We start from the raw sequence: 112,701 nt of genomic DNA, 5'->3' as shown, positions 1-112,701 counted from the left end.
TGAGCACGGTCGCGCCGAGCGCGCCGAGCGCGCGCAGCACGGCGACGTTGTGGCCCAGAGCCGCGGCGGTGTCGTCGCCGAGGGCCAGGGCGTCCAGCCCGCGGGACACCGCCGCGACCAGCAGCAGACCGGCGAGCAGGAACGGCCAGACCTGACCGATGACCTCGCTGCTACGTCCGCTGAGCGAGCCGACCTGCCAGAAGCGGAACTCGTCCAAGGCCCGGGCGTTGGTGGTGACGATCCCGGAGACCACGGAGGCGAGGAAGGCGTTCATCGCGGCGCCGGACAAGGCGAGCTTGACCGGCGAGGCACCGCGGTACCCGCCGCTGGCGACGGCGTACACGCCGACCGCCGCCAGCGCAGCGCCCGCAAATGCGAACCAGACATAACCCACCAGCGTGTGCACGCCGAAGAAGGCGATCGCGCACACCACGCCGACCGAGGCTCCCTGGCTGACGCCGAGGACGCCGGGTTCGGCGATCGGGTTGCGGGTCACGCCCTGCATCACGGTCCCTGCCAGCGCGAGCGCGACGCCGACCAGTACGCCGATGACGGTGCGGGGCACCCGCAGCGACCGCACGACCTGGGCGTTGTCGCTGGTCCCGCCGTGCAGCAGGGCCTGGAACACCTCTCCAGGGCCGATCTGCCGGCTGCCCACCGCCAGACTCAGCAGCACGGCGATGAGCAGCATCAGGGTGGCCACCAGCAGCCAGGCGGCGCGGCGACGGGTCGGTGGCGACATGCGCCGCGCTCACGCTCTCTTCCGGGGTCGGGCCGTCACGCCGTCAGGTACTTCTGCAGGTCGTCCAGGACCGCGTCGGCCGCGGTGACGCCCAGCCCCAGGTACCAGGTCTCGTCCGGCACGTCGTAGGCGTGGCCGTCCTTGACCGCCTTCAGGTTCTTCCACAGCGGGTTGCTCTGGGCCTTGCTCTTGTCGGTGGCCTTCGGGTCGCCGTACACGCCGGTGAAGATGTAGTCGGCGTCGGCCTTGTCGATGTTCTCGGCGCTGACCTCGGCTGCCAGGTCGTTGATGTCCTGGTTCTTCGGGCGCGGGATGCCGACGTCCTTGAGGATGGTGCCGATGAAGGAGGCGTTCGCGTACAGCCGGACGACACCGTTGGGCATGTAACGCACCATCGACACGGTCGGCTTCTTCGCGCCCAGCTTTTCCCCGAGGGCCTTGGCCTTCTTGTCGTACGCGGCGAGCTTCGCCTTGGCCTGCGCGGTCCGGTCGAGCGCCGCCGCGTTGAGGAGGTAGTTCTCCTTCCACGTGAAGCCGGGGCGGATGGAGAAGACCGTGGGGGCGATCTTCGACAGCTCGTCGTAGGAGTCCGCGGCGCGGAGCCGGCTGCCCAGGATCAGATCGGGCTTGAGCGCGGCGATCGCCTCAAGGTTGAGGCTGTTGATCGTTCCGACGTTCTTCGGCGTGCCCGCGTCGTTCTTCAGATACGACGGCAGCGCCGGTGACCCTTCGGTCGGGGCCAGCCCGACCGGCTTCACTCCCAGCGAGACGACGTTGTCGAGTTCGCCGACGTCCAGCACGACCACCCGCCTGGGCTGCGCCTTGATGACCGTACGGCCCATCGCGTGCGTGATCGTCCGCGGCCACTCGCCCGGCTTGGCGTCCGTCCCCATCGCCGCGGTCTTCTCCGCGGCGGCCGCGAAGTCCTTCCCGCCCTTCGCGACCGACTTCTTGTCCTTCGTCCCGGCGCTGCCCTCCTTCTCGTTCGCGGCGGATCCAGCGCCGCATGCCCCGAGGGACAGGAGGGCGGCGACGGCGAGAGCGACGGCGGCTGTGCCGCGACGCCGAAGAGACACCTGAGGCTCCTTTGGCTGTGGTTCACCCATGAGTTTAGGTGAGCCTAACCTTATGCCGAGCCCGACTAGTACTCGACCACGAGTTGGACGTCGCACGGGACCGGGATCTCGTGCCGCTGTGGCAGTCGTACGCGGTGTGGTCGGCCTCGGCCCGCAGGCATTTCGGGATGGTCCCCTGTTCGCGAGCATCCCCGCAGTGACTAAGGTTAGGCTTACCTTATTTAGGGAGGCTGGATGTCCGCCACCGTTCACCCCGCGGCGCCGATCGCAGAACCGACCCCCGCCGAGCTTGTCCGTTCCGTACTCGTGGCGGCCCGGTCCCTGACCCTGAGCACCGAGGGACACCGCGTCGACCTCGTCGGCCTGCACGCGCTGGAGAGGCCCGGCCGCCTGCTGCTCACGGTCCCTGCCGACAGCCACGTGGGAGCGGAGGTGGCCTGGGCGCCGGGCGGCGACCTTGCGGCCTCGCTGCAGTTCACCGACGTCGCTCCGGTGTCGGTGCCCGACCGGGTCCGCGCCCGCGTCCTGCTGGGCGGCCGGCTGAGCTTCGACCGTCAGGGCGCGAGCGCGGAGGCCCTGTGCTTTGAGACGGTGACCGCCGAGCTCCAGCACGACGGGCGGCGGTTCCAGCTGGAGGTGGACGAGCTGGCCGCCGTAGAGCCGGACCCGCTCGCGGCGACCGAGGCGGAACTGCTCACCCACCTCGCCGGCGCCCACGGGGACGCCGTCGAGCTGCTGGTCCAGCTGGTCGACCGCCGGTTCCTGCTCGGCGTGACCCGCGTGGACCCGCTGCGGCTGGACCGCTACGGCGTCGTCCTACGCCTTCGCCGGGCGGGCGGACACCACGACGTACGCCTGCCCTTCTCGACCCCGTTGCGCAACCCGGCCCACGCCGTGCTACAGATGCGCGCGCTGCTGGCCCAGGCGAAGGCGTGTCCCCGCCGCTCTCGGCGCTGATGTTCCGACCTTCTTCGAACGTCGCTCACCACGTATTGAGAAAGTCCCGAATGGCAGGGGCGACCGCCTGAGCGAGGTCCTCGGCGGTGTGGAGATCGAACGAGACAGGCTCCGCGGCCATCCGTCCGTTCGAGAGGGTCTTGACGACCTCCTCGGCCAGTGCGGTGGGATGGCGCGCGTCCGTTCCGGGGAAGACGAGGGTCGGTGCGGTGATCACGGCCAGTTCGGTGACGTCGTGGAAGCTGCGGTCGTGGCCGATCGCGGCCGCGGCGATGATGCTGGCCGGATCTGAGCGGGGGATGGCGTCGCGGACCATGGCTCCGACGACGGGTGGGAACTGCGCGAGGATGGGCTCCCATCCGGCTTCGATGCCGTCGGCCGCGACCCGTGCGGCGAACTCGTCGAGGAAGCGGATCTCGGCCTCCTTGGCGGCATCGTCCTCGATGTCCTCGACTCCGATCAGCACGGCGGCGTCGACCCGGGTGGGGTGCGCGGCGGCCGTGCGAAGCGTGATCGTCGATCCCAGGCCTGCGCCGCCCAGCACGGCGCTGGGGCGGTCGAGGTGATCCAGCAGCCGGATGAGGTCATCGGTGTACTGCGCCCATGTGTGGCGGGCCGGGTCCGGGCAGACGGATCGGCCGTAGCCACGGATATCGGGAAGCACGACCATATGGCGGTCCGTGAGCCGACGAGCGATCGGAAGCATGCTCATGTGGTCGGGACCACCGGCATGCAGGAGGACGAGCGCCGGGCCCTCACCGACGACCGTGGCGTGCAGGGCACAGCCGTCCGCCCCCCGATAGGCGATCTTGTGCATGAGTTGAATCTAGGTGGACGTCGGCACGTCCGATATCCGGGAACCGGCCAACTGATATCGCGATCCCGCCACTGAGCGTGGGCCGGACCGGCGGACTCTTGATCCGCCTAGTGAGATTCACCGTGTGATGTCGCGGGGCGAGGGACCCGGAACCGCGGGCACGTGCAGTCGCTCCGCGACATCACACAAAGATCATCAGTATCCGGTGGTGGTGAAGTCGGCGAAGTCGTTGACGTTCGGGTAGCCCGGGTTGTGGGCGGTGCCGAAGAGACCGACGTCCTGGGTGGCCGCGGCGGAGGGGACGTTCGCGGTGCTCAGCCGGGTCCAGGTGGTGCCGTCGGTGGAGTAGTAGCCGGTGTAGGTGGTGCCGGAGCGGACCAGCCGGATCCAGCTGGGCAGGACGGGGGTGCCGACGCCGGAGCCGTTGGGGGCGGTGCCGGACTCGAGCCGGCCGTCGCCGTCGGCGTCCCACTGCATGAAGTAGCCCTTCTTCGCGCTCACTCCCACGATCACGAAGCCGGGCGAGCCGTTCGCGCCGGTGATGTCGTTGCGCACCATGATTCCGCCCTTGAAGCCGGAGTTCTGGTACTGCTGCCAGGTGACGCGAACCGTGGTGGTGGAGCCGTCGTGTTCCGCGCCGGGGATGTAGAGCGCCCCGTACTCATTCTTCGATCCGTAGACGTCGGCGCCGGCCGCGCGGATGCCCAGAGCGTGGCCGACCTGCGAGAAGTCCGCGGGCTCGGGCGTGGAATTGAAGGTGTGGAACGGGGCCCGGACGGGCGCGTCGAGCAGGACCGACGTGTGCCCGGCGGTGCGGGCGCCGGTGCGGGTGTTCCAGCGGAAGCCGGCGGTGGCGTCGAGCCGGGCCGTCGGGAAGAGCTGAGCGATGGACGCCGGCGCGGTGACGCGGTAGGTGGCGCGGACGGTCGCGCCGGGCGCGACGGAGGCGAAGGAGGTGGGTGAGACGGGGGCGGCGGTCCAGCCCTTCGGGACGGGCAGGGCCACATGGACGCCGGTCGCGGCGGTGGTGCCCCAGTTGGTGAAGTCCGCGGCGACGGTGGTCTGCCGACCGGTCTCCAGGGTGCCGGGGGCGGTCACGGTGAGGCCGGTCTGCGGGCGGGCCGCGGCCATGCCGGTGGCCCACGGGCGCACCCGGAGCAGGGCCGCGCCGTGGGCGGGGACGGAGGCGGCGACGGCGTCGCCGGAGGATCGGGTGACCTCGTGCGTCCACAGGTTGTCGAGGCGGTACGAGGAGGACGCGGGCAGGCCGGCCGTCCCCGTCGCGACGGAGACGGTCTGCGCGGCGGACCCGGTGTTGAACAGCCCTATGATCACGTCGCCGTTCGGCTCCGTTTTGGCGAAGACCTGCGCGGTCGCGCTCTTGCTCACCCGGGAGGCGTCGATGGCGTCCTGGTCGACGGCGACCACGTCACGGTTCGTCAGCAGCTTGAGGTCGGCGGCGTCGAGCTTGGTCAGGTCCGTACCGAGCAGCAGCGGGGAGGCGGCCAGCGACCACAGGCTCAGCTGGGTCTGCCGCTCGTCGGGTGTCAGCCCGCCGTCGTCGCCGTTGCCGACCTCGATCGAGTCGTAGTCGTTGAACGCGCCGGGGCCGCCGTACGGCTGCCAATCCGCGACCTGGTCGAACCGGGCCGACGTCCGCTGCCAGCCGGTCAGCGGGGTGCTGGATCCGTTGACGCCGCAGTAGCACTCGATGTCGCCGCCGGTGCGCCAGCCGTTGCTGGTGGCCTGCCACGTGGCGGCGTCGGCGATGCTGAGCGAGTTGGACAGCTCCAGATGCATCGGGCGTCCGGTGGCGACGATGGCCTGGTGCCACGCCCTCATGTCGGGGCGGTTGTCGGCGGGGACGAGGCCGCCGCCGGGACCGACGAAGTCCATCTTGATGTAGTCGACGCCCCAGGAGGCGAACAGGTCGGCGTAGCCCTGGATGTACTCCTGCGCGCCGGGCTTGCCGAAGTCGATGCGGTAGGAGTCGTTGTGGGTGTTGCCGGGCTGCGTCGGGTCCGCGATGTCCTGCATGTGGTACTGGGTGCCGTGGACCGGCAGGTTCTTCTGGTACGCCTCGATCGGAACGCCCGGCGTGAGGTAGATGCCGAGCTTGAGGCCCAGGCGGTGCAGATACGCGGCGAGCGCGGGGATGCCATCGGGGAAGCGGGTGGTGTCCCAGGCGCTGCGCCCGTACGCGTCCAGGTGGTCGGACCACCCGGCGTCGATGTTGATGTACCGGTAGCCGTACCGCTGCAGCTTGCCGTGCATGACACGCGCCTGGGCCTTGATCCCGTCCTGGGTCAGGCGGCTGCCTTCACGCAGAGCGCTCCAACTGCTCCAGCCCATGGGCGGCGTGGGCGAGACAGGGGCGGTGATGTCCGTCGGGGTCTGGGGTGTGGACGCGGCCACCGCGGGCGACATCCCCGCGGCCAACCCGAGGGAGAGCAGTACCGGCAGCAGACATCTGATCAATCTCCCATGCATCGAGCGGCTCCTCAGCGTGGTCAACGGCAACGCGCCTTGTCCTTACTGGTCAGACCGCACATGTTCTACGTGTGATCGACCGCCCGCGTCAACACATTCATCCGATGAATCTTCGGACAGTGTCCGGCGGTGCGGGAGGCGTCCTCGGGGTCAGGGGACGGGAACGAGGAGGGAGCCCAGCACCAGCAGCGTCGGTGCGGCGGTGGCGGCGAGATAGAGCGGGTATCGGGACGGTCGTCCGGGTGGCGTGCCGGGTGACCAGCCGCGTGTCCACAGCGGGGCGAGCAGCGGCCACGTCACGAGGAGTGCCAGAGCGGCGAGGAGGAGCGGGCGGCCGTCGACGAGGAAGTCGCGGATGCCACGCGTGAGCATCCGCGCCGTGTCCGGAACGGAGTTCCCGATCATGAGCGACGCGGGCGTCGCGGCGACGATCGTGACGGCGAGTTTGACGACCAGCGCGGCGAACCAGCCGGTGAGCAGGGTGAACGTCGCCGCTCGCGGATGAGCGGCCAGGTACCGCCGTAGGCCCTTCGGGGGATGGGACAGCAGGCCGAGCCAGGAGGCCGACCGCGAACGGTCGAGCGCGCATTGGAGGGCGTGCGGTCCGGCCACCTGAGCGGGGAACCGGTCGGCGCCCAGCTCCGCCAGCCACAGTGCCGTGACGGGCAGGATCAGCTGGCGGGGGATCGCGCCGAGGTCGAGCACGACCTGGGCGCCGACAGCGGTGCCCAGGTGTGGGTTCGCGATGAACAGGGCGACGGCGGGCAGCAGCTCGGCGGCGAGGAACATCGGCGCACAGACGCGCACGAGCCACGGGAACGGGCTGCCGAGCCCGACGAGCAGGTGGTCGCCCTGCCGCAGGTGCGCGATCTCGTGCAGGAGCACGGCCTGGGCGGCCGGGCGGTCCTGGCGCCACAGGGCCGCCATCGGCCGAAAGACCGCGATGCGGGCGCGGCGAAGGCCGACCGGGTACACGCGGGCGAGCCGGCCGGGCCGGAGCGTGACCCGCAGGTCGACCCCCGGCGCGTACGTCTCGGCGAACCGCCGCATCTCGGCGATGACCGGCCGGTCGTCGGGGACGAGGCCGAACCTTCGCTCCACCCAGCGTCCGCGCACGGCCGGCAGCGCGACGCCCGCGATGCCCGCGGCGAGGAACGCGACCGGCAGTAGCTCAACGACGGCGAACACCTTCAACAGCGTGAAGGCGAGCGAGTCGTGACCGCTGTAGTCGGCGAGCTGGCGGCGCCAGGTACGGATCCAGTCGGGTACGCCGATGGCGAGGTATCCAACGAAGAACATCCAGATCCACGGGGGTGCCACGGTGTCGACGCCCGGTCGGCTCACCGCTTCCCGCCGTCCAGCCGGCGGATGAAGTCCTCGGCGCTCACGGCGTCGGCGAGCAGCTCCTCGAGGAGTTCGCGGGCCAGCCGTTCGGCGCGTTCGGGCGGGAATCCGAGGGATCGCAGCCGATCGGTGAGCTCGGCGTACGCCCGGGTGAGCGCGGTACGGGCATCGTCCGCCGAGGCGGCCTGCGCGTCGTCCGTCCCGGCCTTGGTGCCCTGCGGCGCGGTCGGCGGCGTTCGGGTCCCGCGTAGCGAGACCCACAGGCTCGCGATGGCCACCGCGTTGCCGAGCTCCTGCGTGGCCAGCGCGTGCCGGAGGATCCGGCCGGTGTCGGCCAGGGCGGCGAGGATGAGAGGCAGTTCGCCGATGGCGCTCGCGAGCCCGAATCCGCCCGGCTCCGCACCCGGCCGGTCGAACAGGGCGGCCCGCGAGGCGGCTCCGGCCGCGTACGCCTCGCCGACGTCGGCGGCGAAGTCGACCTCGTCGGGCGTCACCCTCCGGGCGATGCGCTCCGACCATTCCGCGGCCGTGTTCACCGGGCGACCCTCCTTGCCGTCAACCGGTCGACACGGCGACCGTGCCGCCGTAGGCCGCGGTCGTCGCCGAGGCGAAGCGCTGGTCGTTGACGACCGCTCCGTATCCGGCGCCGGTGATGAGCTTGAACGAGACGGTGCGCGGATCCGCCGACAGGTCCATCGTGCCGATCAGCTCGGCATTCGCGCTGCCACCGGCGTTGGCCGCGGCCCCATGCGCGGAGAAGGTGAGGGTCGTGCCGTTGACCTGGTACGTGCCGTGCAGGGGGAACAGGTCGGTCCGGACGTTCGAGGTGGTGAACGCGAACGTGCCGTCCCTATCGAAATGCCAGACGGCGTTCGCCACCCTGGACCGTTCGGAGGGGACCCAGGCCGGGTTGCCCTGGTACTGGGTGAACGCAGTGACCTGGGACACCCGGTACGTCGCCGGGAAGTCGTCGGAGACGGCGGGCGAGGACCGGGGGTCCGTGCTCGTGTCGCTCGGCTCGGGCGAGGGCACGGGTGAATCCTCGCCCGCCGAGCCGGTCGAGGACGGTGTGGGTGCCGAGACGGACGCTGTCGAGGGGGCCGCCGTCGGCCGGGCCGTCGCCGCCACGGGCGTCCGCGACGTCCCACCGCATGCGGCCAGCACCAGACAGCCGACCGTCACCCCAACGCAGGGCCATTTCATGACGCAACGGTTGCACCAGGACGGAGCACGGCACCATCACCATTTGGCGTAGTTCGCCTACGCTCGGCGGCACCGCAAACGGTGTGGCCGGCCCCGCGCGGACGCGGGGCCGGCCGGTCTTTGATCAGGAGGCGGGCGATGACGAAGGTCGGTCCACCCTGGCGATGGCGAGCAGGGCGGTGGCCCTGGGGGCCGGTTCGGTGACGGTGCGGGCGATGCGCTCGGCGCGGCCGGTGTCGTGTTCCGCGACGATCTCGGCGATTCGCGACAGCGCGTGCGCCCGGTGCTGCGGGTCGCTGATCGCCGACGTGATGATCCTCTCGGCTTGGTCCGGACTGTAGGTGGCCACGACCGCGGCGATCTGTTCGAAGACGCCCGGGTGCGGTCCGAGATTGCCGCCGGCCACATCGGCGAGGCGCTCGGCGCCGTCCAGGAGCCTGCGGGCGTTACCGGGATCGGTCACGGCCACGGCCCTGGCGGCGAGGGCGAGGGCGACCGCGCGCTGGTCCACGGCGTGGACATGGTGGGCCAGACGCTCCGCCCGGTCCGCGTCGACGTCGGCGAGCACCGGGAGAAGCTCGAGCAGCAGCCGCCCGCGCAGGCCGCAGTCGTTGATCTGAAACGCGGCCCGTTCGGCCTCCGGAGAACGCAGGTGGATCAGCGCTTCGCCGATGTCGAACTTGATCAGGTCTCTGGTGGTTCTGGACGAGATATCGGCGTCGACGCCGAGCTCAGTGAGTGTCAGGTTTGTTCGGGCGGTCTCCGGGTCGTGGGCGGCGATGGCTTTGGCGAGGCGCGCCCGCGCCCGGTGCCGTTCCTCGTCGCCGGGGATGTACTCGATGAGGCGTTTGGCTTCCACCTGGAGCCATGGGGCCTTTGCCAGGTCGCCGGCGGCCAGCACGTAGGCGACGCTCGCGCGGGCGCCATCCCGCTCGTCGCGGGCGACGCCGCCGAGCGCCCGCTCGGCGTCTTTGAGAATCCGGCCGGCGCGCACCGGATCGTAGGCCGCGATACGGGCCGCGATGTGCGCGAGGGCCTCCGCCTGGTGGCGGGGATCGAGGGTGCGGGCGAGGCGTTCGGCATCGTCGGTGTCGTATCGCACGGCCGTGTCGGCCAACGCGCCGATCGCACGCTGGCGCCGTGCCGGATCGGGGATGCCACGCGCCGCCTTCTCGGCCCGTACGGGGTCGTGCGGGTACCACGCGCATGCGATCCGTTCCAGCAACGTCTCGGTGTTCTGGGTGGTGAAGTACTCCCGGTCGGGATCCGCGTGGGCGAAGTTCTCCGCGCTTTCCAGAAGCCCTCGTGCACGCTCGGCCGTGATCACATCATCGATCGCCGGCCAGGCGGTCAGGAGCTCGAGCCATACCAGCGACAGCGCGAAGGCGTCGTCGGCAGCGCCGATCAGACGTTCGGCGTCGTCGATGAGACCGCTCACGCGGCCGGGTTCATCGACGCACGTCTCCGCGGCGATTTTGATGAGCGTACGGGCCTGCTCGGACGGGGAACCGATGGAACGTGCCGCGTCCTCGGCGTCGTCGATCAACCGGCGCCGGACGGCGAACCGGTCTTCGCTGGAGGTCTGCGCGGCCGGCCCGGGCCGCGCCGAGCCGCCGGAGACGGTGGTGTCGGCTCCGGCCGAGAGCAGGTCAGCGATCCTCTCCAGCCTCGCCACGACGGCGTCGGCGTCGGCGGGGCGGTCTGCGGGGTCTTTGGCCAGCAGTTCCACGACGAGCACGTCCAGTTCTGCGGGCACCTCGGAACGGACGGCCCGTGGGCCGTCCGGCACCACCGCCAGGTGCTGGTGCATGAGCGCCGGAAGCCCTCCGGGGGCGAAAGGAGGCCGGCCGGTGAGCAGAGCGTGCAGAACACATCCGAACGAGTACAGGTCCGCGCGTGCGTCGACCCGCTCTCCTCGCCACTGCTCCGGAGCCATGTAATGCGGCGTGCCCAGCGCCTCGCCCTTGGCCGTGAGGAACGAGGTGGCATGCGCGGCCCACGCGATCCCGAAATCGCAGATCTTCACCTGTCCATCGATCATGAACAGGTTGGAGGGTTTCAGATCGCGATGGACGACCCCGCGGGCATGAGCGGTGGCCAGGGCCTGGCCGATCTGTACGCCCATGGATATGACCTGGGCGATGGGCAGACCGGCCGACGCGGTGGCCAGCAGCTCTGACAGATCCCGGCCGACCAGCAACTCCATCACGATGAACCACTGATCGCCATCTCGGTCGACGTCGTGCACGACGGCGATTCCGGGATGCTGCAGTCCGGCCGCGATCAATGCCTCACGACGGAACCGCCGGATCAGCCGATCATCGGAATGAAGACTCAACAGCACCTTGATCGCGACGAGCCGGTGAAGTCTTTGATCAAGACCGCGCCAGACCTCGCCGAAGGCACCACGGCCGATTCGTTCCTCCAGCCGGTACCGCTCCCCGAGCTCATCCCCAGGCTCCACCGCATGGACCTCCGGTGCCGACGAGCCGACCACATCGTCAGAGGCTGGCTGTGGCAGGCGATCCACCTTCACCAGGTCTGCTCAGGAAATAGACGTCCCGTGAACCGAATTGGTTTCCACGTCGTCCTTCGCCTGATCATCTCGCCCATTGCGGGCAGAACTCCACATGGAACTGGTCCCAGTCGTGCTCCTCCAGACTCGGCCAGTCGTAGAGGCTGCGGCAGACGTGGTAGTTGCAGGCGCCGGGAATGTAATGCTTCGTCGCGGCGTGGGGTGGCCCGTCCTTGGTGACGGCGAAGATCTCCTGCGCCGCCTCCCGGAACGCCGTCGTGCTGCCCGTCAGGAACAGGGTCTCGGCGTAGACGGCCTGGTGAAGCAGGTCGCTGTGCTTCGGATCGCTTCGCACTGAGGTCTTGAGCCCGTGGTCGGCCGACAGGTCTCTTGCCGGGATGCTTGCGGTGCGTAGCTCTCGGGGAGCGTTGCCCGCGTTGATGCGCTCGCGCAGTTGCTTCCACCGGGAGGGCCGGAACTGCACCGCGCGATGGGCCAGCACGAGGTCGAGCCGCTTCTCGTCGTCCCAGCCGACCCCGGGAGCGGTCGGGGTGGTGCGCATCGGCAGGTAGATCAGGGATCGCGGAGATCGCGCCGCGAGCAGCATCAGAGTGCCAATGCGTCGGCCGTCTGTCCGGTCCGCATACATCTCGTACCAATGTTGGGTCTTGTAGAGCGCCCCGTTCTTCAATGGTCCAGCCGGTCGGATCACCCGGAAATCCGTGCCGCCGAAGCGCCCACGCTGGACGGCGACTTTCAGGCTCAGGTCGTCGCGTGTGAGGGCGGCCCGCGAAGCAGCCATCCAGATGTCTCCTCGTTAACGTTGAACTCTCATGGGGATTGTCTCGATCATGGACCAGGAGGACCACTACCTCTGGGTCAGGGTCACCGTCACGGTGGGGCCGTGGCCGGGGCTGACGCGTACTGAGAACAGGTGCGTGGCGTTGTCGTAGCGGACCTGGCCGGCGCTGCCGCCGGACGCGGTGGACGACACCGGGCTCGGGGAGTAACCGTGCAGCGTGACCGGGCCGTCTCCCGGGGCGAACGCGACTGTGGCATGGACCGTGCCGTTGTCGGACAGCGACCGGATCCGCTGCTTGCCCAGGGACACGAACTTGCCCGCGTCGCCGAGGAAGGCGATGCCCGACCTGCCCACCGGGACCACCTGGAGGTAGGACCCGTCGCGGGTCACGCGGGTGGTGTAGCGGGAGTCGCCGTCGACCAGCGTGCCGGCGCCGGCGAAGTAGTCGTACACGTACGCCTTGCCGGTGACGCCGAGGTCGGCGGGCCGGAAGGAGGCGTCCTCGGTCGTCGGGACGGTGACCTTACCGGCGCTGACGCCGAGGTTGTCGATGTTCGGGCCGTTGGCCCCCGTCGCGGTGGCCCGGACGGTGTGCCGGCCGGCGGACAGCGTGACCACGACCGGCTGTGCCGACCATGTGTCCCAGTCGCCGGTCGTGGCGAACTGCTGAGTGGAGGCCGCGCCGCCGTCCACCGCGACCGCGAGCGGCCGGTCGCCGAAGCCGCCGTTGGCGTACCGGAACAGCAGCGTGTACGTGCCGTCGGCCGGCACGTCGACGTCCCACTGCACGTAGTCGCCGGAGTCGTGCCGGTAGTCGGCGAACCCGCTGCCGGTGTAGCCGGCGTGGTCGGTGGCCACCACGGGTCCGGACAGGGTGGCGTCCTCGGCCTCGTAGGTCGTGTCCGGCTTCGGTGTCGGGACGGCGCGGGCGTAGGAGAAGACGTAGCCCGCCTGCAGCGCGCCGTGCCGGCTGCCGGTCGTCGCGACCATGGCACTGCCCGGTGCGGCGGCGTCGCGGACGTACGTGGCGTCGTCGGGGACGATCGGGGTGTCCGGCTTGACGATCGTGCCGTCCGCCTCGGCCACCTTGTTCAGGTTGGCGGCGCTCTCCTTGCCGATCGCGTCGCCCACGCCGACGGGGCCGGCGGACAGGTTCTGCAGCAGCAGGTTCTGGGTCTCCGTGCTCATCGCGACGTCCGCCCAGGGCCACACACCGAGTGCGCCGGCCAGGCGTGAGGCATAGAGGAACTCGTCCCACTTGCCCCGCTCGAACCGGTCGTTCGAGACCCGGGAGTTGGTCACGCTGTCGTACAGCGTGCTCTGCAGGTAGTCCTGCGGCAGCGGCATGCAGTACTGGATGTCGATGCCGTTGGCCGCCGCGGCCTTGGCCATGTTGTCGAGGAACGCGGCGCGGTCGGTGAGGTTGAAGTCGGGCTGCGCGTGCGAGCACAGCCAGTCCTGCTCGAACGTGTCGACCCCGGAGGACTTGAGGTAGCGCATCCGGTCGTTCCAGAAGGCCGGGTCGGTGATCACGTTCCCGGACATCTTGTACTCCTGGCGGTACGGGCTGGACGGGTCGATCCACCGGGCATGGGTGATCATGGGTACGCCGACGCTCTTCTGGAACGCCTTGAGCCCGTCCGGGAACAGCGTGGGATCCGCCTCGTACCGGTACTCGCCGTCGGGGTTGTCGTTCCAGACGGCGTTCGGGCCCTTCGGGTAGAACCAGCTGTCCAGCTGGAGGTTCCCCATCGGCAGGCCCTTGGCCTTCCAGTCGTCGCGGACCGCCCGCAGCGTGCCCGCGTAACCGAGGCTCTGGTCGTGGTTGTAGTAATAGGCGGCGCCGTTGTCGGTCCAGTAGCCGAGCTTGGCGAGGGTGTTCGTGGCGTCCTGCGACGGGCGGTGTTTGCCGGACAGGCCGGTCAACGCGTTGCCCCAGATGCCGTACACGTTGTTGATGCCGTTTCCGAACGCGAGCACGGTCCGCTGGGTGAACCCGGCCGGCAGGCTGCCGACGCCCGAGGAGATACCGCTGGTCAGCGCGCCGCTCCCGTCGTACTTCGTGACCGCGGTCGTGAAGTTCGAGGCGGGGGAGAGCAGGTAGCCGCTACCGGAGGTGTCGAATGCCAGGTACGGGCTGAAGCCCGGGTCTCCTGGGGCGTCGAACCGGCGTCCCGCGAAGCAGCCGGAGAAGGTCTGGGTGTGCGGCAGCGCGGGCCGGGCCGACAGCGCGGGGAACGGGTGGGCGTTGGCCGCCGCCTGCCGGTAGGTGGTGCTGAACAGCACCACCGGCCTGTGGTCGTAGCTTCGGATGCCGCTGCTTCGTCCCACTCCGCCGGCCGAGTGGTCGAAGTCGACCTCATGGTAGGCGCCGATACCGTCCCGGCCCTTGACGTGCCTGAGGTTGCTCACCGGGCCGCCGACCGAACCGCCGAAGTGGTAGCGCGGCCCGCTGATGTCGATGGTGTAACCCCCGTCGGCGTGCACCGTCACCGTGGTGCCGACCGTGGGCGTGGTGGCGCCGGCCGGCTGTGTGGTGAGCGCGAGGCTCACCGGAAGGGTGACGGCGAGGGCGCAGGCGACCACGGCACGCGGAAGGGATCTTCGTGTGGGCTTGCTCATGGGCTCTCCTCATCGGGCGGGGTTCAGGCCCTCGGCTGCGCACATAAAGGGGATTTCTGCGAAATTAAAACGCTATTTCTGTCGTGTCAACGAACTGGGCTTTGCCGGATCCGGCCGTATTATGCGAAGAACACGACAGAATCCGAGTGCGTCGCATTTACGAGAGGACGTCATGAGTCCGGCGAGGCCGCGGTCAAGGCCCAGGTCGCACCGCGCGTACAACCTCGACCGCGTGGTCGCGGCGGTACGTGAGCGCGGGGCGGTCACCCGGGCGGACTTGGAGCGGATGACCGAGCTGTCGCGCACGACCGTGGCCGCGCTGGTCGCGCAGCTCATCGACGACGGCACCCTCCGAGAACTGCCCGCGGTCGAGGCGGCGCGCACGGGAACGGGTCCAGGCCGGCCGCCGGCCCGGCTGGCGCTGACCGAATCAGCGGGACTCGTCGTCGGCATGGCCTTCGGCCACAGCGATCTGCGGGTCGCCGTGGCCACGCTGTCCGGAGACCTCATCGCCGAGCGGTACGTACGGCTCGCGGTGGACAACTCCGTGGGCGTGGCCCTCGACACCGCCGCCGACGAATTCGCCACAATACTGCGCGAAACCGGCCACATGACACACGACGTACGCAACGTCGTCGTCGGCCTGCCCGCCCCCCTCGACCGGCACACCGGACGGGTGGTGGTCAACAACATCCTGCCCGGATGGGTCGACCTGGATCCGGCGGGCGACCTCCAACAGCGCATCCACCGGCCCGTGTTCCCGGACAACGCCGTCAACCTCGCCGCCCTCGGCGAGATGACCTACGGAGCAGGCACCGGCATACGCGACCTGGTGTTCGTCAAGGTCTCCACCGGCGTCGGCGCCGGACTGATCTTCGACGGAAACCTGTACCGGGGCGCCAGCGGCTACGCAGGCGAACTGGGCCACATACAGGTCGAGGCGAACGGGCTGCTGTGCCGGTGTGGCAGCCGCGGATGCCTGGAGACCCTGGTCTCAACCCCGCGCATCATCGCCACCCTGCAACCGATGCACACCGATCCGCTCACCACCACCGACGTCATCCGGTTGCTCCAGACCGAAGACTCCGGAGCCGCCCGCATCGTCGGCGACGCCGGACGCACGATCGGCCGATCCCTGGCCGACATGTGCAACGTGCTCAACCCCGAGATGGTCATCATCGGCGGCGAACTCAGCCAACCGAACGGCGCCCTCGCCAACGGCATCCGCGAGGCCATCGCACGCTACGCCCAGCCGAGCGTCGCGCGGGCGGTCACCGTGACGACCGCGACCCTGGAAAACCGGGCCGAACTCCTGGGCGCAATCGCCCTCGCAATCCAGCACACCGGCAGCCCGCCCTAGAGATCGGGCCGGCCCGCGACGTGTGCCCGACGTGCCGCACGAATCGCCGGGCAGAAGAGCCACGCGGACCTGCGCGGGCTGCGTCGGTGAACCGCTCCCTGTGTCCGCTGCCGCCGTCGCTCACCGATCCGGGACAGCGTCCCGGGTGCTTCCGGCGATCAGATCCCCGCGCTCAGCGGTCGCCGGCCGGGCCGCCGGGGACGCTGAGCCGGTACAGGCGCAGGGCGAGCTGGATCTCCAGGGCGTGCGCGGGCGACTGCCAGCGCTCGCCCAGCAGCTTGCCGACGCGGTCGAGCCGCTGCGTAACGGTGTTGACGTGGATGTGCAGCCGCTCCGCGGCCCTGGACAGGCTGCCGCCGGCCTCGAAGTAGGCCTCCAACGTCCGCACCAGTTTGGTTCCCCGCCGTTCGTCGTAGTCGATCACCGGGCCGAGCGCGGTGGCCAGGAAGCTCTCCACGTCCCGGCCGTCGCCGATCAGCAGGCCCACGAAACCGAGCTCGGCCGCGCCGGCGCCGTCTCCGGTGCGGCCGAGCGCGAGCAGCGCGTCGGCGCATCGGCCGGCCTCCTGGTAGGCGGCCGCCGCCTCCCCGGGGCTGCGCACCGGGCCGGCCGCGCCCGCCGTGGCCGGCATGCCGAGGGAGGCCCCGCACTCCCGGGCCACCCGCCGCGCGGCACCGCCTGGATCCAGGCCGGGCAGTAGGAGGACGATCTCGTCGCCCCGGGTGGCGACCAGACCGTGCGCGGCCGAGGCGTACGAGGCAGCCCAGAAACCGGCCCGAGGCCGGTCGCCGTCGTGGCGGACGACCACGAGGACGTGCGGCGCGTCGAGGTCGACGCCGACCGGGCGGGCCCGGGCGCGCAACGCGTCCACGTCGGTCACCCGGCCGGTGAGCAGGTCGTCCAGCAACTCGCCGCGTACTCGCTCCTCGGCCTCGGCGACGCTGCGGCGGAACAGCAGGAGCAGCGCGGTGACCAGCGCCCCGCGCTCGAGGATGCGCTGGTCGCTGCCGGACAGCTCGCCCGCGCCCGGCGCGCGCAGGACGAAGGTGCCGAGCACCTCGGCGCCCGCCGCGATCGAGGCGACCCACAGGTCGCCGCGCTGGACCGCACGGCCGAGCGCCCGCGACGCGGCGGCCGCGTCGCGGATCTCGGCCTCGCTCAGCTCGCCGATCGAGCCGACCACGGCGAGCCGCCCGCCCTCGGCGTCCAGCGCCAGCAGCGCTCCGCCCAGCACGTCGATGATCACCGCGGCGACGTCCTGCACTCCTCCACCGCGGACGACCAGCGCGGTCATCCGGTCGTGCGCCTGCGCGGCGCGCTCGACCGCCGCGCTGCGCGCCTTGATCAGCTCGTTCGCGGCGCTGAGCTCCTCGAGCGTGGCCCGCGTCTCGTCCAGGAGCCGGGCGTTGTCGATGGCGATCGCGGCGTGCGCGGCGAGGGAGCCGAGCAGCGCGACCTCCTCGGGCACGAACGGTCGCGCCGTGCGGTTCGCGGCGAACAGCACGCCGATCACCCGCGACCCGAGGCGCATCGGCACGCCCAGGATCGCCACGAGGTTCTCCTCCTGGACCGCCGTGTCGATGTAGTTGCGGTGGTGGAAACGCTGGTCGGCGAAGTAGTCGCCGCTGGCGTACGGCGTGCCGGTCTGCGCGACCAGCCCGGCCAGGCCCGAGCCGAACGGGATGCGCAGGGCCCGGAACGCGGCGGACACCGAGCCGTCGGTGACCCGCATGCACGTGTCGCCGCGTTCGTCGTCGCTGAGCGTCATGTACGACACGTCGGCGGACAGCAGCCGACGGGCACGGCGCACGATCGCCTCCAGGACCGCGTCCAGGCCGCGCAGCCCGGCCAGGTCGCTGGCGGTGTCGAAGAGCGCGGCCAGCTCCGCCTCGCGGCGGGCGCGCCGCTCCAGCAGCGAGCGCACCCGCAGCGCGGCCAGCTTCGTCGTCTCCAGTGCGGCCAGCACGCCGGGGTCCGCGCCGGCGACGCGCGCCTCCAGCAGCGGTGCCTCGAACTCCGCAGCCGAGGCCTCCCGGGCCAGCAGTTCGAGGAAGACATCGCAGCTCATAGGCAGCATTGTCAGTGCGCGGTCCAGCCGCCGTCGATGGTCACGGACGATCCTGTGATCATCGCGGCCTGCGGAGAGCACAGGTAGGCGACCAGCTCCGCCACCTCGTCCGGCTCGATCAACCGCCGGATCGCGGCTTTGGCCAGCATGACCTGGTCGACGACCTCCTCGAGCGGCAGACCGTACGCGGCCGCCTGGTCGGCGATCTGGCCCTCCACGAGCGGCGTGCGCACGTAGGCGGGGCTGACGCAGTTGGCGGTCACCCCGTGCGGGGCGCCCTCCAGCGCGATCACCTTCGACAGGCCCTCCAGCGCGTGCTTGGCGGTCACGTAGGCCGACTTGTACGGCGAGGCGCGGTGGCCGTGCACCGACGAGATGTTGACGATGCGCCCCCACCCGCGTTCGTACATGCCCGGCAGCGCCCGGCGGACCAGCCGGAACGGGGCCTCGACCATGATGCGCTGGATCCGGGCGAAGATCTCGGGCGGAAACTCGGTGATCGGCGCGACGTGCTGCATGCCGGCGTTGTTGACGAGGATGTCCACGTCGCAGTCCATGGCCTCCACCGCGGCGGTGTCGGACAGGTCCACGGCGAGCGCCCGGCCGCCGAGTTCCGCCGCGGCGGCCTCGGCCGCGGCCGCGCGCAGGTCCACGATGATCACTTCGGCGCCGGCGGCGGCCATCCGCCGGGCGCAGGCCAGGCCGATGCCGCCGGCGGCACCGGTGACCAGGGCCCGGCGGCCGGACAGGTCCGGGCCGCCGGCCGGCTGCGGCGTCACGCTGGTAGCGGTTGTCGCGACCACGGGTCGTTCTCCTTCGGATGCGGCGGGCTGGGTTTTCGCCGCCGGACGCGTGGTCCGGCCCGGGATGCGTTGTGCGCGGCCCGGCGGTCGTCCCGGCTCAGGTCGGCCTGCTGCCGGCCGGGCTCCCGGACGACTCCGCGGGCGCGGGCTCCGGTGCCGCCTCGGCCGTGGCGGTGCGCCCGGCGGCCCGCCGGGCCGCGCGGGCTCGCAGGAGTTCCTGCGCGGTGCCCCAGATGCCCCGGCGGAACGCCAGCACGATGACCGCGAAGATGGCGCCGGTGATGAGTCCGGTCTCCTGGAAGCCGGCCGTGGCGAGGTAGTCGCCCAGCTCGACGATCAGCGCCGCGCCGAGCGCGCCGCCCCACAGGGTGCCGATGCCGCCGAGGACCACCATCATCACCGCCTGCCCCGACGTCGTCCAGTAGACCTCGTCCAGGGAGGCGAACCCGTGGCTGATCGCGAACAGGCCGCCGGCCAGCCCGGTCAGCCCGGCCGACAGCACGAAGGCCAGCAGCTTGTAGCGGGCGACCGGATAGCCGAGGGCCTGCGCGCGGGCCGGGTTGTCCCGGATCGAGATCAGCACCCGCCCGAACGGCGAGCGGACGATCCGCCACACCGCGAACAGGCCGAGCAGGATGATCGGCAACCCGGCGTAGTAGAAGAAGAACGGGTCGGACAGGTCCACGCCGAACAACTCGCGCGGGACGCCCTGCAGGCCGTTCTCCCCGCCGGTCAGGCCGCGCCACTGGTTGGCCACGAAGTACACCATCTGCGCGAATGCCAGGGTGACCATGGCGAAGTAGATCCCGCGCAGGCGGGCGGACAGGTACCCGATCGGGACCGCGAGCAGCGCGGCGAACGCGGCCCCGCCGAGGACCGCGACGGGGAAGGGCAGGCCCGCGTGCAGCGCGATCAGCCCGGTCACGTACGCCGAGCCGCCCCAGAACGCGGCGTGCCCGAACGGCAGCAGCCCGGTGAAGCCCAGCAGGAGGTCCACCGCCGCGGCGAAGAGCGCCCAGCAGGCGATGTCCATCGCGACCGGCGGATAGATCATCCACGGCAGCAGGAGCGCGACCAGCAGCCCCGCGACGAGCGGGATCGGCCGGGCGGCCAGACGGGACAGGATCACAGCGCGGCCTCCTCGCGGCCGAACAACCCGGCGGGACGCCACAGCAGGACGACGGCCATCAGGATGAACACCAGCGTCTGGGACAGAGCGGGGACGTAGAGGTTGCCGAGCGCGGAGATCAGCCCGATCCCGAAGCCGGCCGCCACCGACCCGAAGATGGAGCCGAGCCCGCCGATCACCACGACGGCGAACACCGTGATGATCAGGTCGGCGCCCATGAGGGGGTTCACCGCGCGCATCGGCGCGGCGAGCACGCCGGCCAGTCCGGCCAGCGCGATGCCGAAGCCGAACACCGGGGCGACCCAGCGGCCCACGTCGATGCCGAGGGCGCGGGTCAGCTCGGGACGTTCGGTGGCGGCGCGGACGATCACGCCGACCCGGGTGCGGGTGAGCACCAGCCACACCGCGGCGCAGGCCAGCACCGACAGTACGAGGACGAACACCTGGTAGGCCGGGTAGTCGAAGAGCCCGAGGTTCACCGAGCCGGACAGCTCCGACGGCCGGGCGTACGGCTGGGACTGCACGCCGTACTTCCGCTTCACCGCGTCCTGCAGGACGAGCGCGAGGCCGAAGGTGAACAGGAAGTTGTAGAGCGGGTCGAGCGCGGCGAGCCGGCGGACGAACAGACGCTCGACCACGATCCCGGCGAGCCCGAGGAGCACGGGGACGACGACCAGCGCGACCCAGAAGTTCACGCCGAAGGAGTCCAGTAGGACGTAGGCGCCGAAGGCGCCGAGCATGTAGAACGCGCCGTGGGCGAAGTTGACGACGCCGAGCATGCCGAAGATGACCGACAGGCCGAGGGCGAGCAGCGCGTAGAACGCCCCGCCCACCAGGCCGTTGAAGGCCTGTTGCAACACGTTGACCTCCTGGGAGGGAGCTTGGTGCGTCCCGTGACCCGACCACGTCGGCGCGTCGGGTCACGGGACGGTCCGGGGGCGCCGCTCAGCCGAGCTTGCAGGCGGGGCTGGCCGGCTGGAACGCCTGGGCTGCCGGGACGGTCTTGACGACCTTCTCGTAGTCCCACGGCTCGGTGACGTCCTTGGCCGCCTTCACCTGGGCCAGGTCGACGTCGTGCAGCAGCAGGTGATCCTGGGCGCGGATGGTCCCGCCGTGCCCGAAGGCGTCGTCGATCTTGGCGCCCTCGAGCTGCTTGACGACGGCGTCGGACTTGTCGGTGCCCGCCCGCTGCACCGCCTCGAGGTACTGCAGCGCGGCCGAGTAGTTGGCGGCGTTCGGGAACGACGGCCGCTTGCCGGCCTTGGCCTGGAACTTGTCGGCCCACGCCCGGTTGGTGGCGTCGGCGTTCCAGTACCACGGGTCGGTGAACTGGGTGCCGGCCAGCGCGTCCGGGCCGAGCGAGTGGATGTCGGTGATGAACATCAGCCCGACGGCGAGCCCGATGCCCTTGTCGCGCAGCTTGTATTCGTTGTACTGCTTCACGAAGTTGACCAGGTCACCGCCGGCCTCCATCGTGCCGAGCACCTGCGGCTTGGGGTTCAGGCCGGGCGCCTTGAGCAGGAACGAGGAGAAGTTGTCGCTTGGGAACGGCGCCGGGTCGCTCTTGATGACCTTGCCTCCGGCACCCTGCACGGCCGCGGTGAAACTCTTGTTCATGTCCTGGCCGAACGCGTAGTCCGGGTAGACGATGTACCAGTTCTTCGCGCCGCCCTGGGTGGCCGTCGCACCCGTACCCTGAGCGAGCATGTAGGTGTTGTAGCCGTAGTGGAACGTGTACTTGTTGCACTGCGCGCCCTCGAGCGCCGTCGTCCCGGCGGAGATGTCGAAGAACACCTTCTTGCGGGCCTTGGCGATGTTGGCGACGGCCAGCGCCGCCGAGGAGGTCGGCACGTCGAGGATGGTGTCGGCCTGCCGGCGGTCGTACAGCTCCTGCGCCTTGCTGTTGGCGATGTCCGGCTTGTTCTGGTGGTCGGCGGACACCACCTCGATCTTCTTGGCCACCGCCTTCGCGCCGTACTTGGCCTTGTAGTCGGCGATGGCCATCTCCACCGCCTTGACGCTGCTCTGCCCGGAGAGCTGCGAGTAGACGCCGGACTGGTCGTTCAGCACCGCCAGGACGACCTTGCCGTCGCTGATCTTCCCCCCGCCCCCGCCGGGACCGCCCCCGCACCCGGCGAGCAGCGCTCCGGCGACCGTCAGCGCGGCCGCGGCGTTCAAAGCCTTCATGTCCTTCTCCTTCGGGGGGTGTTCAGATTCCGAGGTACTCGAGGAGCTCGTGTTCGCGTTCGCGGACCTCGGCGTTGTCCAGCGACCGGGCGATCCGTCCCTCGGCCAGCAGGTAGTGCCGGTCGGCGACGGTGGCGGCGAAGTGCACGTTCTGTTCGATCAGCAGCACGGTGACGCCGTGCTCCTTCACGTCGCGGAGGATGGTGCCGATCTGCTGCACGATCAGCGGCGACAGCCCCTCCGTGGGCTCGTCGCACAGCAGGAGCCGGGCGCCCATTCGCAGCACCCGCGCCAGCGCGAGCATCTGCTGCTCGCCGCCGGACAGCTTGGTGCCAGGGAACCGTCGCCGTTCCCGCAGCCGGGGGAAGGTCTCGTACACCTGGTCCAGCGACCACGGCTTCGGCCCGACGACCGGCGGGAGGGTCAGGTTCTCCTCGACCGACAGCGTGGCGAAGATCCCCCGGTCGTCGGGCACGTAGCCGAGCCCACGGCGCGCCCGCCGGTGGGCTGGCAGCCGGACGACGTCCTCGCCGAGGAACTCGACGCGGCCGGTGGCACGCGCGCCGCCGCCGGCGTGCAGGCCCAGCACGGACCGCAACAGGGTGGTCTTGCCCGCGCCGTTGCGGCCGACCAGAGTGACGATCTCCCCCTCGGCCACCTCCAGGGAGACGTCGCGCAGCACCTGCGCCTCGCCGTACCAGGCCGACAGGTTCTCAATGCGCAGCATCGACGTCTCCCAGGTAGGCGCTGATCACCCGCGGGTCGTTGCGGACCTCGGCGTACGCACCCTCGACCAGCACGGTGCCGGACTGCAGGACGGTCACCCGGTCGGCGAGCGCCCCGACCACGTTCATGTTGTGCTCGACCATGACCACGGTCCGGCCCTGCCGGATCCGTCCGATCAGCGCGACGGTCCGGTCGACGTCCTCCACGCCCATTCCGGCGGTCGGCTCGTCGAGGAGCAGCACGCGGGGCTCCAGCGCGAGGGCGAGCGCGAGCTCCAGCGCCCGCTTGCGGCCGTACGCCAGCGCGCCCGCCGGGACGTCTGCGTGCCCGGCCAGCCCGACCTCGTCGAGCAGTTCCATCGCGCGGCCGGAGAACCGCGCCAGCGCCCGGTCCGAGCGCCAGAACCGCCAGCCGAGGGCGGTCGCGCTCTGCAGCGCCAACTCCAGGTGCTCGCGCGGGGTCAGCTGCGCGAACAGGCTGGTGATCTGGAAGGACCGGGCGATGCCGGCCCGGGCGACCTGCTCGGGGCCGAGCCCGGTGAGGTCGCGGTCGCCGAGCCGGATCCGGCCGTCGCTGGGCTTGTGGAAGCCGGTGAGGAGATGGAAGAGCGTGGTCTTGCCGGCGCCGTTCGGGCCGACCAGCGCGTGCACGTCGCCGTCGGCGACGTCCAGGTCGACGCCGTCCACCGCGCGGAACCCCCGGAACTCCTTCACCAGGTTCCGGGCGGTGAGGATCAGGGGCCTTCGGACGGGATCGTCCATACGCGCTCCTTGCCAGATGTCGTGCCGGTCACCTGGGTGTTAAGAAACGTTGACCAGGTCAGGTGACGGGGAACACTAGGTGCGCGGCATCCCGAGATCCATGTGGCGGGCGACCACTTTCCCCGCCGTGGGTGTGGGGCGCGGGCACACCACCCCGGCGCGGACCAGGCGGTCACACAGGTCGGCGCGCGGATGTGTGGGCCGGCGACGTAGGAACCCGCGCACTGGCCACTTACGGTCTGCCTCCGACACGGAGGTGGAACATGGACAAGACGCTGAGCACGCCGGGGGAGGCCGTGGCCGACATCCCGGACGGGGCCTCGCTCGCGGTGGGCGGGTTCGGGCTGTGCGGTGTGCCGATGGAGCTGATCAGTGCGCTGCTCGACCGGGGTACGACGGGCCTGCACGTGGTCTCCAACAACTGCGGGGTCGACGACCACGGCTTGGGCGTGCTGCTACGGGAGGGCCGCATCGCACGGGTGACCGCCTCCTACGTCGGGGAGAACAAGGAGTTCGCCCGGCGGTACCTGGCCGGTGAGCTGGAGGTCGAGCTGGTGCCGCAGGGCACCCTGGCCGAACGCCTGCGCGCGGGCGGCTGCGGAATCCCCGCGTTCTACACGCCGGCCGGGGTGGGCACGCAGGTCGCCGACGGCGGGCTGCCGTGGCGGTACGGCCCGGACGGCGGGGTGCTGGTGGCCTCGCCACCGCGGGAGATCCGCGAGTTCGACGGCCGCCCGTACGTGCTGGAGGAGGCCGTCCGCACGGACTTCGGCCTTGTGCACGCGGCGCGCGCGGACCGGCACGGCAACCTGGTGTTCGACAAGTCGGCCCGCAACTTCAACCCGCTCGCGGCGATGGCCGCCCGGGTGACCGTGGCGCAGGCCGAGGAGGTGGTGGAACGCCTCGATCCGGACGAGGTCCACCTGCCGGGGATCTTCGTCGACCGGGTGGTCGCCGTCGGGTCCGTGGCCAAGCCGATCGAGAAGCGCACCGTGCTGCCGGGAGGGCACCGATGACCGGGCTGACCAGGGTGGAGATGGCCGCCCGCGCGGCGCGCGAGCTGGCGGACGGGGCGTACGTCAACCTCGGCATCGGGCTGCCCACACTGATTCCGCAGCACCTGCCGGAGGGCGTGGAGGTGGTGCTGCACAGCGAGAACGGCATCCTCGGCGTGGGCCCCTATCCCGTCGAGGGCACGGAGGACCCGGACCTGATCAACGCGGGGAAGGAGACCGTGACGACCCTGCCGGGCGCGTCGTTCTTCGACTCCGCGCTGTCGTTCGGGCTGATCCGGGGCGGGCGGCTGGACGCCGCCGTGCTCGGCGCGATGCAGGTCTCGGCCCGCGGCGACCTGGCGAACTGGAGCATCCCCGGAAAGATGATCAAAGGCATGGGGGGTGCCATGGACCTCGTACACGGGGCGCGGCGCGTCATCGCGCTGATGGAGCACACCGCACGCGACGGCTCTCCCAAGATCGTCGAGGAGTGCACGCTGCCACTCACCGGGCGCGCCGTGGTGGACCGGATCATCACCGACCTGGCCGTCGTCGACGTCACGGCCGACGGCCTGGTGCTGCGCGAGACCGCGCCCGGCGTCACCGCCGACGACGTGCGCGCGGCCACCGGCGCGCCGCTGCGGGCCGGCTAGGTCGGGGGAGCCGGCCGGCCGCGCGCATGGCGCCCGCCGACACAACGCCCGCGCCGAATGTGGGCGCGGGAACCGTCGACGGCACCGCCGGGCAGGACCACCATGACGGCACTCGTGCTTCCGCTCACCTTCCCGAGGCCCTCATGCGAACCAACCGTCAGCTGCTCGCCATGAGCACCGCCGCGGTGATCGGCGTGTCGCCCATGGCGTCCGCCGTGGCGCGACCGGCGGCCGCGCAGCCGGCCCCCTGCCCGTCGGTCACCGTGCCGGGCGCCGAGAAACAGGTCTCGGTCTGCCTGGAGGACCTGACCACGGCCGGCACGGTGGCCTCCGGCCACACCGTGCCGGCCGACTGGGCCGGGCTGCAGCCGGCCGGGGCGCACAACCCCATCGGCGTGCCGGGCGAGCAGATCGACGGCTACTTCCCCGACTCCTCGGCGTTCAACACGAACAACGGCTGGAACCACGACAGCCAGTTCGTGATCCGGCTGCCGCGCCGCTGGAACGGCGGGCTGGTCGTCGCCGGCAGCCCCGGCAATCGGCGCCAGTACGCCAACGACTTCACCATCTCCGACTGGGTGCTCGCCCGCGGCTACGCCTACGCCGCGACGGACAAGGGCAACAGCGGCGCCCAGTTCTACCGCGACGGAAACCGGCCCGGCGACGCGATCGCCGAGTGGAACCGCCGGGTCACCCAGCTCACCGTCGCGGCCAAGGACGTGCTCGCCGAGCGGTACGGCCGCGCGCCGCGCCGCACCTACGCGGCGGGCGTGTCCAACGGCGGCTACCTGGTCCGCTGGCAGTTGGAGAACCGTCCGTGGCTGTACGACGGCGGCGTCGACTGGGAGGGCACGCTGTGGCGCGCGGACGGCCCGAACCTGCTCACGTCCCTGCCCACCGCGCTGCGCGAGTACCCGGCCTACGCCGCCACGGGTGACGAGCGGGCGCACGCGGCGATCCTGAAGGCCGGTTTCGCGGCCGGCTCCGAACCCCTCTGGGACTTCCACGACAAGGTCTACTGGGACCTCACCCAGCGGATCTACCGGCAGGAGTTCGACCCGTCCTACAGTGCGCCGGTCGAGGCCGGCACCCCGTTCTGCGCCTCCGGCACGCCCGGCTGCGACGCCGACTACGACTACGCCGCCCGTCCGCGGTCGGTGCACGCGGCGGTCCGGCGGATCCAGCTCACCGGCCGGATCGGCCGACCGCTGATCACGCTGCACGGCACGCTCGACTCGCTGCTGCCCATCGCGACCGACTCCGACGTCTACGACCGGCTGATCCGCGACCGGGGCCGTGGCCGCCTGCACCGGTACTACCGGATCGAGGGCGGCAACCACGTCGACGGCCTGTACGACGCCCACCCGGACCTGCTCCGCCCGATCCTGCCCTGCTTCCACAGCGCCTTCGCCGCGCTGGAGGACTGGACCACGCGCGGCCGGCCCGCCCCGCCGAGCGTCACCGTGCCCCGCCCGGCGTCCGGCGACGTGGTCGACGCCTGCGCCCTCACGGGCTGACCGGCTCCCGGCCGGGGCCGCCTCGCGGCGGGCCCTCGCGCCCGGCGCACCCCGCTCGTTCCTGGACCCCACCCTCGCCATGCCGTACCGGTGGCGAGTCCCGCCCCACCAGGAGGTTCACCGTGAGATTCCCCCGGCTCCTGCCCCTGCTGGCCGCCGCCGGCCTGGTCGCGGGGGCGACCACGGCCGCGATGGCGGCCACCCCGTCCCCAACCCCCGGCACTCTGGCCAAGTACAACGTCAGCGCCGCGTACACCTCCGGGATCTCCTCCGGCGGCTACATGGCGACCCAGCTGCACGTCGCCTACTCCGGCACCTTCAAGGGCACCGGCATCTTCGCCGCCGGGCCGTACGACTGCGCCCAGGACAACCTGACCACCGCGCTGAACGCCTGCTCGGGCAACAGCTCCAGCGACGGTCTCGCACAGCTGGAGCAGGTGGCGTCGAGCCGGTCGAGCCAGGGCCGGATCGACCCGATCGGCGGCCTGTCGGGGCAGAAGGTGTGGGTGTACCACGGCGGCAACGACACGACCGTGGCGCGGTCGGTGACCGACGACCTCGCGTCGTTCTACACCCACTTCGGGTCGAGCGTGACCTACGACAACACCTCCCAGGCCGGGCACTCCTGGGTCAGCCCGCTCGGCCCGAACCCCTGCAACTCCAGCTACACGCCGTACCTCAACAACTGCGGCGACGACCCCGAGGGCCGGATGCTCGGCACGCTGCTCGGCGGCGTGAAGGCGCCGGCCTCCGGTACGCCGACCGGAAAGATGATCAGTTTCGACCAGAAGACGTACGTTCCCGGCGGAGCCACCCCGGCCTCCATCAGCATGGGCACCACCGGCTTCGCGTACGTGCCGTCGAGCTGCGCGGGCGGCGCGAGCTGCGTGCTGATGGTGGCGCTGCACGGCTGCCTGCAGAGCTACGACAACGCCTCGGTCGGCGACAAGTTCATCGCCGACACCTATCTCAACGAGTACGCCGACACCAACAACATGATCGTGCTGTATCCCCAGGCGACGGCGACGAGCTACACCGACGGCAACCCGCAGGGCTGCTGGAACTGGTGGGGGTACCTGAACGACGCCTCCTACGACACGCACGGCGGGAAGCAGATCGAAACGATCATGAACATGGTGCACGCCCTCGGCGCCGGGACCGGCGGCGGCACGCCCACCCCGACGCCCACGCCGACCCCGACGCCCACGCCGGTCTGCGTGACCGCGAGCAACTACGCCCACACCACCGCGGGCCGCGCCTACCAGTCCGGCGGCTACACCTACGCCAAGGGCTCGAACGACGCCATGGGCCTGTGGAACGCCTACACCACCCACACGCTGAAGCAGACCGGCACCGACTACTGGGTGCTGGCCGACGGCCAGTGCTGACCCGCTGACCGGACGGGCGGTCGCCGGCGCCCGCGGCACCGGCGATCGCCCCGTCACCGTCTGCCGGTCGGATACATCACGGCTTCGTTCACGCCGTGCCGCACGGCCGGCGGCAGAGCCCGAACGGCGGCCGGTGTTATCGGCGTTCGCCGTCGAGTTGGGCGCTCAGCAGCGCGGCTCGGGCGATGCGCTGGGCGGCGAGGGCGTCCTGCCGGGCCTGGGCGTCGGCGAGGGCGTCGGTGTCGAGGAGTTGCAGGGCGCGCCAGATGGTGCGCATCACCTCGATGCCGGCGCGGGCGGCCTCTACGGAGTTCTCCCGGAAGGGGAACTGGTCGAGCTGCCAGACGCCCTGCCAGTTCGCCTGGACGAGCGTATGGAAGAACTCGAGGGTTTCGACGAGGTGGATCGAGCCGACGACCATGTCGTCGTCCCAGCCGCGGAAGTTGTCATTGACGTCGATGGCGTACAGCTTGTCTCTAGCCATGATCATCTGAGCCGCGTCGGCGGGCGATTCCAGGCCGTACAGAGAGTGCCCGAAGTCCAGCAGAATGCCGACGTTGGGCACGTCCATCTCCTCGATTGCCAGCAGGGTGCGGGCGGCGGAGGAGAAGGTCATGCGGTTGCGGGGTTCGCGGGGTTTGTACTCGATGGCGAAGCGCAGGTCGGGGTGGCGCTGGGCGAGTTCGCGGACCGCCTCGATCGACATCGTCCACAGGGCCTTGTAGTCGGCTTGGAAGGGGTAGTCCCAGCCGTCCTGGCCCGGCCACAGTTTGACGTAGTCGCCGCCGAGCCGGCGGGTGAGGTCGGCGGCCTGGCTGACCAGTTCGATGGCCTCGCGTCGGATCTTCGGGTCGGGGTTGGTGAAGCCGCCTCGGCAGAAGGTGCGGGTGTAGATCTCCGGGGTGAGGGCGATGGCGCGCAGGTTGTTGGCCTTGAGCGCGTCCTCGACGGCGGCGATGTCCAGTTCGGCGGGGTTGAAGGGGTAGTTGATGTCGACGACCGACAGACTGCCGACCTCCCCGGCCCGGTCGATGGCCTCCAGAGTGGTGACCGGTGGCCCGTACCCGTCGGTGGCGTAACGGTCGCGGAACTGTCCGAAGTGCCACAGCCCGGCACCGTACAGCGGTTCAGGCGTGACTTGGGGCGAGGGGCTGGTCGTCATGGAGTGCCTCCTGTGAGTGGGGGATCGGTGGGCTTGTCGCACGTCGGCTGGTCGGTGGCGCGGGCGCGTGCCACCGCCTGGTGCCATGCGGTCCGCGTGCGCCGGCGTTCCGCGGCGCCGGTGCGGGGGGAGAAGACGCGGACGGGCCGGTCGAACTCTTCCAGTTCGCTCTGTGTCCACAGTCCGCAGGTGAGGCCGGCCAGGTGCGCGGCGCCGATCGCCGACAGGTCGCTCACCAGGGACTGGTGGACTTTGCGGCCACTGATGTCCGCCTGGATCTGCATGAGGGTGGGGTTGGCGGCGGCGCCGCCGTCGGCCAGGAGGACCTCATGCGGGCCGGCCGCGGCGACGACGTCTTCGACCTGGAAGGCGATCGACTCGAGCGCGGCGCGGGCGATCTGAGGGAGCCTGGTGGCCAATGTCATGCCGACCAGGGTGGCCTGGGCGTTGCTGTCCCACCACGGGGCGGCCAGGCCGCCGAATGCGGGGACGAGGTGCACGCCGTCGCTGCTCGCTCCGTCGGCGAGGTCGGCCAGTTCCGCAGGGGTACGGCCCACGGTCTCGGCGAGCCAGCGCAGCGTGGACCCGGCGGAGAGGATGTTGCCCTCGACCGCGTGCGCGATGGCGCCGGATTCGGTTCCGGTCGCCCATGCGATGGTCCGGCACAGGCCGGTGTCGGCCGCGGTGGTGTCCTGGGAGAGCGCCATGACCGATGAGCCGGTGCCGTACGTCGCCTTGACCCGGCCGGGCCGCCATCCGGCGTGGGCGAACAGTGCGGCGTGAGAGTCGCCGAGAACGGCGGCGACCGGGACGCCGTCCGGCAGTGGCGGCAGGCCGCGAACCGTGGGAAACGGTCCGGTGGAGGCCACGACGCGGGGCAGTACCTGTGATGGGATGCCGAACACTTCCAGGAGCCCCGGGTCCCACCGGCCGGCGCGGGCATCGAGTAGTTGGGTGCGCGCGGCGTTGCCGATCTCGATGAGGTGCTCGCCGCCGAACCGGCTCAACAGCCAGGAGTCGACGGTGCCCAGGCAGAGATCACCATTGCGGGAGCGGCTGCGGTCGGGGTCGGCGTGGTCGAGCAGCCAGGCGCCCTTGGTCGCCGAGAACATCGGGTCCAGTGGCAGCCCGGTGACGTCCCGTACCGTCTCCCCGAACCCGTCGGCGACCAGGGACGCGCACCGCGCCGCGGTACGCCGGTCCTGCCAGCTGATGATGGGAGTGACCGGTTCGCCGGTGGAGCGTTCCCAGAGCAGCATCGACTCGCGCTGGTTGCTGATGCCGACCGCGGCGACGAGGGCGGGGTCGTGGCCGTCGAGGCAGCTGCGGGTCGCGGCGGTGACGCTCGCCAAGACCTCGGCCGGCGACTGCTCGACCCATCCGGGCCGGGGATGGGTCTGGCCCAGCGGCGCGGATGCCGAGGCGAGCACGTGGCCGTGCCGATCGACCAGGAGTGCCTTGGTGGAGCTGGTCCCCTGGTCGATGGCGAGGATCACTTCACCGCGGGCCATCGCCGGCCAACTGCCGGGCGGCCGCGGCGATGCCGTCCGCGGTGAGGCCGAAGTGGGTCAGCAGGAACTCGGTGCTGCCGGTCGGCGCGAAGGTGCGTGGCACGCCGAGGATTCTCATCCGGGTGGGCCGCTGCTGGCTGAGAAGGCCGGCCACCGCGGCGCCCAGTCCTCCGGTGACGGTGGCCTCCTCCACGGTGATGACGCCGCGGGTCTCCGAGGCCGCGCGGAGCACGGCCGCCTCGTCGAGCGGCTCGATGGAGGCCATGTTGATCACCCGCAACGCGATCCCCTCATCTCTCAGCCGCGCGGCCGCGTCCACCGCCCGTGACACCATCGTCCCGACGGCTATCACGGTCACATCATCGCCCTCGGTCAGCTGCCGGGACCGGCCGGGCTGGAAGGTGATGTCGTCGGGGTGGACCGCGGGAACGGCGAACCGGCCGATCCGCAGGAAACTCGGGCCGTCGTGTGCGGCCGCCCAGCGTATTGCGGCCCGTGTCTCGGCGGGGTCGGCGGGGACGATCACGGGCAGGTCGGCGACCGCCCGGATCCACGACAGGTCCTCGATGGAGTGGTGGGTGGGACCCAGCTCCCCGTACGCCATGCCCGGGCTCTGCCCGCACAGCACGACGCGGGCGTGGCTGTAGGCGACGTCGGCTTTGATCTGCTCCAGTGCGCGGCCGGTCAGGAACGGCGCGGCCGCGCTGACGAAGGGCAGCAGTCCACCGTTGGCCAGCCCGGCGGCGACGCCGACCAGATCTTGCTCGGCGATACCGACGTTGATCAGTCGGTCGGGGAACAACTCCCGGAATTTCACCAGGTTGCTTGAGCCGACCGAGTCGTTGCAGACCACCACGACCCGCTCATCGGCCGTGGCCAGGGCGATCAGCTCCTCCGCGAAGGCCTTCCTGCAATCGAACAGGGGCGCGGCGGCGACGGTGTCGGTCATCGCGCGAGCTCCTCGAACGCCGTGGTGGCCTGCTCTTGTGACGGGACCTTGTGATGCCATTCGACGCGGTCTTCCATGAACGACACGCCTTTGCCTTTCGTGGTGTGAGCGATGACGCAGACCGGTCTGTCGCCGACGGCGGGGGCGAACGCGGCCAGCAGCTCGCGATGGTCGTGACCATCGCATTCGCGGACATCCCAGCCGAAGCTGATCCATTTGTCGGCCAGCGGCTCCAACCGCTTGGTCTCCTCGGTGCGGGCGCCTTGCTGCAGCATGTTGCGGTCCACGACCGCGGTCAGCGCCGACAGCCTGTGGTGGCCGGCGGTCATGGCCGCCTCCCAATTGCTGCCTTCCTGCAGTTCCCCGTCGCCCAAGATGACGAAGGTGCGGTGGCCGGAGCCGGAGAGCCTGCTCGCAAGCGCCACGCCGACCGCTACGGGAAAGCCGTGGCCGAGCGGGCCGGTGTTGGTCTCCACCCCGGGGACCTTGGTGCGGTTCGGATGGCCGTTGAGTGGCGACAGCGGCCCGGCGAAGGTCTCCAGCGCCGACTCGGCAAAGAAGCCGCACTGGGCCAGGACCGCATAGAGCGCTCCCGCGGTGTGCCCCTTGCTGAGGATCAATCGGTCCCGGTCGGCTGCCAGCGGGGCGCGTGGATCGACTGACATCACCGCCCCGTAAAGCGTGACCAAGATGTCGATGACCGAGAAGTCGCTGCCGATGTGGCCGAGCCCGGCCCGCCGGATCATGGCGAGATCGGCCTGGCGTACCTGGCGGGCGAGTTCGGCGAGCGTCGCGGCGACGTCGGCGACGTCGCCGTCGGCGAGCCGCCGCCGTAGCCGCAGATAGTGCTCGGCTTGGGCGTCGTCGGTGGTCAGCATGTGGTCCTTTCCCCGTTCAGATGCCGTGCGGGGCGCGGTACGCCCTATGCCTGGACCGCGATCACTTGATCACGGCCGGTCCGACTCCCGGATCGCGGCCGCATCCCGGCGATCAAACCGGCGGGGAGCGCCGCACCCGCCGTCGGACCGGCGAGCCGGGTCGTCGTTGATCGTTCGCACCCAATCCTGTGTGTTATTTATTCAGGGCCGACTAGTAATACGTTACGTTGGCGTGATCAGTAGTGTCAACGGCGACGTGACAGGGGAGCGGACGGTGGCCGGGCCGGTGGGATGCAGCGCCGCAGGTCATGCGTTCTTCGACACCGCGGCGCGGCGTGACGCCCATCGCGGTCACCACGGCAGCCCGCAGGCCGTCTTGCCCGACCGCGCGGGCCTTCGGGTGCCGGGGGTCAGCCGGTGGGCTGGAGGCTGGCCGGCCCGGTGGGCGTGGCCAGCCACTGCGCGGTCTGCAAGTCGGTGATCAAGACGTTGATCCAGCCGCCGAGCAGGGCGGCCTGGATGGCGGTGTGCTTACGGGCCCCGCCTGCGACGCCGACCCGGCGAGGCACCCGGCGCAGGGTGTCGGCATCGATGCCGAGGACCCGTTCGTCGAGGGTGGTCTGCAGGTGCTCGCCGCGCTCGTTGAAGAACCGCATGCACACGTCGCCGACGGCTCCGGCGGCGCGTAGTTCGGGAAGCTCGCTTTCGGCGAAGGCGTTGCCGCTTTCGCGAAGCAGCGGGGAGGGCTTGATGCTGCCGATGCCGACCAGTGCCATGGTGAGGTCTTCGCAGGCCGCCAGCGCCGATTTGATGTTGGGATCAGTGACGATCATCTCTCGCATGTCGCCGGATGCCAGGAGACCGGGAGCGGGCAGGAACACCGGGGTTGCGCCGGTCAGCTGTGCCAGCCGCCCGGTGATGCGGGTGGCCTGCGTCTGGGCGGTCACGTTCCCGACCCCGCCGAGCATCTGGACGACCTTGTCGGTGACCGGCGTCGGCCGGGGGCTCATCGACTCCACGGTCGCCAGCAGCGTCGAGCTCCATGACGACACCCCGATGCGCTCGTCGCCCATCAGCGTCGTCTCCAGATAGGCCGCCGCGGCCGAGCCGAGCGCCGGCAGTACTTGGTGCTCGTCCGCCTGGTCACCGGTGTCGACGACGACGATCTCGCTGAGGCCGTATCTCTGCTCGATCTGTTCCTCGATGTCGGCGTGGACACCGCGGGGGGTGATGACGGTGGTGCGGACGATGCCCAGATGGGCTGCTCGCTTGAGGAGCCGCGACACCCGCGGCTGGGAGATGTGCAACTGCTCGGCGATTTGCGGCTGACGCATCCCACGTTCGTGGTACATCCGCGCGACCTTGGTCAACAGCCGGATCTGATCCGATGGGATGTCGCTCAGGCTCATCGCCCCGGGGCCGTCCATGATGCCTAGCGCTCCTCTGTCCACACCTCAGCCGACCACGCCGTCATCGCCTGCGAAGCCGCAGCGGTCGCCCACGTCCTCGAATGCTCTCTACGCCTTGCGCCGGGGCGGGTTTCGGCCGCACACACAGCGCCCGCCGGCACTCGCGCGGTACGAGAATACCCATTCAGCCTTCGCTGCTCAGTCGCGCGTGCGCCGCCTGAGCGTGGTCCCGCACGGCCTGCAGCCGCTTCCCTCGGCCGTGCGCTGATCACACGGGTGACGGCGTACGGCTTGCGATCCCCGTCGCTCGGCGGCGGGTTCACGACATCGCTGGAGGGCGCACGCAGCCAGACGGTGGGGATTCGACCTGGTAGCCCGAGATCAGGTCGTGATCCGTACATGGTTGACACCAGATTTCGCCTACGTTAATTTCGGCATAGACAACAGATCGTGAATAAATATTCAAACTTCCCGTCGAGGGTGAGGCGATGACTCACACAGCGAAAACCCGGCGCGGGACGCTGAACCGCACGCTCCTGCTTCCTGTTGTGATGGTGGTGCTCGCCGTTTCGCTGGCGGCCTGCTCGGGGGTCCCCGGCGTCTATGTCGTGGAGAAGGCCGGAAGCCCGGCCGCCGGGGCGGGCGGCGGCAAGAAGTTCGACGCGACCTCCTACGCCGACGGCATCTGGGCCTCCAAGGTCGTGCCTGCCGCGCAGAAGGGCGCCGTCGATGCGGCGACTCTCCTGCCGGCGCTGCGTGCCGACCAGAAAGGCGCCAGTGCTCGGTACGGAAAGCAGGCCGGCGCTGGATCGCCCTACTCGTTCTTGATCAAAGGGACGGGTACCGTCACCGGTGTCACCAGCGGTAACGCGGTCGGCAGCGTCCAACTCGACGTCCCGGGCGTCGGTAAGACCGACGTGAACCTGGCCGCCGGGCCCGCATTCGTCGGCACCGCCGTCCGCGACGCCGTCGGCTTCATCGATTTCAGCCAGTTCACCAACCAGATCGATTACGCCGACGCCGCCACCGCACTCAACGCCAAGGTCAAGGCGACCGTTCTGCGCGGCGTCGACTTGAACTCGATCAAAGGTAAGAAGGTCACTTTTACTGGAGCGTTCCAGCTCCTCAGCTCCGCCAGCGTCATGATCACGCCCATCACGCTGGAGGTGGCCTCGTGACCGAGCCGACCGATCCGGCCGAGACGCCGATCGCCTCCCGGTCTGGGACCCCGGCTGCGAGTGATGCGGCAGGCACGCCGTCGACTGAGCCGACGGCCTTGGTGGCCGAGGAGATCACCAAGTCCTACGGCGGTGTGCACGCGCTGCGCGGCGTGACGTTCAAAGCCCGTACCGGCGCGGTGAACGTGCTGGTGGGGGAGAACGGGGCGGGCAAGTCGACGCTGATGAAGATCCTCAGCGGCGCCGAGCAGCCGACCGGCGGCCGGATCCTGCTGGACGGGGAGCCGGTGGAGTTCCCCACACCTCGTGAGGCCCTGGCCCACGGGATCGGGATCATCCATCAGGAACTCAGCCTGTTTCCCAACCTCAGCGTCGCCGACAACATCTTCGCCGGCCGCGAGCTGCACAACCGGGCGCATCTGACCAGCGTCGCCGAGCAGCGCCGCCGGGCCAGATCCGCCCTTGCGCGGCTGCGGCAGGACATCGACCCCGACACGCTGGTGGGCGACCTGCCGATCGGTTCGCAGCAGCTGGTCGAGATCGCACGGGTGCTGTCCCAGAACGTCCGGATCCTGATCATGGACGAGCCGACCTCCGCGCTGAGCAATGCCGAAGTCGACGTGCTGTTCGAGGTGATGGACGACCTGCGGGAACAGAACGTCACGGTCATCTACATCTCCCACAAGCTGGAGGAGTTCCGGCGGATCGGCGACTACGTCACCGTCCTGCGCGACGGGGCTCTGGTGGCCGAGGCGTCGATGGATCGGACCGACACCGCCTGGATCGTCCAGCAGATGGTCGGCCGTTCCCAGGACAGCCTGTTCACGCGTTCGGCCAGCCGGACCGGTGACGTGCTGCTCGCCGTCGAGAACCTGTCCGTGCCCGGCAAACCGACCCCGCTGGTCGACGATGTGAGCTTCAACGTCAAAGCGGGAGAGATCGTCGGCATCTACGGGCTCATGGGCGCGGGCCGCACCGAACTCATGGAAGCCCTGATCGGCATGCGCCACCACACCGGGACGATCCAGGTGGACGGGCGGCGGGCCGTGGACGGAAGAGTCTCCGGCCGGTTGGCGCTGGGCCTGGCGCTGGTCCCGGAGGACCGACAGCGCGACGGACTCGTCCAGGCCTTGTCGGTCCGCGCGAACCTGCTGCTGTCCACGTTGAACACCCTCACCCGGCACCTGCTGCTCTCCCCGGCGCGTGAACGCCGGGTGGCGACCGGACAGGTCAAGGACCTGCGGATCAAAGTGCCCGGCGTCGACGCCCAGGTCACCCAGCTCAGCGGTGGCAATCAGCAGAAGGTGATCCTCGGGCGCGCGCTGCGCACCGACCCCAAGGTCCTGCTGCTGGACGAGCCGACCCGCGGCATCGACATCGGTGCCAAGACCGAGATCTTCCGCATCATGAGCGACCTGGCGGACAAAGGCCTGGGCGTGCTGTTCGTCAGCTCGGAGCTGGCCGAGGTGATGGGCATGTCCGACCGGATCCTCGTCATGGCCCGTGGCCGCATCACCGCCGACCTGCCCCGCGGCGAGGCCACCGAGGAAGCGCTCGTCAACGCCTCCGCCTCAACCACCGTCATGAAGGTGAGCCCATGAGCACCAGCACTGAACCCGAGGCCAAGGGCAGCGCAGCGGCCGAGCCGGCCGCGCCGGCAGACCGGGTCGGCAGCGGCACACGACTGGCGATGATCCTCCTGCAGGGCCGGACGCTCATCGTTCTCGTCGCCCTGGTGATCATGTTCAGCCTGATCTCCAGCGACTACCTGACCACCAGCAACCTGCTGCTGATGAGCAAGCACGTATCCATCACCGCGCTGCTCGCCATCGGCGTCACCTTCGTCATCCTCACCGGGGGCATCGACCTGTCGGTCGGCTCCATCTCGGGACTGGCCGGAATGATCTCCGGCGGGCTGCTGTACGAGGGCTTGAAGCTGCCCGGCGGCGACACCGTCTGGTTCTCCACCGTCATGGTGATCGTCATCGGAATCCTGATCGGCGCCGCGGTCGGAGCGATCAACGGTCTGCTCGTCACCAAGCTCAAGGTCGCCCCCTTCATCGCCACCCTCGGCGTCCTGTACGCCGCCCGCGGGCTGGCCGATCTGCGCAGCAAGGGCGGCACCTTCCCCAATCTCGCCGGGACGCCCGCACGGCACAACACCGGCTTCAACGTCCTGGGCGGTAAGAGCTGGATCGGGGTGCCCGTCGCCATCTGGATCATGATCGTCGTCGCGGCGCTGGCGATCATCGTGACCACCCGGACGCCGTTCGGCCGTCGTGTCTACGCCGTCGGCGGCAACGAACGCGCCGCCGAACTGGCCGGCATCCGCACCTCCCGCATCAAGATCGCCGTCTACATCATCTCCGGGGCGTGCGCGGCGCTGGCCGGACTCATCCTCACCTCCGAACTCGGCGCGGCCTACCCCGACACCGCCACCACGTACGAACTGAACGCCATCGCCGCAGCCGTCCTCGGCGGCACCGCGCTGGCGGGCGGCAAGGGCAGCATCATCGGCACCCTCGTCGGCGCGTTCGTCATCGGCTTCCTCAGCGACGGCCTCGTCCTGGTCGGCGTCTCCAGCTTCTGGCAGCTCGTCGTCAAAGGCACCGTCATCGTGCTGGCCGTCGTCCTGGAGCAGACCCAGGAGCGGGTCAAGACCCGCATGACCACCTAGCAGAGCTCCTTCCACCCAGCCGTTCACCCAAGCCGGTCCCACCCCGCCGGTTCAGCAGGCCCTCCCTGGGGTCATTCCGCCTGAAAGGAAGCCCGACCATGCGCCGTTTCCCCAGCCACCGGCCCATCATCGGCCTCACCGTCGTCACCGTGGCCGCCGCCCTCGGCCTCACCGCCTGCGGCAGCTCGAAGTCCTCCTCGGGCAGCGGCACCTCCGCCGGCGGGTCCAAGCTGATCGTGATCGTCACGCCGTCACCCGACAACGTGTTCTTCAAGGCCGAGCAGCAGGCCGCCGACGCCGAAGCCAAGAGGCTCGGCTACACGACGCTCGTGCTCAGCCACGACGACGACCCGACGAAACAGAGCCAGGCGATCGACACCGCCATCTCCCGCAAGGCCGCGGCCATCATCCTCGACAACGCCGGTGCCGACTCCACGGTCACCGCACTGCAGAAGGCCGGCAACGCCAAGATCCCCAGTTTCCTCATCGACCGTGAGATCAACTCCACCGGGGTCGCCAAGGCCCAGATCGTCTCCAACAACTCCCAGGGAGCGACCCTCGGCGCGCAGGAGTTCGCCAAGGACATGGGCCAATCCGGGGAGTACTTCGAGCTGACCGGCAAGGAGACCGACACCAACGCCGGCGTCCGGTCCAAGGGCTACCACTCCGTGCTGGATCAGTTCCCGAAGATGAAGATGGTCGCCCAGCAGAGCGCCAACTGGGACCAGACCGAGGCGCTGCAGAAGGTGCAGACCATGCTGCAGGCCCACCCCAACGTCAAGGGCATCATCGCCGGCAACGACACCATGGCGCTGGGCGCCTGGGCGGCGCTGCAGGCCGCGAAGAAGACCAACGTGATCGTCACCGGCTTCGACGGCAGCCCCGACGTGGTCTCGTCCGTTCTCAAGGACGGCATCAAGGCCACCGTCCTGCAGCCCGCCGCGAAGATCTCCCAGATGGCCGTCGACCAGGCCGACAAATACATCAAGACCGGCTCCACCGGCCAGCCCGAAAAGCAGTCCGTCGACTGCGTTCTGGTCAACAAGGACAACGCCGCCAAGGTCAGCAACTTCGCGCTCGGTTCATGACCCGGCAGCGGAACAAGCCACCTGAGAAGGCCACCGTAGCGACGCCCCCAGCCACATACGGAGATGGGATGCCATGAATCGCCGTACTTTTATGAGAGGCACGGCCGGTGCCGCAGGTCTCAGCGCTCTCGCGGTCGAAGCAGCAGGGCCGGCCGATGCCGAATCGGCGCCGGCCGGCTCGGCAGCGCGGCGCGCCTTTCGTCCACCGGCCGGGCCGCGAGCACGGGTCATCATCAGCAACGATCTCGGCGCCGACCCTGACGGGCTGTTCGCCTTCGTTCACCAGGTCATGTCCCCCTCGACCGAAGTGCGCATGGTCGTCGGCGCGCACGCCCAGTTGCCGACCGATCCCTTCGACACCGGGAAATATCAGGCTGAGGACTCACACCAGGCCGCCGTCACCATGCTGCGGCTGATGCGTCGCAGCGACGTCAAGGCCTATGCCGGCTCCAACGACGCCTTGAAAGACGCCACCACGCCGCGGGTGACGGCCGGGGCGAAGGCCATCGTCGCCGAGGCCACGCGCACCGACACCGACCTGCCCCTCTACATCACCGCGGGCGGCACCCTGACCGACGTGGCCAGCGCCTACCTGATGGAACCGGGCATCGCCGGCAAGGCGACGCTGGTGTGGATCGGCGGAAAGCCCTACCCGGCCGGGGGATCCGAATACAACTTCAACGCCGACCCGCTGGCGGCGCAAGTCCTGTTCAATCAGTCCTCCATGCCCATCTGGCAAATACCATCGGACGTTTACTCGATGTGCATGGTGTCGGATTTCGAGCTGCAGCAGTACGTCGCGACCGCCGACGACATCGGCCACTGGCTGTGGCGGAATCAGTTGGACTACTACCAGCGCTTCGCGAAGCGCATCAACTTCGGCGAGGTATACCAGCTGGGCGATTCACCTCTGGTCCTTCTCACGGCGCTTACCTCGCCATGGGACAAGTCGGCCACTTACAGCAGCCCCTACGACACCATGTACGCCCCCCATCTCAACGCCGATGGCACCTACACCTCTCGTGACAGTGGCCGCAAGATCCGCGTGTACAAGGGAGTCGACACCAGGCTGATGTACGCGGACTTCTTCGCCAAACTGCAGGCCCTGTACGGCAAGTAGAAGCGCGACTCTACCTTCCATCCACAGCAAGGAGAGGGTGCATGAAGGTACCCGTGAACACATGGTTCGGCAGCGGCAGACGACACGCGTGGATCGGCGCCGCCGTCGCAGGCGCGGCGGCGCTGGCGATCGCCGGTGCCGGCGTGATCGTGCCGGGCGGTGCGGCGTCGGCGGCGGTGACGGACGCCACGCCCGTCTTCCACCCGGACAAGCAGAAGCCCCGCACGGTCGTCACCACCGACATGGAACAGGACGACTACGACTCCCTGATCCGCTACCTGCTCTACTCCGACGAGTTCGACACCCAAGGAATCGTCTACACCGCTTCGGTGTATCACTGGGCCGGCGACGGCAAGGGAACGCCGTTCCTGTCACCCAACCCACGCCGTGAGTACAACACGCCGCAGACTTCCTGGCGGTGGACCGGGAACACCATCATCCAGGGACTGCTCAAGCAGTACGCACTGGTGTACGACAATCTTCGCGCCGTGGACCCGAACTACCCCTCTCCGCGAGAACTGCTGCGCAAGACAAAGCTCGGCAACGTCGACTTCGAGGGCGAGATGTCGCACGACACCGCCGGCTCGAACTTGATCAAGAAGCTGCTGCTGGACGACGACCCGCGGCCGCTCTACCTGCAGGCGTGGGGAGGTACCAACACGATCGCGCGTGCGCTGCAGTCGATCCACGATCAGTACGCGGGCACCTCCCGGTGGCAGCGCATCTACGACAAGGTCTCGGCCAAGGCCGTCATCGTGGCAAGCGGCTTCCAGGACCTCACCTACACCGGCTACATCGCGCCCAACTGGCCGAAGCTGCAGGTGCGTGACGTCAGCGGCGGCTACAGCGCGTGGGGCTACTACTTCGAAGGCCGCAGTCCCGTGCCGGCGCAGTGGCAGTACTACTTCGGCGCCGACTGGACCAAGAAGAACGTCCTGGACGTCGGGCCGTTGGGGGCGCAGTACTTCGTGTGGGGAGACGGCCGATCGACGCCCGGCGACCCGCTCGACACCTTCGGTGATCTGGGCAATCCGCCGAAGTGGCTGCCGCCCCGCAAGCAGTACGACTTCCTGTCCGAGGGCGACACCGTCGCCTTCATGAACCTGATCGACACGGGCCTGCGCAGTGAACCCGACCCGACCTGGGGAGGCTGGGGCGGGCGACTGGTCCAGAAGACCACCACGCCGAACCTGTGGACCTCGGCGGCCTCCGACCTGGGCCCCGACGGGAAGGCGATCAGCTCCTACGACTGGACCCGGTGGATCCCCGCCGCGCAGAACGACTTCGCCAACCGTCTGAAATGGAGTGTCACGCCACCCGGCCGGGCCGTCGACCATCCACCGACGGTCAAGCTCCTCACCGGCGCCACCCGGCAGGTCCGCGCCGGCACGAAGGTGACCGTGTGCGGCCTGGCCCACGACGCCGACGGTGAGCCTGTCGCCGTGCAGTGGTCGCAGTACCAGGACGCGGGCACCTTCCCCGGCGCGGTGACGATCACCAACGCCGACCGCCCGTGCGCACAGGTGACCGTCCCCGCCGACGCGCAGCGCGGGCAGACCATCCACCTCATCCTCGCCGCCACCGACACCGCGGGCACGCCGCTGACCCACTACGCGCGTACCGTCCTCACCGTCCGGTAGCTTCGCGGATAGTCCGAGACGGGACGCCCTCGGCGGCCCGTCCATGCGCCGAACCGAACCGCTATGGCGGGTGAACAAGCAAGCATCGCGGCGATGACCGGCAGTGCATCACTGTCGGTCATCGCCGGTGATCCGCCAGCGTCACCCGGCCTGACGGTGGCATCGCTCCGGTCAGCCGGCGTGCCGCCCCGACGGTGGCGCGGTGGGGCAGGGCGGCCTGCGCGGTTGCGGAGACGGCCCCGTCGAGGCGCCTGCCGATCGTGCGCTCGTCGCGCGCGCCGACGAGGTCGCGGTAGGGCAGGGCGTCGCCGGCTCGGGACCGCGCGAGGCGATCCAGCCGACCGCCGCGATGGACACGGCCAGCAGAATGGCCGCGACGATCAGCATCCCCACAGGGGTCGGGAACGGGCGCGGCCGTTCGGCGTCATCGCGGGTCGCGGTGCCGCCTCCCGTGGCCCCGCCGTGGCGTGTCCTCCCGGTGCGTGGTCCGAGGACGGTGCGCGGCGTGAACGCCCGTCCGGGCGTCACCTCGAATCCGTCTTCGTCGGCGAGGAAGCGGCGGTACGCGTCGAGCGCCGCCGTCCGGCAAAAGGCCAGGTCGGCCGGGTCCGGCTCGCCGGCGGGCCGGTCCACGCACACGAATCCGTAGATCAGCCGCAGCGGCCGGCCGTGCCGGTCCCGCGGCGCGCGGGGCTTGGCCCCGGGCTCTGCCACGTCGGCGGCGGTCACGGTGTGCGTCGCGTGTACCACCGTGAGCGCCTGGCCGGCCATCGTGACGATCTCGGCAACGCTCGGCCGGTCCGACGCGGCGTCGGGTACGACCGAGTCGTCCAGTACTCCGTGGTCGCGGGCGGCGAGGAGGAAGTCCGGAGCCAGCAGCGTGCGGTATCCGCGTTCGCGGCCGCGGGCGACGAGGAACGGCCAGGCATGTGAACCGGTCATGTCACACACCGCCGGACAGCCGGGAGGCCGGCAGCCGACTCTCCAACGCGAGCACCTTGCCCTGCATCTCCTGCAGGACGCGTTGCCGCGCGCGGCGGAACTGGTCGATGCGCCGCTCGGCGTCGCCGAACTCGTGGGCCAGGCCCGTCGGCCGGTCGGGCGCAGGCTCGGCGCGGGCGTCGAGGAACATGCCGAGCAGCGAGTCGCCGACCAGCGCTGCCGCCGAGCCGCCGAACGAGGCCAGCACGGCCCGGCCGGCCGTCTGACCCGCGAAGGCCGCCAAGGAGGCGAGCGCCTGCAGCGGATCCATGAACGTCCGCCGCCGCACCTCGGCGCGTAGGGCCGTGAGCGTCTCCTGGTTGAGGCGGGCCTCGACCTGCTCGAACAGGTCGGGCAGCACGGCGGACAGCGGGATGTCGACGTTCGCCGGCCGTATCTCGCGCTGGGGGATCTTGACCACCTCGCCGTCGGGCCCGATCCGCGCGAATCCCGGGCCGACCGCGCTGACCGGTATGAGGCGAACAACCCGCCCGGTGCTGTGCAGGTTGACCAGCGCCTGGAACTGCGGGTTCGAGATCAAGTGGTTGCGTACCATGTCCAGCCGGACGTTCTCGTCCGGGTGCAGGTCGGTCAGCAGGTCCCACTTGGTGATGACGAAGTTGACCGGGCAGGACGCCTCGATCACAGCCGGGATCAGCGCGCTCAGCGTCTCCTGCAGCCGCACGATGCCGTCGGGGTGGCCGTCCACGTACAGCCGGATGCTGTACCCGTCGATGACGCCGATCAACGCGTCCGCCGACTCGATGCGCGCGTACAGCTCATCCTTGGCGGTGGAGCCCGGCTCCTGAAGCTCGGTGAGCAGTTCCCCGGCGTACTCCAGGTAGTTCAGTCGCAGGACCGTGGCGATGGAGCCGGCGGTACGGGTCTTGACGTCGAAGCTGAAGAGCCGTGTCTCGCCCTTCGCGGTGCCGTGCGGCCAGTCCGGCGACGCGGCGTCCGCCATCTGAGTGAACCACCGGTTCAGCCGCGCCACGTCGTCGTGCGCTGCGGTGAGGAAGTAGCACTGACCGCTGGGCACCCGCAGGGCGTGGTACATGCTCGCCAGCAGCAGCGTCTTGCCCGATCCCTGCTGGCCGAGCGCGACGACCTGGAACGCCGGTGCGGGCGTCGACACGTCCAGCGGCCGCCGGCGGCGCCTGTGCAGCCACCGGCCGAGCACGACGAGCGGCACGGCCACCCCAAGGGCCAGCAGCGAGACCGTCACTGGGACTCCTCCGTTCCACGGATCCGTCGGTCACTGCACAAGCGTGCGGACGACGGACCGTGCCGCACATGAGTAGGCGGTACTCAAACCGCCAATATCGCGTGCAACGCCTGCGGAGCCTGACTCCGCAGCGGCCGGGTCTTTGCGAGAGGGGCTGGGGACGACGCTGCCGAGGTGGCCGCTCTGCGCAGGCTGGCGACGGGCCTGCCTCGCGGGCGACACTGAACGATGTCGCGGCGGAGTCTGGAGACTGTAAGGCGGAGGCCGGTGGAGACGTCAAGCCAGCTTTACGAGGAACTGCGCAGGCAACGCGGTGTTGATCTCGTCGGCGCGGATCCGTTCGATCTCGGCGCTCACCCAGTGTGCTGCGCAGAAGTCGAGCATCTCCTGGGTCTCGGCGATGCCGCCGTGGGCCTTCGCGGCGGGCGCGGCGTAGGCGGCAACGGTGGCCATGACGGTGGTTCTCCTTTGTCCGGTGGTGAGCACGGCTCTGGCGGGCGAGCCCTGGCCTCGCCGCCCGCGGGTCAGGCTCGTGTGTTGACGCGGTACTGGGCGAACAGCCCGAGGGCGGCCACGACGAGGATGACGAGGCCGTAGCCGAGGACGGTCGTGAGCAGGCCGACCGGCGCGATCAGGAGCCCTGCGATGATCGCTGGAACTCCGAAGCTCAGGTAGGCGCTCACGTAGATGGACGCGAACAGTCCTGCCCTCTGGTGAGGCTCTACGAGCGGCCGGACGCGAGGGCCGAGAGGCCGAGCCCGTGAGCGGGCCGTGCGTCGGTGAGGGTCATCTCCGAACCTCCTAAAGCAAAGACCTATGCGCTATCCGAGCGTAGCCCCGTCGAAACCCTAATGCCAAATCCTGTGCTTTAGGGTGAATGCACGGGTACAGAACCGGCCCCGCGGCGCCGGGCGACCTACCGGCCCGGACCGCTCGCTACCCGGCGCCGGAGACCTCCGGGCCGACCTGACCGCCTGGGCGCGGGAACTGCTCGGCAACCATCCCGACATCAGGTGAGCGGGTGGGGCGACCAGCGGGCGGCATGCACCGCATCACCTATTCAGGTGGTACGGCCGCGTCCAATGCCGTGGTCCCCTAGGTCGAGCGGGTAGCAGGCCGGGTACCCGGTCCGCGAGCCTGGCCGAGTCCCGGTGAAGACGTCAGGAATCCGCAGAGCCCGAACCACTAGAGCAAGGAACCGTTGGTGACAGGTACGCACATGATCGTTCTTCCCGGCGGCGGATACGCGGCGCACGCCCCGCACGAGGCCGAGCCGATCGCCGCCTGGCTCGGCACGCTGGGAATTCAGGCCGGCGTCTTCCGGTACCCGCTCAACCGCCGCCACCCGGTGCCCCTCGACGCGCTCCGCGCCGAGATCCGCCGCCGACGCGCCGGCGGAGCCGACCGCATCGGCCTGATCGGCTTCTCGGCCGGTGGACACCTCGCCGGCCTCGCGGCTCTTGCCCCCGGCAGTACACCGGCCGACGCCGTCCAGTTCGCGGTCCTCGGCTACGCGATCACATCCATGGAGACCGAAACCTACCGGCCCTCCAGACTGATTCTCCTCGGCGAGGACGCGACTGCGGAAGCGCGCCGGTCCACGTCGCTGGACGCACTGGTGACGCCTCAGTCGCCCCCGTTCTTCATCTGGCACACCGCCGAGGACATCTACGTCCCGCCCGAACACAGCTACCGCCTCGCAGCCGCACTCGCCGCCAACGGCGTCCCACACACGCTCCACGTCTTCGCCCATGGGCCCCACAGCCTCGGCCTGGCCGAAGGCGCCGGAGACACGGCGGCCTGGACGACGCTGGCCGCCTCCTGGATACGCGAACAGGAACGATCCTGAGACCTACGCCGTCGACCACCCGGAACCGCGTGATCGATGCGCTGGAGATCGGGTGAGGGGCACCCGAGTGTTGAGAGGAGGGCTCATGCCGCAGACCGGGCCAGGCCATGAGGGGCTGGGCAGGGAACAGGTGCAAACGGTCCTGGTACGTCGTCATGTCCTTGAAACCAACCGGCCATTCTCCGACGTCCTGGATGGCATTTACGGAGGCATCAGTCGGCCCGACATCGGCCGACTGTTCGACGAGCTCGCGGCGAGCACGTCATACGACGAGTTCAGCTCCCTGGTCCACCAGGCGGAAGGCAGCGCAGGGCTGATTCTGTTCCTGCAGCTCAACCTGGATATCGCGCTGACACTCGATCCCCAGGTGCCGGCCGAACACAGGCGGCGCTTGGTCCGGGTGATCGCCGGCAACCCGGTCACCATGGGCCAGATGACCCGTCATGTGACCGACGCCGGATCGTATGCGCCGGTGACCATTCTCGTCGCGGAGACATCGGACGGCGGGACCCGTGTGAGTTACGACAGCGTGGCGAGCGCACTGGCGCCATACCGCGACCAGGCCGCCTCGCAAGTCGCTGAGCGCCTCGACAACGAGGTGCTCACACTCTTGCGTCACGTGACCGGACCGTCCGGCGCCGCAGCGCCGATCATGGCCCCTTGACGAGTTAGTCCGTTTAAGAAACTGTGGACGTCAGATCCCCAGTCCCCGGTGAGTAAGGTCCTCGGCCGCCACCTCCGCTGAAGTCTCTTCGTGAAACGAACTCCGCGGCCTGGAGTCTCACCCCCCGCCCCGTTGGAGCAAGTGCATGCGCAGACGTGCCCTTGTGCTGGCGGCCAGCCTGGTTCTGGCCGGCGGCGCTCTCGAAATCCCCACCACCCACGCATCGGCGCACACCAAACGCGCATCGGCGCACCTCACCGCCGCCTTCGCCGCCGGGAACACGCCCCTGGCCTCGGTCGACCTGGCCGGAAAGTGGAGCTTCACACCGACCGGCGGTACGACGACCACGATCACCGTGCCCGGCGGCGGCTGGTACAAGCAGGGCTTCACCAACGTGAACGAGGCGGTGTACACACGGACGATCACCGTGCCGGACACCGGGCAGCCTCAGTCGACCTGGATCGAGTTCGGCGCGGTCGACCACCAGGCGACGCTGTCGGTGGACGGCACCGAGGTCGCCACCCGGACCACCTCGTTCACCCCGTCCAACTTCGACATCAGCGCCTACGCCGCGCCCGGCACGACGCACACCATCAGCGTCGCGGTCAAGGGCCGCGGCGCGCTGAAGAACTCCGCCAACGGCAAGTACCTCGTGCCCGACGCCGCGGAATGGTCCGAGGCCGTTCCGCAGGGCATCTACCGTTCCGCCCAGCTCCGCGTGTACCCGGCGGTGTTCGTGAGCGACGCCTTCATCCGCACGTCGGTCACGAACCAGACCCTCGGCTACGACGTCTCGGTGACCAATTCCACGGGCAGCTCCCGGACGGTCACCCTCTCCGGCTCGCTGTCCTCCGACAACGGCGGTTCCTTCTCCTATCCCACCCTCCCCGGTCGTACGGTCACGGTGGCCGCCCATTCCACGGCCAAGGTCACGGTCGGCCCGGTCGCCTGGAACCTCGGTGCCGGCTCCTACTGGTGGCCCAACGTCCCGTACCGGTCCGGATACCGCGCCCAGCTGCACCGCCTGGCGATCCACGCCGCCACCGACGACGGCCACACCAGCGACGCCGCCTACCGGTTCGGATTCCGGGAGAGCGCGCAGAACGGCGAGTACTACTACCTCAACGGAGTGCGGGTGAACCTGCGCGGGGACAACCTGCAGGGCGCGGACTTCGACCGGATCGACAACGGCGGCAAGGGCGACGCCTACGACACCCTGTCCGGGTTCCTGCCGCCCTCGTCGGGCAACGGCGGCTGGCCACAGGCCGTCGACAACTACCAGCGGCTCAACTACAACGTCGTGCGCATCCACCAGGAACCGGCCAGCCCGTACATGCTCGACGTCGCCGACGAGATGGGCCTCATGGTCATCGATGAGACCGCGATCCGGGGTTCCAACAACGGCCAGGACTTTCAGGCCGGTCACGACAACATGGTCGGGCACGCGCGCGACCTGGTGCTACGCGATCGCAACCACCCGTCCATCATCCGCTGGAGCCAGAGCAACGAGCCGGGCCTCAGCAATGACACCGAGCAGTTCGAGCAGGACCTCTACACGGCCGTCAACGGCAACGACGGTACCCGGCCGGTCAGCGTGGACGGCGAAGCGCCGAACAGCTACCCCGACATGACCTACTCCAACTTCGCGGTCTTCCCGCATTACAACGGCGGCCTGGGCGCGTACAACGAGACGGTCACCGCGGTGTCAGGCCGTCCGGACGGCGAGGGCGAGTACATCTGGCCCAAGTGCAACACCAAGCAGGGCTTCGAGTGGTTCGCCACCCTGACGGCGGCCAAGCGGGGCAAGGACGCCGGCGACCTGCGCCCCTACACCCTGCTGTCCGGCTGGACGGGCTTCGTGCCCGGGGTGAAGACCACCGACTTCGTGCCGGAAGAGGGCGGCAGCCCCGTCTACGGCGCCGACAACCTTTCCGATCCCTGGAGCAACCCCCAGATCCAGCGCATCCAGGCGGCCTTCAACCCGGTGGCCGCCCTCGACCTTCCCTACTGGTCGGCCTCCGGCATCTCCGATGAGTCCGGCTCGTTCCCATTGCCGAATTCCGTCGACGACTACGCCTACGGCGCGCCGGTCGACCGGACCGTCACCATCTTCAACGATGACTTCAGCGGCACCGCCGTCGGGCTCGACTGGACGGCCCGGCTCGACCAGCCGGACGGCGCCGTCATCGCCTCCGGGAGCACGACCCTGACGATCCCGCTGGGCTCACGCGCCACCCAGCCGATCACCTTCACGGCCCCGTCCAACGGCAGCAGGATCTATCTCACGCTGAAGACCACGAAGGCCGGCACCACGACCTTCAGCGACACCGCCGAGTACTTCACACTCGGCGGGAACACCACGAGCGTCGACGACTCCGACGCGGCGGTGGCCTACAGCAGCGGCTGGAGCCACGCCTCCGGTGAGTCCGGCCCGTACAAGGGAACCAACTCCTACAGCGACGTCACCGACGCCACCGCGACCCTGAACTTCACCGGCACCGGTATCACGCTGCGGGCGGTCACCGCGCCGGACCACGGCATCGTCGGCGTCACCGTGGACGGAGGTACGGAGACGCTGGTCGACGAGTACTCGGCCACCAGGACCGGCGACGTCGCGGTCTGGACCAGCCCCCGCCTCGCCTCGGGCGCCCACACCATCCGGGTACGGGCGACGGGGACCAAGAACACGCAGTCGGCCTACACCTGGGCCACGATCGACCGGTTCGTGACGACCAACGCTCCGGTCTCGGGAACGAACTACCGTGTCGTCAACCGCTTCAGCGGCAAACCGCTGGCCGTGGCCGGCGACTCGACCGCGGACGGCGCGGGCGTCGTCCAGCGGTCCGGCGCCGCCGCCTGGACGATCACCTCCACCTCCGGCAACGCCTACACGCTCACCTACGTGCCCACCGGCAAGGTGCTCGACGTCAACGGCGGCGACGCGACCGTAGGCCTGCAACTCCAGCAGTGGTCCGCCAACGGCGGCACCAACCAGATGTGGTACCTCCGGCCCACCGCCGACGGCTACTTCACCATCGTCAGCCATGACAGCGGCCTGCTGGCCGACGACTACGCCCTCGCGACGGACGACGACGCCCGCGTGGTGCAGTGGACCGCCAACGGCGGAACCAACCAGCAATGGCAACTGGTTCCCGCCTGAACCGTGTCCCTCGTTCACCGGACCGAAGGTCCCCTTCTGCGGCAGGGTAGGCACCCTGCCGCAGACGGGGACCTCGGACTTCCGCGACAACCTGCCGATGACCGACGTGACCTCAGTCGTGCTCGAGAGCCCGGATGAGGTCGATGCCGCGGCCGAGGTTGTCGAGGCGGGCATGCAGGGTCTTACCGGCCGGATACAGGCGCACGGTGTCGACCCCGGCGGCCTGCCAGGCCTTGAGGCGGGCGCGGACCATGGCCTCGGTTCCGATGAGCGTGGTCGCCAGGACCATCTCATCGGTGATCAGGGCGGTGGCGCCCGTACGATCTCCGCGCTGCCAGCGTTCCAGCACCTCGGCGGCGACCTCGCCCCAGCCCTGACGGCTGTAGGCGCGGTTGTAGAAGTTGGTGGTCCCGGAGCCCATACCGCCCAGCGAGAACGCCAGCTCCTTCTTCCTGCTCGCGACGACCTCGCTCAGCAGCTCCTCGTCCGACACGATGTTGATCTCGGCGCCCTGGCAGATGTCGAGGTCGGCGCGATCACGGCCGGCGCGGGCGAGTCCGGCGTCCAGATGGTCGAGGTAGGCGTCCGCCCGCTCGGGCACGAAGCTGGTCCCCAGCCAGCCGTCCGCGATCTCACCGGTGAGTTCGAGCATCTTCGGTGACAGGGTCGCGAGGTAGATCGGCGCCGTCACCGGTTCCAGGCTGAGCCGCATGGGACGGCCCTGACCGTCCGGTAGCGGAATCACGTGCTGGCTGCCCTGGAAGGCGATCTTCTCGCCGGTGAAGGCGGAGCGTACGATCTGGACGGTCTCCCGCATCCGGGCCAGCGGACTCGCGAAGGGGATGCCGTGCAGCCCCTCCACGACCTGCGGCCCGGAAGCGCCGAGGCCGAGCAGGAATCGGCCACCGGACAGATGGGCGAGGGTCATCGCGGTCTGCGCGATGGTCACCGGGGAGCGTGTGCCCAGCTGCATGATGCCCGAGCCGAGCAGGATCCGCTCGGTACGGGCGGCCAGGTAGCCCAGCGGCGAGACCGCGTCGCTTCCCCACGCCTCAGCCACCCAGCAGATCTCCAACCCCAGCTTCTCGGCCTCGAGGACGAAGTCGACCGTCCGCGGGAAGTCCGCAGAGGCTTCGACGGTCGTCGCGGTACGCATCATGCCCGCCGTTCGGCCAGGCCCTTGATGGCGGCCAGGTTGGCTTTCATACCGGTCTCGAACTCCCGCAGCCGCACGAACACGATCTTCTGCTCCTTGTCGGGCATGGCCTCGATGGCGAGACTCAACCCGGATGGCCCGGGGCCCATCTGCGCCCACTGCTCCAGGACAGTGCCCTCGCCCTGGGCCTGGAGGAGGAAGCTCCACACGCTGGACGGATGGCCGGGGTCTCCCACCGCCCAAGTGAACCGGCGGGGAGCTTCGCAGTCGACGATCGTGCTGATCGTCTCCCAACTGCCCAGAGCGTCATGGGCGCTGCGGCCGGCGAAGCGATGACCCGTCCCCGGACTCGTCAACCCGTCGAGCCAGGCCACCTCCCGCAGCTCGCTACTGAGCTCGGGCATCAGATGAATGTCGCTGACCAGCTCCCACACCCGGGCAGGTGGCGCCTCGACGTAGGTCTCGGCGGACACGATCGGAGTGTCCGCGTATACCTGTCCCGTCCATTCCATGACGTCCATGGTTGCGTAGATAGACTGACTGGCGCAAGGATGAAAAAGAGGGCGCTGGCTGCTGAGTCTCAATACAAGACCCTTACCATGTGCTCCATGAGGCGTACGTCGTTCGCGAACTGGCCCTGCTCGGTGGCCAGGACCATGGATCTGCTCGGTGACTGGTGGACGCCGCTCGTGCTGCGGGAGGCGTTCTACGGCATCCGCCGGTTCGACGAGTTCCAGCGGGAGTTGGGCATCGCCCGCAACACCCTGTCGGAGCGGCTGCGCCGACTGGTCGGCGCCGGCCTGCTGGAGAAGCGCGTCTACGAGACGCTTCCCATGCGCCACGAGTACCTGCTCACCGAGTCCGGCCGCGAGTTCTACGACGTGATCCTGGTGATGACCCGATGGGGCGACCGATGGCTCGCCGAGGCATCGGGGCCGCCCGTCCTCACCAGGCACGAGACCTGCGCCCACGACTTCCACGCCGAGGTCGTGTGCTCGCACTGCAAGGAGCCGGTCACCTGGCAGGACGTCACGCCCCGCCCAGGTCCCGGCTATCCGGCAAAGCTGCTCAGCCGTCCCGACATCCGGCAGCGCTTCCACCTCGACGACCCGGCCGAGCCCACCCCGTGACCGCGCTGCGTCAGGGGTGCGAAGGTCGTCCGCTCATCTGATCGCCGCGGCACCAGGAGCCCCCGGTGATGTCGGGGCTCCCGGTGCGGCGTGTCAGGAGATCAGGAGCCGAAGATCTGGAACTCCCATAGTGAGTAGCCCCACTGGGTCGACCGCGCGGTTCCGTACATGCGGACGTAGCGGGCGGAGGCGGTGATGTCGAGGGTCTGCGTGCCACCGGTTCCGGCGGCGGTGGAGTAGACGGTGGTCCAGGTGTTCGCGTCGCCCGAGACCTGGATCTGGTACGCCGTGGCGTACGCGGTCTCCCAGTTCAGCGTCACCTTGCAGAGGGATCGGGTACTGCCGAGGTCGACCTGGAGCCACTGCGGGTCGCTGAAGGCCGACGACCATCGGGTGCCCAGGTTCCCGTCGACGGCATTTTGCGCGGGGAAGGCCACTGACTCGGTGGAGGACGCTGTGGCGGTCTTACCCTGCGCGATGTTCGTCGTCGAGCAACCCCCGGCGGAGTTCACGGTCCAGGTGAAGGATGTCGAGCCGCCGGCGCCGGTGGCGTCCTTGGCGGTCACCGTGACATTCGAGGTCCCGGTCGTGGTCGGCGTGCCGGAGATCAGCCCGGTGGAGGAGTTGATCGACAGCCCGGCCGGCAGGCCACTGGCGCTGTAGGTGAGGGACTGGCCCGACGCCGAGTCGCTCGCGTGGATTTGCAGGTTGGCCGCGGTGCCGACCGTGGACGTCTGGTCGCCGGGGTTGGTCACCGTCACGGTGTTACCGGTGCCGGTGGGCAGTGTCCATTGCTGCTGCGCGGAGCCGGTGCAGGTCTCGATGTCGAGCCGCGCGCCGGTGTTGCCGCCGGGATCGGTCAGGCACAGGCCGGAGTTGGGGTTGACCAGCTCGCCGTTGGCCTGATGCTTCCAGATCTGGGCGTTGGTGCCGTTACACGGATACCAGTCGACGTTGGTGCCGCTGGTCGTCCCGGCGCTGACGACGTCGAGACAGCCGCCTTGCGCGCGCAGCGTGTCGTCGCTGTACGGCGACCAGGTCTGGCCCGCGCTGCCGTTGCAGGAGCTGACGCCGATCGGGTTGCCCTCGGTGTTCAGCGAGTTCTGGTTCGCCAGGCACAGGCCGTTGATGCCCTTCACCGTGCCCGTCCCGGTGGCGGTCGCGGTGGGCGTGGAGTTGCCGCCCTGCTCGTAGACGGCCACGTACGCGACGCTCATCGAGGCGCCGGACGTGGTGGCGGAGGTCGGCGTGGTGCAGCCGCAGATCCCGTCCGGGTAGTTGCCGCCCATCGCGAGGTCCCAGATGATGAAGAAACCGTGGTCGATGGCCTGCTGCCAGGCCGTCGTGCCCACCGACGCCTCGGTGATCGTGCTCTCCACCGTGCCGTCCATCAGGAACTGCAGAGACTCGGCGCTCGTGTTGGTGCGGTCGATGATCACCGTGTAGGTGTGGTAGGCCGTCTGGCAGGTCGAACCCGTGTTCGGGCAGGCGATCAGCGCGTGGCCCGGGCTGTTGGCCGAGTCGTGGAGAGTCTGCGAGGCCTCGTTGAGGCCGTTGACGTCCTCCATCATGTCGATCTCACCGGAGGTGGGCCAGCCGCCGCCGGCGCGCATCGGCGAGCCCAGCGCCCAGAACGCGGGCCAGTACCCCAGGCCGCTTGCCGGGTTCGGCTGCTGGATCGACGCCGTCATCTCCAGCTTGCCGCCGGGCGGGGCTTGGAAGTCCTCGCGGGTGCTCTCCAGTCGTGCCGAGGTCCAGGTGCCGCCGTTGTTGAGGGCCTTGAGCACCAGATGGCCGTTCCCGTCGAGGTAGGAGTTGGCGGTCGAGCTGGTGGTCTGCTCGATCTCGCCGGTGCCATAGCCGGTGCCGATGTCGTAGAACCAGTTCGCCGACGAAGGCGGCGATCCGGCGGCCCCGGCGAAGTCGTCGCCGAACACGGTCGTCCACCCGGCCGGGGGCGGCGGCACGGTGTCGGCGTACGCGGCGGGCGAGCCGGCGACGGTCGTGGTCAGGACGGCGCTGAGGCAGGCGCCGAGCAGCGCCGTCGCCACCAGGATGGCCTGGCACCGGAGCGGGCCGGATCTGGGACGGCGCCGCGGAGCACCCTGGCCGACGCCGTCGAAGGGGGCTTTCCAGCCGGCGAGCAGGGAGCGTGCCATCTCCCATGCCTTGCTGATCTGGGCCCATCGAGGTGGTGACGTTGAAGCCGATGACATTTGGCGTCTCCTGAGTGGCGGGGCGGAGGCATCTGAGAGCGCGCTATCGGCCGTAGATTCAACCCATTCAAGGCTTGTGTCAAGACTAAAATTAAGCCTGAGTCGGGTCGGCGGTGCGTGTTTCCGCATCAGCCTGCGTCAGGCATGACTCTCTGGCCGTAGGCGTTCTGGTAGCGGTCGTGCAGCCGGTCGATCGCGTCCGCCGGGATGGGGAGCGGGTCGCCCGGTGAGGCTGCCAGATGGACGGTGCGGGCGACGTCCTCGCACATCATCGCGGCCTTCACCGCCGCACGTGCGTCTCGGCCGACCGTGAAGACGCCGTGGTTCTGCATCAGGACGGCAGGGGAGCGCCGGCCCCTGATCCGAGCCGATCACGCTCAGCGGGCGTCCGCGGACGTCGGCGTACGTCTGGATCACGAACGGGTTCCTGAGCAGCCCGCCCGCGACGATTACGTGCTTGCTGTACGCTCGGGCGGTCCTGACCCGGGTGAGGGGGCCGCACGCCTACATCCAGCGCAAAGCGCATCGCTCGCGGTTGTGAACGTTGGGACGTGGACAAGTAGGTTCGTGGGTGGAGGGGCAGATGACGGATCCAGAGGCCGGGACCCGGGAAGATGCCGTCGAGCCCATCTCCGCGGTTGCGTCTGTCGTGGCCGCGGCCGGCGTGAGGGGGCGTGCGCTGCGCGCCGTGATCGCCCTGTTGACCGAGCGATCGCGGCGCTTGGACGACCTGGTGCGCGAGTGCGCCGTTCCACGCCGTTCGGTGGAGGCTCTGCTGCGAGCGGCGGGATCCGACCTGGGGGGCACCGCCTCGGAAGGCGTGATGCTGAACGACGCGGTGGTGCCGAGCTATCGCGAGCGGTTCGGCTACGACCAGCTGCGCCGCACAGCACCCGCGGACCCGTTCCACGCGCCTCTGGCGGCCCAGCGGGCGTTGACGGAGCGGCTTGCCGGGCTCATCGCGGCGGCGCCCGCCGCCAACGAGGCGTTGGACCACGTCTCCGCGACCGCGGAGACCGCGACCCGACGGGCGATGTGGCTGGACGCGACGTACGATCTGGCCGGCGCGCACCTGGTATGCGTGGGCGACCACGATCTCACCTCGCTCGCCGTGTCCGCGATAAGCCCCGAGTGCCGGGTCAGCGTCGTTGACATCGACGAGCGGCTTCTGGACTACATCGCGGCGCAGGCCGCCGAGGCGGGTGCCGCCGTCGAGTGCTGGTACGCGGATCTGCGCTTCGGCCTCCCGCCGGTCCTCGCCGGCTCCGCCGATCTCGTCTTCACCGACCCGCCGTACACCCCCGAGGGGGTGAGCCTGTTCCTGGGGCGAGGGGCGCAGGCACTGCGGGATCGGTCGAACGGCCGCCTCGTCATGGCGTACGGGTTCAGCCCGCTCTCCCCGGCGCTCGGGGTGAAGGTCCAGCGTGCCGTCCACGATCTCGACCTCGCCGTCGAGGCGATCCTGCCCGGGTTCAACCGCTACGACGGCGCCCAGGCGGTGGGCAGCGCCAGCGACCTGTACGTCTGCCAACCGACTTCCCGGACCTGGCAGGTCCTCGACAAGCGACTGGCCCGAGCGGTGGTGAACATCTACACGCACGGGGGGCAGTCGCTTGAGGGGCAGACGGCGGACCTGCCGGAATCGGTCATCGAGGCCGTGCTGGCCGCGGTGGGCGACGGCACCGAGCCGACGCTGTTCGTGGGTGACGGCTGGCCGCAGGCCGCTCAACGCGGCCAGCGGCTCACGCTCCCCGACCTGCTCTCCGGTGCACCGCCGGCCCCGGCGCCCCGCAATCAGCGGACTGCGGCCGTGGTCAATCTGGCCGACGATCCCGGTCCTTGGCTGCTGCGAACCCTGCTTGCCGTCAACGCTGATCGGATGGCGATCCTGCTGCCGAATCAGCACGCCGACCTCGGCAGCGCGAGCGGGCAGTCCACGCTCCGCGCTCTGGTCGAATCCAAGTACACGCTCCGCCTGCGCCGGAGCACCCCCACGCCGCGGCATGCGATCGTCGAGGCCACGGCCACCACCGGCGACGGCGCCGTGCGCTGGCTCCTCACCCATGCGCACGGCAAGGTCGGCAATGTCCTGAGGGAAGGGCTCGTGCGCGACAGCGCCCGAGACGGTCAACCGCCGATGACCAAGAATGAAGCCAGGGCGAAGGCACGGCAATTGGTGGCGCACCAGGCGTGGTTGGACGCCCGCCTTCTCGACCTACCGCGCGGCGCTGTCCAATCCCTACTTTTGGCCCTCACCACCGAAACGAAGCCCTGAGCCGCAAGATCCAAACAGGCCCTTGACGGACGTGAATGGATCAACGCGGCCGAGGCGGACCGCGCCCGCACGGACGGCCTCCTGCCCCCGGACACGCGACAGCACCGCCGAGGACTGCCTGGAGGCAATGACCACGACGGTCACCGATCGTCGATCGAGCGTAGGAGCCGGGCGGGGATGACGAGGTCGGCGTGTCGGCGCGTTTCGGCGATGAGGTCGGCGTTGCGTTGGTCCGTGCCCGTCGCCCAGGCCACCGCCGCTTCGTGGTCCTTGCCGAAGCGTTCGTGGCGGGCGATGAGGCGGCGCAGGCGCTCCTCCGTGTCGAGGTCGCAGTACCAGACCTCGTCGAGTTGCCGCCGTACGCGCGCCCAGTGATCGTCGCCGAGCAGAAGGTAGTTCCCTTCGGTGACGATGAGCCGGGCGGTGCGTGGTACGGGGATGCTGCCGGCGATCGGCTGCTCGAGGTCGCGTTCGAACGCGGGTGCGTAGACCACCTCGTCCTCGTCCTCGTCCGCGCGGAGCCGGCGGAGCAGGGCGGCATAGCCGGCGGCGTCGAAGGTGTCCGGGGCGCCTTTGCGGTCACGCCGCCCGAGGCGGTCGAGTTCGACGTCGGCGAGGTGAAAGCCGTCCATCGGCACGTGCGCCACCCACTGGCCCGGCTCCCCTCCGTCGGGGGGTGTCCGGCGCAACAGGCTGACCACGTACCGGGCGAAGGTCGTCTTTCCGGCTCCAGGAGGGCCGGTGACGCCCAGGACAGCACGCTGCCCGCCTGCCATGAGCGAACGGGCGCGTGTCGTGAGCTCCTCCAGGGTCATCGCCGGTCCTGGCCTGCGGCTAGGTGGCCGGCGATGAACCCACGGGCGTGCCGTGCCAGGTCCTCACCGTCCGACCAGAGGTTGCGCCAGATGGCCAGATCGTTGGACAGGCCGGCCATCACCACGGCGGAGGAGAAGGACTCGAATGTGATGGGGCCTCGGTAGCCGATGTCGGCCAGGGCGTGGAAGAACGAGGTGAAGTCCAGGTGCCCGGAGCCGAGGTAGCCGCGATGGTTCTCGCCGATGTGCACGTAGCCGAGCCTGTCCCCGACCTCGTGTACGGGCCGGACGAGATCGTCCTCCTCGATGTTCATGTGGTACGTGTCGAGGTGGATGAGCACGTTGTCCTCGCCGATGTCGTCGGCGAGGACGAGAGCGTCGTGGGCGGTGTTGATGACGTTGGTCTCGTAGCGGTTGCAGATCTCGATGCCGAGGGTCATGCCGCGCCGGCGGGCCTCCTGCGCGAGCCGCCGCAGCACGGCTACGACGTTACGGCGCCCCGCGTCGCTGAGCGGCCTGTCGTATTTGCCGAGCGCGCTGTAGAGCGCGCCGGTGAAGTGCGTGCCGCCGAGCCGGTTTGTGGCGGCGAGGGAGTCCTGGAGCAGTTTCTCGCCGCGTTCGACGACGGCGACGTCCTCGCTCGAGACGTCGGCGTCGAAGGCCAGGCCGCGGGAGCAGGCCACGCCCAGTCCTGCGGCCTCCAACTCCTCGCGCGCCGCCTCGACGTCGAGGTTCACCGAGTCGTGCAGGGAGAGCTCGAGCAGGTCGAAGCCCGTCGCCTTGGTCTTCTCGATCGCGTAGGTGAGCGATGAGGGTGAGGTGTCACCGACCCAGACGAGGGCGTGCACGCCGATCGGGTTTTCCGTGGTCTGCGCGGTCATAGGGGAATGGGTTCCTTCTGGTGATAGCGGAACGGGATCAGCGGCTCTTGGCGCCGGTGATGAGGGCGACGATCTCCTCGCCCGTCGTGTCGGACGTACGGCGGCCGCCGACACAGCGGCCGGCTCGCATCACCCATACCTGGTCGCTGAGCCGCATGACCTGCGCGAAGTCGTGGCTGATGAGCAGGATGGCGTGTCCCTCGTCGCGGAGCCTGAGGATGAGCTCCTCCACCCGGGCGGTCTCCTGGACGCCGAGGGCGGCAGTGGGCTCGTCCATGATGACCAGCCGGGAGCTGAAGCCGGCCGCCCGGCAGATGGCCACCGCCTGACGCTGGCCGCCGGACAGCCGCCGCACGCGCGACCTCACCGCCGGGACGTTCACCGCCAGTGTGGACACCATCTCCTGCGCGCGGGCCTGCATGGCCCGGCGATCGAGGATGGCGATGGGACCCAGCCGCCGTACGAGCTCCCGGTTGAGGAACAGGTTCTGCCAGACGGTGAGGTCCTCGACGAGCGCGAGATTCTGGTGGACGGTCTCGATACCGGCCGTGCGCGCGTCCTCGGGGGACCGGAAGTCGGTCGGCCGGTCGTCGAGGAGCACGCGTCCGCCGTCGGGCCGGTGGATCCCGGAGATGCAGCGGACCAGGGTCGACTTGCCCGCGCCGTTGTCGCCCACCAGGGCTGTGATCTCCCCTTTGCGTAGGGTGAGAGATGCCTCGACGAGGGCGTGGACGTTTCCGAAGGACAGCGAGACGTTCTCGCATTCGAGCAGGATGTCTCCGGCAGGGCCGGCCGGCTTCGGCTGAACAGTCATCGCTGGAACCTCGTCATGAGCGCGGCCAGCACCACGACGATGCCGACGGCGAGGGGCTGGTAGAACTGGGAGACCCCCAGCAGCGTGAGCCCGTTGACCAGTGCCGTCAGCAGCAACGCGCCGATGACCGGGCCGGTGATGGTGCCGCGTCCGCCGAAGAGGCTGACCCCGCCGAGCACGACCGCGGCGACCGAGTTGAGCAGGAAGGCGGTGTTGGCGGCCGGCTCGGCGGCTCCGACCCTGGCCACGAGCAGGATCGCACCCAGTCCGGCCAGGGTTCCTGAGACCGTGTAGACGGCGATCTTGATCCGCCGGGTGCTGATGCCCATGGCCGTGGCCGACTCCGGTGCACCGCCGGTCGCCAGCACATGCGTGCCGAAGCGGCTGTGAAAGAGCATCACGTGCGCGAGGACGGCGACGACGGCCGCGATGATGAACGACCACCCGAAGATCCCGACACCGCCGGTGGACAGGCGCAGCAGGAACGGGTCCACGATGGTCACCGGCTTGCCGTTGGACAGGATCAGCGCGAGTCCGGAGGCCGCCGAGAGCGTCCCGAGCGTGACGATGAAGTCGGTGATCTTCCCCCGGGCGATGAGCGTTCCGTTGACCACGCCGAGTACGGCCGAGGAGACGACCGCGACGACGGCGGACAGGGGCAGTCCCCAGCCACTCGTGTAGGCCTGGCCGAACACGACCGCGCCGAGGGTCATGGTGGAGGCGACCGACAGGTCGATGCCGGCGGTGCTGATCACGAATGTCTGACCGACCGCCAGGATGATCAGGATCGCGGCAGCCACGAGCATCGACTGGACGTTGCCGGTGCTCAGGAATGTGGAGTTGAGGCTCTGGAAGACGACCACCAGGACGACGAGTCCGATGAGGGCCGCCCATTCGGCCCAGAAGCCGATGTCCCGTAGTCGCGTGGACCAGGCGTCGCGGCCGGGCACCGCGAGCTGTGCGTCTGCCATTTCCGTCCTTCTAGTCGCGACGGCGTCCAGGGCGTGATGCTCCCGTCCGGGACCGCGGGGTCGCCCTTACTTGCCGAGTGCCTTGAACGGGTCGTCGTAGGAGCCGAACGGCTTGGGCGTAGCGGCCAGGGCCTTGTCGGCGTTGTCCTTGGTGACCAGTTCGACCGGGGCCTTGACGTCCGCGGGCAGCGTCTTGCCCTTGGCGGAGGCCTGGCAGGCCTCGACGCCCATCAAGCCGATTGCGTACGGGTACTGCGCGACGGTGGCGTCGAGCGAACCGCTCTTGACCGCGTCGAGGGCGTCTTTGATGCCGTCGACGCTGATGACCTTCACCTTGCCGGTCTTGCCGGCGTTGGCGATGGCCCGGGCCACGCCGAGCCCCATGTCGTCGTTGGCGACGAAGAAGCCGGTCAGATCGGGATGAGCGCGCAGGACGTTGGTCGCCGCCGTGAGCGCGGTTTGCCGATCCCAGTCCGCGGCGACAGTCTGGACGATCTTCAGTTTCGGGCCGATGCCCTGCCCGAACCCCGTGATCCGCGCGCCACTGGTGACGTCTCCGGCGATGCCGCCGATGACGGCGACGTCGCCCCCGGAGCCGACCAGCCGGGCCATCTGCTCGCCGGCCATCTTGCCGGCCTGGACGTTGTCGGTGCCGATGTACGTGGCCGGAGTCGCCTTCGCGGTCTTGGCCGCCTTGGCGTCGATCGGGCTGTCGATGTTGACGATCGTCTTCTTGAGCGCAGCGATCTTGGCGAGTCCCTGCACCAGGTTGGTGCCGGAGATCGGGTTGACGATGAAGCAGGAATAGGGCTGGCCGGCGAGAGCATTGAGCTTCTCCGCCTGCCCCGTCGTGTCAGTGATCGCGTTCGCGGCCTGCACGGTCGTCGAGACCCCGCCCGTCCGGGCCTGGTCGTCGATCCCCTGCTTCATGGTCTGGAAGAACGGGTTGTCCAGTCCTTTGATCACAGCGGCGACCTTCGCGCCGCTGCCGGAGCCGCCCGAACCGCCGGAACCGCAGGCACCCAGCCCCAGTACACCGGCGGTCACCACGGTCGTCACCGCCGTGATCCGGCCTGCCGTCTTCTGCACTCGCATCGGAGCGCTCCTTTCGCCTTCAGTGCGACGAACATACGGGTACTTCGGGATCCCGACAACCCCTGTTTCGACTTTTAAAGTCGTAACATGCGATACTTTCGTCTCCATCGGCACGCGGGTAAGGTGATCTTGTGGATAGGGTTAACGCCGCCGCCTTGCGAGCGGGGGTCAGTCACGGTGAGGTGTTCGGACTGTTCCGTGATGTCCGTGACGGCCTGACCAAAGCCGACGTTATGCGCCACAGCGGACTGTCCCGGACGGCCGTCAACCAGCGTCTCGACAGCCTCCTCGCGGCGGGGCTACTGGTCCCGGCACCGGAGGAGGCCCGCACCCGAGGCCGGCCGGCCAGCCAGTTCGTCGTCAACCGCGACCGTGGTGTGCTTCTGGTGGCCGATGTCGGCGCGACCGGGCTGCGCGCCGCTCTGTGCGACCTCGGCGGCGCGGTCCGCGCAGAGCGGGCGGCCGACGCCGACGTGACAAGCGGGCCGGAGGCCATCCTCACTCTCGTGCACAGGCTGTTCACGGAGATGCTCGAGGAGACCCGGCAGGCCGAGGAGAACGTGCTCGGCGTGGGAATCGATGTTCCCGGCCCCGTGGACTTCGCCACCGGCCGGGTGGTCAGCCCGCCCATCATGACCGGCTGGGACCGTTATGACATCCCCGGATGGTTCACCCGTCGCTACGACTGCCCGGTCCTGGTCGACAAGGACGTCAACGCGATGGCCGTCGGCGAGCAGCGCCTGCGCTATCCCGGCGTGGCGCACTTGCTCATGGTCAAGATCGGCACGGGGGTCGGCACCGGCCTCATCGCCGGCGGTCAGGTCCACCGGGGAGCGGACGGCGCCGCCGGCGATGTCGGTCATATCCAGGTGACCGTCGAGGACGTCGCCGAGCCGCCGATCTGCCGATGCGGAAACGCGGGCTGTGTGGAGGCCTATGCCGGGGGCTGGGCTCTCGTCCGTGATCTCCGGGACGCCGGCCGTGAGGTGACCACGGTCAACGACGCCGTACGGCTGATCCGCAGCGGCGATCTCGTGGCCGTACGGCTGGCCCGGCGCGCGGCTCGCATCCTCGGCGGCGCGATAGCCGACACCGTCAATCTCTTCAACCCGCGCGTCATCGCCATCGGTGGCCAGCTCGCCCACACCGATGAGCAACTGTTCGCCGGCATCCGCGAGGTGGTCTACCGGCGTTCACTCCCTCTGGCGACCCGCAACCTGCAGATCGTCCGCAGCGAACTCGACCCCAACGCCGGCATCCTCGGCTTGGCGGAGCTCCTGGTGGACGGCATCTACGCGCCACAGCGCGTCCAAGAACTGGTGGAACGCGCGGCCGGGTGAACGCCCGGTCGCCCGAGAGGTGCGCGCGGTCGCCCTGGTCGTGACACGACAGGTAGGGGAAGGCGTGCGGGTGGCGGCCTGACCGCGAACGTCAGCGTCCAGGGTCCGGGCCGACGGCTCCGGTCACCGCGGCTGGGCGACCGTGCCGTAGACAATTCGCAGGACGACCTCGGTGAGGTCCTCGAGTCCCTGCTCAAAACTCTTCCCCGAGCGAGCCGCGAGGTCGGGGAATCGCTTGTCGCGGAGTTCGGAGACGATCTCCGCGAGGGCTCGGGGAGTGACGCCCAGGGGTGCCGCTCCAGCGGCCTGGTCGCGCTCGATCTTCGCGGCGAGTCCGGTCACGAAGCGTTCGTGCGCTCGCTCCGTCCACTCGACCAGCGGCTCGTAGTCGAGTGCGCCGGTGGTGCAGCGAAGAATCGATTGATGATCGCGCCACACCTCGGCGACAAGGCGGTGGTGCTCGTGGAGACCTGTCGCGTCCGGTCCGGAGCTCTCGAACCACTGATAGGTCGCACCGAACTGATCCCATAGTCCTTCCAGCAGCGCCATCACGACGGCCTGTTTGGTCGGGAAGTAGAAGTAGAACGTCGTCCGCGAGATGCCGGCCGCGCCCGCGATGTCGTCGATGGTCAGGTCGTTGACGCCGCGGTCAGTGAGCAGCGCACGTGTCGCCTCGAGGATCTGCGCCTCGCGCTGGTCGCCTTTGCTCTGGCCTGCTCGCCGACGCACCGGGGTCTTCACGCTCGCCATGTCTGAGATCGTACGTTGTCCACGCCGAGTCTGCTATTACCGACGCCACGTCGGCGATATTCGACACTCTGTCGATTCTGTGTCATCGTCATGCCATGACGAACCCCCTCGAGACCCGGACCGACGGGGCCGTCGAGACGCCCTCGGCCGCACGCCCGGCGACGTACTCACGGCTCGTACTGCCCGCGATGGCAGCGAACGTCTTCCTGCTCTCGATGATCCAGACGCTGGTCGTTCCGGCACTGCCATTGATCGGCCAACAACTGCACACCAGTGCGACGACCGTCGGCTGGGTCGCCACGGCGACGATGCTGACGGCCTCCGCCGTGACCCCGCTGTTCGGGCGACTCGGAGACGTGTACGGGAACCGGCGCATCGTTCTGTCGGCCCTGCTTGTCACTCTCATCGGAAGCGTCATCGCCGCGACGACCCACACGATCGGCCTCCTGATCGCGGGTCGAGTGCTCCAGGGTGCGAGCTTCGGCCTGTTCCCGCTGGCCATCAGCGTGCTTCGCAAAGAACTTCCGATCGCACGGCTGCACCACGCACTCTCGATCACCGCGTCCGCCCTTGGGATCGGAAGCGGATTCGCGCTCGTGGCGACCGGCGTTCTCACGCAGCACGGTGCCGACTATCGCCGAATCTTCTGGCTCAGCGTGGTCCTGACGGTTGCCGTGCTCGCGCTCGCGGCCAAGGCGTTGCCGCGGCGCGCCGGCCAGGGTGGTCGGGTCGACTATCTCGGTGCACTCGTCCTCGGGTCGGGGCTGGTCGCCCTGCTGCTTCCCGTCGCGCAGGGCCACGAGTGGGGTTGGACCTCGGCGCGGGTGATCGGGCTGTTCGCTGCCTCCGCGGTCGTGTTGGCGGGCTTCGGATTCCTCCAGGCGCGGACTCGCCAACCGCTGGTCGCACTCTCGCTTCTGGCGCACCGGCCCGTGCTGGCTACCAATCTCGCGTCCGCGTTCGTCGGCTTCGCGATGTTCAGCGTCTTCCTCGGCGCGACATTCTTCGTTCAGACGCCGCGCGCGGTCACAGGTTTCGGCTTCGGGGCGAGTGTGCTTCGCACGAGCGTGGTCTACATGCTGCCGGGCACCGTGCTGGCGATTCCGCTCGGGCCGATGGCCGGCCGGATCGTCACGCGCTACGGACCTCGAGTAGTGCTCCTCGGTGCGTGCGTGCTCGGAGTGGCGGCGTTGGCGGCGATGGCCTTCCTGCACGGGAACTCCGTCGAGTTCATCGTCGGACTCGTGCTCGCGAATGTCGCCGTTGCCGTCGCCTACGCGGCGATGCCCGCTCTGCTCGTGACGCACGTCGCGCCACACGAGACGGGGGTCGCGAACTCGATCAACTCGATCATGCGGACCATTGGTGGTGCCATCGGAACGGCGATCGTGGTCACGATTCTCACGAGCGAAACCGTCCTGTATCGGACTCCCGCCGGCCCGCTGGCCCTCCCGACCGAATGGGCATATCGGACGGCGTTCCTCCTCGGTGGCGCGGCCTTCACGCTCGCCGCGTTGCTCGCCGCGTTCGGATTCAAGCGGTCCGGCCACTAGTCGCACGTCGTACCTCGAACAGACCTCCCCGACAGAGACGAAAGAAGGCACGATGAACGAGCCGGCGACCAAGATCACGATCGATAAGCAGGTCCCCGGGTACTGGCGAGTCACGCTCGACAACCCACCCATCAACACCGTCGACGATCAGATGTACGACGAGGTCTTCGACCTGGTCGAAGCCATGGACGCCGAGCCCGCTCTGAAGGTCGTGACCTTCGAGAGCGCCAATCCCGACTACTTCCTCGCCCACTACGGCGTAGGAGAATCGAGCAGCCGCTTCGGAACGCCGCGCTGGCTCGAGGCCGCGACCAGGCTGACCCACAGCAACGTCCTCAGCATCGCCGTCGTCCGCGGTCGCGCCCGCGGCGGAGGCAGCGAATTCGCCCTCGCCTGCGACACCCGATTCGCGAGCCGCGAGAAGGCGATCTTCGGACAGCCGGAGGTCGGCTTCGGCCTCATCCCCGGCGGCGGCGCGCTGCAACGGCTCCCGCTCCTGGTGGGCCGCTCCCGCGCGATCGAAATCGTTCTCGGGGCGGACGACTTCGACGCCGACACGGCAGAGCGATACGGATGGATCAATCGGGCCGTCCCTGACGCGCAGCTCGACGACTTTGTCGCCGGGTTCGTACGCCGTGTGCTGTCCTTCGATGGTCAGGCGCTGGCCACGGCCAAGCAGATCCTGAACCAGACCTTCATCCCCAACCCAGACCAACTCCAGTCGACCCAAGCGACGTTCGGCGCGACTCTGCGCCGGCCGCAAGCACGCGAGCTCGTGACCAAAGCGCGAGAGCGCGGCCTGGGGACCGCAGGCGCGTTCGAGCTCGATCTCGGCCGATCCGTCGCCGAACTGTAGAGGGAAGGGCGTACGAAGATGAGCACCACCTCGTTGGAACTGCGGTCATTGATCACGCCGGAGGGCGAGCTGCGTCTCAGCCTCGAGGAGCGGGAGATCGCGCCGCCGGGACCTGACGAAGTCGTCATCCGGGTCGAGGCAGCGCCGATCAACCCCGCCGACCTGGCTGTGCTACTCGGGCCGGCGGATGTGGCGACTCTGAGCGTTGAGGCAACAGGTGGGCGGCCCGTCACCACCGCCACGGTGCCACCGCACCTCGTTCCGCGTGCGTCCGCGCGCCTTGGTAAGTCACTGCCGATCGGCCTCGAGGGCGCGGGCGTGGTCGTCGAGGCGGGCGCGGGCGCACGGCACCTGCTCGGCAAGGTCGTGAGCGCGGGAGCCGGGCGGATGTACACCCAATACCGCAAACTCCCAGCATTCGACGTCGTCCCGTTCCCGGAAGGGGTAACGCCGCAAGAGGGTGCCTCCGCCTACGTCAACCCGCTTACCGCGCTGGGCATGCTGTCGACGATGCGGCTGGAAGGACACTCTGCGCTGGTCCACACCGCTGCCGCGTCGAACCTCGGGCAGATGCTCAACAAGCTGTGCATCGCGGACGGTGTCGAAGTGGTCAACGTGGTTCGGAGTGCGGAACAGGAGGCGATCCTCAGGGTGATCGGCGCAACGCACATCGTGAACTCCACTCACCCTGACTTTCGAGATCAGCTGACGGCCGCGATCAGTGAGACGGGTGCAACGCTCGCCTTCGACGCCGTCGGAGGCGGCCCGCTCGGCGGTCTGATCTTGGCAGCGATGGAGGCCGCCCTCGTCGCCAAGGTTCCACCGAATGGCCCCTACGGCTCGCCGGTCCACAAGCAGGTGTACGTCTACGGCCGGCTGGATCGGTCGGAGACCACGACGCCGCCTACCGTCGGCATGGCCTGGGGAATCGGCGGCTGGCTCCTCCCTTACCACCTGACGCGCATCGGCCCCGAGGAGACACGGAAGCTGCGCGAGCGGGTCGCGCGCGAGATCACGACGACCTTCGCCAGCGCCTACACGAGCGAGATCTCGCTGGCCGAGGCGCTTCAACCGGATGTAATCCGTCGCTACCGGCGTATGGCGACGGGGGAGAAGTACCTCGTCAGGCCTTAATGAGTGACTGATCCGAATCGACGGACGCGCCGAAACCGGTTTTGGGGGCAAGTCTCGCCGGGCGAGCTCTTCTCTCAGGTGCGGTACTCCGATTCCGTACGGGGACGCCAGGTTCCGTCGAGCGGGACGCCGGCGGCGGCCGCGATCCGGTTGCGCGATTCCAGCAACCTGGTCTGCAATGCCGACAGGTCCATGCCCACCAGCTGGCCAACCGGTTGGCCGGCCTGCCCGGCGCGGCCACGGTGACCAGCTACGTCACCATGAAGACGCTCTCCGCCGACAGCGCGTGACCGAGGATGTCCAGGCGGGCGCCGACAGGTTCAGGTGGCGGCGATGGCGAACAGGCCCGCCGGCACCCGGTGATGTGGCGTTGCCCGGGTCGGGTCGGCTATTGATTCGGTCATGGACGGGTTCGGGCGGCGCGAGTTCCAGTTGGTCCTGCTGCGACGTATGGCTGACTACCAACCTGATCTCGTCGCCTCCGCGATCGGCTCGCTGGATGCCTCCCGAACCGAGATGCGTCAGGTGAACGCCAGATGGCAACGCATGCTGCGATCGTCGAGGTTCCCCGGCGGTGAGAGGCGGCTTCGGCTGGTACTCGGGCAACCGGTGAGCAGCACGGAACGTCTTCTGGGCGATGTGACATGCCGCACAGCCTGGTGGATGCTTCCGCTGTGGCCGGACCTTCGGTTCGAAGCGCTCATCGGGCCCGACGGGTCTGTCCTGCAGGAGTGGCTGATCCGGCCCGGCACGACTGCGGCGCCCCGGCTGGAAAACGTCACGGACCTGGTCCCATGGCGGTACGTCGTCAACGACGTGGCCGAACGGTTCGCACCGGTCCGGCACCAGGCCGAAACGGTACCAAGCCGATGGCACGTGGCCTTCTCCGCACCCGATGGCGGCCGCCGGCGGTCGTACGTGGCCCACTTCGTGTGGGGCCTGCTGCAGACCGTGGAAGAGCTTCCCGGCAAGGACCGTCGCTGACCTCAGTCCCAGGTCAGGAACCGGTAGTGCAGTCCGGTCGACGACTCCTGCCACGCCCCAACGGAATCCGGTGAGCGCCCCACATCCGGCGCGTGGGTGTCACCTTCGAAGAACTCCCGGATCTCGGTGACCACGATCCGATCCGCGAACGGCAGCGCCGCCCGATACACCGCCGCGCCGCCGATCACCCACACGCCCCCGGATACTGCGGCGAGCGCCGCTGGCAGGTCGGGGAACGTGTCCACGCCCTCCTGCGGCGTACGCGACAGCACAAGATTGCGCCTGCCCGGCAGCGGCCGGAACCGCGGCGGCAGCGACTCCCATGTGCGGCGGCCCATGAGCACGGTCGCGCCCGCGGTCAGGGAGCGGAAGTGCTTCAGGTCCTCCGGCAGGTGCCACGGCAGGGCGCCGTCACGGCCGATGACGCCGTTCGCCGACTGCGCCCAGACGAGCCCGATCACACCGCCACCGGTGCCTTGATGCCGGGGTGCGGGTCGTAGCCGTCGAGCGTGATGTGCTCGTAGGTGTAGTCGAACAGGCTGTCCGCGGGCTTCAAGCTCAGCGTGGGGAACGGCCGCGCCTCGCGCGTGATCTGCGTGCGGACCTGGTCCTCGTGGTTGTCGTAGATGTGACAGTCGCCTCCGGTCCAGACGAAGTCACCGACGCCGAGGCCCACCTGCTCGGCGATCATGTGCGTCAGCAGCGCGTAGCTCGCGATGTTGAACGGCACGCCGAGGAACAGGTCCGCGCTGCGCTGGTACAGCTGGCAGGAGAGCTCGCCGTCGGCGACGTAGAACTGGAAGAACGCGTGGCACGGCGGCAGCGCCATCCGGGGGATGTCGGCGACGTTCCACGCGGACACGATGATCCGCCGAGAGTCGGGGTTCTCGCGCAGCGTGCGCAACACCTGGCTGATCTGGTCGACATGCCCGCCGTCCGGGGTCGGCCACGACCGCCACTGCACGCCGTAGACCGGGCCGAGATCACCGTCCGGCGCCGCCCACTCGTCCCAGATCGTGACGCCGTTCTCCCGCAGCCACGTGACGTTCGCGTCGCCGCGCAGGAACCACAGCAGCTCATACGCGATCGAGCGGAAGTGGACCTTCTTCGTCGTGATCAGCGGGAAGCCGTCGGCCAGCCGGTAGCGCAGCTGATGACCGAAGATCGACCGTGTGCCCGTGCCGGTGCGGTCCTCCTTGCGGGCGCCCGTGTCGAGCACGTGGTGGAGCAGGTCTTCGTACTGTGTGTCCGGCATGCCCGCGAGCCTAGACGAGTAGTTCCCAACGTTAGTGGTCGTAGGTGGTCAGGGAACGCGTGATCGGTTGGCCGGTGGCTCGGTTGAAGGGAGCTGAGCCGCACCGACCCAGTGGTGATAGGCGTCTACGTCGACGTTGCTGCCGCACACGATGGTGACCACGTGCCGGCCGGCGAAGCGGTCACGGTCTTCGAGGATCGCCGCGATGCCGAGCGCGGCCGACGGTTCGACGACGAGGCCGGCGTGGTCGAGGAGCATGCGCATACCGGCGGTGATCGACGCCTCCTGGACCAGGACGGCGTCGTCGGCGACCAGGAGGAGGTCGTTCAGGACGGCCGGGATGGGACGCCGGCCGGCGACGCCGTCAGCGATGGTGCTGGTCGAGTCGGTGGTGACGACCCGCCGTTCGCGCCAGGAGTGCGTCATCGCCGGTGCGCCCAGCGGCTGGACGCAGATCACCTCGACGTCGGGCGCCAAGGCCTTCACCACATGACCCACACCGGTGGCCAGCGCCCCACCGCCCAGGGCGATCAGGACGGCGTCGAACGAGGGCACGGTGTCCACCAGTTCCAGGCCGATGGTCGCCGCGCCCTCACACGTCTCGATGTCCAGGCTGTCTTCGACCAGCCGGATGCCGTCGGCCCGCGCGATGGCCGCCGCCCGCTCGCGAGCCGTGTCGAAGTCGCCGTCCACCAGTTCCAGTCTGGCGTCCAATGCGCGGATGCGATCAAGCTTGGCCTTAGGCGCGAAGCGGGATGCCACGACGGTGACGTCGAGCCCCCGGCCGCGCCCGGACCAGGCGAGGGCCTGGCCAAGGTTGCCCGCGCTTGCGCACACCACGGCTCGCGGGCCATTGTCGGCGAGCAGGCTCGCGACCACCTCGGTGCCGCGGGCCTTGAAGCTGCGGACCGGGTTCGCCGTTTCGAGCTTGATGCTCACCCTGCACCCGAGGTCGGGCTCCATCGCCTCGCAGCGGTACAGCGGAGTGTCGAGAAAAATCGGGTCGATCACCCGGCGAGCCGCCCGGATCCGAGCAGTGTCGAGGCGCGTCTCCTGCACGACACAGCAGCGTAGCGCCACCGGCCCTGTTCCAATTGGGGAACGCCCCTTCGCGATCTTGCAACTGGGTGGCAGGGGTACGGGAATCGCTGTCGGGAAGCGCGCCGCTGTCTACACGGGGGAATGCCGCGGCGCGTCGGCGATGACGATGTGCAGGGTCGCCGTGGCGAGGAACGGTCCGGTGGCGAGACGGTCGAGCCACTCGCGTGCGGCGTCGGCGGTCAGATAGCCGGCCTCGACGGCGCGCCGTGTGTTGCGCTCGATGCCGAGGATCCTGTCGGCCGCGGCCAGGTCGCGGAAGACCGGCGTGACCGGGACGACCGCGGGCACCTCGAAGCCTGCCTCGGCGGCCAGCCGGGGGAGCTGACGGCCGACGACGGAGTTGCGTACGACCCGCTCGGCGACGTGCCGGGTGTAGGCGCGGGCGGTCGCGACGTCGGGATGGTCGATGGCGAGGGTGTCCCAGTCGGGCTCGCCCATGACGAGGCGCCCGCCCGGGCGCAGCACGCGCCGCAGCTCGGCCAGGGCCGCGGCCGGGTCGGCGACGTGCTGGAGCACGCGGTCCGTACGGGCGCGGTCGACGCCGCCGTCCGGCAGCGGCAGCGCGTGCGCGTCCCCCAGCACGACCTGAACCCGCGCGCCGGACGCCGTACGGGTGTGGGCGCGGGCGGCCATGCGAGGGTCGCGGTCGACGCCGATCACGTGGCCCTCGCCGCCGACGGCGCCGGCGAGGGCGCCCAGGTCGGTGCCGGGGCCGCAGCCCAGGTCGAGGACCGTCTGCCCCGGCCGGGCGTCCAGCAGCGCGAGCATCCGCCCCTTGTAGTCGCGGCCGAGGTCGGTGGCGGCGAGCCGGTCCAGGTACGCCACCGAGTCGGGCGCCGTCGTCTCGAACGCGGACATCATGATCACCACCTAACCTTCGGGCAGGGCCGGACCGCAACCCCGGTCAGCATTGCGCGAATGTCGGCCCGTGAACTGGTAGGCGCGCATATTGCGGTATCGCGTATGCGTGGGCATCGCGCTCTCAGGACGTCTGTCCCCCTGAGGGCATTCACATTCTGTCCGTAGTTGGTCAATTGAACGAGGGAACCGCGGAAGTGTGACCGTGGGTGTCCCAGCAGCATCAGGGATGGTCACTGGGTGCTCTGGAAACAGTGCAGCACAAGTGATCTAATGACTAGAACTCTGGCGACGGATCCGTACCCCCAGGAGACTCGGTTGAGATCGCTGACGTCCGGTATCCCCCTGATCAGCGCGGGCCTGCTGACAGTCGGCCTGCTCGTCCCGGCCGGCACCGCCCCCGCCGCAGCCACCCCCGCCGCCGGCGCGGAGGTCTGCGCCGGCGTCCCCGCTCCGAAGCTGCGTGCCGTACGCCCGGACAGCCGGCTGAACGGCATGTTCACGAGCTATGGCAACGGCAATCGCCGACTGGATGACTGGACCGGCGCCGATGGCACGTATTCGGTGAGGCTCTCGGACGGTCGGGACCTCTGGATTTACTCCGACACCTTTCTCGGCAGGGTGAACGAGGACGGCACACGGCCGCCCACCGTCGATGACGGCGGCACGACCCCGTTCGTCAACAACAGCTTCATCGTGCAGAAGGGCCGCCGGCTCACGACGGAGCACGGCGGCACCGTGAAGAATCCGACGGCCCTGCTGCCCCCGCCGGACAAGAATCACTGGTACTGGGCGGGGGACGGCACGACCGCGGGCGACAAGGTCGAGGTGACATATCAGGAGTACGAGCGGTTCGGCCCGGGGGCATGGGACTGGCGCTGGAGCCGTAACGTCGTCGCCCGGTTTTCGCAGAAACGACTGTCGAAGCCGCTCAGCGTCACTCCACTGCCGTCGGGCCGGCAGATCGCCTGGGCGTCCGCGCTACGGCGCGTCGGGGGATTCACCTATATCTATGGCGTGGAGGACCACGACGCCACCAAGTACATGCACATCGCGAGGGTGCGGGGCGAGAGCCTGCTCGGCACCTGGGAGTACTACGCGGGGAACGGCACGTGGTCGGCGTCCGAGCAGGACTCCGCGCGTGTGATGGACGGCGTCGCCAACGAGTACAGCGTGAGCCGTCACGGCAGGGTCTACGTGTTGGTCACCCACGACACCACACAACGGCTCGGCGCCGAGATCGTCACGTACTACTCGTGCACTCCGTACGGCCCGTTCGTCGACAAGACGCACGTCTACACGACCCCCGAGACCGGAGCGTACGGTTCCTACCACAACGCGAACGTGTTCACGTACAACGCGCACGCTCATCCGGAGATCGCGGGTCCCGATGGTGACCTGGTGGTCTCCTACAACGTGAACAGCTTCGAGCCGAAGGACCTCTACGCCGACGCCGGTATCTACCGGGCCCGCTTCCTGGACCTGTCGTTCAACTGATGTACCGACGCAACTGGGGTTGCCGAGTACACGAGATCACCCTCGCGGGGCTGCGTGCCATCGTGCTGGAGAACGAACTGCTGCGGGTGACCGTCCTGGCCGACAAGGGCGGGGATGTCGTGGAGTTCTGTCACAAGCCCCGCGACCTGGACTTCGCCTGGCTCGCGCCGGCGGGCCTACGCGATCCGCGTGACGTCGCCGGCGGCGCGGCCGATGACGCGGCGCTCTTCCACGACCAGTACGAGGGCGGATGGCAGGAGGTCTTCCCGAACGGCGGTGCCCCGAGCACGTACCGCGGCGCCGCTCTCGCCCAGCATGGGGAGGTCGCGGGCCTCCCCTGGGACGCGGTCATCGTCGAGGACGACCCGGGTGAGGTCGCCGTACGGCTCACGGTGCGTACCCGGCGTCTTCCGTTCCGGCTGGCGAAGACGTTCCGCTTGATCTCCGGCGAACCCACGCTGATGATCGAGGAGGAACTGCACAACGAGTCCGGCGTGGACCTGGATGCGATGTGGGGCCATCACATCGTGTTCGGCGCGCCGTTCCTGCGACCCGGGGCGAGGATCCGGATGCCGGAGGGCGTACGCGTGATCCCCCACGAGACCGCGATCAATCCGCCCGAGCGGCGCGTCGGTGAGCCCGGCCCCTGGCCGGCGCCCGACGGCACCACCGACCTCAGCGTCGTGCCCGAGCCGGGCGCGCCGAGCGACATCGTCTACCTGACCGGCTTCACCGACGGATGGTACGAGGTCGCGGACGCCCTGCGGGTGGAGTGGGACGCGACCGTCCTGCCGTACGTGTGGATGTGGCAGGAGCTGGGCGCCTGGCGCGACTATCCCTGGTGGGGCCGCGCGTACGTGGTCGGGCTCGAACCGTTCTCGAGTTTCCCGACGAACGGGCTGGCCGAGGCGGCCCGGAACGGCTCGGCCCTGCGCGTGCCGGCCGGGGCCGCCCGCAGCCTGTGGCTGCGGGCGACGGTGTTGGAGGAGTAATGACGGAACTGGACGGCAAGGTCGCCCTGGTGACCGGTGGATCGCTCGGGATCGGCAGGGCCGTGGTCGAACGGCTGGCCGCCGACGGCGCGGCCGTCGTGTACTGCGGCCGGGAACCCGGCCCGGCCGGTGACCGCGTGCACGGCGTCGTCGCCGACGTCACCGACGCCGGGCAGATGCGCGGCCTCGTCACGGAGACGGTGGCCCGGTTCGGCGGCCTTGACATCGTTGCCAACTGCGCGGGCATCCAGCGATACGGCACGGTCGAGGACACGACAGAGGAGCTGTGGGACGAAGTCCTCTCCGTCAACCTGAAGGGGATCTTCCTGGTCTGCAAGGCGGCAGTACCCGAGCTGCGCAAGCGTGGCGGCGGGTCGATCGTCAACGTGTCGTCGGTGCAGGCGTTCGCCTCACAGACGCGTGTCGCCGCCTATACGGCGAGCAAGGCCGCGATCAACGGGCTGACCCGGGCCATGGCGCTCGACCACGCATCGGACGGGATCCGTGTCAACGCCGTCTGCCCGGGCTCGGTGGACACGCCGATGCTGCGCTGGGCGGCCGACAGGTTCCGCGGCGAACTCGGCCAGGATGAGCAGGTCGCCGAGTGGGGCCGGGCGCATCCGCTCGGCCGGGTCGCGCGACCCGAGGAGGTCGCCGAGGTCGTCGCCTTCCTCGCCGGTCCGCGCTCGTCGTTCATCACCGGAGCCGAGCACAAGGTCGACGGCGGCCTGCTCGCCCGCAACCCCGCCGCACTCCCGGAGGACTGAATGCGCGTCTTCTACGACGGTCTCTTCACGACGCCCCGACTGGACCACCCTGAGGGCGTCGCGGTGCACTCGGACGGCAGCGTCTGGTGCGGCGGCGAGGCCGGCCAGCTGATCCGCATCGACCCGGACGGTGGGTCCGCCGAGCAGATCGCCTCCACCGGCGGGTTCATCCTCGGCATCGCCTTCGACCCGGCGGAGACGGCGCTGTACGCGTGCGACATCGCACACCGCGCCGTGTTCCGCCTTGACCTGGCCTCAGGCGAGCTGTCGTCCTTCGCCGACGGCGCGGACGGGCACCGGTTCCGCAATCCCAACTTCCCCGTGTTCGACCCGGACGGCCGGCTCTACGTGTCCGACAGCTACCCGGCTGAGCAGCCCGGACCTCCGGTCTTCCGCTTCGAATCCGATGGCTCAGGCTCGGTGTGGTTCGCCGAACCGTTGAGCTTCGCCAACGGCCTGGCCCTCGTGCCGGGCGAGGCGTTGTACGTCGCCGAGTCGTTCCTGCCCGGAGTGAGCCGGATCGAGATCCGCCCGGACGGTACCGCCGGAACCCGGACCATCGCCGCCACCCTGCCGGGGACGGTGCCGGACGGGCTGGCGTTCGGCCCGGACGGACTGCTCTACGTGGCCTGCTACGAGCCGAGCAAGGTGCTGCGCCTTGATCCGGACGGCCGCGTCGAGACCGTCGCCCACGACCCGACCGCCCACACGCTCTGTCACCCCACCAACATCGCCTTCCGTGGAAGCACGGCCTTCACCGCAAACCTGGGCCGCTGGCACATCACCGCCCTCGATCTGGGGGAGTAGTCACCCGATCGGGGACAGTTCGGCCTCCGGGTCGTCCCAGCGGTCGTTGGGCACGAGCGGGTACCAGCCGGGGCGTCCTGGATCGCGGTCGTAGGGATAGGAGCCGAGTTCACGGTAGAGCTCCGCGTACCTCTCGACCTTGTCGCGGTCGAGACGAACGCCGAGGCCCGGCGCGTTGGGGACGGCGATGCGGCCGTCCTCGTAGCGGAACCTACCGCCGTCGATGACGTCGTCCATCAGATGGTGATAGTGGGCGTCCGCGGCATAGGTGAGGTTGGGCAGGACCGCGCCGAGGTGCAGCATGGTGGCGAGCTGGATGCCCAGCTCGCCGGAGGAGTGCACGGAGACACCGACGTGGAACGTCTCGCACACCGCGGCGGCCTTCACGCACGGGCGGATCCCGCCCCAGAAGGTCGTGTCGAGCAGCACCACGTCGGCGCTGCGGCGCAGGACGTTGGTGGCGAGCTGCTCGAAGTTGACCACGACCGTGTTGGTGGCGAGAGGCACGCGGACCCGGCCGCGTACCTCCCTCATCGCCTCCAGACCGAAGACCGGGTCCTCGAGGTAGTCGTTGTTCAGCCCCTCGATCGCCTCGCCGAAGCGGATGCCCTCGGCGAGGCTCAACACGCCGTTGGGGTCGTAGCGGAGCAGGTCATCCGGCAGGGCCTGGGCAAGGGCCCGGTAGCACTCGAGTTCGTACGTCGGCGGGTACAGCCCGCCCTTGAACTTGTGCACCGTGAATCCGTGGGCCTCCTTGAGCGCGACCGCGTGCGCGGCGAGCTGTTCGGGCGTGCGGATCTCCGGGGCATCGTGCCGAGGGTCGGGGTAGCGGTAGAACAGGTACGAGGCGAACGGCACCGTGCCCCGGATCTTCCCGCCGAGCAGGTCGTACACGGGGACGCCGAGTTGCTGGCCGATCAGGTCGAGACAGGCGAACTCGATCGCGGCGAGCAACTGGACCCGGTTGTTGTAGAGCGACGCCGTCGGGTTGGCGATCTTGAAGCGGAGGGCCTCCAGCTCGAACGGATCATGTCCGACGAGGTACGGGGACAGCGCGCGGAAGGCCGCCTCGGAACCGCTCCCTCCTCCGCCCATCTCACCGAGCCCGACGAGGCCGTTGTCGGCCTCGACCTCGACGATCGTGCGGATGAACCGGCCCCAGTGGGCGCCGTTGCTGTGCCGCAGCGGTGCCTCGAGGGGCACGGCGACCGTCGTGGCACGGATGTCGGAGATTCTCACTCGGCTCCCTCGAGTTCGATGAACACGGCGGCGACTCCGCGAGCCGGCAGCGTGACTCCTGCGACGCCGTCGCGGACACTGAGTTCTCGCAGGTCCTGCTCGAGCCCGGCGCTCTGGTGCGCCCGCCTCAGCCCGGAAACGCGCAGCCCGGCCTCGACCGGGTCGGCCGCCATCGACTGGAGCCGTACGACGAGATCGTCGCCGCGGTGCCCCCGGCCCACGGATGTGATGAGGACGTCCGGCGCGTCGATCGTCACGAGCTCGCTCACCGGAGGCGCCACGGCGGAGCCGGTGGCGAGCACCGCGATCAGCGGGTCGGTGAGGCCGGCTGCGGCGGTGCCGCCCAGACGGGTCGCGGGCACACCGGCCGCCGAGGCGATGGCGTACCGGAAGGTCGTCTCGCCCTGCTGCTGGGAGGGGAAGTTGGTGTCCCAGATGTTGTTGAGCGCCCAGGAGTAGATCGTGCCCGGCTCCCGGTCGAGGGTCGGGGGGAACGGCGCGTACGGCATGTGGATCGTGCCGAGCTGCACGAGCGGGGCCTCCAGCGTCGCCCACGCCACGGACAGGTCCCCGTCCTCGAAGGCGATCCAGTGCCGGATCGGCAGCATGTGGCGCGCGGAGCCCGGGACCTGGGCGATCTCGGTGCCGCCGACACCCCCCGTGAGCTCCCAGGCGGCCGGCGGTCCGGACACCGCGAACGGAAACGCGAAGAAGACGGCCTCTTTGCCGGCGACCCCCTGCTTGGCGAGCTGCATCCGGATGTCGAGGCGGGGCACGCCCGCGTACAGCTCGATCGTCGTGCGGATCCAGTCGACACCCTTGCCGTTCGCCTCGACGACCAGACGTTCGCCCGCGGCCGTGCGCTCGGCCTTCGTGATCACAGCACCCTTGGCGATCGCCCGGTCGCCGAGCAGCGTCTTGTCGGACGCGGGCACGTGCCCGGACAGGTGATTGAAATGCGGAGCCGTGGCGTACCGGTCGTAGATGTACTGGCCGAAGCCCGCGACGGCCTCCGCGTCGACCAGTTCCCGGCCGGCGACCTTGTCGAAGATCGACCGGAGATGGCCCTCGCGGATGTCGTACTCCACCCGGTAGAACTCGTTCTCGATCACCCCGGCGTTTGCCGGCTCGACCGCTGCCGGCGCCGGTTCCCCGGCACGGACCACGTCGAGCCGGACCCGGCCGATTCCCGGCACGTCCGAGACGACGGCCTCAAGGTGGCGGCCGATCGGACGGCTCGGCCAGTCGTCGGGGTCGACGACCGTCTCATGGTGCGGCACACGCCTCCCCGTCCGCGCGTCGACCAGCGCGATCGGTTCGTCCAAGGCGATCACATCACGCGGCAGGAAGGCCGTCACGACATCGGTCCGTTCCGCCGTGCCCGTGTTGACGACCAGGAACGAGGCGAGCGCGCCAGGTCCACCGGCGGCGGTCGCGCCGAGCCGGCGTATCCCGGCGTGCAGCAGGTCGGCGGCGTCGTCGTAGGTTCCGTAGCCCACCGCGGACTTCCGGGTCCACTGCAGTCCGCCGGAGTCGCCCGCCTCCTCGGCGTCCTCCCACGGATTCGCCGCACCCCAGGTGTGCTCGTTGAACGTCGCGGCCTTGTCGTAGGCGGCGTCGACCGCCTCGGTGACCTCGCGATCGTCCTCGCCGTCGCGCGTGTAGGCCATGGCGTTCACCGTCTCGGCGGCGCGCAGTATGTTCTCCGCGCGCCGTACGTACCCGAGCGGGCGGGCGCCGGATCCGAGTCCGTCGGCCCACCAGTCGGTCCAGTCGCCCTCGTGCACCGGGAGGCGATCGGCGTGGTGCTCCTCGATGTGGGTGAAGAAATCGGTGTTGGTGGCCATCCGCAGGCGCGGATACGCCCACTCTTCGTTCCAGCGTCGCGAGATCAGCGCGGGCATGATGCTCGGCCCGGCGTTGTCGGCGTGCGCGCCCTGCACGCGAAGGTGCACGGCGTCCAGCTCGTACGGGTCCTTGGGCACGTCCGGGCCGAGCCAGCCGAAGGTCCCGGGCCCGTAGGGGTACGGGCGGCGTGCCAGCGAGTCGAGGTAGCGCGGAAGCAGGTCGAGGGCCAGGTCGTATCCGTCGACCAGGCCGACGGTGTTGCCCTCCATGTACGCCATGCCGTGCGGAGTGTCGGTGAACCACACGAGCAGCTCCCGGCCGCTCGGCGCGCGCCAGCGGAACGGCCGGGACAACCGGTCGCCGCCGACGAGGTACGGCACCGAGCGGCCGGCCCAGTTGTGCGCGGCGGCCAGGTAGCGCACGCCGGCGGCGGTCAGCGCGTCGACCACGCCGACGACGGCGCCGGGCACGTCGGTGTGCATGGCCGAGCGGGTCTCGATGCCGTGGCGGTCGCGCAGGTCGGCGACGTGGCGGAGCAGGCGGTACAGCTCGTCGGTGGAGCACGCCTCGGTGTGCAGCTGGAACGGGAACGCGGTGACCTCGATCGATCCCTCGCGGACCCGCCCGACGAACTCCGACACCGACTCGGCGGGCCGCTCCGCCAGCCACCGGAGCGCCGGCAGTGACGACTCGACCGTCCAGCGGAACCGCGCGTCGTCCGGCCAGCCGTCCGTTCGGGCGGCGAGCCGGAGAGCGGCGTCCACATAGTCCAGGTGGTGGCGCAGCACCGTTCCCTGCGGATCGGTGTAGCCGATGTCGAGGTGAGAGTGGTGGACGACGAACACGTTCCACTTGCGCTGCGGAGTGACGGTGACGGGCCCGGCGCCGACGACGCCGGCGCCGTCGCGGACCTCCAGTCTGAGGCGGCGTGGCCGTGCGACCTCGGGAACGAGAAGAAGGCCGTCGGTTCCCGACGCGACCTCGATGTCTCCGTCCTTGAGGACGAACTGCAGGCCGTCGGGCACCGCACCGGTGGCCGTGACGCGCACCGCCTGGAGCAGGAGGCCGGTCTCGTCCCGGCGGAACAGGGGCGGAACGTCGGCGCGCACGCCGAGGCCCCGGACGGAGAGCACCTCGGTCGAGGTGTCGTTCCTGAGCGCGTCCCGGATCCCGTCATAGTCGGGTGATCCCAGGCTGGCCTGGAGCAACCGGCTGGTCATCGTTTCCTTCCCTGTTCATCGGTCGCGTGTCTCGCACTCATGCCTGTCCGAGGGGCAGTCCTCTGCCGAACAGCCGCTGCGTCGCGAGGAAGAGCACGACCGTGGGCAGTGAGACCACGAGCCCGGCGGCGAGGCCGATCGGGATGGGGGCACCCGCGTACACGTCGGTCTGCAGCGCGGACAGGGCGGTCATCACGGGCCGCACGCTCGAGCTCTGGGTCAGCGTCAGGCCCAGGAGAAGGTCGTTCCAGACGAAGGTGAACTCGAGGATGAAGATCGCGGCCAGGGCGCTCCGTGACAGCGGGAGGTAGATCTGCCAGAAGATCCTGAGCGTCGAGGCTCCGTCCATCCGTGCCGCCTCGAAGATCGAGAAGGCCACTCCGGTGAAGAAGTTGCGCATCACGAAGGCGGCGAGCGGCACGCTGATCGCCGTGTAGATGATGATCATCCCGAGCCGGTGGTCGTAGAGATTCGCGTCGCTGTACCGGACGAACAGGGGGATCAAGATCATCTGGTTCGGAATGATCGTGCCGCCGAAGATCAGCATGAACCACCAGAAGCCGCCACGGATCCGCAGCACGACGATGCCGTACCCGGCCAGCGCCGCGATCACCAACGCGATGGCCGGCGAGACGGTGCTGTAGAGCAGCGTGCTGCCCAGGCCTCCGCCGAGGTCGGCCTTGTGCCACGCCTTCACGACATTGCCCCAGATCGCGAGGTGGCCGGACGGCACCCAGGCCTTCGCCGGATCGTAGGCGGTCGCCGGCCGGAAGGCGTTCACCACCAGGAGATAGGTCGGCAGCAGCCAGACGAGCCCGAGCACGGCCAGGATCACCCTACGCACGGGCGTCCTCCTTCCGGACCTGGGTCCGCAGGTAGAGGAACGAGGCCAGGCCCGTCACGACGGTGAGGAAGACCGCCACGGTCGAGCCGTAGCCGTAGTCGTTCGCCACGAACGTGTCGCGGTACATCGTGACGCCGAGGGTCTCCGACGACCGGCCCGGTCCGCCCTGGGTCAGCACCCACACGATGTCGAACGTCTTCAGGCTCGCCACCAGCGCGAGACCGACCACCACGGTGGTGAGCGGCCGCATCAGGGGCCAGATGATGTGCCGGAACAGCTGCCAGCCCGACGCGCCGTCGATCCGGGCCGCCTCGATCGGCGCCTTCGGGATCGACTGCAGCCCCACGACGAACAGCAACGCGTTCACACCGAGCTGCTGCCATGTCCAGACGACCACCATCGCGATGGTGTTGCCCGGGCCGTACTGCAGGAACGACGTGTGCCCGCCCGGCAGGCCGAGCGCGCCCAGGAGCTGGTTGGCGACACCGTTCTTGGTGAGGATGAAGCTCCACACCAGGCCCAGTCCCGCGCCGGACAGGGCGTACGGGAGCATGAACGGCAGCCGGAACCATGCCCCGCCCTTCACGTCGTACGACAGGACGGCGACCAGCAGGCCCAGCCCGACCGGCAGCAGGAGCGTGCCGATCACCCAGAGCAGGGTGTTGCGCAGGGACGTGAGGAGCGCAGGGTCGTGGAGCAGGGCGCCGAAGTTCTTCAGGCCGGCGAACTCCGGCGAGGTCAGCCCGTCGTACTTGGTCAGGCTCAGGTACGCCGTCCACAGGAACGGCAGGTAGAGCAGGACGGCGACGAACAGCACGGCCGGGGAGACGTAACCGAGCCGGAACCGGCCGAGCAGCGGCGTCTTGCGACTCGCCACCCCGTCAGCTCCCGGTCTTGTGCTGACTCCAGTAGCCGTCCGCGGCCTTCTGGATGGTCTGCAGGACCTTCATGTACGAGCCGGGGTCGGCGAGGAAGCCGCTGAACCCGTCGAGCGCCGCCGCGAGGATCGGTGCCGGGGTCGCTTCGAAGTACCGCTGCACGAGCTGGTACTTGCCGGTGCCCGCGTCCTTGGAGACCGGCGCGAACTCGGGATTCGAGACCTTCACCCTCGGGTTGGCGGACACGTCGCCCCGGCTGGCCGACCACTTCTCCTGCGCCGCCGGTGTGACCCACCAGCTCAGGAACTTCTTGTTCGCCGCCGGGTCGGCGGCCTTGTTGAGCGAGCACAGCGGGCCCGTCTCGAAGATCAGCGGGGTCTTGGGCAACGACGGGTCAACGCTCGGGATCACGAAGAAGCCGTAGTCCGAACCGGGTCGCATGCCGCGCTGGGTGAGGCTCGTCGCGAAGAACGTGCCGTAGTTCACCATGGCGGCCTTGCCGTTCTTGAACACGTCGGCCGGATCGCTCGTGTCGGCCGGGTCGCTGAAGTAGCCGGCGTCCAGCATCGACTTCCAGCGCGTCATCGCGGCCACCACGCCGGGGTCGGTGTACTTGGCCTGGCCGGTCGAGAGCCGGTCGTACAGCGCGGGGTCGGAGCCGGCCAGCAACTGCTGGAACCAGGTGAAGGTGAACAGGTTCGGCGTCGCCTGGGTGAAGAAGGCCTTCTGACCGTGCTGCTTCAGCGTGTCCGCCGCCTTGATCAGGTCGTCCCAGGTGGCGGGCGGCTTCAGGCCGTACTTCGCGAAGATCTTCTTGTTGTAGAACATGCCCCAGTAGGCGACGTTGGTGGGCACGCAGTACTGCTTCCCGCCGATCGTGAAGTACTTCTCGACGTCCTGGCTGAGGTCGCCGTCCTTGATCGCCTGCTGCCAGATGGCCGAGGTGTCGGAGACCTGCCTCAGGTCGACGATGTCTTTCAGCTTCGAGCCGGTCTGCCAGGTGAACAGGTCGGGCTTGATCTTGGTACGGAAGGACGCCGTGATGAAGGCGTCGTACGCGCGCTCATCGGAGTAGCCGACCGGTTTGATGCTCAGCCCGGTCTGCTGCTTGGCCAGCGCACCGAGATCGTTGAAGAAGGGAGTCCAGGCGTTCTTGTCGTTGTAGAGCTTCAGCTCATTCTTCTTCGCCGAGCCGCCGGAGCAGCCCGCGATCGCGAACAGCGTCGCGGCCGCGCAGAGAGAAGCTGTCCGCAGTCCATGGATTCTCATGGTGACGTCTCCGTTATCGGGGGTGAGGCGTTTTGGGTGCGGAGGTTTTCAGGAGGTGAGGCGTTGTAATGGTGCGAAGGGTCTCAGGGGGTGAGGCGTTGTTCGACGACGGACTTCACGTCTTGCAGATGCCGGTGCATCAGGTCACGCGCGGCTTCCGGGTCTCCGCGCTCGATCGCTTCGAGGATCGCGGTGTGCTCGTCGAAGTCGCGGACGCGGTCGTCGAAGAGTCGGAGTATTTCCCGCTGCTCCACCGCGTGCACCGACAGCAGTGAGTCGAGCACCTCGGCCAGCACGCCGTTCCCGGCCGCCAGCCCGGCGGCCCGGTGGAAGTCCATATTGGCCAGATGCAGCGCCGCGTCCTCGCCGCAAAGGTGCCTGCCGGCCTCGCCGAGGACGGCCCGCATCCGGGCCACGGCCTCGGGCTCGGCACGGCGGGCCGCGAGCTCGGCCGCCTGCGGCTCGATGAGAAGGCGTGTCTCCAGGAGTTGCATCACTCGTTCACCGCGCAGGTCCCGGACGTTGGGGTTGGGCAGCACCACGCGGTCCAGGTCGGCGCCGACGTAAATGCCCGAACCATGTCGCATCTGAATGGTGCCCGTTACCTCCAGCCGTCGCAGTGCCTCTCGTAGCGTCGGAACGGTCACCGCGAAACGCTGTGACAGCTCGCGGGTGGAGGGCAGCCGGTCGCCGGGGCGCAGACCGTCCGTACGGATCAGGTCAAGGATCTGTTCCGTGAGTGCGTCGGACAGGGTCGGTCGGGCCACTTCGCCGCTCATCGTCACCTCAGGGGCTAGTGATTAAGTCATCAAATCACTTGCCCTGAGAGGTGTCCAGAGTTGATCTCTCCATCAGATCACCGGAAAGGGCGCGGCGTATTTACAGCAGGGTGAGTTGTTCGGGCTCGGGAGGCTGCGTGGGGGAGGGGGGCGGGGTGGGCATGCGGCGGACGTTGCGGCGTCCGCCGATGTCGTACTTGTCGGCGAGGTCTTTGACGCGTTGGGCGATGCGGTGCTGGTAGTCCTTTGGTGCGTAGGCGCCGCGGCCGTACAGGCGGGCGTAGGGGGCGATGAGTTCGGGGTGGTGTTCGCGGAGCCAGGCGGTGAACCATTCGCGGGCGCCGGGGCGTAGGTGCAGGACGATCGCCGAGATGGAGGTGGCGCCGGTCTCGGCGATGCGGCGTACGGCCGCCTCCAGCTGCCGCGGGCTGTCGGTGAGGTAGGGGACGATCGGGCCCATGAGCACGCCGCATCCGATGCCGTGCTCGTTGAGCGTCGCGCAGACCTCGAGGCGTTTGAGCGGGCTGGGCGTGCCCGGCTCGAGCAGCCGCCACAGCTCCTTGTCGACGAAGCCGACGGAGACCGCCGCGCCGACGTCGGTGCGGTCGGCGGCCTCTTCCAGCAGCGGCAGGTCGCGCAGGATCAGCGAGCCCTTGGTCAGGATCGAGAAGGGGTTCGCGGCGTCCCGTAGCGCCTCGATGATGCCGGGCATCAGCTGGTAGCGGCCCTCTGCCCGCTGGTAGCAGTCGACGTTGGTGCCCATCGCGATGTGCCCGCCGGCCCATTTCGGCGCGGCGAGCTCCCGGCGCACCAGTTCCGGAGCGTTCACCTTCACGACGATCTGGCTATCGAAATCCCGCCCCGAGTCGAAGTCCAGGTATTCATGGGTGCGGCGGGCGAAACAGTTATGTGATACGACGCCGTTGGCGATGAAGTCGCCGGTCCCGGTGGTGATGTCGTACATCGGCAGGTCCAGGCCGGTGGCTTCGATGGATGTTACGCCTAGCCGGGCGCTGGTCTTGATTGCCAAACCTTCGATGTCCCGCTTCCGGGTGATCGCCGGATCCACTGTGTGGAAGAAGCGGAGGCGCTCAGCGATGCCGCCCAGCAGCCGGATCACGGTGATCGGTAGACCCACCGGCTTCTTCGGCTGCTCAATCCTGTAGTTGAACCCGAGATGCTCGAGGCCGCCTCTGATGTGCTCGATGATGTCTTGGTCGGTGTTCGATATTCGAAGAACGCCTCTCGAACAGCTTCCCTCGGCGTCAAATATCCCGGCAAGGAAACCTTTATGCCACTCTGTCGTTGCTTCGGCGGGCCATACGATGATCCGGCGGATGGCCGCGTTACCTGCCTTGCTCTGGTTGCGAATGGCGGGAATCTGCTGACGGCCGAGCTTGGCGTTCTGAAACGTGAACGCGATCGTCGGAACGCCGAGGCCGTCAAGGTAGGTGCGTGAGCGGTCCAAGGCCTCGTGGTCTATCAGAACAAGTCGAAAGCGATGAACATCGCCGCTGAGGTAGGAATACGAGGCGAGTTGGCCGTCTCCTCGGATCATTCCGCACAGGTAACCGGATCGATAATCTGCGTCTTTCTTGGGTGGCTCGGCGAAGGATCCAACTCCCATGAGCTTGTTTTTCAGGGTCAGGTGTGGCCGCCGGTCGGCACCGCATTCGGTTCCTGTGACGTACTTCCAGCCGCGATCGCTCAGGAATCTGTGATCGCCGCTCGCGACCAACTGTGTCCCGTCCTCCAGGTGGATCCTGTATGCGGGCTTGACGGTGCTCCAGTGCGCGAGGACCTTGGTGACGACATAGCGGCGGTAACTTCCGACCACCTCGGTGCCGTACACGGCGTCGCCGACTCGGATTTCGCGAAGTGGCTTCGTGCGTCCGTCCGCCATGAGGATCGGGGTGTCGCCGGACAGGCAGTAGACACATGCATGGCTGCAACCCCGGTAGGGGTTGATGGTCCACTGGAACGGCACGCGGGAGGCTGCGGGGACCTGGTTGATGATCGACTTGGCCCGGATCTCGTGGAAGGTGATCCCGCGGAATTCGGGCGTGTCGACCGTCACGGGGCTCCCGAACAGGCCCAGCTCCTCGCCGTCCAGTGACAACGCGTCCCATCGCATGCACCTACCTTAGAACATGCGTTCGATGATCGTCTGGGGTTGGACGCCCGTTTTCGCTGTGGCGGGGGCTCGAAGGTCCGGGGCGGACGCCGCTCGACATCGCGGTCACGACGCGCCGGTGGGAGATTCTCGGGTGCCGGAGGTAAGTGGATCGGGCGCTGAAAGCGTGTAGCGGATGTGAAGCAGCTGGAGTTCCAGGAGTTCTACAGAGCCAGCCGGGACGTGTGCCTGCGGGCGGTCCTGGCCAGTGTGGGCGACCGGCAGCTGGCCGAGGATCTGGTCGCCGAGGCGTTCACTCGGGCCTGGGTGTCGTGGCATCGCGTCAGCCGGCACCCCGCGCCACCCGCGTGGATCGTTCGGACGGCGCTCAACACCCGGGTCTCGTGGTGGCGCCGTCGTCGACGGGAGGTCGCGCTGGAGGGCGACCTTGAGGTCGCCGACACCTCGGCCGGTTCCGCCGGCCTGGACCCCGCGCTGCTCGCCGCGATTCGTCGGCTGCCGCAGCGGCAGCGGGAGGTGATCGCGTTCCGGGTCTTCCTCGACCTCGACACCCGGACCACCGCCGAGATCCTCGGCATCGCTCCGGGAACGGTCACCGCCCACCTGTCGCGGGCCGTCACGACGCTTCGCGACCATCTCGTCACCGTCGACGACCGGGAGGTCGGATCATGAGCAGTCAGGACACGGACACCTCAGCGGTGCTGGACGCGCTGAAGAATTCGTTCGAGCAGGTCGGTATGCATACTCCGGTCGAGCGGATCGTGGCGGCGGGGCGTGTACGGCACCGTCGGCGTCGCCTCGTCGGTGGGGCAGCGGGCGCCGCGGCGGTGGCCGGTCTCGCGATCGGCGTGCCGGCGCTCAGCCACCCGGCGACCGCCCCGCCCCAGGCGAGACTCACCACCGGTGCCGGCTCGGTGCACATCCGCACCGCCGCGTTCACCCTGGACGGCGATGGCCACGGCACCGTCCGCGTGACCTGGGACAAGGCGCGGTACTTCCAGGACCACGAGGGCCTCGAACGGGCGCTGCGCCAGGCGGGCTTCCCGGTGCTCATCAGGGAGGGCGTCTTCTGCAAGGGCCCGCAGGACGACGGACGCCTCGATCCCAGCGGTGGCGGGCCCGGCGTCCGTCGCGTCATGACGGGGGAGCGGCGGAGCGACGGCAGGGTCACGCTCGTCTTCAACCGCGCGGCGATGCCCGCCGGGACGCAGTTGTTCATCGGCTACCTGTCGCCTTCCCAACTGGCGGTCACGCACGGACGGCCGGGCTCCGTCGAGCGCCTGGTCCCGTTGGGTGTTCCGCTGACGTGCACGACCCAGGCACCGCCGCCGGGACACCGTGGGGACGAGTCCGGCGGGGATGGCCCGGCCAAGCCTCGCGGCTGACCGGTGCGCATGCCACCGTCCGCGCGGGGAAGGTAGAGGGGCGGCCGCGGCGACGGCCGTCCCTCACCCGCGGTCCGGCGAACTCGGCGTCGTCGGTGGTTCGATGGCCACGGAGGCGAACCGGTCGGCGGCCGGGTCCTCGCGGTAGAGGACCAGTCCGGCGTCGGGGACGTGGACGATGCAGGGGCGGGGGAGTGCGGTCAGGCCGAGTTCGGCGAGGAGCCACAGGACGTCATCGGCGGTCTCGGTGAGCAGGTCGATGCCGTCGAGGTCCGCGCGCACGGTGGGGGAACCACCCCAGTTCGGCGGGCGCTGGGCGTAGATCTGACCGACCCGCTCCGTGCCGTCGTCCTGTCTGCCGGTGCAGATCGACAACTGCCCACGGCCGATCCGTACGCTCCGGTGGTCCGTCCAGCCGCAGATGAAGGAAGCGTGCGGTGGCTCGCCGCCCAAGCGGTCCGCGACGTCCGCCAGCAGTGACCAGGCGCGGGCGGCGGGCGCGCCGAAGGGGAGGTCCGTGCCGTCGATGTCCGCGCCCCGGCCGGGCAGGAGCCGCACGACGAACGGCGGGACGCGCCCGGGGAAACGGCCCGGATCCGGTGGGACCAGCGTGACCGTGCCCTCCCACGGTCCGCTCTCGCCGCCGGTCGACCGCCACTCGATGGCCGCGTCCAGCTGGAACATGTCGAAGCAGCGGTCGGTGACGCGGAGGTCGAGATACTCGCGAAGGTGCGCGGCGACCTGTGCGGTCGCCGCGTCCCACCATTCCGGGTCGTGGCCGCGGCGGGTGGCGGGCGGCCATCGGCTCGCCGCCAGGGCACCGAGGTCCACGTGCTCCTCGGCGCCGGACCGATAGATGATCGTGTACTGCCAGCCGTCCGGTCCGCCTCGCAGGACGACGCGTACCGGCAGGCGATCGGACCGGGCTGTCATCCGTCACAGGTTACGCGGCGTCCCCGCGCCGGGGCGGTATCGGTGCCCGGGCCGCAGTGTCTCGCTGAGCGGATGCGAACCCGTTCTGTACCTACTAGTCTGTATGGCCGGACGACCTCAAGGACGGCTCATGTACGCGATGCAGTACGCGTTCCCCCTGCCCGCCGGCTACGACATGCCCGGTCTCCGCGACCGGATCGGACTCGCCGTGCACAGCCTCGACGACCGGGCCGGGCTGGGCCTCAAGGCCTATCTCTTCCGGGAGCGGGAGACGGGTGGTTCGCCGGTCGACGAGTACGCCTGTTTCTACCTGTGGAACGACACCGGCTCGATGGCCGACTTCCTGGTCACCGGCAGCGGCCGGTTCCAGAACATCATCCGCTTCTTCGGCCGCCCCGCCGTCGACCACTGGACCGGCATCGCCACCGTCGCCGGTCCGGCCCGGGGCACGGTGCCGAAGGCCGCTTCACGCCGCCTCACCGTGGTCCCACCGGCCGCCGACGCGGACGAGACCGGCCTCGACCTCGCCGCCCGTATCGAGCACGAGGTCACCGCGCTTCACGCCCTCGCGAAGCGCGACACGGTGCACACCGCCGCCCTCGGCCTCGATCCGCGCGACTGGCGGCTGGTCAGGTTCGTCCTGTGGCAGGACATGGTGCCCTCCGACGAGGAGGCCACCGAGCGGTACGAGGTGTTGCACGTGTCCGCGCCCGGTCTGGCCGACCTCCCGGAGGGCCCTCGCTGAAACGCGCGGATCCGCGAAATCCCGGGCGCGACCGAGCCGGAACCCGGCGGCCGTCGACTCCACGACGACATTCGTCCAAGACCGACGGCCGGCGGCCCATGCATCATCCCCTGCATGAGTGAGTACGACGCCCCGCACTCGTGCGGGATGCACGTGGTCCACGACGGTCCGCGGCAGGCGCCGCCGCTGTTGCTCATCCACGGATCGGGGGCCTCGGGCGGTTCCTGGGGCCCGGTGGTCCCGGCACTCGCCGGCCACCATCACGTCATCCGGGTCGACCTCCCGGGCTGCGGCCAGTCCCCGCCCGCGCCGTCATACGACGTGCCCGTGCAGGCGGGCCGGGTGGCGGCGGTGCTCGACGACCTCGGCCTTCGCGACGTCGCCGTGGCCGCGCACTCCAGCGGCGGCTACGTCGCCACCGCGCTCGCCGAACAGCGCCCCGAGCTGGTGAGGTCGCTCGCGCTGATCAGCAGCGGGCCGAGTCTCGATGCGTTCCTTCCGCAGCCGTTGCTCCTTCGGGTCCTGTTGGGTCCGCCGTTCGGCCCGCTCCTCTGGCCGAGGCGTTCGGACGCGATGATCCGCAGGGGGATCAGCGCAACGGCCGCTCGCCCGGTGGACGTCCCGGACGACATGGTCGCCGAGCTACGGGGCACCACGTACCGCGCGTTCAGGGCGGTGCTGAGCCGCAACGCCGCGTACGTCGCCGAGCGGAGCGTGCCCGATCGTCTCGCCGCCCTCGAGGTCCCCGTACTGGTGATCTTCGGCGGTGCCGACCCCCGCTGGCAACCGTCGTCGGCGCACCAGTACGACGCGGTGCCGGACGCGCGGGTCGAGATGCTGCCCGGGGTCGGGCACATACCCATGCTCGAAGCGCCCGAGACGACCGGCGAACTGCTGCTGGGCTTCACGGCAACGGACGCCGCTGACATCCGGCCCGGGATCCCTAAGGCCTAGGCTGGTCACGTGCTGTCGACCGGGGCGCCATTCGACTGGGCGTCGGTGGATGTGGCGGTCCCGCGCCCGTCAGGTCGGCTGCCGGGGATCAGCATGGCCGGGTTCAGCCATCGTGCCCCCGCACCCGCGGACATCGCCATGGTCGCGCACCCGTCCGTCACCCTGCTCTTCGATCTGGGCGAGGGGGAAGGCATCGTCTACGACACCCACGGCCGGCACGAGCGCGGCAGTGTCGTCGTCGGGCTCGTCCCCGGCGATCTTCGGGCGACCGGCCGGGGGGTCGACGAGTGCCTCCAGATCCGGCTGGATCCGGTGGCGGCGGCTGCGGTGCTCGGCGCGTCGGCCGAGCTCAGCGGGACGATGGTGTCCCTCGAGGATGTCTGGGGCCGCGACGCCGGGCGCGCCGAGGACAGGCTGCGCGCCGCCGCGTCGTGGGACGAACGGTTCACGATCGCGGGGGAGATCCTCGGCCGGCGGCTGGGCGCCCGTCCACCGGTCGATCCGGAGGTCGCCCACGTCTGGCGTCGGACGCTCACCGGCCGGGGGCGGGTCCGGGTCGACGGCCTGGCGGACGAGGTCGGCTGGAGCCGCAAGCGCCTGTGGTCCCGCTTCCGGTCCCAGCTCGGCATCACGCCCAAACGCGCCGCCCGGCTGGTGCGGTTCGACCACGCCGCCCACCTTCTCGCGGCGGGTCACGCCGCCGCCGGCGTCGCCACCGAGAGCGGCTACGTCGACCAGTCCCACCTCCACCGCGAGGTCAAGGCGTTCGCCGGGCTCACGCCCACGGCCGTGGCCGTCGCGCCGTGGCTCGCGATCGACGACGTCGCGTGGCCGGCTTCGTCGCCGACACGGAGCCCTGCGACGGCGGGCGAACGCATCCTTCGCTGAACAGCCTGCTTCGGCGCCCGATCGCCGGGAACCCGTGCGTACTCCGATGTTCAGGGCGCGACGGCTGCGGTCGAGGTCACGAGGGCGGCGGCGGCCGGGTGCCAGGGCCGGTCGGCCGGTCCGGTGAGGACCAGTCGCCGGGCGACCGGCGGATCCACCGGGACCATCACGAGGTGGGGGACGAGCATCGCGGCCGTCAGGCCGGGAACGATCGTGACGCCGATTCCGGCGCGGACCATGGCCAGCAGGGTGCCCATGTCGCGGATCCGGTGCGTCGGCCGGAACGGTACGCCCGCCCGGCGGTGCAGTTCGCAGATGTGACGTTCGCACCCGCCGCAGGACAGCAGGAAGGGGTCGTCCTCCAGGTCGGCGACGCCGATGCTCTTCTCCTCGGCGAGCGGGTGGTCGTCGCGCAGCAGGGCGTGGAAGACGTCGTCGGCGAGGGTGATGCCGGGACCGGGCGGCGGGTCGATGAGGACGGCCAGGTCGACGGTGTCGCCGGCGAGCCAGTCGGCGACCTCGTCGTCCTCTCCCTCGAACAGCGCGACGTCGACCCGGGGCAGGTCCGCCTTCCACCGGGCCATCAGGTCGGGCAGCAGGCCCTGGCAGACGGTCGTGGGGGCCGCGAGCCGTACGGTCCCGGTGGGCAGGCCGTCCTGCTGGGCGGCGAGGTCGGTGATCGCCGTGGTGGCCGCGAGGGTGGCGCGGGCGTGGCCGAGGATGCGCTCTCCGAACGCGGTCGGGCGCGGGCGGCCGTGGCGTGTCAGGACGGCGCTGCCGAGGGTGCGTTCCAGCGACGCGACGGAGTGGGAGACCGCCGACTGGCTCACTCCGAGCCGGTCGGCGGCGGCGCCGAAGCCGCCGTGGTCGAGCACGGCGACGAACGCCCGCAGCTGGCTGATGTTGAGGGTCATGAGTTCTTCTCATGGGTCTGGCGCGGTCACTTGTTGGACTCATCTTCCCTCTTGGCCCGAGGATTCCGGCGACCGGTGTCCGGATTCGAGCGATGAGGTGGGAAATGATGACGGAGCGGCCTGGGGAGACCGCGCGATGGGTACCCGGTTTCCTGGTCCTGTCGGTCATCTGGGGGGCGAGCTTCGCGCTGATCAAGGTGGCGATCGAGGCCGGAGTCGCGCCGATGTGGGTGGCCTTCTGGCGGTGTTTCTTCGGCCTGGTGGCGCTGGGCGCGATCTGCGTCGTTCGGCGGGCGGCGCCGCCCCGGGACCGGCTGGTCTGGGCGCACGCGCTGGTGGTGGCCGCGCTGTTGAACGCCGTCCCGTTCGCGCTGTTCTCGTACGCGGAGACCCGGGTGAGCTCGGTGGTGGCCGGCGTGGTCAACGCCACGACGCCGTTGACCACGCTGCTGTTCGCCGTCGCCGTGATCCCCGGTGAGCGGCCGACGCTCCGGCGGTCACTGGGGCTGCTGACCGGGTTCGGCGGCGTGCTCCTGGTCCTGGGGAGCTGGCGGGGGCTCGGCGGCACGATGGTCGGCAGCCTCGCCTGCCTCGGGGCGACCGTGTGCTACGGCGCCGGCTTCACCTACACGCGGCGCTTCTTCTCGGGCCGTACGGAGTCCGCCGCGGTGCTGTCGGCGGTGCAGATCCTGTGCGCGACCGCGGAGCTGGCCGTGGTCACGCCGCTGTGGGCCGGTCCGCCCGGCTGGCCCGGAGCCGGCGCGGCCACGGCGCTGGTGGTGCTCGGAGCGGTCGGCACCGGGCTGGCGTACATCCTCAACCTCGGCGTGATCCGGGCGGCCGGGCCGACGGTCGCGGCGACGGTCACCTACCTGACGCCGCTGTGGTCCACGCTCCTGGGCGCGGTGCTGCTGTCCGAACCGCTGGGCTGGAACACCCTCACCGGCGGCCTGGTGATCCTGACCGGGGTGATCGTGGCCCGGTCGCCGCGCCGGGATACGGGCGTCAGCGCACCGGGAAGCCCGGGACCTCGCGTGCCAGGTGCTCGAGTTCGCGGGTGAGGTCGTGGGGCGTCACGATGCCGACGAGCCGGTCGCCGTCGAAGACGAGGAGGCGTTCGCGCGAGAGCCGGGTCAGCAGTTCGGTGAGCGGCGTCTCGGCCGTCGTGCGCTCGGCGTCCTCGACGAGCGCGCCGACGGGCGTGTCGGGCGGCTCCCGGCGGATCCGTTCGGCGGTGACGACGCCGCGGACGACGCCGTCGTCGACCACCGGGTAGGCGGCGTGCCGGTGCCGGGGCAGCATCTCGCGCAGGAACTCGGCGACCGGCATCGCGCTCGGCACGGTGAACGGATCAGGGGTCATGATGCGGCGGATCGGGATGCCGTCGAGCCGCGCCTTGAGCCGGGCCTGCGCGGCCTCCAGCCCGGCCGCCGTGATCAGGAACCAGCCGACGAGCGTGAGCCAGAGGCCATCCGCGGTCCACATGGCGAGGTAGAAGCCGGTCAGCATGGTCACCCAGCCGAAGGCGCGCCCGACCTGGGTCGTCTGCAGCGTCGCCTTCAGCCGGTCCCCGGACATCCGCCACAGCAGGGCGTGGACGAGCCGGCCGCCGTCCAGCGGCGCGGCGGGGAGGACGTTGAAGGCCGCCAGCAGCGCGTTGATCACCGCGAGCCAGGTGACGCACCCGCTCACCAGGCCGTCGACCCCGGTGATCATCAGGCCGGCCGATGCGATGCCGAACCCCGCCGCGAGCAGCACGCTGACCAGCGGCCCCGAGCCGGCGATCCGCATCTCGGCGGCGGGAGTGGGGGGCTCGCCCTCGTACTTCGCGACTCCGCCGAGCAGCCACAGGGTGATCCCCGTCACGGTCAGGCCGTTGCGCCGCGCGACGATCGCGTGCGCCAGCTCGTGCGCGAGCAGCGAGACGAGGAACGCCAGGGCGGTGAGCAGCCCGCCGAGCGCGTACATCACGGGGTGCAGGCCTTTGTACGTGCGGGGCAGCTGCTCGCCGGCCAGGCCGTACGTGATGAGCGCGAAGACCACCAGGACGGTCCAGTTGACGCCGACGCGCACGCCGCCGATCCGGCCGAGCCGGAGGGTGTCGTTCATAGCCGCCGCCTTGTTGTCGTCCCTTAGGAATGGATACCCGCCAAAGCACACCGAAGTCTCAGGCAGAATGCCCTCTCGTGGGTTCTTCCATCGCCAAGAGGAGCGTCGCGGCACTCGCGGTCCTCGCCGTCACGGCAGGCTGCGGTGGTCACGACGGCCCTTCCGGGTCCCCGAGGGCACGGGCGGCCGAATGCGGCCAGGTGTCGATGGCGCGCACGGACGCTGAGCGGCAGACCCGAGCGATGTGGATCGTTACGGTCGGCAACGGCGACTGGCCCGCCCGGCCGGGGCTGCCGGCGTCGGTGCAGCAGGCGCAGTACCGCGCCCTGCTGGACATGGCCGTGCGGCGGAACCTCAACACCGTCTACGTGCAGGTCCGGCCGACCGCCGACGCCTTCTACCCCTCCCCGTACGAGCCGTGGTCCCGGTATCTCACCGGAAAGCAGGGCCGCGACCCTGGCTACGATCCGCTGAAGTTCCTGGTCGACGAGGCGCACAAGCGGGGGCTGGAGTTCCACGCCTGGTTCAACCCCTACCGCGTCAGCACCGGGCCGAGCCGTAAGGCGCTGGCCCCCGGCAACCCGGCACGGCTGCATCCCGACTGGGTGTACCGCTACGGCGACGCGCTGTGGTACGACCCGGGGCTGCCCCAGGTGCGGGACCTGGTGAGCAAGGTCGTCCTGGACGTGGTGCGCAAGTACGACATCGACGGCGTCCACTTCGACGATTATTTCTATCCGTATCCGCTGCCGGGGGAGGAGTTTCCCGACAAGGCGGCCTTCAAGAAGTACGGCGCCGGTTTCAAGAGCGTCGCCGACTGGCGCCGGCACAACGTCGACGTGCTCGTGCAGGGCCTGTCGACCGGGATCCATCAGGCGAAGCCGTGGGTGAGGTTCGGCATCAGCCCGTTCGGGGTGTGGCGGAACAAGTCGGAGGACTCGAACGGCTCGGCGACCCACGCGCTGCAGAGCTACGACGACATCTACGCCGACACCCGCAAGTGGATCAAGAACGGCTGGATCGACTACGTCGTGCCGCAGCTGTACTGGCCGATCGGGTACCCGCCCGCGGACTACCGGACGCTCGTCGCCTGGTGGGCCCGGCAGGTGGCGGGCACACGCGTGCAGCTGATCATCGGGCAGGCCGGCTACCAGATCGGGCACGGCGGGCCGTGGAACGCCACGGCGGAGATGTCCCGGCATCTGGCGATCGACGCGAAGCACCCTGAGGTCACCGGTGAGGCGATCTTCAGCGCGACCGATCTGCGGCAGGACCGGCGGGGGTTCGCCTCCCGGCTGTTCCGCGATCACTTCGGCCGTCCGGCGATCGCCCCCGCGAGCCCGCGCACCGCCGGCGGGCCGCCGTCGGCGCCCACGCGTCTGGCGGCCAAGGACCGCCGGGTGAACTGGAAGGGGTCCGGGGCCATGGCGTACGCCGTCTACCGGTCGCCGGCCAAGGGCCCGGCCTGTACGTCGCCGGACCCGCATGAGCTCCTCACGGTCGTGCCGGGGCAGACGACCCAGATAACCGACCACACCGCGAAATCGGGTCACGTCTACACGTACTACGTGACAGCGCTGGACGGGCAGCACCGGGAGAGCCCCCCGACCCGGGGCGCCCACATGACCACGGAGGGCGGCTGAGCAGGGCTTCGGCCGCGGCGATGCCACATGTGGCCGTAAAAGGCGATGCTCACTAGCCTTTTGAGGTTTCCCATGCTTAACAAACAGGGGATGATTCCTGGAAATCTGTGACCCCCTGGAGGTGCGGCGTGGCGCTCTCAATGGAGGAGGAGCGAATCCTCACCGAGATCGCATCTCAACTCGGCCAGGAAGACCCTCGCCTGGCCGACCGGTTGTCCAACTTCGGGCGTCTGCGCAGGCGGCGGCGCATCCGGGCCGCCGTGGCGATCGTGGTCGCCGTGCTCGTGATCGCCTCGTTGCTGGCCGCGGCCTTGGTCACCGTGCCGGTCTGACGAACGACAGCGCCCCCGCGGAGGTCCTCCGCGGGGGCGTCGCACGCCTGGGCCGGTGTGGTGGTCGCCTCTCGGCGAAAGGCACAACGCGGCTCCTGCTCCGACCGTAGGCCGGACGGTATTCCGCGAAGGCGGTAGGTGCGGCCCGGGGACACATGCCACACCGGCCCCACCAGCCTAACCGATCCCGGCGGTGTCCCGGCATAGCCGCGGCGGCCGGTCTCAGCGCAGCGTGATCAGGGTCCGCCAGGCCATGTGTTGATCTACAATGTAAAGGCGGCAGGATAGGAGTGATGTTCCGCAACCCGAAGACCCTGCCCGGTGTTCTACGAACGTGACTGAAACCGATATCCGCCTCCCGATCGTGACCGCGCTCACGGAGGACCTCGACACCGGATTCGTCGCGCTGTTCGACGGCTACCGCAACGTCGTGTTCTCCGCCGCGCTGCGGCTCTGCGGTCGATGGGCAGACGCGGAGGACCTCACCGCGGAGGCTTTCCTGCGCGCCTACCGTGCCCTGGCCGGTTATGAGCCGCAGCGCATCGCGACGCTGCAGCCGCGTCCCTGGCTCATGACGATCCTGGCGAACCTCTGGCGCAACGCCGCGCGCTCGGCCGCTCGGCATCCGCCGCCGGCGCCGCTCGACGACGCGCCCGAGGCGGCCGATCCGGGGGAGCCGACCGAGCGGGTCGCCGAGCGGTCCGAGACGGGCCGGGAGCTCGCCGCGCTGCTCGGGGAGCTCCCGGAGGAACAGCGGCTCGCGGTCGTGCTGCGGCACGTCGCGGACCTGCCGATCGCCGAGATCGCGTCGGTGCTCGGCGCCCCTGAAGGAACGGTCAAGTCCCACATCTCGCGGGGTCTGAAGCGACTCCGCCTGCTCTACCCGGGGAGGTACGATGAGCGCTCTTGAGCCCACCGATCCGCAGGGCCTCGACCGAAGCGACCCGCTGGTCGCCGGTCTCGCCGCGCTGGCCGCCGACGCGCCGGCGGGCCTGCTCGACCGGGTCGCGGCGCGCTGGGTGCGCGTCGACGCCGCGGTCGGCGGCGTGTACGTCGCGATGACCGACCAGGGCGTCGCCTATCTGCGCACCGGACAGGACGAGGACGAGTTCGTCGCCTCGTTCCGGGGCCGGTTCGCCCGGCCGCTGCTGCCGGGCGGCACCCCGCCGCCGGCACTGCGTCGGGCGCTGGAGACCGGGCGTCCCACCGGCGTCCGCCTCGATCTGCGCGGGCTGCGGCCCTTCGAGGACGCCGTGCTGCGCGCCGCCGCGGACATTCCCCGGGGGGAGATGCGGCCGTACGCCTGGATCGCCGAGCGGATCGGCCGGCCCAAGGCCGTCCGGGCCGTCGGCACGGCGCTCGGCCACAACCCGGTGCCGCTGCTGATCCCGTGCCATCGGGTGATCCGCTCCGACGGGCGGATCGGCCAGTACGTCTTCGGCACCCCGGCCAAGGAGCGGCTGCTGCGCATGGAGGAGGTCAACCTCGACGAGGTCGGCACCCTGGCGGCGAAGAACATCCACTTCGTGGGCAGCGACACGACCGGGATCGTGTGCTTCCCCACATGCCATAACGCGCGGCGGATCACCCCGGCGCACTGGCACGGCTTTCGTACCCTGGTACAGGCCGAGAGCGCCGGCTACCGGTCCTGCCGGCACTGCCGTCCGGGAGCCGACGTGTCGTAGCGCCCGTGCCGGCGCGGGTCGTGAGCGCCCGTGCCGGGCGCGGGTCGTTCAGGCGGTCTTGAGCCTTCGTTCAGAAAGACCGTGTTGACTGATCCGGTCAGCCGTCGTCCCCGACCAGGGTTACTCGTTTTGAGCATCCGCACCGACGCCCTCCGTTCCGACGCAGCCCGCTCCCGCACCGACCCTGTCCGCAACGATCCTGTCCGCCACGCGTCCGCCCGCCACGATCCTGCCCGCGCCGACCGCGACCCGTACTTCGACAACGCGAAGTTCCTCGCCGTCGTGCTCGTCGTCATCGGCCACGCCTGGGAGCCCCTGCGCGGGGCGAACGTCGGCGGGCGGCTGCTGGAGGCGGCGCAGACGTTCATCTATGCCTTCCACCTCCCCGCCTTCATCGTCATGTGCGGGTACTTCTCGCGCGGCTTCCCGGCCGCACGCGGCCGCACCCGCAAGCTCGTCGCCGCGATCGTGGTGCCCTACGTGCTGTTCAGCGTCGCGTACCCGCTGTGGGCCGGACTGCTGTCCGGCGACCACGTCGGCTGGGACCCCCTGGAGCCGTACTACCTGACGTGGTTCCTGCCCGCTCTGCTGCTGTGGCGGCTGTCGACGCCGCTGTGGCAGCAGATCCGGTACCCCGTCGCGGTCGCCGCGGCGATCTCGATGCTCGCCGGGTTCGTCACCCTGCCGAGCATGCTCAACGCGGCGCAGGTCCTGTCGTTCCTGCCCTTCTTCGTGCTCGGGCTGACCCTGCGGCCGCACCACTTCGCGTTCCTGCACCGCCGGGCCGTCCGCGTCGCCGGCCTGGCCGTGCTCCTTCTCGGCGGTCTCACGGCCTACCTGCTCGCGCTCAACGTCGACCCCGAGTGGGTGCACTGGCGGCGCAGCTTCGGCCAGCTCGGCGTCGGCGCGTCGGCAGGCGTGGGGTTCCGGGTCGTCGCGATGGCCGCGGCGCTGATCCTGACGGTGGCGTTCCTGGCGGTCGTGCCCGCGCGGCGCACGTGGTTCACCCGGCTGGGCTCGGCCACGATGTACGCCTATCTGCTGCACGGCTTCGTCACGCTGTACCTGTCCTACCAGGACTGGTACTACGGCATCTCCGGGGGACAGGTCGCGCTGGTGACCGTCGGCTGCGCGCTCCTGGCGGTCGCGCTGTCCGGCGACGTGGTGCGCCGGGGCTTCCGGTGGGCGGTGGAGCCGCGCCTGGACTGGCTGTTCCGCACGGCCACCGCCCGGCGCCCGGTGGCCGACGGCCGGTCGGACTGAGGCCCAGGGAGCGAACGCGGCATGGCGGGCGCCGGGAGTGCCGGCGCACGCCGCGGCGCCCGGCCCGACCGGTGACGGTCCGCCGGGCGCCGCTCTCCGCGCTGATCGGCGGCGATCGCGCGGCCACCCTCGCCATCGTCGCCGAGGCCGGATCCTCGACCACCATCGTCGCCGAGCGCGTCGGCATCTCCGTGCCCGCCGCCAGCCGCCACGTCGGCGCTCTCCGCGACGCCGGCCTGGTGACCGGCGTCCGGCGAGGGCCACACGTGCTCCACACCGTCACCCCGCTCGGCGCCGAGCTGCTCTCAGCGGGCAGTGAAGATCGCCGCAGATCCGATTGACTACAATTGGTTATCGATCAAGTGCTTAGGGTAGCTTCGGGTTGCCGACCTCCCATCAGCGAGTTCCCCTCCGTCACCTGCCCCACGGCCGGTCGAGGTGGGAGCCGGCGGATCCTCAACCGTGTGATCCCAGGATCACGAACCCGAATGGAGAACCCCCCATGGCCGTGTCTTCTCCGGAACGCCTGCGGATGCGCTTCGATCTCCTCGACGTGGACGGCAGCGGTGCGCTGACGTCCGCCGACTTCGCCCTCTTCGCTTCGCGCGTCTGCGGCGTCCTGGGCATGCCCTCCGATTCGCCAAAGGCCAAGGCGCTGGCGGAAGGGTGCCGGCGCTTCTGGGAGGGCCTGGCCGCCGCTGCCGACCGGAACAAGGACGGGAAGGTCAGCTTCGAGGAGTACTCCTCGTTCTCGCACGACGACGCGTGGTTCGCCGAGCATGGCGAGGCGTACGTGGCGGCGGTGTCCACCGTCTGCGACCTGGACGACGACGGCCTCATCGAGCGCGATCACTTCCTCGGCCTTCACAGCGCCGGGGGTTTCCCGCTGGCGTACTCGACAAAACTCTTCAGCGACCTGAACGGCGGAGAGGCCGGCCGGGTGAGGTCGGACAGGTTCGCCGAGTTCCTGCGAGCGTTCTACACCGGCGCCGACGACCTGCTCTGACGCGGGCGGGGCCGCGCTCTCATGCTGGTGTGCAGCGATCGCACGGTGAGCCACGTCGAGCTGATGGCGCTGGCGGACGCACGGGCGGCCAGGCTTGCGGACTGCGGGATCGGGCACGGTGATCTCGTAGGGCTGTGCCTGCCCAACGGCTGCGAGTGGGTGGTGGCGTACCTGGCGCTGGCCCGGCTCCAGGCGTGCTGCGTGCCGCTGAACGCGGCGTCGGCCGTCGCGGAGGTCGCCCATGTGGTCCGCGACTGCGGCATGCGCGCGCTGTTCGTGTCCGCCGATCGGGCCGAGGCACTGGAGGAGGCATGCGCGGACCGGGTGCTGCTCTGCCCGGACGGCGCGGTCCCCCGAGCCCGGCCGGCACCCGAGCGCGAGTCCGGGCAGGGGGCGCCCGTCGGCGCCGCCTGCCTGGCCTACACCTCCGGGACGACGGGGACTCCCAAAGGAGTCATCCAGACGTGGCGAGCGGTTCGCGCCGGTGGCTCCAACCTGGGGAGACGGCTGCGGCTCGGCCCACGGGATCGGGTAGTGACGGCATTGCCGCTGGCACACACCTACGGAACGAACGTCATGAACGCCGCCCTGGGTAGCGGCGCGGACCTGATCCTGCTGGAACGCTTCGACGCGGAGGCGATGCTGGAGCGGTCGGCCCGGCACGCTGCAACGGTGATGGCAGGCGTACCCGCGATGTACCGGTGTCTGCTGTCCCAGCCGGACGGGCCTACACCGCGGTCACTCCGTTGCAGCCTGTCCGCCGGCCAGTGCGCCGGAGAGGACCTGGCCACGGCATGGGAGGAACACAGCGGCGCGCCCTTCGTGGAGGGATGGGGGATGACGGAGCTGGGCGGAATGGCCGCGTTGGCCGCGCCCGAGCTGACCGGCCGGCACGGTACGGCGGGAACGGCGTTGCCGGGCATCCGGCTGCGAGCGGTGATGACCGAGGCCCCCGAGCATGTGGTGCCTCCCGGCGAGCCGGGCGAACTCCAGGTGTACGGACCGATTGTCACCCCCGGTTACTGGAACAGCCCCCGGCAGACCGCCGCGGCGATCGGTACGGACGGCTGGCTGCACACCGGTGACGTCGGCGTCATCACCCCCGACGGGCGCGTCCGGATCGTCGACCGGATCAAGGACGTCGTTCTGTCCGGCGGCCACTCGGTGTTCCCCGCCGAGCTGGAACATGCCATACGCGGGCATCCGGCGGTTGGCGACGTCGCCGTCGCCGGGCTTCCCGACGCCGTCCTGGGCGAGATCCCGTGCGCGTGGGTGGTGGCCGAGCCGGGTGCCGCCCTCACCTCCGAAGAGATCATCGGGCACTGCCGGGCGCTGCTGACCCCCTACAAGCTGCCGCGCCGGGTGGTCCTGGTCACCGGCCTGCCGGTCACCGCGAACGGCAAGGTCGATCGGCGTGCCCTGACCTCGATGACCTCCGGGAGCGAGAATCCGCATGTCGCTGAATGACCGGCTCCAGCTGCGCGGTCGTGCCGCACTCGTCACCGGGGCTTCGAGGGGGATCGGCGCGGCCGTCGCCGGGATGTTCGCCGCCGCCGGCGCAGACGTGGCCGTGCTGGGGCGATCCCGCCGAGACCTGGACAGCGTCGCCGCGACGGTACGGTCGCACGGCCGCCAAGCCCTGGTGGTCGAGTGCGACGTCACCGACCCGGCCCAAATCGAGGCCTCGTGCACCACGGTCGAAGAGCGGCTCGGCAGAGTGCACATCCTGGTGAACAACGCGGGCGGGCCCGTCTTCCAGGCACCCGTACTGCACATCCGCGACGACGGCTGGGACCGAGTGCACAACCTCAATCTCACCAGTGCCTTCCGATTCGTCCGGCGGCTGGCCCCGGCGATGGCCGAACGGCGCGAGGGCTCCATCGTCAACATCGGGTCGATCGCGGTAGCCCGGCCGTGGCCCGAGATCGCTGCCTACGGCGCGGCCAAGGCCGGTCTCCGACATCTCACCCAGGCCCTCGCCGGCGAGCTGGGGCGCCGGGGAGTGCGGGTGAACACGGTCAGCCCGGCATGGATCGCCACCGCGGTCAACCACGCCTACATCGGCGACCCCGACCTGTCAGAGACGGCCCTGGACATGGTGCCGCTGGGCCGATGGGCGACCCCTGACGAGGTCGCGACGGTGGTGACCTGGCTGGCCTCTCCTGCGGCCTCCTTCGTCACCGGAGCCGACATACCCGTCGACGGCGGCTTCGCGGTGGCCATGCCCTCGCACGCCCGGACCACGCTGAGCCGCGTACGGCCACCCGAAGGAGCCGCGTAGTGATCGACGGTTCGGTCGTCGTAGGCGCGGGCCCCGTGGGACTGGCGACCGCCCTGCTCGCACGTTCCCGCGGCCTGTCCGTGCACGTGCTGGAACGGCTGCCCGCCACCGCGTCCAAACCCGGCAGCCGCGCGATCTTCCTGCACCGGCAAACGATCCAGACCCTCGCGACAGCCTCCCCCGCCCTCTCCGACCAGCTGGTGAGCGAAGGCCTGGTATGGCCAGGACGCACGACGTACTGGGCCGGCCGGCAGGTCCATCACCACCGCTATGAACCGGTGCCCCCCAAGCTCGCACCGTTCGTCAGCCTCCCGCAGCCCAGGATGGAAGAGCTGCTCCGCGAGGCGGGCATGCGGGCGGGCGTCACCATTTCCTGGAGCACCGAGGCCGACGAAGTGGTCAACGAAGACGCCTCCGTCCTCATCCGCACAGCCGGCGGCAGGGAATGGCGGTCGGCGTTCGTCGTCGCGGCGGACGGCGCCAGGTCGGCCGTGCGGCACCGGCTGGGCGTCCCAATGAACGGCGACACCACCGGCAACGCGTTCGTAGTCGTGGACATCGCCGACGACCCCACCCGGCCACTGCCCGCAGAGCGGGTCTTCCACTACCGGCACCCGCTGGCCGCGGGCCGCAACGTGCTCTTCGTTCCCTTTACCGGAGGTCACCGCATAGACCTGCAGTGCCGCACCGGCGACGACCCCGCGCTCCTGGCCACCGACCCGCACACCTGGCTACGCCCCCTCCTGCCACCCGGGCACGCCTGCGAGGTCACCTGGTCCTCCCACTATCTCTTCCGTCAGACGGTCGCGGAGACCTTCACCATCGGCCGAGTCCTGCTTGCCGGAGAAGCCGCGCACCTCTTCGCGCCCTTCGGCGCCCGTGGACTCAACTCCGGCATCGCCGACGCAGCCGCCGCCATCAACGCGATCGTCACGGCCGACACCGACCACCGCGCGCTCGCCGACTACGACCGGGTAAGACGGGCCGCCGCCGAACGCAACCGTGCCGCCGCAGGACAAGCGCTGGCACACCTGACGGCCACCGGCCCGCATCGCCGGGCCGCGCAACGAGCCGCGGCAGTCGCCGCCCACGTGCTGCACCGCGCCGGAACGTGGCTCGACAGCAAACCCTACGGACCGCGTGATGCCGGGATCCCCGGCAGCCTCTATTGAACGTCCGCTCCCCGAGGTTCCCATGACGCCCCAAAGGATCGTGCTGCAGTCCGTCAGCGCAGAGGCCTTCACCAATCCCCGGACCCGAACGCTCCTTTCCCACACCGGCTCCACCACCAGCCTGCTCGAGCACATCCTGGACGAACACGTCAACGTCCACGCCATGGATGTGTCTCAGGCGGCCGTCGGGCGGGTCTGCCCTGAGGCGGCTTCGCCGCTCGACCTGCCCACCGGCGCCCCCGTCCTGGTCCGCCGCACAACGCTGGGCACCACCCACCACCAGGTCTCTCGCAACCTCGTCCTGGCCGCGCTCGGCCGGCTGCCCTGGGCCGACACCTTGCTGCGCTCCTGCACCACACCACTCGGACGGCATCTTCCCCAGCCACATCGCCGCCATCCGTTGGGACACGGCCTGGACTCGTGGACCCCCGGACGCGCCGCCGTCGCCAGGTGGTACCTCATCATCGACTCCGACACCGCGCAGCCGGCACTCTTCATCCGGGAAACCTTCAACCCGGACCTTTTCGATCCCGCGACGACGTGCCCGCCATCCCATGCGCGCCCATGAACGCTCCCCTCGAACGCGGACAGCGCGCCCTGCCGCCCGAGGTCGCCGACGCTGTGACCGGCAGGGTTGATGCCGGGTGGCGGGGAAGGATGAAGCGATGAACATCGATCTGTCGGGCCGCCGGGCCCTGGTCTCCGGATCCAACCAGGGCATCGGCCTGGCCATCGCCACCGAACTCGCCCGCGCCGGTGCCGCCGTCGTCGTGAACGGGCGCGGGAAGGACCGGACCGAACAGGCGGCCGCCACCATCACCGATCAGCTACCGGACGCGCAGGTCACCGCCGTGGCCGCCGACCTGTCGACCGCCGACGGCACGGCCGAACTGCGTGACCGGGTGCCCGAGGTGGACATCCTCGTCAACAACCTCGGCATCTTCGGCGCCAAGCCGGTGCTGGAGGTCGACGACGACGAGTGGCGCCGCTACTTCGACGTCAACGTTCTGTCGGCGGTCCGCCTGACGCGCACCTACCTTCCCGGCATGATGGACCGCGGCTGGGGGCGGGTGATGAACATCGCGAGCGACTCGGCGGTGGTCATCCCGGTCGAGATGGTGCACTACGGCATGACGAAGACCGCGCTGCTGGCGGTCTCACGGGGTTTCGCCAAGGCCGTCGCCGGCAGCGGCGTCACGGTCAACTCGGTCATCGTCGGCCCCACGCACACACCGGGTGTCGAGGCGTTCGTCAGTGAGCTCGTCGGCGAGGACCTGCCCTGGGACGAGGCCCAGCGCAGGTTCATGCGCGAGCATCGCCCCGGCTCCCTCATCCAGCGGCTGATCGAGCCGGCCGAGGTCGGCGCCATCGTCGTCTACCTCGGCTCGGACTACGCCTCGGCCACGACCGGCGGAGCCGTCCGCGCCGACGGCGGCTACGTCGACTCGATCCTGCCCTGAACGCGGCCGGCCTGCCGCCCCGCGGTCAGCGGACGACGATGGCCTGGCTGCTGATCGGCAGCCGGTGCGCGGCTTCGGCGATGGTCGCCACCTGCTCGGGGGAGAAGCGGATGCGCTGGCGCCGGATCCAGCCGGGCAGACGGTGCAGGCGGATGAGCGTGACGCCGTCGGCCTCGACGAGGCCCTTGGCGAGATGACCGCCGTGGATGACGGCGACGGCCTCGACGGCGACCTCGCCGCCGAGCCGGTCGGCCAGCATCGCGGCGGCGGCGTCGGCGCGTTCGCGGAGCGTGGCGGCCATCTTGGCGCCGGACCGCTCGTCGACGAACAGGGTGTCCTGGTAGGCGGCGATGTCCGTGTCCGGGGAGACGGCCTGGTTGTCGATCAGCAGCACGCCGGTCGGGCCGATCACCAGATGGTCGATCTGGCCGCGTCCTGGGATGTTCCTGCCCTGCAGGACGCGGTATCCGCGCCAGTCGAGGGTGAGGCGCAGGACGGTGGAGGTGCGGCGCTCGCCGCGTTGTCCCTTACGCCAGACGCTGGACGCCATCCGCTGACGTAGGTAGTAGAGGGTGTCCGCCAGGGCGATCACCGCCGCGGCCACCAGCCCGAACCAGACGTCGACGAGGACCGTGCCGACCACCAGGCCGAGGGCGGCGAGCCCCCCGCGCACCTGGAGCCGCCGCCGCTTCCCCTGCGCCCAGAGTTGCTCGTGCACCGCCTGGGGCGACCCGCCGATCAGCGCCGGGTTGTCCGGAACATAGATCGACCGACCGAACATCGCGCGACCCTTTCGTTCGTGGGAGTTTATTATCCCGTGATCTGGGCGGGCGGGTTACGCGAGTGACAACGTTAAACACAAAAGTAACAAATGAAAGTTGCGCGAAAGTGTGCGGGCGGCTTGCATGCAACCTGCAGCTCGGCTTTCACCTGCTGTGACGGCTTGGATGCGTCGATTGCGGTTCGGTCCCGGATCGCGGTGTCGCGCGATGAAGACGAAAGCATACTGCTTTTATCTCCGGCGAATGCAGCGGTACTGAGATCGGCGTTATATCGCCGTATCGGAGGCGGGCCCGGAACACCGCCCGCCGACGGTTTGGCGGCCGCTCAGGGGCGAGCCGATCGCGCGATGACGCCCATTCCCTCGAGGCCGACGATCAGCAGTTCCACCCCGACTGCCGCCAGCAGCAGCCCGAGAAGGCGGCCGGCGACCTCGATCCAGGTGCGCGGCACTCGGTGCAGCACATAGGTCAGGGCCAGCATCGTCAGAAGGTTGCTCGCGGCGACGGCCGCATAGGCCAAGGCGACGAGCGCCGACCAGCCCCAACCCTTATGGGTCACCGCGAGCACGATGATCGACGTCATCGCGAGCGGGCTGACGACATAGGGGAGCAGCAGGGCCCTGAAGGCGTCGGTCGACGACCCGGCGGGCGTTTCGGTGTGGCCGTCGAGGACGAGCCGCAGCGCGTACACGAAGAAGATCCCGCCTCCGGCGATCTCGACGTCCGCATGCCCGATGTGGAACAGGTGCAGCAGCGGGTCGGCGGTCATGGCCACCACGACGCCGCACAGCATGGCGGTGGCGGTGGTCCGCACCGCCAGCTGACGCAGGGCACGACGATCGCGACCTTTGGCGAGCTGGGCGAAGCTCAGGATGACCTTCGGGGGTCCGGCCACCGCGATGAGGACGGCGAAGACGTCCCAGAGGTCCAAGCGCCACATCCCGGCGTCATGCCTGGTCGGGGACGTACGCAAACCTCCAGGGCGACCGCCGCGCCGTGCGGACCGGCAGGCCGCTGCGGGCCATTACGGCGAAATCCGCTGGACGGTCCGCGCGCCGACCGCCAGCCGTTCGGTGAGCGCTCGCGCCCACAGCGGTGCCGGGCCGCGCCCGCCCCTCGTCGTGGCCGGGTGGCCGCGCGCGGACGGGTCACGCCTTCATCGTCACTCGCGGGTGTCCGGAAGGGAAGACCCCGGCCCGCCCCGAGGTCGCCGGGTGCCCGCCCGCAACCTGGCGACCTCGGCTCGCGCGCTCTCGCGGCCCGCCTCGACGAAGGTGAGCAGCGAGTGCAGTTGGGCGTCGTCGAAGGTCGCCAGGAACTCATGGGTACGGTCGGTCAGCCCGGCGTAGTAGTCGGCGATCCGTTTCAGGCCTTCAGGTGTCGGCTCGATCAACACCTTGCGCCGATCCCGTGGGTCGGGGCTCCGCCGAACGCAGCCGGCGGAGTCCAGTCGGTCGATCATGCGCGAGACCGATCCCGGCGTCAGGCCGATCCGCTCGGCGAGGACGGCGGCGGTGGTCGGCCCGCCCCGGTTGAGGGCGTGGAGGCAGTGCAGGTCGCTGGCGACGACGCCCATCCGTTCGGCGATCAGGTCGTTGAGCTGCACGATCGCATCGACCCAGTCCGGCAGGGCGTGGACGATCCGCTCGGCCGTCCCGGTGCCGGCGTTCGGTTCGCGCTTGGTCATGTCAGCTCCTTGGCCGTGAACGGTCGGGCCTACGGCTCGGGTGTTCACGCCTTGTTGCGCTCCCCGTCGCGGCTGGCTGTCGTGCCGGGGTCGCATCTCCTTTGCCCCTGGTGTTGGGGTTGGGGACGGGCATGCTGACGAATGCCCACGCCACGCACGCGCGTTTGCGGATGTTGGTGGCGGCGATGACGTCGGCGGGGCCAGCGAACCCGCACCGGCGGCAATGGAAGGTATCGCGGTCGGGCCGGTTGGCCCGCGTGGTGTGTCCGCACCAGGGCACGGGACATTGCTGGGAGGTGTAGGCCGGGTCCACTTCCACGAACGGCACCCCGGCCCGCAGGGCCTTGTACTGGAGGAAGGTGCCGAGCTGGTGGAAGGGCCAGGAGGAGTGTGTGGCCCGCTGGTGCCGCCTGAGCCGTACCCGATCGCGTATCCCACTGAGTTCTTCCTGGGCGTGCAGGGTGGTGTAGGCGTCGGCGACCTTACGGATCACATGCAGCGCGGGCTGCGCCGACAGCCCCCGCGCCTTCAGCTCTGCGTAGATGAGCTTTTGCAGCTTCTGCCGCGCGAACACGCCCTGGGCGAACGCGACCGCCGACACCTCATTGGCCGCGGCGTTGCACAGGGGCAGGGTCGCCGCGAGCGCCGCCGCCTGCTCCGGTGTCGGCAGCGGCTTCACCTGCACCACCAGCTTCACAGCCAGTGACCCTACAAGTGCGCACGCCGATTTCGGCGCCGAACTCCGCGAGTTCAACGGCGAACCGACCACATTCACCTGCTCGTGCACTACCCGCCCAAGATCGCCCTGTCCCGAAGCCGAGTTGAAAGCGGCTCGGCCTCTAGTTTATGTTGCGCGACACAATCATTGTGCAGCGCAAGATGTGTGCGATGCGCACCCATGCTCTCATCCGACGAGGAGCCCGCCCATGCCGGCCACGACCGTCCCCGCCCCACCCCCGGTCACGCAAGGACGGACCCTGACCCTGATCGCGCTTCTGGCCGTCGCCTTCCTGCCGCTGGCCGGTCGGCGCGGCTTCGAGTGGAGGTGCGGTGTCCGGTGACTGATCTGGTGGGTACGCCGGTGAGTCGTCCTGGTGTCCTCCAGGCGACCTTCATCCCGCGGGAGAGTGCCATGGCGTGGTGGGGCGTGCGCGAGCCGGCGGACCTGCTCGCGGAGACCGGACTGCCGCCCGGGCGGCCGGCGGTCTGCCGGTTCGCCGTCCCGGTCACGGACGGCGCGGCGGAGGCGATCGGCCCGCGAGAGGTGCCCGTACGCCTCGCCGACCTCGACGGGGCGCTTCCGGCCCTGCGCGCACTCGGTCGGCGGCGCCGGGCCGAGACCGCCCTCGGCGCGTCCGTGTGGGCGTGGCGGGAGGCGGCGCTGCTGGCCGGCGACGACCGGCGCGAGGAGGAGTTCGGGGCGCTGGCCGCCCGCATGCCCACGGCGGCGCACTGCGTGCTGGGTCCGGACGGCACCGCGATCAGCTCGGCACCGGCCCTGCTCCGAAGGTTCCGGCAGATGGTCCACACCCGCCGCGAGCTGGGTGCGGCGGCGGTACGGGCGGACCTGCGGCCGTACCAGGTCACGGGCGTGGCCTGGCTCCGGGCGCTGCCCGAGACCGGCGGGGGAGGGATCCTGGCGGACGAGATGGGGCTCGGTAAGACCCTGCAGGCCATCTGCCTGCTGGCGACCCGGCAGGGACCTCGGGCGACCGGCCCGCACCTGGTCGTCTGCCCGACCTCGGTCGTCGGCAACTGGGCGCGCGAGCTGGCCCGCTTCGCGCCGGCGATCCGGGTCATCGGCCACCACGGCCCCGGACGCGGACTGCCGGATCCGGTCCCGCCGGGCGCCGTGGTCATCACCAGCTACAGCGTCCTTCGCGCCGACGCCGCGACGCTGACGGAGATCTCCTGGGACGTCGCGGTGTTCGATGAGGCGCAGCAGATCAAGAATCCCGAGGCCCTCGCGACGAGGACCGCCGCCCGGATCCCGGCCCGGCTCCGCGTGGCGATGACCGGCACCCCGGTCGAGAACCGTCTCGACGAGCTGTGGTCGATCCTCAACGTGACCAATCCCGGGCTGCTGGGCGGCCGGGCGCGCTTCCGGCAGCGGTTCGGCGTGCCGATCGAACAGCGCCGGTCGGCGACGGCCGCCAAGAGGCTCGGTGCCCTGGTGGCACCGTACGTCCTGCGACGGACGAAGTCCGACGTCGCCGCCGACCTGCCGCCCAAGCAGTTCGTCACGGTCGCCTGCTCGCTGACCGGGGAGCAGGCGCGCCTGTACCGGGACGCCGTGGACCGGGCCTTCACGGACGGCCTGGGAACGGGCGCCGCACGCCGGGGCCGCGTGCTGGCCCTGCTCACCTCGCTCAAGCAGATCTGCAACCATCCGGCGCAGTTCCTCGGCGACGACGGCGACCTCGCCGGCCGGTCCGGCAAGCTCGACCGGGTCACCGAGATGCTGTCGGAGATCGTCGCGGACGACGACCGGGCCCTGATCTTCACCCAGTACCGCGTGATGGGCGAACTCCTGGTCCGCCACCTCACCGACACGCTGGGGACGCCGGTCCCGTTCCTGCACGGGGGCCTCGACGTCCGGCGGCGCGACGCACTCGTCCACGCCTTCCAGACCGACGACGCCGCGCCGCCCGTCCTGCTGCTGAGCCTGCGGGCCGCCGGCTTCGGGGTGAACCTCACCCGGGCCGGGCACGTCGTCCACTACGACCGGTGGTGGAACCCGGCGGTCGAGGACCAGGCCACCGACCGGGCCCACCGCATCGGCCGGCGCGGACCGCTCACCGTGCACACGCTCGTCACCGGAGGGACCGTCGAGGAGCACATCGCCCGCCTGCACGACGCGAAGCGCGCGCTCGCCGGCGCGGTGTCCGGGGACTCCGCGGCGGCCCTCGCCGACCTGCCCGACGAGCGCCTCCGGGCCGTGCTGACACTCGGCGAGGAGGGGCTGCTCTGATGCCCGCCGAGTTCGGCGCCACCCCGTGGGGGAAAGCCTGGCTGCGGACGATCGAGCCCACCGCGGTCTCCCGGCCGAACCCGTTGCTGCCGAAGGCCCGCAGCCTCGCGCGGAACGCTGCCGTCACCCTCCGTACGGCCGAGGCCGGCCGGCTCGACGCGGAGGTGAGCGCCCGTGGCGTCGTCCACCGCGTCGCGATCGAATTCCCCTGCTGGAGCGGCGAACTGAGCACCGAGGTCGCCGGCCTCGTGGCCGACGCGGCACCGGTGCCCGGGGACCTGCCCGACGGACTCGAAGCGACCCTGACGAGGCGGGGCGCCGACATCGCGGCGCCCGCCGGCGAACGGGCCGCCGACTGCGGATGCGGCGCGGGCGACGGCCCGTGCGCGCACGTCCTGGCGGTCCTGTACGCCGTGGTCCAGCGCATCGACGAGACGCCCGCGCTCGCCGTCGAGTTGCGCTGCCGCGCGCCTCTCCAAGCGGCGGCCGATCCGGACTGGATCCCGCTGAGCGACGTCCCGGTCGAGGGTTTCTACGGAACCTGAGCCGGCCGGGCGGAGCTGCCCTCCAGGAGCACCCGGGCCACCAGCCGCGGGTCGTCGGCCATCGGAACGTGCCCGCACCCCTGAAGCCAGACGAACCGGGCGTGCGGCAGCGTCTGCTGGGCGCGGACGGCCTGGCCGGTCCGCAGGAGACGGTCCCGGGTCCCCCAGGCGATCGTCACCGGGACGTCCGGGACCTCGCCGCGGAACGTCGACCGGCGGCCGGCGCGCAGGGTCGGCTCGAACCCGGTCGCGCCGCGCAGCGCGGCGGCGTCGGCCAGCAGCGTGTCGATCGCGATGAGGTCCGGCCGCCCGTAGATCATCCCGAACATCAGGGTGCGCAGCCGCGGCGAGCGCGCCAGCCGGCGCATCGTCGCGGCGGGAACCCCGGCGCCGAGGCGGCACGCGCGCAGCACGAGCGCCGCGTACCGGAGCTCGAGGGGCGTGAAGAACCCGGCGGGGGACAGCGCGGTCACCGAGCGCGCGAGCCCGCGGTCGGCGGCCTCCAGCGCGAACAGTCCGCCGAGGGAGTTCCCGGCGACGTGCGGGCGGTCGAGGCCGAGCCGGTCGGTGAACTCCCGCAGCATGCTGATGGCGGTGTCGAGGTCGTACGGGGTGCCGGGCGGCAGTGGCGGCGACGCGCCGAAGCCGGGCAGGTCCACCGCGATGACGTCGCGTTCCTTGGCGAGCAGGTCGATCACCGGCTCCCATGCCTGCCAGCGGTGGCCGATGCCGTGCATGAGCAGCAGGGGCGGGCCGTCGCCCCGCCGTTCGAAGACGATGTCCACCCGCCGAGCGTAAGCCGAAGTTACCGCTCGGTCACTATGACGGCGCTCACTTCTCCCGGGGTGTTCAGCCGGACTCCGGGGACCAGGCGATCACCAGGTCCACCAGACCGGGGAAGCGGGTGTCCAGGTCCTCGACGCGGACGTGGCTGCGGCGTTCGAGGCCGTACTGGCGTTGCCTGATGACGCCGGCCTCGCGCAGCGCCCGGAAGTGATGGGTGAGGGAGGACTTCGGGCGGTCCAGGCCGAACCAGCCGCAGGGGTGGTCGAACGCCTCGCGTTCGAGCAGGAGCTTGCGGACGATGCGCAACCGCAGCGGGTCGCTCAGCGCGCCCAGCACCGTCTCCAGGCGCAGCTCCTCGATGGCCGGTTCGGGCAGCGGGGGCGGCGTGCCGGGCGGCTCCGGCATCACCGTCACGGCCGGCCTCGTCTGCGCGGTCACGGGCATCAGTGGTTCCCCCTTCGCTCTTGTACGAGTTGAATCGTACAGCCTGCTATGTTCGACTCTGCTCGTACAAGTACGACTTAACTCGTACTGACGCTCGGCGAGAGGAATCTCCATGGCAAGGACCCATCCGGCACACGTCGACGCGGCTCCCACCCAGGGAGCGCCCGGGAGCCCTCCCACCTGGTGGGTGTGGCCGGCGGCATGGCCGGTGACGGCGGTCTTCGTCCTGTCGAACGCGGCGACGCCGCTGTACGTCCTGTGGCAGCGCGACATCGGCTTCTCCAAGGGCACGCTGACGGTGATCTTCGCCTTCTACATCGTCGGCCTGCTCGGATCGCTGCTGGTCTCGGGCGTGCTGTCCGACCGCGTCGGGCGCAGGCCCGTCCTGCTGCCCGCGCTCGCCCTGGCGATGGCGGCGTGCCTGATCTTCGCGACCGCTTCGACGGTGGCCGCGCTGGTCGTGGCCCGGCTGTTCACCGGCATCGCGGTCGGCGCGGTCGTCTCCGCCGGGATGGCCGCGGTGACCGACGTGGCCGGACCGCACCGCAAGCGGCTCGCGGCGCTGCTCGCCTCGTGCGCGATGGTGTTCGGCGCGGGCCTCGGGCCCTTCCTGGCGGGTGTGCTGTCCGAGACCCTGCCGGCGCCGACCGTCACCGTCTTCCTCGTCGAGGCGGCCCTGCTCGCGACGGCGTTCCTCACGGTGCTGCGGATGCCGCTCCGCCGCCCCACGGCGCCGGCGCCGGGCGCCCGCGCCTGGATACGCGTGCCCGGGGTGCCGCGTGGCGACGGCCTCCGGCTGGTGCTCGGCATCGCCGTGTTCGGCCCCGGCATCACCGCGACGTCCTTCGTGCTGTCCCTCGGCCCGTCGCTGCTCGGCGGGCTGCTGCACACCACCGACCGGGCGCTCGCCGGGGCCATGGCCTTCGGGATGTTCCTGGCCGCCACCGGGGTTCAGTTCGCGGTACGACGCCTGCGCAGGCCCACGATCCTGCTCCTCGGAGCGGTGAGCACGACCGCCGCGATGGCCGCTCTCGTCACGGCGGTGCACACCTCGTCGGTCCCGCCGCTCATCGCCGCCGCCGTGCTCGCCGGGATGGGCCAGGGCGCGGGTCAGCTCGGCGGCCTGTCACTGCTCAACTCGAGTGTCCCGCCCCAGCGGCTGGCCGAGGCGAACGCGGCGCTCAACGTGGGCGGCTACGTCCCCGCGGGCGCCCTCCCCGTGGCGGCCGGCTACCTCAGCGACGCCATCGGACTGACCGCCGGCGCGACGATCTTCGGCGCCGTGCTCGCGGCCCTGGCGACCACCGGAGGACTGATCGTCCTCGCCGGCCGCCGCCGGATCCGGTGACCCGGCCGCACCCGGGCGTCGCCGACGAGTTCGCCGAGCGGATGGCCGGGCTTCGCGCCGTCCGGCAGGCTGAACGAGCTGCCGGCCGGTCAGGGCTCGAGTTCGGCGGCGACGCCCTGGAAGTCCTCCATGGACAGGGTCAGGGTGTTCTGGCCCTGGAACACCTGGGTCTCGCCCGCCTGGCCGAGGTGATGGTTGCAGGCCCGGTCGAGGTAGGCCTCGACGAGCCGGGCGTTGGTGAGCCGGCCGCGACCTCGCAGCGTG

104 protein-coding genes and 1 pseudogene (2 of these 105 only partly in view) are annotated in these 112,701 nt (G+C 70.0%); 48 read left to right on the top strand and 57 right to left on the bottom strand.

Annotated features, from left to right (window positions below; genetic code table 11):
• Positions 1 to 742, bottom strand: the 5' portion of a protein-coding gene (locus ABEA24_RS07920; RefSeq protein WP_345430007.1) for a FecCD family ABC transporter permease. The gene continues 263 nt to the left of window position 1, outside the view; 742 of the gene's 1,005 nt are visible here — the first part of the coding sequence; it begins with the start codon at positions 740 to 742; the stop codon falls past the left edge of the window.
• A 35-nt stretch (positions 743 to 777) separates the two neighbouring features.
• Positions 778 to 1,818, bottom strand: coding sequence for an ABC transporter substrate-binding protein (locus tag ABEA24_RS07915; protein WP_345430006.1), 1,041 nt, complete (start codon positions 1,816 to 1,818; stop codon positions 778 to 780).
• Positions 1,819 to 2,052: 234 nt separating this feature from the next.
• Here ABEA24_RS07915 and ABEA24_RS07910 point away from each other — a divergent pair, with 234 nt between their 5' ends.
• The gene (locus ABEA24_RS07910) at positions 2,053 to 2,775 is read left to right on the top strand and encodes a DUF2470 domain-containing protein (protein ID WP_345430005.1); all 723 of its coding nucleotides are present in this window, start codon (positions 2,053 to 2,055) and stop codon (positions 2,773 to 2,775) included.
• Positions 2,776 to 2,800: 25 nt separating this feature from the next.
• Here the strand turns inward: ABEA24_RS07910 and ABEA24_RS07905 are convergent, their stop codons facing one another.
• From ABEA24_RS07905 to ABEA24_RS07870, 8 genes are all read right to left on the bottom strand, one after another.
• On the bottom strand, positions 2,801 to 3,592 hold the full coding sequence (locus ABEA24_RS07905; RefSeq protein ID WP_345430004.1) for an alpha/beta fold hydrolase: 792 nt from the start codon (positions 3,590 to 3,592) through the stop codon (positions 2,801 to 2,803).
• A gap of 195 nt (positions 3,593 to 3,787) precedes the next feature.
• Positions 3,788 to 6,082, bottom strand: a complete 2,295-nt coding sequence (locus tag ABEA24_RS07900) for an NEW3 domain-containing protein (RefSeq protein ID WP_345430003.1) — start codon at positions 6,080 to 6,082, stop codon at positions 3,788 to 3,790.
• Positions 6,083 to 6,232: 150 nt separating this feature from the next.
• Positions 6,233 to 7,381 carry a M48 family metalloprotease gene (locus ABEA24_RS07895; protein WP_345430002.1) on the bottom strand — a complete coding sequence of 383 codons (1,149 nt, stop codon included), beginning with the start codon at positions 7,379 to 7,381 and terminating at the stop codon, positions 6,233 to 6,235.
• A 41-nt stretch (positions 7,382 to 7,422) separates the two neighbouring features.
• Complete coding sequence (locus ABEA24_RS07890) at positions 7,423 to 7,962, bottom strand: hypothetical protein (protein WP_345430001.1); 540 nt, start codon at positions 7,960 to 7,962, stop codon at positions 7,423 to 7,425.
• A gap of 19 nt (positions 7,963 to 7,981) precedes the next feature.
• Positions 7,982 to 8,458 (bottom strand): hypothetical protein, encoded by a 477-nt coding sequence (locus tag ABEA24_RS07885; protein ID WP_345430000.1) that lies wholly within the window; start codon positions 8,456 to 8,458, stop codon positions 7,982 to 7,984.
• A gap of 295 nt (positions 8,459 to 8,753) precedes the next feature.
• Entirely contained in the window at positions 8,754 to 11,093 is a 2,340-nt protein-coding gene (locus ABEA24_RS07880) for a serine/threonine-protein kinase (RefSeq protein WP_345429999.1), read from the bottom strand.
• A 136-nt stretch (positions 11,094 to 11,229) separates the two neighbouring features.
• Positions 11,230 to 11,946: a hypothetical protein gene (locus ABEA24_RS07875; RefSeq protein ID WP_345429998.1), complete on the bottom strand. Its 717-nt coding sequence runs from the start codon at positions 11,944 to 11,946 to the stop codon at positions 11,230 to 11,232.
• 66 nt (positions 11,947 to 12,012) lie between these two features.
• Positions 12,013 to 14,568, bottom strand: a complete 2,556-nt coding sequence (locus tag ABEA24_RS07870) for a CBM35 domain-containing protein (protein ID WP_345429997.1) — start codon at positions 14,566 to 14,568, stop codon at positions 12,013 to 12,015.
• 232 nt (positions 14,569 to 14,800) lie between these two features.
• Between ABEA24_RS07870 and ABEA24_RS07865 the strand changes: the two genes are divergently transcribed.
• Positions 14,801 to 15,928 carry an ROK family transcriptional regulator gene (locus tag ABEA24_RS07865; RefSeq protein WP_345429996.1) on the top strand — a complete coding sequence of 376 codons (1,128 nt, stop codon included), beginning with the start codon at positions 14,801 to 14,803 and terminating at the stop codon, positions 15,926 to 15,928.
• A gap of 172 nt (positions 15,929 to 16,100) precedes the next feature.
• On the opposite strand, the gene ABEA24_RS07860 is transcribed toward ABEA24_RS07865, so the two are convergent.
• The 7 genes from ABEA24_RS07860 to ABEA24_RS07830 form a co-directional block, all read right to left on the bottom strand.
• Positions 16,101 to 17,996, bottom strand: a complete 1,896-nt coding sequence (locus ABEA24_RS07860) for a helix-turn-helix domain-containing protein (RefSeq protein WP_345429995.1) — start codon at positions 17,994 to 17,996, stop codon at positions 16,101 to 16,103.
• An 11-nt stretch (positions 17,997 to 18,007) separates the two neighbouring features.
• On the bottom strand, positions 18,008 to 18,799 hold the full coding sequence (locus tag ABEA24_RS07855; RefSeq protein WP_345429994.1) for a 3-hydroxybutyrate dehydrogenase: 792 nt from the start codon (positions 18,797 to 18,799) through the stop codon (positions 18,008 to 18,010).
• A gap of 97 nt (positions 18,800 to 18,896) precedes the next feature.
• Positions 18,897 to 19,928, bottom strand: coding sequence for a branched-chain amino acid ABC transporter permease (locus tag ABEA24_RS07850; protein WP_345429993.1), 1,032 nt, complete (start codon positions 19,926 to 19,928; stop codon positions 18,897 to 18,899).
• Complete coding sequence (locus tag ABEA24_RS07845) at positions 19,925 to 20,788, bottom strand: branched-chain amino acid ABC transporter permease (protein WP_345429992.1); 864 nt, start codon at positions 20,786 to 20,788, stop codon at positions 19,925 to 19,927. Before ABEA24_RS07845 ends, ABEA24_RS07850 begins: the two co-directional genes overlap by 4 nt.
• 85 nt (positions 20,789 to 20,873) lie before the next feature.
• Positions 20,874 to 22,115, bottom strand: a complete 1,242-nt coding sequence (locus tag ABEA24_RS07840) for an ABC transporter substrate-binding protein (protein WP_345429991.1) — start codon at positions 22,113 to 22,115, stop codon at positions 20,874 to 20,876.
• A gap of 22 nt (positions 22,116 to 22,137) precedes the next feature.
• On the bottom strand, positions 22,138 to 22,842 hold the full coding sequence (locus ABEA24_RS07835) for an ABC transporter ATP-binding protein (RefSeq protein WP_345429990.1): 705 nt from the start codon (positions 22,840 to 22,842) through the stop codon (positions 22,138 to 22,140).
• Entirely contained in the window at positions 22,829 to 23,602 is a 774-nt protein-coding gene (locus tag ABEA24_RS07830; protein WP_345429989.1) for an ABC transporter ATP-binding protein, read from the bottom strand. Before ABEA24_RS07830 ends, ABEA24_RS07835 begins: the two co-directional genes overlap by 14 nt.
• Before the next feature lie 263 nt (positions 23,603 to 23,865).
• Between ABEA24_RS07830 and ABEA24_RS07825 the strand changes: the two genes are divergently transcribed.
• The 4 genes from ABEA24_RS07825 (at position 23,866) to ABEA24_RS07810 (ending at position 28,155) form a co-directional block, all read left to right on the top strand.
• Positions 23,866 to 24,618 carry a CoA transferase subunit A gene (locus tag ABEA24_RS07825; RefSeq protein WP_345429988.1) on the top strand — a complete coding sequence of 251 codons (753 nt, stop codon included), beginning with the start codon at positions 23,866 to 23,868 and terminating at the stop codon, positions 24,616 to 24,618.
• Positions 24,615 to 25,250, top strand: coding sequence for a CoA transferase subunit B (locus ABEA24_RS07820; protein ID WP_345429987.1), 636 nt, complete (start codon positions 24,615 to 24,617; stop codon positions 25,248 to 25,250). The genes ABEA24_RS07825 and ABEA24_RS07820 overlap by 4 nt, the downstream gene beginning before the upstream one ends.
• Before the next feature lie 143 nt (positions 25,251 to 25,393).
• Positions 25,394 to 26,767: a tannase/feruloyl esterase family alpha/beta hydrolase gene (locus ABEA24_RS07815; RefSeq protein ID WP_345429986.1), complete on the top strand. Its 1,374-nt coding sequence runs from the start codon at positions 25,394 to 25,396 to the stop codon at positions 26,765 to 26,767.
• Between the two features lie 122 nt (positions 26,768 to 26,889).
• A complete protein-coding gene (locus ABEA24_RS07810; protein ID WP_345429985.1) occupies positions 26,890 to 28,155 on the top strand; it encodes an extracellular catalytic domain type 2 short-chain-length polyhydroxyalkanoate depolymerase in 1,266 nt (421 codons plus the stop codon).
• A 136-nt stretch (positions 28,156 to 28,291) separates the two neighbouring features.
• Here ABEA24_RS07810 and ABEA24_RS07805 read toward each other — a convergent pair whose 3' ends face one another.
• The 5 genes from ABEA24_RS07805 to ABEA24_RS07785 all read right to left on the bottom strand — a co-directional run bounded on the left by ABEA24_RS07805 (position 28,292) and on the right by ABEA24_RS07785 (position 34,082).
• Positions 28,292 to 29,317, bottom strand: a complete 1,026-nt coding sequence (locus tag ABEA24_RS07805; protein WP_345429984.1) for a sugar phosphate isomerase/epimerase family protein — start codon at positions 29,315 to 29,317, stop codon at positions 28,292 to 28,294.
• Complete coding sequence (locus tag ABEA24_RS07800; protein WP_345429983.1) at positions 29,314 to 30,828, bottom strand: FGGY family carbohydrate kinase; 1,515 nt, start codon at positions 30,826 to 30,828, stop codon at positions 29,314 to 29,316. Before ABEA24_RS07800 ends, ABEA24_RS07805 begins: the two co-directional genes overlap by 4 nt.
• Entirely contained in the window at positions 30,815 to 31,777 is a 963-nt protein-coding gene (locus tag ABEA24_RS07795) for a transketolase family protein (protein WP_345429982.1), read from the bottom strand. Before ABEA24_RS07795 ends, ABEA24_RS07800 begins: the two co-directional genes overlap by 14 nt.
• A complete protein-coding gene (locus ABEA24_RS07790; RefSeq protein WP_345429981.1) occupies positions 31,774 to 32,655 on the bottom strand; it encodes a transketolase in 882 nt (293 codons plus the stop codon). The genes ABEA24_RS07795 and ABEA24_RS07790 overlap by 4 nt, the downstream gene beginning before the upstream one ends.
• A 410-nt stretch (positions 32,656 to 33,065) precedes the next feature.
• Positions 33,066 to 34,082, bottom strand: a complete 1,017-nt coding sequence (locus tag ABEA24_RS07785; protein WP_345429980.1) for a sugar-binding transcriptional regulator — start codon at positions 34,080 to 34,082, stop codon at positions 33,066 to 33,068.
• 533 nt (positions 34,083 to 34,615) lie between these two features.
• On the opposite strand from ABEA24_RS07785, the gene ABEA24_RS07780 reads away from it, so the two are divergent.
• From ABEA24_RS07780 to ABEA24_RS07755, 6 genes are all read left to right on the top strand, one after another.
• The gene (locus ABEA24_RS07780; RefSeq protein WP_345429979.1) at positions 34,616 to 35,242 is read left to right on the top strand and encodes a DUF2291 family protein; all 627 of its coding nucleotides are present in this window, start codon (positions 34,616 to 34,618) and stop codon (positions 35,240 to 35,242) included.
• Positions 35,239 to 36,843, top strand: a complete 1,605-nt coding sequence (locus ABEA24_RS07775; RefSeq protein WP_345429978.1) for a sugar ABC transporter ATP-binding protein — start codon at positions 35,239 to 35,241, stop codon at positions 36,841 to 36,843. Before ABEA24_RS07780 ends, ABEA24_RS07775 begins: the two co-directional genes overlap by 4 nt.
• Complete coding sequence (locus ABEA24_RS07770; RefSeq protein ID WP_345429977.1) at positions 36,840 to 37,919, top strand: ABC transporter permease; 1,080 nt, start codon at positions 36,840 to 36,842, stop codon at positions 37,917 to 37,919. The genes ABEA24_RS07775 and ABEA24_RS07770 overlap by 4 nt, the downstream gene beginning before the upstream one ends.
• A gap of 98 nt (positions 37,920 to 38,017) precedes the next feature.
• Entirely contained in the window at positions 38,018 to 39,007 is a 990-nt protein-coding gene (locus tag ABEA24_RS07765) for a D-ribose ABC transporter substrate-binding protein (protein ID WP_345429976.1), read from the top strand.
• A 73-nt stretch (positions 39,008 to 39,080) separates the two neighbouring features.
• On the top strand, positions 39,081 to 40,127 hold the full coding sequence (locus ABEA24_RS07760; protein WP_345429975.1) for a nucleoside hydrolase: 1,047 nt from the start codon (positions 39,081 to 39,083) through the stop codon (positions 40,125 to 40,127).
• A gap of 41 nt (positions 40,128 to 40,168) precedes the next feature.
• Entirely contained in the window at positions 40,169 to 41,767 is a 1,599-nt protein-coding gene (locus ABEA24_RS07755; RefSeq protein WP_345429974.1) for a DUF1593 domain-containing protein, read from the top strand.
• Positions 41,768 to 41,938: 171 nt separating this feature from the next.
• Here ABEA24_RS07755 and ABEA24_RS07750 read toward each other — a convergent pair whose 3' ends face one another.
• The 4 genes from ABEA24_RS07750 to ABEA24_RS07735 form a co-directional block, all read right to left on the bottom strand.
• Positions 41,939 to 42,709: a hypothetical protein gene (locus ABEA24_RS07750; protein WP_345429973.1), complete on the bottom strand. Its 771-nt coding sequence runs from the start codon at positions 42,707 to 42,709 to the stop codon at positions 41,939 to 41,941.
• Between the two features lies 1 nt (position 42,710).
• Entirely contained in the window at positions 42,711 to 43,973 is a 1,263-nt protein-coding gene (locus ABEA24_RS07745) for a TRAFAC clade GTPase domain-containing protein (RefSeq protein ID WP_345429972.1), read from the bottom strand.
• A gap of 276 nt (positions 43,974 to 44,249) precedes the next feature.
• Positions 44,250 to 44,426 (bottom strand): hypothetical protein, encoded by a 177-nt coding sequence (locus tag ABEA24_RS07740; protein WP_345430644.1) that lies wholly within the window; start codon positions 44,424 to 44,426, stop codon positions 44,250 to 44,252.
• A gap of 71 nt (positions 44,427 to 44,497) precedes the next feature.
• Positions 44,498 to 44,656, bottom strand: a complete 159-nt coding sequence (locus ABEA24_RS07735) for a hypothetical protein (protein ID WP_345429971.1) — start codon at positions 44,654 to 44,656, stop codon at positions 44,498 to 44,500.
• 521 nt (positions 44,657 to 45,177) lie between these two features.
• On the opposite strand from ABEA24_RS07735, the gene ABEA24_RS07730 reads away from it, so the two are divergent.
• The 3 genes from ABEA24_RS07730 (at position 45,178) to ABEA24_RS07720 (ending at position 49,646) form a co-directional block, all read left to right on the top strand.
• Complete coding sequence (locus ABEA24_RS07730; protein ID WP_345429970.1) at positions 45,178 to 45,822, top strand: alpha/beta hydrolase; 645 nt, start codon at positions 45,178 to 45,180, stop codon at positions 45,820 to 45,822.
• An 85-nt stretch (positions 45,823 to 45,907) separates the two neighbouring features.
• A complete protein-coding gene (locus tag ABEA24_RS07725) occupies positions 45,908 to 46,486 on the top strand; it encodes a DUF302 domain-containing protein (protein WP_345429969.1) in 579 nt (192 codons plus the stop codon).
• Between the two features lie 145 nt (positions 46,487 to 46,631).
• Positions 46,632 to 49,646: an RICIN domain-containing protein gene (locus ABEA24_RS07720; protein ID WP_345429968.1), complete on the top strand. Its 3,015-nt coding sequence runs from the start codon at positions 46,632 to 46,634 to the stop codon at positions 49,644 to 49,646.
• Positions 49,647 to 49,758: 112 nt separating this feature from the next.
• Here the strand turns inward: ABEA24_RS07720 and ABEA24_RS07715 are convergent, their stop codons facing one another.
• Both ABEA24_RS07715 and ABEA24_RS07710 read right to left on the bottom strand, forming a co-directional pair.
• A complete protein-coding gene (locus ABEA24_RS07715) occupies positions 49,759 to 50,802 on the bottom strand; it encodes an LLM class flavin-dependent oxidoreductase (protein WP_345429967.1) in 1,044 nt (347 codons plus the stop codon).
• Positions 50,802 to 51,314, bottom strand: a complete 513-nt coding sequence (locus tag ABEA24_RS07710; protein WP_345429966.1) for an SRPBCC family protein — start codon at positions 51,312 to 51,314, stop codon at positions 50,802 to 50,804. The genes ABEA24_RS07715 and ABEA24_RS07710 overlap by 1 nt, the downstream gene beginning before the upstream one ends.
• A gap of 96 nt (positions 51,315 to 51,410) precedes the next feature.
• On the opposite strand from ABEA24_RS07710, the gene ABEA24_RS07705 reads away from it, so the two are divergent.
• Positions 51,411 to 51,932, top strand: a complete 522-nt coding sequence (locus tag ABEA24_RS07705; protein WP_345429965.1) for a winged helix-turn-helix transcriptional regulator — start codon at positions 51,411 to 51,413, stop codon at positions 51,930 to 51,932.
• 101 nt (positions 51,933 to 52,033) lie between these two features.
• On the opposite strand, the gene ABEA24_RS07700 is transcribed toward ABEA24_RS07705, so the two are convergent.
• Complete coding sequence (locus ABEA24_RS07700; RefSeq protein WP_345429964.1) at positions 52,034 to 54,148, bottom strand: discoidin domain-containing protein; 2,115 nt, start codon at positions 54,146 to 54,148, stop codon at positions 52,034 to 52,036.
• A gap of 128 nt (positions 54,149 to 54,276) precedes the next feature.
• Positions 54,277 to 54,516: pseudogene (locus ABEA24_RS07695) on the bottom strand (class II aldolase/adducin family protein); the annotation flags it as partial.
• 215 nt (positions 54,517 to 54,731) lie between these two features.
• Between ABEA24_RS07695 and ABEA24_RS07690 the strand changes: the two are divergent.
• Complete coding sequence (locus ABEA24_RS07690; protein ID WP_345429963.1) at positions 54,732 to 56,423, top strand: bis-aminopropyl spermidine synthase family protein; 1,692 nt, start codon at positions 54,732 to 54,734, stop codon at positions 56,421 to 56,423.
• A gap of 140 nt (positions 56,424 to 56,563) precedes the next feature.
• Here the strand turns inward: ABEA24_RS07690 and ABEA24_RS07685 are convergent, their stop codons facing one another.
• The 5 genes from ABEA24_RS07685 to ABEA24_RS07665 form a co-directional block, all read right to left on the bottom strand.
• Complete coding sequence (locus ABEA24_RS07685) at positions 56,564 to 57,238, bottom strand: nucleoside/nucleotide kinase family protein (RefSeq protein WP_345429962.1); 675 nt, start codon at positions 57,236 to 57,238, stop codon at positions 56,564 to 56,566.
• On the bottom strand, positions 57,235 to 58,119 hold the full coding sequence (locus tag ABEA24_RS07680; protein WP_345429961.1) for a sugar phosphate isomerase/epimerase family protein: 885 nt from the start codon (positions 58,117 to 58,119) through the stop codon (positions 57,235 to 57,237). The genes ABEA24_RS07685 and ABEA24_RS07680 overlap by 4 nt, the downstream gene beginning before the upstream one ends.
• Before the next feature lie 37 nt (positions 58,120 to 58,156).
• Positions 58,157 to 58,933 carry an ATP-binding cassette domain-containing protein gene (locus ABEA24_RS07675; RefSeq protein ID WP_345429960.1) on the bottom strand — a complete coding sequence of 259 codons (777 nt, stop codon included), beginning with the start codon at positions 58,931 to 58,933 and terminating at the stop codon, positions 58,157 to 58,159.
• A complete protein-coding gene (locus ABEA24_RS07670; RefSeq protein WP_345429959.1) occupies positions 58,930 to 59,904 on the bottom strand; it encodes an ABC transporter permease in 975 nt (324 codons plus the stop codon). Before ABEA24_RS07670 ends, ABEA24_RS07675 begins: the two co-directional genes overlap by 4 nt.
• Before the next feature lie 66 nt (positions 59,905 to 59,970).
• Entirely contained in the window at positions 59,971 to 60,999 is a 1,029-nt protein-coding gene (locus tag ABEA24_RS07665) for a sugar ABC transporter substrate-binding protein (protein WP_345429958.1), read from the bottom strand.
• Positions 61,000 to 61,130: 131 nt separating this feature from the next.
• On the opposite strand from ABEA24_RS07665, the gene ABEA24_RS07660 reads away from it, so the two are divergent.
• Entirely contained in the window at positions 61,131 to 62,339 is a 1,209-nt protein-coding gene (locus ABEA24_RS07660; protein WP_345429957.1) for an ROK family protein, read from the top strand.
• A 123-nt stretch (positions 62,340 to 62,462) separates the two neighbouring features.
• Here ABEA24_RS07660 and ABEA24_RS07655 read toward each other — a convergent pair whose 3' ends face one another.
• Entirely contained in the window at positions 62,463 to 63,089 is a 627-nt protein-coding gene (locus tag ABEA24_RS07655) for a TetR/AcrR family transcriptional regulator (RefSeq protein WP_345429956.1), read from the bottom strand.
• A gap of 95 nt (positions 63,090 to 63,184) precedes the next feature.
• Here ABEA24_RS07655 and ABEA24_RS07650 point away from each other — a divergent pair, with 95 nt between their 5' ends.
• From ABEA24_RS07650 to ABEA24_RS07635, 4 genes are all read left to right on the top strand, one after another.
• The gene (locus ABEA24_RS07650) at positions 63,185 to 64,642 is read left to right on the top strand and encodes an MFS transporter (RefSeq protein ID WP_345429955.1); all 1,458 of its coding nucleotides are present in this window, start codon (positions 63,185 to 63,187) and stop codon (positions 64,640 to 64,642) included.
• Between the two features lie 52 nt (positions 64,643 to 64,694).
• On the top strand, positions 64,695 to 65,498 hold the full coding sequence (locus ABEA24_RS07645; RefSeq protein WP_345429954.1) for an enoyl-CoA hydratase/isomerase family protein: 804 nt from the start codon (positions 64,695 to 64,697) through the stop codon (positions 65,496 to 65,498).
• A gap of 18 nt (positions 65,499 to 65,516) precedes the next feature.
• The gene (locus ABEA24_RS07640; protein ID WP_345429953.1) at positions 65,517 to 66,632 is read left to right on the top strand and encodes a zinc-binding dehydrogenase; all 1,116 of its coding nucleotides are present in this window, start codon (positions 65,517 to 65,519) and stop codon (positions 66,630 to 66,632) included.
• Between the two features lie 639 nt (positions 66,633 to 67,271).
• Positions 67,272 to 67,616, top strand: coding sequence for a hypothetical protein (locus ABEA24_RS07635; protein ID WP_345429952.1), 345 nt, complete (start codon positions 67,272 to 67,274; stop codon positions 67,614 to 67,616).
• A gap of 2 nt (positions 67,617 to 67,618) precedes the next feature.
• On the opposite strand, the gene ABEA24_RS07630 is transcribed toward ABEA24_RS07635, so the two are convergent.
• The 4 genes from ABEA24_RS07630 to ABEA24_RS07615 form a co-directional block, all read right to left on the bottom strand.
• Positions 67,619 to 68,077 carry a dihydrofolate reductase gene (locus ABEA24_RS07630; RefSeq protein WP_345429951.1) on the bottom strand — a complete coding sequence of 153 codons (459 nt, stop codon included), beginning with the start codon at positions 68,075 to 68,077 and terminating at the stop codon, positions 67,619 to 67,621.
• Positions 68,074 to 68,871 carry a thymidylate synthase gene (locus ABEA24_RS07625; RefSeq protein ID WP_345429950.1) on the bottom strand — a complete coding sequence of 266 codons (798 nt, stop codon included), beginning with the start codon at positions 68,869 to 68,871 and terminating at the stop codon, positions 68,074 to 68,076. The genes ABEA24_RS07630 and ABEA24_RS07625 overlap by 4 nt, the downstream gene beginning before the upstream one ends.
• A 48-nt stretch (positions 68,872 to 68,919) precedes the next feature.
• Positions 68,920 to 69,930 (bottom strand): threonine ammonia-lyase, encoded by a 1,011-nt coding sequence (locus tag ABEA24_RS07620; RefSeq protein ID WP_345429949.1) that lies wholly within the window; start codon positions 69,928 to 69,930, stop codon positions 68,920 to 68,922.
• A gap of 111 nt (positions 69,931 to 70,041) precedes the next feature.
• Positions 70,042 to 70,833 (bottom strand): methyltransferase domain-containing protein, encoded by a 792-nt coding sequence (locus ABEA24_RS07615; RefSeq protein WP_345430631.1) that lies wholly within the window; start codon positions 70,831 to 70,833, stop codon positions 70,042 to 70,044.
• Positions 70,834 to 71,148: 315 nt separating this feature from the next.
• On the opposite strand from ABEA24_RS07615, the gene ABEA24_RS07610 reads away from it, so the two are divergent.
• Genes ABEA24_RS07610 through ABEA24_RS07595 form a run of 4 tightly spaced genes read left to right on the top strand, consistent with a single transcriptional unit; the run spans position 71,149 to position 74,893 of the window.
• Positions 71,149 to 72,327 carry a glycoside hydrolase family 183 protein gene (locus ABEA24_RS07610; protein ID WP_345429948.1) on the top strand — a complete coding sequence of 393 codons (1,179 nt, stop codon included), beginning with the start codon at positions 71,149 to 71,151 and terminating at the stop codon, positions 72,325 to 72,327.
• Positions 72,327 to 73,319 (top strand): DUF4432 family protein, encoded by a 993-nt coding sequence (locus ABEA24_RS07605; protein WP_345429947.1) that lies wholly within the window; start codon positions 72,327 to 72,329, stop codon positions 73,317 to 73,319. Before ABEA24_RS07610 ends, ABEA24_RS07605 begins: the two co-directional genes overlap by 1 nt.
• The gene (locus tag ABEA24_RS07600; RefSeq protein ID WP_345429946.1) at positions 73,319 to 74,086 is read left to right on the top strand and encodes an SDR family NAD(P)-dependent oxidoreductase; all 768 of its coding nucleotides are present in this window, start codon (positions 73,319 to 73,321) and stop codon (positions 74,084 to 74,086) included. Before ABEA24_RS07605 ends, ABEA24_RS07600 begins: the two co-directional genes overlap by 1 nt.
• Positions 74,087 to 74,893, top strand: coding sequence for an SMP-30/gluconolactonase/LRE family protein (locus tag ABEA24_RS07595; RefSeq protein WP_345429945.1), 807 nt, complete (start codon positions 74,087 to 74,089; stop codon positions 74,891 to 74,893).
• Here the strand turns inward: ABEA24_RS07595 and ABEA24_RS07590 are convergent, their stop codons facing one another.
• The 7 genes from ABEA24_RS07590 to ABEA24_RS07560 form a co-directional block, all read right to left on the bottom strand.
• Positions 74,894 to 76,132, bottom strand: coding sequence for an enolase C-terminal domain-like protein (locus tag ABEA24_RS07590; protein WP_345429944.1), 1,239 nt, complete (start codon positions 76,130 to 76,132; stop codon positions 74,894 to 74,896).
• Positions 76,129 to 79,200, bottom strand: a complete 3,072-nt coding sequence (locus tag ABEA24_RS07585; RefSeq protein ID WP_345429943.1) for a glycoside hydrolase family 38 N-terminal domain-containing protein — start codon at positions 79,198 to 79,200, stop codon at positions 76,129 to 76,131. Before ABEA24_RS07585 ends, ABEA24_RS07590 begins: the two co-directional genes overlap by 4 nt.
• Before the next feature lie 37 nt (positions 79,201 to 79,237).
• A complete protein-coding gene (locus tag ABEA24_RS07580; protein WP_345429942.1) occupies positions 79,238 to 80,044 on the bottom strand; it encodes a carbohydrate ABC transporter permease in 807 nt (268 codons plus the stop codon).
• Positions 80,037 to 80,921, bottom strand: coding sequence for a carbohydrate ABC transporter permease (locus ABEA24_RS07575; RefSeq protein WP_345429941.1), 885 nt, complete (start codon positions 80,919 to 80,921; stop codon positions 80,037 to 80,039). Before ABEA24_RS07575 ends, ABEA24_RS07580 begins: the two co-directional genes overlap by 8 nt.
• 4 nt (positions 80,922 to 80,925) lie before the next feature.
• Positions 80,926 to 82,191 (bottom strand): ABC transporter substrate-binding protein, encoded by a 1,266-nt coding sequence (locus tag ABEA24_RS07570; RefSeq protein ID WP_345429940.1) that lies wholly within the window; start codon positions 82,189 to 82,191, stop codon positions 80,926 to 80,928.
• Positions 82,192 to 82,274: 83 nt separating this feature from the next.
• Positions 82,275 to 82,970: a FadR/GntR family transcriptional regulator gene (locus ABEA24_RS07565; protein ID WP_345429939.1), complete on the bottom strand. Its 696-nt coding sequence runs from the start codon at positions 82,968 to 82,970 to the stop codon at positions 82,275 to 82,277.
• Positions 82,971 to 83,070: 100 nt separating this feature from the next.
• Positions 83,071 to 85,104: an intein-containing Rv2578c family radical SAM protein gene (locus ABEA24_RS07560; RefSeq protein ID WP_345429938.1), complete on the bottom strand. Its 2,034-nt coding sequence runs from the start codon at positions 85,102 to 85,104 to the stop codon at positions 83,071 to 83,073.
• Positions 85,105 to 85,281: 177 nt separating this feature from the next.
• Between ABEA24_RS07560 and ABEA24_RS07555 the strand changes: the two genes are divergently transcribed.
• Both ABEA24_RS07555 and ABEA24_RS07550 read left to right on the top strand, forming a co-directional pair.
• Positions 85,282 to 85,776, top strand: a complete 495-nt coding sequence (locus tag ABEA24_RS07555) for a sigma-70 family RNA polymerase sigma factor (protein ID WP_345429937.1) — start codon at positions 85,282 to 85,284, stop codon at positions 85,774 to 85,776.
• Complete coding sequence (locus ABEA24_RS07550; RefSeq protein WP_345429936.1) at positions 85,773 to 86,489, top strand: hypothetical protein; 717 nt, start codon at positions 85,773 to 85,775, stop codon at positions 86,487 to 86,489. Before ABEA24_RS07555 ends, ABEA24_RS07550 begins: the two co-directional genes overlap by 4 nt.
• Positions 86,490 to 86,552: 63 nt before the next feature.
• On the opposite strand, the gene ABEA24_RS07545 is transcribed toward ABEA24_RS07550, so the two are convergent.
• The gene (locus ABEA24_RS07545) at positions 86,553 to 87,422 is read right to left on the bottom strand and encodes a hypothetical protein (RefSeq protein ID WP_345429935.1); all 870 of its coding nucleotides are present in this window, start codon (positions 87,420 to 87,422) and stop codon (positions 86,553 to 86,555) included.
• Positions 87,423 to 87,552: 130 nt separating this feature from the next.
• Between ABEA24_RS07545 and ABEA24_RS07540 the strand changes: the two genes are divergently transcribed.
• The 3 genes from ABEA24_RS07540 (at position 87,553) to ABEA24_RS07530 (ending at position 90,009) form a co-directional block, all read left to right on the top strand.
• Positions 87,553 to 88,167, top strand: a complete 615-nt coding sequence (locus ABEA24_RS07540) for a DUF4865 family protein (RefSeq protein WP_345429934.1) — start codon at positions 87,553 to 87,555, stop codon at positions 88,165 to 88,167.
• A gap of 114 nt (positions 88,168 to 88,281) precedes the next feature.
• Entirely contained in the window at positions 88,282 to 89,121 is an 840-nt protein-coding gene (locus tag ABEA24_RS07535) for an alpha/beta fold hydrolase (RefSeq protein ID WP_345429933.1), read from the top strand.
• A 9-nt stretch (positions 89,122 to 89,130) separates the two neighbouring features.
• Complete coding sequence (locus tag ABEA24_RS07530; RefSeq protein WP_345429932.1) at positions 89,131 to 90,009, top strand: helix-turn-helix domain-containing protein; 879 nt, start codon at positions 89,131 to 89,133, stop codon at positions 90,007 to 90,009.
• A gap of 50 nt (positions 90,010 to 90,059) precedes the next feature.
• Here the strand turns inward: ABEA24_RS07530 and ABEA24_RS07525 are convergent, their stop codons facing one another.
• A complete protein-coding gene (locus ABEA24_RS07525) occupies positions 90,060 to 90,923 on the bottom strand; it encodes a LysR family transcriptional regulator (protein ID WP_345429931.1) in 864 nt (287 codons plus the stop codon).
• A 107-nt stretch (positions 90,924 to 91,030) separates the two neighbouring features.
• On the opposite strand from ABEA24_RS07525, the gene ABEA24_RS07520 reads away from it, so the two are divergent.
• A complete protein-coding gene (locus ABEA24_RS07520) occupies positions 91,031 to 91,984 on the top strand; it encodes a DMT family transporter (protein WP_345429930.1) in 954 nt (317 codons plus the stop codon).
• Here the strand turns inward: ABEA24_RS07520 and ABEA24_RS07515 are convergent.
• Positions 91,929 to 93,032: a site-2 protease family protein gene (locus ABEA24_RS07515; RefSeq protein ID WP_345429929.1), complete on the bottom strand. Its 1,104-nt coding sequence runs from the start codon at positions 93,030 to 93,032 to the stop codon at positions 91,929 to 91,931. The two genes, ABEA24_RS07520 and ABEA24_RS07515, sit on opposite strands and share 56 nt — an antisense overlap.
• 77 nt (positions 93,033 to 93,109) lie before the next feature.
• Between ABEA24_RS07515 and ABEA24_RS07510 the strand changes: the two genes are divergently transcribed.
• The 12 genes from ABEA24_RS07510 (at position 93,110) to ABEA24_RS07455 (ending at position 103,874) form a co-directional block, all read left to right on the top strand.
• Positions 93,110 to 94,675 (top strand): glycoside hydrolase family 10-like protein, encoded by a 1,566-nt coding sequence (locus ABEA24_RS07510; RefSeq protein ID WP_345429928.1) that lies wholly within the window; start codon positions 93,110 to 93,112, stop codon positions 94,673 to 94,675.
• Between the two features lie 128 nt (positions 94,676 to 94,803).
• Positions 94,804 to 95,007 (top strand): DUF3040 domain-containing protein, encoded by a 204-nt coding sequence (locus tag ABEA24_RS07505; protein ID WP_345429927.1) that lies wholly within the window; start codon positions 94,804 to 94,806, stop codon positions 95,005 to 95,007.
• Between the two features lie 334 nt (positions 95,008 to 95,341).
• Complete coding sequence (locus ABEA24_RS07500; protein WP_345429926.1) at positions 95,342 to 95,917, top strand: RNA polymerase sigma factor; 576 nt, start codon at positions 95,342 to 95,344, stop codon at positions 95,915 to 95,917.
• A complete protein-coding gene (locus ABEA24_RS07495; protein ID WP_345429925.1) occupies positions 95,904 to 96,692 on the top strand; it encodes a methylated-DNA--[protein]-cysteine S-methyltransferase in 789 nt (262 codons plus the stop codon). The genes ABEA24_RS07500 and ABEA24_RS07495 overlap by 14 nt, the downstream gene beginning before the upstream one ends.
• A gap of 129 nt (positions 96,693 to 96,821) precedes the next feature.
• Complete coding sequence (locus ABEA24_RS07490) at positions 96,822 to 97,955, top strand: acyltransferase family protein (protein ID WP_345429924.1); 1,134 nt, start codon at positions 96,822 to 96,824, stop codon at positions 97,953 to 97,955.
• Between the two features lie 71 nt (positions 97,956 to 98,026).
• Positions 98,027 to 98,296, top strand: coding sequence for an ArsR/SmtB family transcription factor (locus tag ABEA24_RS07485; protein ID WP_345429923.1), 270 nt, complete (start codon positions 98,027 to 98,029; stop codon positions 98,294 to 98,296).
• A 161-nt stretch (positions 98,297 to 98,457) separates the two neighbouring features.
• The gene (locus ABEA24_RS07480; protein ID WP_345429922.1) at positions 98,458 to 98,961 is read left to right on the top strand and encodes an EF-hand domain-containing protein; all 504 of its coding nucleotides are present in this window, start codon (positions 98,458 to 98,460) and stop codon (positions 98,959 to 98,961) included.
• 21 nt (positions 98,962 to 98,982) lie between these two features.
• The gene (locus ABEA24_RS07475) at positions 98,983 to 100,428 is read left to right on the top strand and encodes a class I adenylate-forming enzyme family protein (protein WP_345429921.1); all 1,446 of its coding nucleotides are present in this window, start codon (positions 98,983 to 98,985) and stop codon (positions 100,426 to 100,428) included.
• Positions 100,415 to 101,242, top strand: coding sequence for an SDR family NAD(P)-dependent oxidoreductase (locus ABEA24_RS07470; RefSeq protein ID WP_345429920.1), 828 nt, complete (start codon positions 100,415 to 100,417; stop codon positions 101,240 to 101,242). Before ABEA24_RS07475 ends, ABEA24_RS07470 begins: the two co-directional genes overlap by 14 nt.
• On the top strand, positions 101,242 to 102,414 hold the full coding sequence (locus tag ABEA24_RS07465; RefSeq protein ID WP_345429919.1) for an FAD-dependent monooxygenase: 1,173 nt from the start codon (positions 101,242 to 101,244) through the stop codon (positions 102,412 to 102,414). The genes ABEA24_RS07470 and ABEA24_RS07465 overlap by 1 nt, the downstream gene beginning before the upstream one ends.
• A gap of 22 nt (positions 102,415 to 102,436) precedes the next feature.
• Entirely contained in the window at positions 102,437 to 102,982 is a 546-nt protein-coding gene (locus ABEA24_RS07460; protein ID WP_345429918.1) for a hypothetical protein, read from the top strand.
• A 97-nt stretch (positions 102,983 to 103,079) separates the two neighbouring features.
• Positions 103,080 to 103,874 carry an SDR family NAD(P)-dependent oxidoreductase gene (locus ABEA24_RS07455; RefSeq protein ID WP_345429917.1) on the top strand — a complete coding sequence of 265 codons (795 nt, stop codon included), beginning with the start codon at positions 103,080 to 103,082 and terminating at the stop codon, positions 103,872 to 103,874.
• Positions 103,875 to 103,899: 25 nt separating this feature from the next.
• Here the strand turns inward: ABEA24_RS07455 and ABEA24_RS07450 are convergent, their stop codons facing one another.
• From ABEA24_RS07450 to ABEA24_RS07435, 4 genes are all read right to left on the bottom strand, one after another.
• Entirely contained in the window at positions 103,900 to 104,655 is a 756-nt protein-coding gene (locus tag ABEA24_RS07450) for a nuclease-related domain-containing protein (RefSeq protein ID WP_345429916.1), read from the bottom strand.
• Positions 104,656 to 104,981: 326 nt separating this feature from the next.
• Complete coding sequence (locus tag ABEA24_RS07445; protein WP_345429915.1) at positions 104,982 to 105,596, bottom strand: MarC family protein; 615 nt, start codon at positions 105,594 to 105,596, stop codon at positions 104,982 to 104,984.
• 222 nt (positions 105,597 to 105,818) lie between these two features.
• Complete coding sequence (locus ABEA24_RS07440; RefSeq protein WP_345429914.1) at positions 105,819 to 106,343, bottom strand: MarR family winged helix-turn-helix transcriptional regulator; 525 nt, start codon at positions 106,341 to 106,343, stop codon at positions 105,819 to 105,821.
• A 1-nt stretch (position 106,344) separates the two neighbouring features.
• Entirely contained in the window at positions 106,345 to 107,040 is a 696-nt protein-coding gene (locus ABEA24_RS07435) for a zinc ribbon domain-containing protein (protein WP_345429913.1), read from the bottom strand.
• Positions 107,041 to 107,269: 229 nt separating this feature from the next.
• On the opposite strand from ABEA24_RS07435, the gene ABEA24_RS07430 reads away from it, so the two are divergent.
• From ABEA24_RS07430 to ABEA24_RS07420, 3 genes are read left to right on the top strand one after another with little or no spacing between them, the layout of a single operon-like run.
• A complete protein-coding gene (locus ABEA24_RS07430; protein ID WP_345429912.1) occupies positions 107,270 to 107,404 on the top strand; it encodes a hypothetical protein in 135 nt (44 codons plus the stop codon).
• Positions 107,401 to 109,314 carry a DEAD/DEAH box helicase gene (locus ABEA24_RS07425; RefSeq protein ID WP_345429911.1) on the top strand — a complete coding sequence of 638 codons (1,914 nt, stop codon included), beginning with the start codon at positions 107,401 to 107,403 and terminating at the stop codon, positions 109,312 to 109,314. Before ABEA24_RS07430 ends, ABEA24_RS07425 begins: the two co-directional genes overlap by 4 nt.
• On the top strand, positions 109,314 to 109,859 hold the full coding sequence (locus ABEA24_RS07420; RefSeq protein WP_345429910.1) for an SWIM zinc finger family protein: 546 nt from the start codon (positions 109,314 to 109,316) through the stop codon (positions 109,857 to 109,859). Before ABEA24_RS07425 ends, ABEA24_RS07420 begins: the two co-directional genes overlap by 1 nt.
• On the opposite strand, the gene ABEA24_RS07415 is transcribed toward ABEA24_RS07420, so the two are convergent.
• Both ABEA24_RS07415 and ABEA24_RS07410 read right to left on the bottom strand, forming a co-directional pair.
• Positions 109,847 to 110,644 carry an alpha/beta fold hydrolase gene (locus tag ABEA24_RS07415; RefSeq protein ID WP_345429909.1) on the bottom strand — a complete coding sequence of 266 codons (798 nt, stop codon included), beginning with the start codon at positions 110,642 to 110,644 and terminating at the stop codon, positions 109,847 to 109,849. The two genes, ABEA24_RS07420 and ABEA24_RS07415, sit on opposite strands and share 13 nt — an antisense overlap.
• A 64-nt stretch (positions 110,645 to 110,708) precedes the next feature.
• Positions 110,709 to 111,089, bottom strand: a complete 381-nt coding sequence (locus ABEA24_RS07410; RefSeq protein ID WP_425551153.1) for an ArsR/SmtB family transcription factor — start codon at positions 111,087 to 111,089, stop codon at positions 110,709 to 110,711.
• 112 nt (positions 111,090 to 111,201) lie between these two features.
• Here ABEA24_RS07410 and ABEA24_RS07405 point away from each other — a divergent pair, with 112 nt between their 5' ends.
• The gene (locus ABEA24_RS07405; RefSeq protein WP_345429908.1) at positions 111,202 to 112,437 is read left to right on the top strand and encodes an MFS transporter; all 1,236 of its coding nucleotides are present in this window, start codon (positions 111,202 to 111,204) and stop codon (positions 112,435 to 112,437) included.
• A gap of 89 nt (positions 112,438 to 112,526) precedes the next feature.
• Here ABEA24_RS07405 and ABEA24_RS07400 read toward each other — a convergent pair whose 3' ends face one another.
• Positions 112,527 to 112,701 carry the 3' end of a hypothetical protein gene (locus tag ABEA24_RS07400; RefSeq protein ID WP_345429907.1) on the bottom strand. 2,372 nt of this gene lie beyond the right edge of the window, so 175 of the gene's 2,547 nt are visible here — the last part of the coding sequence; its start codon lies off the right edge, out of view; its stop codon occupies positions 112,527 to 112,529.

The organism is Actinoallomurus vinaceus, assembly GCF_039542055.1.
Taxonomy (GTDB): Bacteria; Actinomycetota; Actinomycetes; order Streptosporangiales; family Streptosporangiaceae; genus Actinoallomurus; species Actinoallomurus vinaceus.
This window is presented reverse-complemented; position numbering and strand designations above follow the sequence as displayed.

What these genes read in the sequence shown, in the direction of transcription:
- ABEA24_RS07405 (WP_345429908.1), top strand. Translation starts at nt 111,202, where the DNA reads ATGGCAAGGACCCATCCGGCACACGTCGACGCGGCTCCCACCCAGGGA.
- ABEA24_RS07815 (WP_345429986.1), top strand. Translation starts at nt 25,394, where the DNA reads ATGCGAACCAACCGTCAGCTGCTCGCCATGAGCACCGCCGCGGTGATC.
- ABEA24_RS07520 (WP_345429930.1), top strand. Translation starts at nt 91,031, where the DNA reads ATGACGGAGCGGCCTGGGGAGACCGCGCGATGGGTACCCGGTTTCCTG.
- ABEA24_RS07820 (WP_345429987.1), top strand. Translation starts at nt 24,615, where the DNA reads ATGACCGGGCTGACCAGGGTGGAGATGGCCGCCCGCGCGGCGCGCGAG.
- ABEA24_RS07800 (WP_345429983.1), bottom strand. Translation starts at nt 30,828, where the DNA reads ATGGCCCGCGGTGAAGTGATCCTCGCCATCGACCAGGGGACCAGCTCC.
- ABEA24_RS07495 (WP_345429925.1), top strand. Translation starts at nt 95,904, where the DNA reads ATGAGCGCTCTTGAGCCCACCGATCCGCAGGGCCTCGACCGAAGCGAC.
- ABEA24_RS07565 (WP_345429939.1), bottom strand. Translation starts at nt 82,970, where the DNA reads ATGAGCGGCGAAGTGGCCCGACCGACCCTGTCCGACGCACTCACGGAA.
- ABEA24_RS07470 (WP_345429920.1), top strand. Translation starts at nt 100,415, where the DNA reads ATGTCGCTGAATGACCGGCTCCAGCTGCGCGGTCGTGCCGCACTCGTC.
- ABEA24_RS07830 (WP_345429989.1), bottom strand. Translation starts at nt 23,602, where the DNA reads ATGGACGATCCCGTCCGAAGGCCCCTGATCCTCACCGCCCGGAACCTG.
- ABEA24_RS07690 (WP_345429963.1), top strand. Translation starts at nt 54,732, where the DNA reads ATGACGGATCCAGAGGCCGGGACCCGGGAAGATGCCGTCGAGCCCATC.
- ABEA24_RS07825 (WP_345429988.1), top strand. Translation starts at nt 23,866, where the DNA reads ATGGACAAGACGCTGAGCACGCCGGGGGAGGCCGTGGCCGACATCCCG.
- ABEA24_RS07650 (WP_345429955.1), top strand. Translation starts at nt 63,185, where the DNA reads ATGACGAACCCCCTCGAGACCCGGACCGACGGGGCCGTCGAGACGCCC.
- ABEA24_RS07445 (WP_345429915.1), bottom strand. Translation starts at nt 105,596, where the DNA reads ATGTGGCGCTTGGACCTCTGGGACGTCTTCGCCGTCCTCATCGCGGTG.
- ABEA24_RS07640 (WP_345429953.1), top strand. Translation starts at nt 65,517, where the DNA reads ATGAGCACCACCTCGTTGGAACTGCGGTCATTGATCACGCCGGAGGGC.
- ABEA24_RS07600 (WP_345429946.1), top strand. Translation starts at nt 73,319, where the DNA reads ATGACGGAACTGGACGGCAAGGTCGCCCTGGTGACCGGTGGATCGCTC.
- ABEA24_RS07585 (WP_345429943.1), bottom strand. Translation starts at nt 79,200, where the DNA reads ATGACCAGCCGGTTGCTCCAGGCCAGCCTGGGATCACCCGACTATGAC.
- ABEA24_RS07760 (WP_345429975.1), top strand. Translation starts at nt 39,081, where the DNA reads ATGAATCGCCGTACTTTTATGAGAGGCACGGCCGGTGCCGCAGGTCTC.
- ABEA24_RS07680 (WP_345429961.1), bottom strand. Translation starts at nt 58,119, where the DNA reads ATGACCGCGCAGACCACGGAAAACCCGATCGGCGTGCACGCCCTCGTC.
- ABEA24_RS07570 (WP_345429940.1), bottom strand. Translation starts at nt 82,191, where the DNA reads ATGAGAATCCATGGACTGCGGACAGCTTCTCTCTGCGCGGCCGCGACG.
- ABEA24_RS07910 (WP_345430005.1), top strand. Translation starts at nt 2,053, where the DNA reads ATGTCCGCCACCGTTCACCCCGCGGCGCCGATCGCAGAACCGACCCCC.
- ABEA24_RS07430 (WP_345429912.1), top strand. Translation starts at nt 107,270, where the DNA reads ATGCCGGCCACGACCGTCCCCGCCCCACCCCCGGTCACGCAAGGACGG.
- ABEA24_RS07625 (WP_345429950.1), bottom strand. Translation starts at nt 68,871, where the DNA reads ATGCCGGACACACAGTACGAAGACCTGCTCCACCACGTGCTCGACACG.
- ABEA24_RS07615 (WP_345430631.1), bottom strand. Translation starts at nt 70,833, where the DNA reads ATGATGTCCGCGTTCGAGACGACGGCGCCCGACTCGGTGGCGTACCTG.
- ABEA24_RS07665 (WP_345429958.1), bottom strand. Translation starts at nt 60,999, where the DNA reads ATGCGAGTGCAGAAGACGGCAGGCCGGATCACGGCGGTGACGACCGTG.
- ABEA24_RS07870 (WP_345429997.1), bottom strand. Translation starts at nt 14,568, where the DNA reads ATGAGCAAGCCCACACGAAGATCCCTTCCGCGTGCCGTGGTCGCCTGC.
- ABEA24_RS07840 (WP_345429991.1), bottom strand. Translation starts at nt 22,115, where the DNA reads ATGAAGGCTTTGAACGCCGCGGCCGCGCTGACGGTCGCCGGAGCGCTG.
- ABEA24_RS07540 (WP_345429934.1), top strand. Translation starts at nt 87,553, where the DNA reads ATGTACGCGATGCAGTACGCGTTCCCCCTGCCCGCCGGCTACGACATG.
- ABEA24_RS07675 (WP_345429960.1), bottom strand. Translation starts at nt 58,933, where the DNA reads ATGACTGTTCAGCCGAAGCCGGCCGGCCCTGCCGGAGACATCCTGCTC.
- ABEA24_RS07755 (WP_345429974.1), top strand. Translation starts at nt 40,169, where the DNA reads ATGAAGGTACCCGTGAACACATGGTTCGGCAGCGGCAGACGACACGCG.
- ABEA24_RS07805 (WP_345429984.1), bottom strand. Translation starts at nt 29,317, where the DNA reads ATGACGACCAGCCCCTCGCCCCAAGTCACGCCTGAACCGCTGTACGGT.
- ABEA24_RS07655 (WP_345429956.1), bottom strand. Translation starts at nt 63,089, where the DNA reads ATGGCGAGCGTGAAGACCCCGGTGCGTCGGCGAGCAGGCCAGAGCAAA.
- ABEA24_RS07410 (WP_425551153.1), bottom strand. Translation starts at nt 111,089, where the DNA reads ATGCCCGTGACCGCGCAGACGAGGCCGGCCGTGACGGTGATGCCGGAG.
- ABEA24_RS07785 (WP_345429980.1), bottom strand. Translation starts at nt 34,082, where the DNA reads ATGGACGGCCCCGGGGCGATGAGCCTGAGCGACATCCCATCGGATCAG.
- ABEA24_RS07725 (WP_345429969.1), top strand. Translation starts at nt 45,908, where the DNA reads ATGCCGCAGACCGGGCCAGGCCATGAGGGGCTGGGCAGGGAACAGGTG.
- ABEA24_RS07780 (WP_345429979.1), top strand. Translation starts at nt 34,616, where the DNA reads ATGGTGGTGCTCGCCGTTTCGCTGGCGGCCTGCTCGGGGGTCCCCGGC.
- ABEA24_RS07875 (WP_345429998.1), bottom strand. Translation starts at nt 11,946, where the DNA reads ATGGCTGCTTCGCGGGCCGCCCTCACACGCGACGACCTGAGCCTGAAA.
- ABEA24_RS07765 (WP_345429976.1), top strand. Translation starts at nt 38,018, where the DNA reads ATGCGCCGTTTCCCCAGCCACCGGCCCATCATCGGCCTCACCGTCGTC.
- ABEA24_RS07900 (WP_345430003.1), bottom strand. Translation starts at nt 6,082, where the DNA reads ATGCATGGGAGATTGATCAGATGTCTGCTGCCGGTACTGCTCTCCCTC.
- ABEA24_RS07450 (WP_345429916.1), bottom strand. Translation starts at nt 104,655, where the DNA reads ATGTTCGGTCGGTCGATCTATGTTCCGGACAACCCGGCGCTGATCGGC.
- ABEA24_RS07515 (WP_345429929.1), bottom strand. Translation starts at nt 93,032, where the DNA reads ATGAACGACACCCTCCGGCTCGGCCGGATCGGCGGCGTGCGCGTCGGC.
- ABEA24_RS07700 (WP_345429964.1), bottom strand. Translation starts at nt 54,148, where the DNA reads ATGTCATCGGCTTCAACGTCACCACCTCGATGGGCCCAGATCAGCAAG.
- ABEA24_RS07750 (WP_345429973.1), bottom strand. Translation starts at nt 42,709, where the DNA reads ATGACCGGTTCACATGCCTGGCCGTTCCTCGTCGCCCGCGGCCGCGAA.
- ABEA24_RS07595 (WP_345429945.1), top strand. Translation starts at nt 74,087, where the DNA reads ATGCGCGTCTTCTACGACGGTCTCTTCACGACGCCCCGACTGGACCAC.
- ABEA24_RS07645 (WP_345429954.1), top strand. Translation starts at nt 64,695, where the DNA reads ATGAACGAGCCGGCGACCAAGATCACGATCGATAAGCAGGTCCCCGGG.
- ABEA24_RS07455 (WP_345429917.1), top strand. Translation starts at nt 103,080, where the DNA reads ATGAACATCGATCTGTCGGGCCGCCGGGCCCTGGTCTCCGGATCCAAC.
- ABEA24_RS07545 (WP_345429935.1), bottom strand. Translation starts at nt 87,422, where the DNA reads ATGACAGCCCGGTCCGATCGCCTGCCGGTACGCGTCGTCCTGCGAGGC.
- ABEA24_RS07895 (WP_345430002.1), bottom strand. Translation starts at nt 7,381, where the DNA reads ATGTTCTTCGTTGGATACCTCGCCATCGGCGTACCCGACTGGATCCGT.
- ABEA24_RS07795 (WP_345429982.1), bottom strand. Translation starts at nt 31,777, where the DNA reads ATGACCGACACCGTCGCCGCCGCGCCCCTGTTCGATTGCAGGAAGGCC.
- ABEA24_RS07605 (WP_345429947.1), top strand. Translation starts at nt 72,327, where the DNA reads ATGTACCGACGCAACTGGGGTTGCCGAGTACACGAGATCACCCTCGCG.
- ABEA24_RS07420 (WP_345429910.1), top strand. Translation starts at nt 109,314, where the DNA reads ATGCCCGCCGAGTTCGGCGCCACCCCGTGGGGGAAAGCCTGGCTGCGG.
- ABEA24_RS07710 (WP_345429966.1), bottom strand. Translation starts at nt 51,314, where the DNA reads ATGGAATGGACGGGACAGGTATACGCGGACACTCCGATCGTGTCCGCC.
- ABEA24_RS07720 (WP_345429968.1), top strand. Translation starts at nt 46,632, where the DNA reads ATGCGCAGACGTGCCCTTGTGCTGGCGGCCAGCCTGGTTCTGGCCGGC.
- ABEA24_RS07860 (WP_345429995.1), bottom strand. Translation starts at nt 17,996, where the DNA reads ATGAGCTGCGATGTCTTCCTCGAACTGCTGGCCCGGGAGGCCTCGGCT.
- ABEA24_RS07480 (WP_345429922.1), top strand. Translation starts at nt 98,458, where the DNA reads ATGGCCGTGTCTTCTCCGGAACGCCTGCGGATGCGCTTCGATCTCCTC.
- ABEA24_RS07535 (WP_345429933.1), top strand. Translation starts at nt 88,282, where the DNA reads ATGAGTGAGTACGACGCCCCGCACTCGTGCGGGATGCACGTGGTCCAC.
- ABEA24_RS07740 (WP_345430644.1), bottom strand. Translation starts at nt 44,426, where the DNA reads ATGGCCACCGTTGCCGCCTACGCCGCGCCCGCCGCGAAGGCCCACGGC.
- ABEA24_RS07460 (WP_345429918.1), top strand. Translation starts at nt 102,437, where the DNA reads ATGACGCCCCAAAGGATCGTGCTGCAGTCCGTCAGCGCAGAGGCCTTC.
- ABEA24_RS07790 (WP_345429981.1), bottom strand. Translation starts at nt 32,655, where the DNA reads ATGCTGACCACCGACGACGCCCAAGCCGAGCACTATCTGCGGCTACGG.
- ABEA24_RS07475 (WP_345429921.1), top strand. Translation starts at nt 98,983, where the DNA reads ATGCTGGTGTGCAGCGATCGCACGGTGAGCCACGTCGAGCTGATGGCG.
- ABEA24_RS07685 (WP_345429962.1), bottom strand. Translation starts at nt 57,238, where the DNA reads ATGACCCTGGAGGAGCTCACGACACGCGCCCGTTCGCTCATGGCAGGC.
- ABEA24_RS07835 (WP_345429990.1), bottom strand. Translation starts at nt 22,842, where the DNA reads ATGCTGCGCATTGAGAACCTGTCGGCCTGGTACGGCGAGGCGCAGGTG.
- ABEA24_RS07770 (WP_345429977.1), top strand. Translation starts at nt 36,840, where the DNA reads ATGAGCACCAGCACTGAACCCGAGGCCAAGGGCAGCGCAGCGGCCGAG.
- ABEA24_RS07905 (WP_345430004.1), bottom strand. Translation starts at nt 3,592, where the DNA reads ATGCACAAGATCGCCTATCGGGGGGCGGACGGCTGTGCCCTGCACGCC.
- ABEA24_RS07550 (WP_345429936.1), top strand. Translation starts at nt 85,773, where the DNA reads ATGAGCAGTCAGGACACGGACACCTCAGCGGTGCTGGACGCGCTGAAG.
- ABEA24_RS07525 (WP_345429931.1), bottom strand. Translation starts at nt 90,923, where the DNA reads ATGACCCTCAACATCAGCCAGCTGCGGGCGTTCGTCGCCGTGCTCGAC.
- ABEA24_RS07705 (WP_345429965.1), top strand. Translation starts at nt 51,411, where the DNA reads ATGAGGCGTACGTCGTTCGCGAACTGGCCCTGCTCGGTGGCCAGGACC.
- ABEA24_RS07715 (WP_345429967.1), bottom strand. Translation starts at nt 50,802, where the DNA reads ATGCGTACCGCGACGACCGTCGAAGCCTCTGCGGACTTCCCGCGGACG.
- ABEA24_RS07440 (WP_345429914.1), bottom strand. Translation starts at nt 106,343, where the DNA reads ATGACCAAGCGCGAACCGAACGCCGGCACCGGGACGGCCGAGCGGATC.
- ABEA24_RS07670 (WP_345429959.1), bottom strand. Translation starts at nt 59,904, where the DNA reads ATGGCAGACGCACAGCTCGCGGTGCCCGGCCGCGACGCCTGGTCCACG.
- ABEA24_RS07560 (WP_345429938.1), bottom strand. Translation starts at nt 85,104, where the DNA reads ATGCGATGGGACGCGTTGTCACTGGACGGCGAGGAGCTGGGCCTGTTC.